This is a genomic window from Streptomyces sp. NPDC087428 (assembly GCF_044744085.1).
In the GTDB taxonomy this organism is placed as follows: Bacteria; Actinomycetota; Actinomycetes; order Streptomycetales; family Streptomycetaceae; genus Streptomyces.
In genome coordinates this window covers 1-115,343 of the sequence record NZ_JBIUXR010000010.1, presented here as the reverse complement: position 1 = coordinate 115,343, position 115,343 = coordinate 1, and the positions used below count along the sequence as shown (strand labels likewise).

Below are 115,343 nucleotides of genomic sequence, written 5' to 3'. Positions count from 1 at the left end.
CCTACTCAGTGTGTGACTGGGTTGGACCCACTGTCCGGCACTGCGCGCATCCCGGACGGTAGGCAGACACCGGGTGGCCCCTGACCCGCATGACGAGCCACCACCGCCCAGGTCACCCATTCGACTTCAGGGCTCCTGTTCCCACCCTCACCCGTGAAGGGCACCGGACTCATTTCCGGGCGCCACAACTCGCTCGTGCCCCCACCGGCAGCAGCTCGCGACCCCGGCCCGTCGCCCCCGGCGCGGGAGACCATGAGCGCATCGCGGATGCGCGTGAGCGCATTCCGAACGGGGACGTACCAGCACATCCTGCGGCGGTGTACAGGAGCAGGGTTGCGCAAATACTCTACGTCACTGTTAACTCAAAAAAACACGGGCAGGGGACCACGAGGGGAGCCCCTTGCCCGTGAGTTCGGCGGCGACGCCTGCGCGGACGGGGCCTCCCATGACGGGGCAGGGTGCGCACAGGGGTGTAGCCCTTCACGACGGGGGATGCGTGAAGGGCTACGTGTGCATTATGGCCCGAGGGCACGCAGTCATCAACTGACCCGCCGGTCAGTGTTCTTGGCGAGCGCGGTGTACGGGCCCGGCGGACGCGGCCGAAGAGGGCGGGACCGCGCGCCGGACCGGGGGCCCCGGGGGCGGCCCGCTCAGATAACTTCCCCCATCCGGCCAGGGAAATCTGTCGCGGCTATGATAGAGACGATGGCTCGCACAACGAGAATTCCTCCTCCGGTCAACGAATTCGGCGACACGCGGCAGGTGCCCATGCCCCCAGAAACCCCTCCGCATCCCACCGACCGTCTCGATGACGACGACTACCCCGCCTACACCATGGGCCGCGCCGCGGAGATGATCGGCGCCACGCCCGGATTCCTCCGCGCGATCGGCGAGGCCAGGCTGATCACCCCGCTGCGGTCGGAGGGCGGCCACCGCCGCTACTCCCGCTACCAGCTCCGCGTCGCCGCCCGCGCCAGGGAGCTCGTCGACGGGGGCACGCCGGTCGAGGCCGCCTGCCGCATCGTGATCCTGGAGGACCAGCTCGAAGAGGCGCTCCGGCTCAACGAGGAACTGCGCAGGCCGACTCCCGGCCCCTGAGGGCGGCTTTTCACGCTTTTCAGGGCGCCGTCTCCACCACCGCCGCCGTGCTGCCCCGTTCGATGAGCCGGGGCAGCGGCACCTGGATGGTGTGCGCCGTGCCGCCGTCGAGCAGCGCGGTCAGCTCCCGCGCCGCGAGCCGCCCGAACGCGACCGTGTCCCTGGACAGCGCGGTCAGCCACGGCGCGGTGAGCCGGCACAGCGCGGAGTCCTCCCACGACACCACCGACACATCGGCCGGGACCCGGAAGCCGAGGCCCGCCGTGACCGCCACCCCGGCCGCGGCCATCACGTCGTTGTCGTAGACGATCGCGGTCGGCGGGGTGTCCTGCTCCAGTACCCGGCGGGTCACGGCCGCGCCCCCGGTGTCCGAGTAGTCCGTGGTCACCGAGTGGGCCTCGGTCAGTCCGCGCCGGTCGGCCTCGATGCGCAGGGACCGGATGCGCCGGTCGGTGTGCGCGAGTGAGGGCAGTCCGGCGATGTGCACGATGCGCCGGTGCCCCAGCTCGTGCAGCCGGCCGACGACGGCCGCCATCGCGCCCGCGTCGTCGGCGCGGATCTGCGAGAGGCCCGGGTGGGGGCCGGTGTCGCTGCCGGGAAGGGCGCCGATGACGACGCCGGGCAGGCCCAGTTCGTCCAGCAGGCCGACGCGCGGGTCATCGGTGCGGGGGTCGACGACGAGGACGCCGTCGACCCGCCGCTCGGCCCACCAGCGGCGGTAGACGGCGCACTCGGCCGTCACGTCCTCCACCACCTGGAAGAGCAGCCCGAGCCGGCGTTCGGCCAGGACCTCCTGGATGCCGGAGATCAGCTGGAGGAAGAAGGAGTCCACGCCCAGGTTCGCCGCCGGACGGGCCACCACCAGCCCCACGGTGGCCGAGCCCTCGCCCGACAGCGCACGGGCGGCGGTGCTCGGATGCCAGCCCAACTGCTCGGCCACGCGCCGGATTCGGTCCCGGGTGATCGCCGAGACCCCCGGGCGGTCGTTGAGCGCGAAGGAGACCGCGCTCTCCGACACGCCGGCCCGCTGGGCGATGTCCTTCATGGTCGGCCGTCGTGCGGGCGTGCGTCTGGCCGGCGGGGTGTCCCCGGCCGGTGGCCGCTTCGGTGTCACCGCGTGCCTCTCTCCTGCGTTCCCTGTGGCTCTCATGGGTCGTCGGGTTCGCGCTCCCCCGGGGGGCATCGTAGGGCTTCCCGGTCCATTGGTCGAGCGAAGCACTCCGACAACTAATGCGCTTGAGCTGATGGCACCTAAAGCGCATTAGTCATGGATCTTCAATGCGTGGTCGCTCGGCGCTGACCTGCGAGTATGTCGAGGGTAAGCACGTAACTGCGGAGAATGTATTGACTTTCCGTCACGCGCATTGCAGGGTCTGCTGGGCGAACGCATCCGGCCGGTCCGCGACCTCCGGTTCGCCGTCCGCACGCCTGGTCCGAGCAAAGGAGCCGTTCACCGTGCGCATCTCTCGCAGAGCAGTCGCCACTGCCGCCGTCCTCGCCGCCGTCCTGCCGTTGAGCGCCTGTGGCGGTGGATCGGGGTCGAGTTCGTCCGACGCCTCGGGCAAGGTCGAAGGCAAGATCACCTTCCAGACCTGGAACCTCCAGGCGAACTTCAAGGACTACTTCAACGGCGTGATCGCGGACTTCGAGAAGAAGTACCCGGACACCGACGTCAAGTGGGTCGACCGGCCCGGCGAGGGCTACGCGGACAAGATCAGCGCGGACGCGGCCGGCGGCACCCTGCCGGACGTCGTCAACGTGTCGCCCGACCTGGTGGCTCCGCTGGCCAAGGCGGGCATCGCACTGGACCTCGACAAGGCGGCTCCGAAGTACCGCTCCGAGTACCTGCCGGGCGCCTGGAAGAGCCATCAGATACCGGGCACGGAAGGGACGTTCGCCTTCCCCTGGTACCTCAACACCGGGCCGATGTTCTACAACAAGCGCCTCCTCCGGGAGGCCGGACTTGACCCGAAGGATCCGCCGTCCACCTACGACGAGGTCTTCTCCGACGGACTGAAGCTGGCCGAGAAGAGCAAGGGCAAGGTCGCCACCCTCGCGAACGTCCCCACCATCGAGGACTTCGGCCGCTACGGCGGACAGCTGATGAACAAGGAAGGCACCGGCTTCGCCTTCAATGACGCCAAGGGCATCGAACTCCTCACGCACTACAAGGAGTTGTACGACGCCAAGGCGCTCGACGCGCAGGCCCTGACCGCGACCCCGGAGTCGTCGGGCCACAAGTTCCTCACCGAGTCCGTGGCGATGAACCCCGGCAGCGCGCTGGACCTGGCCAACTTCAGGAAGCAGGCCCCGAGCCTCTACAAGAACATCGGGATCACCGACCAGGTCAGCAGCACCGGCAAGGCCAACATGTACGTCATGGGCATCATGGTGAACGCGCAGACCAAGCGGAAGCCCGCCGCCGTGGCCTTCGCCCACTACATGACCGACGCGACCCGGCAGATGGAGTTCTCGAAGAAGGTCGCCATCTTCCCCAGCACCGCCGGATCGCTCGACGACCCGTACTTCACCGAGGAGGACGGCACCGACGAGACCCGCGTCCGGGTCGCCGCCGCCAAGTCCCTGAAGACGGCGGTCAATTACACGCCGGTCCTGTTCAGCGAGCAGATGAAGACCGAGCTGCGCAACCAGATCGCCAAGGCGCTGCAAGGAAAGCAGAGTCCCGAGGAGGCCCTCGACAACGCTGTCAAGGCCTGTGACCGGCTCTTGCAGCAGAGCTGAGCCCCCGGTGACCACCCCCGCTCCCGCTCCTGCTCCCGCTCCCGCCCGCCGGATTAGCCGCCATCTGCCCCTCAGCCCCTGGCTGTTCGCGGCACCCGGACTGATCGTGGTCGGTGCCTTCAGCCTCTACCCGTTCTTCAGTACCCTGGTCAACGCCTTCACCGACCGGCGGACCCTGGTCCCGGGGAAGTTCGTCGGCCTGGCCAACTTCCGTGAGCTGTTGCACGACGAGATGTTCTGGACCGGGCTGCGCAACAGCGCGCTGTACGTCCTGGTCGTCGTCCCGGCCCTCGTCATCCTGCCGCTGCTGCTGGCGATGCTCGTCCAGCGGCACATCCCCGGCATCACCTTCTTCCGCTCCGCCTTCTACACCCCGGTCGTCGCGTCCATCGTCGTCGTCGGCCTGATCTGGGTGTGGATGCTCGACGACCGGGGGCTGATCAACTCCCTCCTGGAAGCCGTGGGCATCGGCAAGGTCGGCTTCCTCAGTGACCAGTGGCTGCTGCTGGGCAGCGCGATGGTGGTCACGGTCTGGAAGGGCCTCGGCTACTACATGATCATTTACCTGGCCGCGCTCTCGAACGTACCGAGGGAGCTGCACGAGGCCGCCTCCGTGGACGGTGCCGGCGTCGCGCGCCGCTTCTTCACCGTCACCGTTCCCGCCATCCGCTCCACCATGGTGCTGGTCGCGGCGCTGTCCTCGGTCTCCGCCTTCAAGGTCTTCTCCGAGGTCTATCTGATGGCCGGCCCCTCCGGCGGCCCGGCGGGCGAGGACACCACCCTGGTGATGCTCGTCCAGCGGGTCGGCACCGGGCTGACCGGGCGGGTCGGGTACGCCTCCGCCATCTCGGTCGTCATCTTCGTCGTCACCGTCGGCCTGATGCTCCTGGTGCTGCGCGCCGACCGCAAGGAGGACGCGTGAGCTTCCTGAAGACCACCGACGCGGAAGGGCGCCGCGTCGCGCCCTGGCAGCTCGTCCTGCGGTACGTGCTGCTGCTCGCCGTACTGGTGCTGACCGTAGGACCGTTCCTGTGGCAGCTCTCGACCTCGCTGAAGGGTCCGAACGAGGACATCTTCAGCTCGCCGCCGAAGTTCTTCCCCAGCGATCCGACCCTGGACAACTACAGCAGGGTCGCCGACACCATCCCGGTGTGGGACTACGCCTTCAACTCCCTGAAGGTCGCCGCCGCCAACGTGGTCACCAACTGCGTCGGCGCCGCACTGGCGGGCTACGCACTGGCCCGGCTGCGCTACCGGGGGCGCCGGGCCGCGACACTGGCGTTCATCCTCGCCATGCTCGTGCCCGTGGAGGGCATCATCATCGCCCAGTTCACCACCATGCGTGATCTCGGACTGAACAACACCCTGCTCGGGGTGCTGCTGCCGGGGTCCGTCGGGGCGATGAACGTCCTGCTGATGCGCAACGCCTTCCTGAACCTCCCGCAGGAGGTGGAGGAAGCGGCCTTCGTGGACGGCGCCAATGTGTGGCAGCGCTTCCTGCGGATCGCGCTGCCCTCGGTCAAGGGCACCCTCGCCGTCGTCGCGATCTTCGCCTTCATGGGCTCGTGGGACGACTTCCTGTGGCCGCTGATCGTCCTCAGCGACCCGGAGAACTTCACCCTGACCATCGGGCTGAACTATCTGCACGGCACCTTCGCCAACGACGAACGGCTCGTCGCCGCGGGCACGATCATCGCCGTGCTCCCGCTCATCGTGCTCTTCGCCGGGCTGCAGCGCTTCTTCTTCCGGGGTGTCGGCGAAGGCGCCGTCAAGGGCTGACCCCGCCGCCCACCTCCCGCCGCACCACAGAACCAGGACCCCTGTTCCGTATGAGCACCTCCCCGCCGCGCTTCGGCGCCAACTACACGCCCAGCCAGGGCTGGTTCCACCACTGGCTGGACTTCGACCTCGACGCCGTGCGCGCCGACCTGGACTCGATCGCCGGTCTCGGCCTCGACCACATCCGGGTCTTCCCGCTCTGGCCGCTCTTCCAGCCCAACCGCACCCTGATCCGCCCGCGCGCCGTCGAGCAGCTCGTCCAGCTCGCCGACGCCGCCGCCGAACGCGGGCTCGACGTCAGCGTGGACGGGCTCCAGGGCCATCTGTCGAGCTTCGACTTCCTGCCCGCCTGGACCCGGACCTGGCACCGGCGCAACATCTTCACCGACCCCGACGTGGTCTCCGGCCAGGCCGAGTACCTGCGGACGCTGGCCGCCGCCCTCGCCGACCGGCCCCACTTCATCGGGATGACGCTCGGCAACGAGATCAACCAGTTCTCGGGGGAGCCGCACCCCGACCCGGACCGCATCACCCCCGAACAGGCGGGCGGCTGGCTGACCCGGATGCTCGACGCCTGCGAGGAGGGGGCGCCGGGGAAGCTCCATCTGCACGCTGAGTACGACGCCTCCTGGTACCAGGACGACCACGCCTTCACCCCCGCGCACGCGGCCCGGATCGGAGCCGTCACCGCCGTGCACTCCTGGGTCTTCAACGGCACCGCCCAGCGGCACGGCCGCACCGGCACCGCCACCGAGCACCACGCCGCCTACCTGATCGAGCTCTCCAAGGCCTGGGCCCTCGACCCGCACCGGCCGGTCTGGCTCCAGGAGGTCGGCGCCCCCGCCCCGCTGATCCCGGCCGAGCACGCCGCCGGGTTCACCGCGGCGACCGTCGAGAACGCGCTGGACTGCGAGGACGTCTGGGGCGTCACCTGGTGGTGCTCCCACGACGTGTCCCGCTCGCTCGCCGACTTCCCCGAACTCGAATACGGGCTCGGCCTGTTGACCAACGACCGGCAGGTCAAGCCGGCCGGCCGGGCCATCGCCCGGATCATCGAGGAGCAGCGCGGCAGGACGCACCGGCCCGCGCCCCGGACCACGGCCCTCGTCGTCGACACCGGGGACGACACGACCGCGCCCCGCCGCTCCACCTGCGCCCCCGGCGGCGAGGTCTTCGAGGCCTTCGCCCGGCTGACCGCGGACGGGGCCCGCCCCACGACCGTCCTCGCGAGCCTGGCCGGCGACGCGGAGCACCTGGCCGCCCGCGGCATCACCGAGGTCGTCGCACCGGACCAGGTCCGGTGACCCCACGCACTCCGTGACCACCACCCCGTACCGCGCCGGAATCGCACCTCGCACGATACGGAGCACACCATGAACGAGCCCGGCGCCGCCTCCGTCGCGCACCGCTGGTAACCCTCACCCGCACCCCACCCCTATCGGAGTCACCCTCATGCACGACGACCGCAGCCTGGTCGAAGCCCGTCTGAAGCGCGTTCTCGACGAGCGCATCCGGCCGGCCGTATACCCGCAATCCGTACCGCTGGACGTAGCCGTCTGGAACGCGCCGGGCGAGCCCGTCCCGGTCGCCGAGGGCCTCGCGGGTGCCACCGAACCGATCGCGGTCGGCGACCGGTGGGGCGCCCCGTGGGGCACCTGCTGGTTCCGGGTCTCCGGGACGGTCCCCGAGGCCTGGGCGGGCCGGACCGTCGAGGCGCTGCTCGACCTCGGCTTCGACGAGAACATGCCGGGCTTCCAGTGCGAGGGCCTCGTCTACCGCCCCGACGGCACCCCGGTGAAGGGCCTCAACCCCCGCAACCAGTGGGTGCGCGTCGGCGCCCCCGCCACCGGTGGCGAAGAGGTGCTGCTGCATGTCGAGGCCGCGTCCAACCCGGTCATCCTCGACTACCACCCCTTCCTGCCGACCCAGCTGGGTGACAAGGAGACCGCGGGCGGCGAACCGCAGTACACCCTCGCCCGGATGGACCTCGCGCTCTTCGACGAGAACGTGTGGAACCTCGTCCAGGACCTGGAGGTGCTGGGCGAGCTGATGCAGGAGCTGCCGGTCGACGGCGCCCGCCGCTGGGACATCCTGCGCGCCGTCGGCCGCTCGCTCGACGCGGTCGACCTCCAGGACGTCAACGGCACCGCGGCCGCCGCCCGCGAGCAGCTCGCCGCCGTCCTCGCGACGCCCGCACAGCCCTCCGCGCACCGCATCAGCGCCGTCGGCCACGCCCACATCGACTCCGCCTGGCTGTGGCCGCTGCGCGAGACGGTCCGCAAGGTCGCCCGTACGACGTCGAACATGACGGCCCTGCTGGAGGACGAGCCCGACTTCGTCTTCGCGATGTCGCAGGCCCAGCAGTTCGCCTGGATCAAGGAGCACCGCCCCGAGGTCTACGCGAAGGTCAAGCAGGCCGTGGCGGACGGGCGGTTCGTGCCGTCCGGCGGCATGTGGGTCGAGTCCGACACGAACATGCCCGGCTCGGAGGCGATGGCCCGCCAGTTCGTGCACGGCAAGCGGTTCTTCCTCGACGAGTTCGGCATCGAGAACGACGAGGCGTGGCTCCCCGACACGTTCGGCTTCGCGGCCGGACTGCCGCAGATCATCAAGGCCGCCGGCTCCAAGTGGCTCCTCACCCAGAAGATCTCGTGGAGCCAGACCAACAAGTTCCCGCACCACACCTTCCAGTGGGAGGGCATCGACGGCACCCGGATCTTCACGCACTTCCCGCCCGTCGACACCTACAACTGCTCCATGAAGGGCAGCGAGATCGCCCACGCGGCGAAGAACTTCAAGGACAAGGGAGTCGCTCAGCACTCCCTCGCGCCGACCGGCTGGGGCGACGGGGGCGGTGGCACCACCCGCGAGATGATCGCCAAGGCGGCCAGGATGCGCAGCCTCGAAGGGTCCGCGACGGTCACCTGGGAGACGCCCACCGACTTCTTCACCAAGGCGGAGGCGGAGTACCCGAACGCACCGGTGTGGGTCGGCGAGCTCTACCTGGAGCTGCACCGCGCCACCCTGACCAGCCAGGCGAAGACGAAGCAGGGCAACCGCCGCAGCGAGCACCTGCTGCGCGAGGCCGAGCTGTGGGCCGCCACCGCCGCCGTGCGGACCGGCTCCGCCTACCCGTACGAGCAGCTGGACCGGATCTGGAAGACGGTGCTGCTGCACCAGTTCCACGACATCCTGCCCGGCTCGTCGATCGCCTGGGTGCACCGCGAGGCGGAGAGGACGTACGCGGCCGTCGCCGAGGAGCTGAACGGCATCGTCGACACCGCGCAGCGCGCCCTGGCCGGTGACTCCGCGGCGGGCCGGACGCTGCTCTTCAACTCCGCCCCGCACGCCCGCGGCGGCGTCCCGGCCGGTGCGTCGGCCGCCGTCACGGCCGCCGACGGCGGCACGCTAGCACCGCGCGAGGGCGGCGGGTTCGTCCTGGACAACGGCCTGCTGCGGGTGGAGATCGACGCCCGCGGACTGGTCGTCTCCGCGTACGACATCGGCGCCGGGCGCGAGACGGTGGCCCCGGGCCAGGCCGCGAACCTGCTCCAGATCCACCCGGACTTCCCGAACATGTGGGACGCGTGGGACGTCGACGCGTTCTACCGCAACACCGTCACCGACCTGACGGACCTCGACGAGCTCACCCCCGTCGAGGACGGCGGCGCCGTCTCCGTACGGATCGTCCGCGGCTTCGGCGACTCCTTGGTCACCCAGCTGCTGACCCTCGCGCCGGGCGTCAAGCGGCTCGACATCGACACCGAGGTCGACTGGCACGAGACGGAGAAGTTCCTCAAGGCGGCGTTCCCGCTGGACATCCACGCCGAGCGGTACGCCTCCGAGACGCAGTTCGGGCACTTCTACCGGGCCACCCACACCAACACGAGCTGGGAGGCCGCCAAGTTCGAGGCCTGCAACCACCGTTTCGTCCACCTGGAGGAGCCCGGCTGGGGCGTGGCGCTGGTCAACGACTCGACGTACGGGCACGACGTGACCCGCACGGTCCGCGACAGCGACGCGGGCACGACCACCACCGTGCGGGTCTCGCTGCTGCGCGCACCGCGCTTCCCCGACCCGGAGACGGACCAGGGCGTGCACCGCTTCCGGCACGCGCTCGCGCCGGGCGCCGCGATCGGCGACGCGGTCCGCGAGGGCTTCCGCATCAACCTGCCGGAGCGCCGGGTGACCGGTGACCGCGAGGTGGCTCCGCTGGTGGCCGTCGACAACGACGCGGTCGTGGTCAGCGCGGTCAAGCTGGCGGACGACGCGAGCGGCGATCTGGTCGTGCGGCTCTACGAGTCGACGGGCGGGCGTGCCAGGGTGCGGCTCGCGGCCGGCTTCGAGGCCGGCGGCGTCGTGGCGACCGATCTGCTGGAGCGGCCGCTGGCCGACGCGGTGGTTCCCGAGCTCGCCGACGGCGGCGTCCGGCTGTCGCTGCGGCCGTTCGAGCTGATCACGCTGAGGTTCGCCCGCGCCTGAGCCCGGCCCGGTGCGCCTGCGGACCTGTCCGCCGGCGCACCGGGCGGTGCGGCACTGCCCCGTGCGGTGGCGAATATCTACAGCGACAAGCACAGAATTTTACGCAATGCGCGATGAGGGTTTATGGCACGCCGGGCGGAGTGTAATTACTTGCCGCGCCCGGCCGCATTCATTGTGCTACTGTAGATCTCAGTTGCAGTTGTGGTTCCCAAAGACTCCAAGTGCTCTCCTCAGCTAAATGGGCTGAGTGGGTGCACTTTTGTATTTCCGGTTCATTATCCGGATGGGGTAATCATCGCGGCGACGTGGGACTGGCACAGTGCGAGTCCCCGGGCTCTGCCCCAGAAGGAGATAAAACATGGCTACTGGCACCGTCAAGTGGTTCAACGCGGAAAAGGGCTTCGGCTTCATCGAGCAGGATGGTGGCGGCGCTGACGTCTTCGCCCACTACTCGAACATCGCCGCCAGCGGCTTCCGTGAGCTGCAGGAGGGCCAGAAGGTGAACTTCGACGTCACGCAGGGCCAGAAGGGCCCGCAGGCGGAGAACATCACCCCCGCGTAACCTGATTGCTTCGGCGCTCACGCGCTGAGAAGCTTTCGCGCAGCTGGGGCCCGCACCTTGGGGTGCGGGCCCCAGCTCGTTGCTTTTACGGGCCCACCCCCGAGCGATGCCGTGCCGGTGCACCACCGCCACGAGCTGCCGGGCAGGCGCCCAGAACCAAGATCTTCACCGTGCGGCGGACGATCCGCCATGGCTCCCGGACCGGAACACCGGCCCGCCGGAGCCCCGTGACGTGACCTGTAGGACCGCCCCGCGGGCCCGCTCGTCCCGTCATTGCGAAGCACCGGACCCGGTTCGGCCGGGCCCCGTATCGGCTCAAGACCGGCTGCCGGGCTTCGTTCACGTATGCCAACGGCCCGTTCTTGCGATTCTTGTGCCGCTCGTCGCGCAATGAATTCCTCGATACGCGCCATATCGAGGAAGGGTTCTGTATGAACCGCGACCGCACAGCCCGCTCAAATGACCGTTATTCCCGCACCACCTCCGGCGGCTCCCGTTCGGGCGGCGGCGGCTTCCGCTCGCAGGCCCCGAGCCGCCAGGGCGGCCAGGGCCGCTTCGGCGCCCCGGCCCAGCGCTCCGGTGGCGGCGGTGGCTACGGCCGCCGGCCCGCCGCGAAGCAGGGCGAGTTCGCGCTGCCGAAGACCATCACCCCGGGCCTGCCCGCCGTGGAGGCCTTCGCCGATCTGGACATGCCCTCGCCGCTGCTGTCGGCGCTCGCCAACGAGGGCGTCACGGTCCCGTTCCCGATCCAGGCGGCCACGCTGCCGAACTCGCTGGCCGGCCGTGACGTACTGGGCCGCGGCCGCACCGGCTCGGGCAAGACGCTCGCCTTCGGCCTGGCCCTGCTGGCCCGTATCGAGGGACGGCGCGCCGACGCCCGCCGCCCGCTGGCCCTGGTGCTCGTCCCCACCCGGGAACTGGCCCAGCAGGTCACCGACGCGCTCACCCCGTACGCCCGCTCGCTCAAGCTGCGGATGGCCACGGTCGTCGGCGGCATGTCGATCGGCCGGCAGTCGGCCGCGCTGCGCGGCGGCTCCGAGGTCGTCGTCGCCACTCCGGGCCGGCTGAAGGACCTGATCGAGCGGGGCGACTGCTCCCTGGACCGGGTCTCCATCACCGTCCTGGACGAGGCCGACCAGATGGCCGACATGGGCTTCATGCCGCAGGTCACCGAGCTGCTCGACCAGGTGCAGCCGGAGGGCCAGCGGATGCTGTTCTCGGCCACCCTGGACCGCAACGTCGACCTGCTGGTGCGCCGCTACCTGCACGACCCGGTCGTCCACTCGGTCGACCCGGCCGCCGGTGCGGTGACGACGATGGAGCACCACGTGCTCTACGTCCACGGCGCCGACAAGTACGCCACCACGACGGAGATCGCCGCCCGCGACGGCCGCGTGATCATGTTCCTGGACACCAAGCACGCCGTGGACAAGCTCACCGACCACCTGCTCAACAGCGGGGTCCGGGCGGCGGCGCTGCACGGCGGGAAGTCGCAGCCGCAGCGCACCCGCACCCTGACCCGGTTCAAGACCGGGCACGTCACGGTGCTGGTCGCCACCAACGTCGCGGCCCGCGGCATCCACGTCGACAACCTCGACCTGGTCGTCAACGTCGACCCGCCGAGCGACCACAAGGACTACCTGCACCGCGGCGGCCGCACCGCCCGTGCCGGGGAGTCCGGCAGTGTCGTCACGCTGGTGCTGCCCAACCAGCGCCGCGAGATGACGCGCCTGATGGCCGACGCCGGGATCACCCCGCAGATCGCCCAGGTCCGCTCCGGCGAGGCCGAGCTGAGCCGGATCACCGGTGCGCAGGCGCCCTCGGGCGTGCCCGTCGTCATCACCTCGCCGGTGTCGGAGCGGCCCAAGGGCGGCTCCTCGTCCCGCGGCCGCCGCAGCCGCCCGGCCCAGGCCCGGCGCACCTCGTCGTCCTCGGCGTCGTCTTCCTCGTCGTCGTCCCAGCCGCGGGGTGGCGGTGCGCAGCGCCGGTCCTCCGGCAACCGTGCCGCCTGACCGTTGCCCGCGTTCCCGTCCGGTTCCGCTCCCCGACCCCGTTGAGGCACTATGCGCTGCGTCATCGCCCGCTTCCCTTTCGACCTTTTCAAGCACGAGGTCGAGGCATCGATGAAGGGCATCAAGCCCGAACCCGTCACCGGGGAATCGGTGATCATCAGCCGTCGTGTCTATCCGGTCAAGCAGGTGGGTGAAGTGATCACCCGGCAGGACCGTCGTGACTTCACGGCCGGTGAGGTGACCAGGGCGCTGGGGCGTCTCGGCTTCACCTGCCGGTCCGTACCGGCGCCGTCCGCTCCGGTGGAGCTCAGCCCCATGGAGGCCGCTTCGGCGGCGCTGGGGAGTCCCGGACAGGACGCCTGAGTCACCGCACCACATGCCGGGGCCCGGCTTCCCCTCGGGGGAGCCGGGCCCCGGCGCGTCGTATGTCCCGGGGCGGTCAGCTCCAGAGCGCCTCGGCGAGCGTGACGCCGACGAACACCGCGCCCAGCCCCGCCACCACGCTCGCGACCACGTTGGCCGCCGCGTAGAACCGTGCGCCGTCCTCGGCCAGCCGCAGCGTCTCGTAGCTGAAGGTCGAGTACGTGGTCAGCGTCCCGCAGAGCCCGGTGCCGAGCAGCAGCTGTACGTGGGAGGAGGCGGCGCCGGCCGTCACCGCGCCGGTCAGCAGCCCCAGCACCAGGCAGCCCGTGACGTTCACCGTGAACGTTCCCCAGGGGAAGACGGTGTCGTGCCGGGACTGCACCGCCCGGTCGGTCAGGTACCGCAGCGGGGCGCCGACCGCCGCGCCGACGATCACCAGCAGCCAGTTCACCGGGGCTCCTCCGGCTCTCCCCGCCGCACCAGCTCGCAGGCGTCCAGGACGACCGGGCTGTCGCCGGTCAGCTCCTCGATCAGCGGCAGGAACGCGCGCACCTTCTCCTCGGTGTCCACGATCACCACCGCCACCGGCAGGTCCTCGCTCAGCGAGAGCAGCCGCTGGGTGTGGATCATCGACGAGGCGCCGAAGCCCTCGATCCCGCGGAACACGCTGGCGCCCGCCAGACCCGCCGCGTGCGCCCGGTGCACGATCTCGGTGTAGACGGGCCGGTGGTGCCAGCCGTCGGTCTCCCCGACCAGGACGGTCAGCCGCAGGGCGCGCTCGGTCCTCGATGTCGTCATGACTGCCTCCACGCCAGCGCGCGGCGTGTCAGCCACACCGCGCTCCACACCGCCGCGAGGGCCGCGAGCAGTGTCAGTCCCAGATACGCCAGGCCGCTGCGGGCCCGGTCCGCGCCGACGAGGCGCTCGATGTCCACGGCGTAGGTGGAGAAGGTGGTGAACCCGCCCAGCACCCCGGTGCCGAAGAACGGCCGCACCAGCCGGTGGGCCGCCCACACCTCGCTGATCACCACCATGAACACGCCGATCACGGCGCAGCCGATGACGTTCACCACGAGGGTCGTCCAGGGGAACCCGTCATGCGCCGTGGGCCACAGCAGCGACGCACCGTAGCGTGCGGACGCACCGGCCGCGCCGCCGAGCGCGATCACCGCGACGACCGGGACCTGGGGGTTCAGGGGCTTCGTGGGCACACGTCTCCTACCTGCCGGGGCGCCCGCCGGACGCGGGCGCGCTCGTCGCCAAGTAGGGACCGTTGGCGGCGCGCTCGCGGCCGCGGTTCGGGTACGGCGGGCCCCACCGCCGCGCGGGGGCCGTCACCGGCCCCGCTTCCTCCAGATTATCGCGTGCTCCCCGCGGGGGCGTGCCGGGCCCGACGCGGCTCCCGGGGCCCGGGGAGGGCCGGTGTTAGGCTCGCGCGGCCGTCCGCGCGGATCGCGGTGTCACGAGGACCGACAGGAGGCAAGGGCCGTGGAGAAGACGCCTCCGATGATCGTGGTGGTCGTACCCACCTATGACGAGCGGACGAACCTGCCGGTCCTCGTCGGCCTGCTGACGGACCTGGGCCTGCCCGGTCTGCGCGTTCTCGTGGTGGACGACAACTCCCCGGACGGCACGGGTGAGGTGGCCGACCGGCTCGCCGAGGAGACCGGGGGCGTCGTGGGGGTGCTGCACCGGACGGCGAAGGACGGGATCGGCCGGGCCTATGTGGCGGGGATGACGCGGGCGCTCGCCGAGGGCGCGGACGTGGTGGTCCAGATGGACGCGGACCTCTCCCATCCGGTGTCCAGGGTGCCGGTCATGGTCGACACGCTGTTCGCGCGGGACGCCGCGGTGGTGATCGGCTCGCGCTACGTGGAGGGCGGCTCGCTCGCGACGGAGTGGCCCCGGCACCGCAAGGCGCTGTCCGCGTGGGCCAATTTCTACGTGAACGCGATTCTGCGGCTGGGGGTGAAGGACGCCACCGCCGGGTTCAAGGCGTGGCGGGCCTCGGCGCTGAACGCGATCGACGTCCCCTCGGTGCACAGCAACGGGTACTCGTTCCAGGTGGAGATGAACCACCGCGCGGTCCGGCGCGGGCTGCGGATCGTCGAGGTCCCGATCCGGTTCGAGGAGCGGGTCAGCGGTGAGTCGAAGCTCGGTCTGCGGGTGCAGATCGAGTCCGCGATCGCCCCGTGGAAGCTGCTCCTGGGCCGGTACAGGGGCTGACTCCCGGCCGTTCACCCGATCGGCCACCGCATCTGCGGGCCCGGCGGCGAGGCCGCAGGGTGGTCCCATGTGGCCCCGTCGAGTCGTGCTGGGCGCCGCGGTCCTCCCGCTCGCCCTGCTGGTGCCGCGGGACTCCCCGGTGCGGCTCGCGCTGCCCGTCCCGGCCGCCGCACACGAGCGGCCGCGCCCGGTGCCGCGCGGGGCGGCGCAGCCGGCGATCGTCAGCCGGGCGGTCTGGCGGGCGGACGAGCGCCTGGTCAGGGAGCCGGCGGTCTACACGGGCCCGGTGCGGGCGGTCTTCATCCACCACACCGGCGAGTCCAACGACTACGACTGCGCGGACGTGCCCCGGATGCTGCGCGCGGTGGAGGAGTCCCACATCGAGGGCAACGGCTGGGACGACATCGGCTACAACTTCCTCGTCGACCGGTGCGGGACGATCTACGAGGGCCGGGCGGGCGGCATCCGGCGTTCGGTCCGCGGCGCGCACACCACGGGCTTCAACGCCGACAGCGTGGGCATAGCGGTGCTCGGCAACTACGGGAGCGGGGCCACGGTGCCGGCGGTCCTGGTGCGGGCGCTCGCGAGGGTGGCCGCGTGGAAGCTGATGCCGGGCGCCGATCCGCGCGGCACGGTGCGGCTGGTCTCGACGAACGACGCGAGCAGGTTCCCCAAGGGCGCGGCCGCCGTGCTGCACGTCATTTCGGGTCACCGCGACGCGTACCAGACCAACTGTCCGGGCGAGGCGCTGTACGCCGAACTGCCCGCGATCCGGGCCGCGACGGCGGCTCTGCGCAAGGGGCGGTGAACGGCGGGGGCCGCTCCCGTCGGACGAGGCGAGGGGATCGGCCGGCGGCTGTTCACCGGTGAGGCCGGGGTGAAGGCCCACCTGCTGCGGATCTCCGCCGAGCTCGACGTCAGCGACCGCACGCGTGCGGTGGTCGTCGCGATGAACTGCGGTCTGCCGCAACGGCGTCAGGCCGTTCCCGTGGAGTCGCGCCGGGTTCTCCGACGACCAGGCACTTGTCGATTATCGATATGCTGCCCTAAGGTGAGCATATCGATAATCGATGGAAAGAGATGCGATGAACACGCGGCTCATGAGCGCCCTGTCCACGGTGACCTTCGGTCTGGCCGTCCTGAGCGGACTCGCCTTTCTCGGTACGGGCGTCACGCGCATGCTCGACGACGGGGCGGTCTGCGTGGAGACGGGCTTCTGGGCCAATGCCCGGCTGGCGTCGGACGGGCTGCCGGTCGCGAAGGGTGTGGAGGCGTCGGGCAGCCTCACGCGGCTCTGCCAGGACAGCCCCTCCGTGGGCCAGCGCGTGGCCGACCTGGGCGGCGAACTGCCCTGGCTGCTGTTCGGCGCTCTCGCGCTGCTGCTGTTCTCCCGGCTGCTGACGTCCGTGCTGCGGCAGGGCCCGTTCACCGAGGCGGTGGCCCGACGGCTCACCGCCCTGGGCTGGTTCGTCACCGTGGGCACGCCGCTGGCCGGGCTCGTCGTCGGGTGGTCGCGGTCCTGGCTCGTCGGGAGCATGGCGCCGGTCGTGGGTTCCGGGCCGACGGTCTCCGGACCGATGGTGCTCGTGCTCGCCGGCCTCGCGGGTGTGATCCTGGGGAAGATCATGCGCGAGGGCGTGCGCATGCGAGAGGACCTCGAAGGGACCATCTGATGCCCGAGGACGAACTCCACTCGATCCGCATCCACCTCGACCGGCTCCTGGCCGAGCGCGGTATGACGCTCACCGAACTGTCCGCGCAGGTGGGCATCACCGTCGTCAACCTGTCGGTGCTCAAGAACGGGCGGGCCAAGGCCGTCCGCTTCTCGACGCTGTCGAGGATCTGCGACGTCCTGGGCTGCCAGCCGGGCGACCTGATCACCCACGAGCCCGCCGGGCCCGCCGGACCCCCGGAGCCCGCCTGAGGGCCGGCCCGGCTCAGCAGCCGGTGCCGTCGCGCGACAGCCCGTACGCCGAGTCCAGCCGGTAGGTGCCGCCCCTCGGCACGGTGAGCCTGGTCCAGTCGCCGTCCTGCCGCAGGCAGCCACCGCCGCCGCGCCCGCCGACCGCGCGTGCGCGCAGCCACGGCGAGTACGCGAGGCGAACGGTCACCGAGCCCGCCTCCGGCACCCGGACCACCAGATCGGCCTCGCCGCCGCTCACGACCTCGGCCGGCGCCGGCACCAGGGGCACCGCGTCACGCACCCGGTAGACGGTCCAGCCGTCGTCCCGCCACACCTTCCGCAGCCAGGGCAGCCCGCCGCGCACCAGGGCCGCCTCCGCCTCGGCGGGGCCGTCGGGCTTCCCGTGGTGCAGCACGACGTACCCCACGGCCCAACGGTCCAGCCAGGCACGGTAGGTGGCCGGGGACAGCGTCCCGTCGTAGAACAGCCGCCCCCGTTCCACGTCGAGTTGACGGTTCCAGCCGCGTGCCATGTTCACGTGGCGGGCCAGGACGGTCGCCTCCCGGTGGTTGCGGGCGGGGACGACCTCCACCCGGGTGAGATCGGCGTTCAGGCGGCGCAGTTCGCCGACGACGCCGTCCGTGCGGGCGGCCCAGGACGGCTTGTGGTCGGAGACCCGCAGATCGTCCAGGGTCTTGTCGGCCAGCCAGTTGGCGGACAGCCCGAGGGCCACGGCGATCACGGCGAGGCGCGTCCAGTGCTTCTCCCGGAGGAGCGCCAGGAGCGCCGCGAGCAGCACGGGGACGGCGACGAGGCCGAGGAGCCGCTCGACGTTCGTGCCGATGGGGGAGGCGACGAGGAAGACGAGGACGACGCCGACGGCGTACACCACGGCGCCGTACCGCGGTACGCGCCATGTGCGCCCCGGCGGCGCCGCTACGGCCAGCGCGGCGCAGACGATGAGCGGCATCCACAGCCGGCCGCTGTGCATGGGCTGCTCGCCACCGCCGGGGAAGAGCAGCGCGACGGTTCCCACGACGACGAAGAACGGGACGGTCAGGACGACACCCTTCCGCCACTGCCGGTCGAGCAGGTACGCCGCCCCCGCCACCACGAGGAACAGCCCCGCGACCGGACTGGCCATCGCCGCCAGCGCCCCGGCCACGACGGCGACCGCGGCGCGGTGGGCGTACAGGCATGCGACGAGCCCGATCGCGACGCCGAGCGCGAACGTCGTGCGCCCCGACGCGACGTTGCACCACAGGGCGAGCGAGGCGAGTACCGCGGGGGCGAGCGGCAGGCGCATCCCGGTGCGTACGAACAGCAGGGCGATGAGCCACGAGCCGGCGATCCCGGCGGCCACGGAGACCGTCCGGACACCGAGGAAGGCCATCAGGTAGGAGGAGAAGACGCTGTAGCCGGCGGTGTGGATCCCGCCGTACCAGGAGAGGTTGTACGCCGAACCCGGGTGGCGTGCGGTGAATCCCGACCAGGCGAGCTGCGCGGCCAGGTCGCCGCCGCCGGTGGCCAGGACCAGCGCCCACACGACGTACAACGGGACGACCACGGCGACGGCGACGAGCGGCACGCGTTGCCGCCGCCACCAGGGCGGGGCGGCCGGTTCTTCTTCTTCCCGGCCGCCCCCCAGCCGATCGCCGACGTCACCCGTACCCGCTCGCACTTCCCCGCTGACACCCACCCGGCAACCCTAGGGCCTCCGGTTCGGATCAGGCCGGACAAGGGCCGGACCGGGGCCGGGCGGGCGTCGGGTCAGCGCAGGGTCTTCAGCATCTCCGCGCCGAACGGCGTGATGTCACCGGTGCGCCCGTCGATGGTCTTCGCGGCCCACTCGGGGTCGGCGATCAGCGCACGGCCGACGGCGACCATGTCGAACTCGTCGCGCTCCATCCGGTCCAGCAGCCGGTCGATGCCGGTGACCTCGGAGCTGTTGCCCTGGAAGGCGCTGAAGAAGTCACCGTCCAGGCCGACAGAGCCGACGGTGACCGTGGGCCTGCCGCTGATCTTCCGCACCCAGCCGGCGAGGTTCAGCTCGGACCCCTCGAACTCGGGCAGCCAGTAGCGGCGGGTGGACGCGTGGAAGACGTCGACACCGGCCTCGGCCAGCGGCGTGAGCAGGGTGGCCAGCTCCTCCGGCGTCTGCGCGAGCTTCGCCTCGTAGGCGTCCATCTTCCACTGGGACATCCGGAAGAAGAGGGGGAAGGCGTCCGACACGGCCGCGCGGCAGGCCGCCACGATCTCCGCCGCGAACCGGGTCCGCGCGACGATGTCGCCGCCGTACGCGTCGGTGCGGCGGTTGCTGCCGGACCACAGGAACTGGTCGATCAAGTAGCCGTGCGCACCGTGCAGTTCGACACCGTCGAAGCCGAGGCGCTCGGCGGCGGCCGCGGCGTCGGCGAAGGCGGCGATGACGTCGTCGAGGTCCTGCCGCGTCATGGCGCGGCCCTTGGGCTCACCCGTCAGGGACACGCCGGAGGGCCCGACCGGCTCCGCGTCCACCACCGGCGGCGCCCCCTCGGTGCGCGTGACGCCCACGTGCCAGAGCTGCGGAATGATCGCGCCGCCCGCCCGGTGCACGGAGTCCGCGACGTCCGCCCAGCCGGCGAGCGCGTCCTCGCCGTGGAACCGGGGGACCCGGTCGCTGGTGCCCGCGGACGCGTGATTGACGTAGGTGCCCTCGGTGATGATCAGCCCGACACCGCCGGCGGCCCGCCGCTCGTAGTAGTCCGCCACGTCCTGGCCCGGGACGCCGCCCGGGGAGAACTGCCGGGTCATCGGGGCCATGGCGATGCGGTTGCGCGAGGTGAGCCCGCGCACCGAGAAGGGGCGCGCGAGGGTGTCCGTTGCACGGCCGGCGGTCACGTCTGTCACTTCATGTCCTCTACGTAGGCTCGGGGCGTCCACCGGTCGCCAACACCGGTGCGCGGCCGTGGCATCCCCGTTCCGGGCCCGATGTGGTCAAGGTCTCCTGAGCGGACCGTGTCCGGCACCCTCGCCGGTCCGGTGACCGTCGGCACGAGCGGCTGGAGCGCCTGCAAGGGCCTGTACTGACCGGCACGCGGCAGGCCTCTTCGCGCGGGGTGCCGGGTGGCAGAGTGACGGCGAACCGTGCACGCCGCGCGAAGGCCATGTTGCCTTGTGTTGCGCGGAGTTGACGCACAGTCAACACTGTGGCGAGGTCATGACAGCCCCCCTGGATCGCTTGCCCGGTCCGAATCCTCCGCGCCATCGTCGATTGCGGCGTCCGGACCCCGTGCGCCGCACCCGATGGGCGCGCGGACCCCCTCGCGCGCCACCGTTCGAGGAGGACCTCCCGATGGCAGCACTGCGCAACGTCAAGCGGCGGATCGCCGCTCTGATCGCCACCACGACCACCGCGGCCCTGGCAGCCGCGGTCGGTGCGGCCTTACCCGCCCAGGCGGCCGCGCCGGAGGGCAGGATTCTGCACGCCGGAGCAGCGGAAGCGGTACCGGGAAGCTACATCGTCACGCTGAAGCGGTCGGCCGGGTTCAAGGCGTCCGGATCCGACGGCAAGAAGCTCATAGCCGGCTACGGCGGCCGGATCGAGCGCACCTACTCGTCCGCGCTGAACGGCTACGCCGCGGCTCTCAGCGGCACCGAGGCCAAGCGGCTCGCCGCCGACCCGGCCGTCGCCTCGGTCGAGCAGGACCAGAAGGTCCACGCGACCGCCACCCAGGGCAACGCACCCTGGGGCCTCGACCGGATCGACCAGGCGAACCTGCCGCTGAGCGGCACGTACACCTACCCGGACCCGGCGGGCGGCGGCACCACCGTCTACGTCCTGGACACCGGGGTGCGCATCACCCACCAGGAGATCAGCGGCCGGGCCTCGTACGGGTACGACTTCGTCGACAACGACACCACCGCCCAGGACGGGTACGGCCACGGCACCCATGTGGCCACGACCGTCGCGGGGAGCACCTACGGGGTGGCGAAGAAGGCGAAGATCGTCGCCGTGCGGGTCCTCGGCAACGACGGCTCCGGCACCACCGCCGGGGTCATCGCCGGGGTCGACTGGATCACCGCCCACCACGTCGCCTCGTCCGTCGCGAACGTGTCGCTCGGCGGCGGCGCCAGCACCACGCTGGACAACGCGGTGAGCAAGTCGATCGCGTCCGGGGTCACGTACTCCATCGCGGCGGGCAATTCGGGGGCGCTCGCGTCCGGCTACTCCCCCGCCAGGGTCGCCACCGCGATCACCGTCGGCGCCACGACCAGGACCGACGCCCGCGCGAGCTACTCGAACTACGGCTCCGCCGTGGACATCTTCGCGCCGGGCTCCGGCATCACGGCGGGCTGGAACAGCTCGGACAGCGCCACGTACACCGGCGACGGCACGTCCTTCGCCGCGCCGCACGTCTCCGGTGCGGCCGCGGTCTACCTGACGAACCACCCCGGCGCCTCCCCGGCGGCCGTGGCCTCGGCACTCGTGAACGGCGCGACGTCGGGCGTCCTCACGGGCGTCGGATCCGGCTCCCCGAACAAGCTGCTCAAGCTCGTCCCGTAACGACCTGACGGCCGGGGGGCGCGGACGGGGCGTTTCCCCGCACGCGCCCCCGGCCCACGTCGTCCGTCCGGAGCCGCTCCTGGCCGAAAAGGCCAGTTCAGCGGCTTGATCCCGCAGGGCGTCCCTCCATGCGCCCCGGGGTGCGGATCACGACATGTCCGGACCGTTTGCTACGGCGGTATTTCGGTGTCATGGCGAGATCAACCGAGATCTGGTGGCACCGCGAAGGAGCGGACCAGACTGACGCCCGCACATCTGTGCTCACGGTCCGTCCCCCCAGAAAGCTCAGCGGCACATGCAGACGTCCCCCGGCCCCGGCGACCCCGAAGCGCACCGTTGGCGTGCGGATTCCCGTGCGGTTTCCCGTGCGGTTTCCCGTGCGGTTCCGCGTGCGGTGAGGAGGTGCCGCGCATGGTGCGCTATGTGACGCGCAAGGCGGCGGGCTGGCTGCTGATGATCGTCGTCGCCACCAACGCCACGTACTTCCTGGCCAGTTGGTTCCTGGACCCGCGGTCGAACTTCAAGGAGCTGCGGCCCGTCCGCAGCGAGGCCCGGATCGACCAGGCCCTCGCGCCCTACAACCTGGACCCGCGGGTACCCGTGGTGCACCGGTGGTGGGACTGGTTCACCTCGGTGGTCGTCCACTTCGACTGGGGCAGGTCCCCCACCGGCGTCTCCGTCAACGGCGAGATCGGCTACCGCTCCCTCGTCAGCGCCGAGTTGGTCGTCATCGCGACGATCCTCTCCGTGGTGATCGGCGTATCGCTGGGGGTGTACACGGCGTCACGGCAGTACGGCTGGGGCGACCGGGTGTCGCAGGCCGTCTCCATCGCGGTGTTCAACATCCCGACGTCCGTCGCCGCGCTCGCCGTGGTCTTCGTCGCCATCTGGCTCAACCAGCACGCCGGGCTGCGCTTCCTCTACGTCGCCGGGGAGAACTCACCGAACGTCGAAGGCCTGCTCCCGACCATCGGTGACCGCTTCCTGCACCTGATCCTGCCGACCCTGACCCTGACCCTGATGGGCTACGTCGGCTACCACCTGACGCAGCGCTCCCTGCTGCTCGACACGATCAACGCCGACTTCGTACGGACCGCACGGGCCACCGGGCTCACCCGGACCCGGGCGATCCGCAGACACGCCCTGCGGACCGCGCTGATCCCGACGGCGACGTCCGTCGCGTTCAGCGTCCCGGCGATCTTCACCGGGGCCATCATCACCGAGACGATCTTCGGCTGGAACGGCATGGGCCGCTACTTCATCCAGACCATCAGCAAGAACGACGTGCACGGCACGGTCGCGACGGCCGCCTTCGCCGCAGCCCTGACGGCGGTCGGCGCGATCCTCGCGGACATCGCCACGGCCCTCCTCGACCCGAGAGTGAGGGTGAGCTGACATGGCCGCGGACGTGACCACCGGCGCCCCGCCGCCGGCGGCGAAGGAGACGCCCCCCGCCCCCGGGAACGGCCGGAACCTCGGCCTCGGCCGGCTCTACCTACGGCGCTTCCTGCGCAACAGGCTCGCCGTCGTCGGCGTGGTGATCTTCGTGCTGCTCGTGCTGTTCAGCGCGTTCGGCGGGCTGTTCACCCCGTACACGTACTCCGACACGGACTTCGCCGCACTCACCCAGCCGCCGAGCGCCGCCCACTGGTTCGGCACCAACCAGGGCGGCAACGACATCTACGCCTCCGCCGTGCACGGGCTCCAGCGGTCCCTGGCGATCGCGGTGAGCGTCTCCGTCCTGACCGTCGTCGTCGCGGCGCTCATCGGCTCCAGCGCCGCCTACTTCGGGGGCCGGACCGAGAAGGCGACGCTCGCGGTCATCCACTTCCTGCTGATCGTCCCCTCCTTCCTCATCCTCGCCCTCGTCTCCCACCGGCTGGCCGGCGACTGGCGGGTCCTCATCGTCGTCCTGACGGTGTTCGGCTGGATGTCGACCGCGCGGGTGATCTGGTCCGTCTCGACCTCACTGCGCGAACGGGACTACGTCACCGCGGCCGAATTCATGGGGGTCGGCCCGCTGCGCATCATCCTGCGCCACCTCATCCCCAACCTCGGCTCGCTCCTGATCGTCAACCTGACGCTCGGGGTCGTCGCGACCGTCCTCAGCGAAACCGCCCTGTCCTTCCTCGGGTTCGGCGTCCAGACCCCGGACGTCTCGCTCGGCACGATGCTCGCGGACGGCGCGAGCACCGTCACCAGCGCGCCCTGGCTCTTCGCCTTCCCCGCGGGCCTGGTCGTCCTGCTCACCGTGTCGATGACCTTCGTCGGCGACGGACTGCGCGACGCCCTCGACCCGACGTCCGTGACCGGCGCGGCAGGAGGCCGACGATGACCCACCCGACCACGCTGTCCACGGCCGAGCGGCCCGACGACGCCGCCACCCCGGTCCTCTCGGTACGGGACCTGCGGATCTCCTTCCCCTCGGAGGCCGGAACCGTCGAGGCGGTGCGCGGCGTCGGCTTCGACCTGCTGCCGGGCCGGACCCTCGGCATCGTCGGTGAGTCCGGCTCGGGCAAGTCGGCCACCGCCATGGGCATCATGGGGCTGCTGCCGCCCTCCGCCGCCCTGAGCGGTCAGGTGCTCCTCGGCGGCCGGGACCTGATCGGCCTGGGGGACAAGGCGCTCTCCGGCGTACGGGGCAAGGCCATCGGCATGGTCTTCCAGGACCCGCTGTCCGCGCTCACCCCGATCTTCTCCGTGGGCCGACTGCTCTGCGACACCCTGCGGATCCACCAGGACCTGACGAAGCGGGCGGCCTGGGAGCAGGCCGTCGAACTGCTCGACCTCGTCGGCATCCCGGACCCGCGCAACCGGGCCCGCTCCTTCCCGCACGAGTTCTCCGGCGGGATGCGCCAGCGCGTCGTCATCGCCCTGGCGATCGCCAACAAGCCGTCCGTGCTCGTCGCCGACGAACCCACCACCGCCCTCGACGTCACCGTGCAGGCCCAGATCCTCGACGTCCTGCGGCTCGCGCAGCGGGAGACCGGCGCCGGCCTCGTCCTCATCACGCACGACCTCGGGGTCGTCGCCGGCTACGCGGACGACGTCGCCGTCATGTACGCGGGCCGGTTCGTGGAGCGGGCCGGCGTGGACGAGCTGTTCCGGCGGCCGGCGATGCCGTACACCGCGAGGCTGCTCGCCGCCGTGCCCACCGTGGACAGCGGGGTCCACCGGCCCCTGGTCCCGATCGGCGGGGAACCGCCCGCCCTGGTGGGCCTCCCGACCGGCTGCCCCTTCGCGGACCGCTGCGCGGTGGTGCTGGACGCGTGCCGCACCGAGGAACCCGCGCTCCGGGAGATCGCCGGGCACGGGGACGTGGCCTGCCTGCGCGCCGAGGAGACAGCCGCCGGAACACTCGACCCGGCGGGGAGCGCGGACCGGGCCGGTGCCGTATCCCCGGTGGACGGGGTGGCACCCCGCGCCGAGCCCGGCGAGGTGGTGCTCCGGGTCGAGGACCTCGTCAAGACCTTCCCGGTCACCAAGGGGGCCGTCCTCAAACGCCGGGTCGGCACCCTGCACGCCGTCAGCGGGGTGAGCTTCGAGCTGCGGGCCGGGGAGACCCTGGGCCTGGTCGGCGAGTCGGGCAGTGGCAAGACCACGACGCTGATGGAGATCCTCCGGCTCCGGCGGCCCGAGGGCGGCCGGATCGAGATCGCCGGCACCGACGTCGGTGCGGCGGGCTCCACCGCACGGGTACGGGAGCTGCGCCGGGACGTACAGATCGTCATGCAGGACCCGCTGGACGCGCTGGACCCGCGGCTGCCCGTCCACCGGCTGCTCGCCGAACCCCTCCAGGCCGTCGGGCGGGACCGCGAGTCGATCCGCTCCCGCGTCGGTGAACTGCTCGCGCTGGTCGGTCTGGACGCGGCGGTGAGCGACCGGTTCCCGGCCGCGCTCTCCGGCGGGCAGCGCCAGCGGGTCGGTATCGCCCGCGCCCTGGCGACGGAACCGCGGCTGCTCGTCCTGGACGAGCCGCTCTCGGCCCTGGACGTGTCGGTGCAGGCGGGGGTGATCAACCTGCTGGCCCGGCTCAAGCGTGAACTCGGCCTGGCCTACCTGGTGGTGGCCCACGACCTGGCGGTGGTCCGGTACATCTCCGACCGGGTCGCGGTGATGTACCTGGGGCACATCGTCGAGACCGGCGACACCGAGACGATCTTCTCCGACCCGAGGCACCCGTACACCCGGGCGCTCCTGTCGGCGATTCCGGTGCCCGACCCGCGGCGGGAGCGCACCCGTGAACGCGTCGTGCTGGAGGGCGAGCAGCCGAGCGCCGTCCGGGTGCCTGCGGGCTGTGTCTTCGTGGACCGCTGTCCGCTCTACCGCCTCGCCGGCGAGGACGTACGGCGGCGCTGTCGTACGGAACGTCCCGCGCCGGCCGAGGTGGCGGGGCACCCCGGCCACCGGTACGCCTGTCACGCCGTCTGAGCTCCGGACCCCACCGGTGTCCGGAGCCCCTGTCGCTCCGTCCAGCCCCCCACCGGGCCTCCCGCCCGGCTCCACCGAATCAGAAGGAACCCTCCGCCATGCGCGCAAGACTGGCTCTGCCCCTGGCCCTCGTCGCCGCCGTCTCCGTCGCCGCCACCGCGTGCCAGTCCTCCTCCGGGAAGGACGGGGACGGTCCGGACGGGAAGGACGCCCCCAAGGCCGCGTCGGCCGCCGTCGACTACAACCCGCAGCCGTACGAGAACATCAAGGACGGCGGGACCTACACCACGGTCGGCACCTTCGACGACCAGGGCAACCCGTTCAACGTCAACGCGACGCTGACCGCGTCCCGGGTCTGGGGCTGGTACAACGCCGCCGCGATCACGTACTCGCCCACCGGTGAGGTGCAGTACAACCCGGACTACTACAGCGACGTGAAGGTCGCGGTCGAGGGCGGCGACCAGAAGGTCACCCTGACGATCAACCCGAAGGCCGCCTTCAACGACGGCACCCCGATCGACTGGACAGCGATCAAGGCCACCTGGAAGGCAAACAACGGTACCGACAAGGACTTCGCCGCCTCCTCCACCGACGGCTACGACCAGATCACCTCGGTCGAGCGCGGCGAGAACGCCAAGCAGGCCGTCATCAGCTTCAAGGGTGTCAACGCCTCCTGGTCGACCCTCTTCACCACCTTCCTGCACCCGAAGGCCGCCACGGTCGGGAACTTCAACACGGCGTACGTCAAGAAGGCCCACCCCGAGTGGGGCGCGGGTCCGTACACCGTCGCCAAGTGGGACACCCACTCGGGCAACATCACCTTCGCCCGCAACCCGAAGTGGTGGGGCAGGAAGGGCAAGCTCGACAAGCGCGTCTACGTCAACCTGGAGTCGACCGCGGGCGTCAACGCCTTCAAGAACGGCCAGCTCGACTACACCTCCGCCGTCGACGCGGAGAGCCTCAAGCAGATCAAGGGGCTCAAGGGCACCGAGATCCGCAGCGGCGGCAGCCCCTTCGAGTACTCGCTGTACTTCAACACGAAGTCCGCGGTCCTCTCGGAGACGGCCGTGCGCAAGGCCGTCGCGGAGAGCGTCGACCGCGCGCAGATCGCGAAGATCCAGTTCCAGGGGCTCGACTACAAGGAGCCGCTGCCCGGCTCGGCCGTGCTGTACAGCTTCCAGAAGGGGTACGAGGACAATGTCTCCGCCGTGCTGAGGCACGCACCGGACGAGGCGGGGAAGGAACTCGACGCGGCGGGCTGGAAGCCCGGCGCGGACGGCGTCCGGGTCAAGAACGGCAAGAAGCTCGAAGTCGGGTACACGCTCCTCGGCGACGACCCGCTGGGCAAGGCCACCGCGGGCGCGCTCGCCGCGATGCTGAAGCCGGCCGGCATCCACCTCGTCATCAAGAAGGGCGACGACGCGGACTTCTCCAAGATCCTCAGCGACCGGCGCTTCGACCTCTTCCTCTCGGGCAACCGCTCCATGGACCCGTTCGGCGCCCGCTACCTGTGCGACTTCTACTGCTCGGACCGTGACTCCAACATCACCGGTGCGGGTACGCCGGCGCTGGACAAGGAGATCCGTGCCACCACGGAGATCGCCGACCTCGACAAGCAGTCCGCTGCGGTCAACGAGGTGGAGCGGAAGGCGCTGCGGCAGTACGCGTTCCTGCCGCTGTTCAGCGGTCCCTCGACGTACGGCGTGAAGAAGGGCCTCGCCAACGTAGGCGCGACCATCTTCCACACCCCGCTCCCGGAGACGGTCGGCTGGCAGAAGTGACCCTGGCCCCGGTACGCCTGCGGGGGCGTACCGGGGCCCGCGCCACGGGCCGGGCCGGGCGGGTCAGGCCCGGGTGGCGGCCGGATCCATCCGCACGACCGTCCGGTCCCGCCGGGCCCGTTCCGCGGCCCAGACGACGAGGTGGGACTCCAGGGTCTCGTACGGCCCCGAACCCACCAGCGAACGGTCCCCGCTGGCGACCGCCGCGACGAAGGCCCGCAGGAGCTCGGTGTCGGCGCCGCCGTGTCCGTCGGCGGCGGACGCCCCGCCGTCCGGGTCCAGGTCGAAGGTCTCCTGGGTGTCGGTGAGGAAGTCGTGCAGCGTGATCCGGCGCCCGTCGCCCTCGATCGAGCCGTGGGTGCCGAAGACCCGGGTCTTGCGGAAGTCGAGGGCCGTGAAGGCGGTCATGGTGAACGAGGCGGTGACCCCGCCCTCGTACTCCAGGTTCACCACCTGGTGGTCCACCACGTCGTTGTGCCCCGCGTAGACGCAGGTGCCGTAGGGCCCTTCCGCGAGCGCGGTGTGCAGTCCGGCGGGGGTGACGTCGTCGGTGAGCACGCCGAGCGGCCACTGCTCGTACACCGGGTCCCCGAGGAACCGCTCGTAGATACGGACCGCGGAGTACACACAGGTGCGCTCGACGGGGCAGCTGACACAGCGGTCGCCCGCGCCCTCGGGCTTGTTCTCGGGCCGGAAGTGGTGCAGGCCGCCGAAGGAGGAGACCCGTTCGACGGGGCGGCCGACGAGGTGGCCGAGCCAGTCGATGTCGTGGCTCGACTTGGCCAGCAGCATGGAGGACGACTGCGCCTCGACCGCCCACTGGCCGCGTACGTAGGAGTGGGCCTGGTGCCACCAGCCGACCGGCTCCAGATGCTCGATGCTGACGATGTCACCGATCCGGCCCTCGGTGATCAGCTGCTTCAGCTTCACCGAGTACGCGGTGTAGCGCAGCACATGGCAGACGCCGAGCAGGATGTCGTTGCGCACGGACGCCTCGACGATCCGGCGCGCGTCCGCCTCCGACGGAGCCATCGGCTTCTCGAGCAGGAGGGCGTACCCGAGGTCGGCCAGCGCCACGGCCGGATCGGCGTGCATCCGGTCGGGGGTGGCGACGACCGCGGCGTCGGCGAGCCGGGGACGGGCGGCGAGCGCGGCCCAGTCCTCGAAGACGTTGGCCTCCGGGAGGCCGAACTCCTCGGCGAGGGCGCGCCGTCGGACGGGGTCGGGGTCGGCGACGGCGGTGACGGTCGCCAGGCCCTCGGAGACTGCGATGCGCGCGTACGAGGCCCCCCGGGCCCCGGCGCCGACGATCGCCAGAGTGACGGTCACGGAAAAGTCCTCATTACTTGACGGCACCCTGGAGGATGCCCTTGATGAAGTGGCGCTGGAAGAAGAGGTAGAGCAGGACGATCGGCGTGATCACGATGATCGTGCCGGCGGACAGCAGCGGGATGTTCTGCCCGAACTGCTGGACGAACTTGCCGAGTCCCGAGGGCGCGGTGCGCATCGCCGGATTCTGGATCAGCACCAGCGCGAGCAGGAACTGGTTCCAGGACCACATGAAATACAGCAGGCCGAGCGTGGTGAGCGCCGGTCCCGCGGTCGGCAGCAGCACCTTGGTCAGCGTCCGCCAGCTGCCCGCGCCGTCGACCGCGGCGGCCTCGGTGAGCTCCTTCGGCAGGGACTCGAAGTGGGTGCGCATCCAGTAGACGCCGAAGGGCATGAACAGACCGATGAGCGGCAGGATCACCGCCCAGTAGCTGTTCAGCAGGCCGACGGACCGCAGGTCGTAGTAGAGCGGGATGACGATCGCCTCGTACGGCAGGGCCATGCCCAGCATCAGGACCGCGAACAGGGGGCCCTTGACGCGCAGCCGCATGGACGCCAGGCCGTATCCGGCGAGCGTCGCGAGGATCAGCGCGATCGGTACGACTCCGAGCGCGACCACGGCGCTCGACCTCAGCAGCGAGCCGAAGCCCGCGGTGGTCCAGGCGGTGGCGAAGTTCCCCCACTGGGGATCGGACGGCCATGCGAGCCCCGGTGACAGCTCGGACTGGGGCTGGAGGGCGGCGCTGAAGAGCGCGAGGAAGGGGAAGAGAACCGACGCGGCGGCCAGGATCAGGACGAGCCGGGGCAGGTGCTTGGACATTTCATCGCTCCCGGGTGAGCCTGTTCAGGACGTACATGACCGCGCAGGTGAGTACGGACAGCACGGTGGCGAGCGCGCAGGCGGTGCCCACGCGGCCCGCGGTGAAGACGAGTTGGTAGACCTGGACACCGGGGACCATGGTCGAGTAGCCGGGTCCGCCGCCCGTCATGACGTACACGACGTCGAAGCCCGCGAGGGCGGCGATGACCGTGACGGTGCAGGCGACGCCGATCTCCTTGCGCAGACCGGGAACCGTGATGTGCCAGAACTGGCGCAGCCGGCCGGCGCCGTCGAGGGAGGCCGCCTCGTGGAGCGACGGGTCGATCTTGCCGATGCCGGAGAGCAGCAGCAGGAAGCACAGGCCGGTGGAGACCCAGGTGCCGATGAGGCCCACGGTCGGCAGCGCCCAGGAGAAGTCCCCGAGCCAGGCCCGGGTGAAGTCGCCGAGGCCGACGGCGCGCATGAGCTGGTTGAGCGGGCCGTCCTCGCTGTAGATCCACTTCCAGACGACGCCGACGGCGACGAGGGGGAGGACCTGGGGAAGGAAGATGACGGTACGGATCACCGGCATCGCCCGCCAGGGCACGGAGGCCACCAGCGCGGCCAGCACGAGCCCCAGGCTCACCGGGATGACGGTGTAGAAGAGGATGAAGACGAAGGCGTGGAGCAGGGCGCTGCGCAGCGCGGGCTCGTCGAAGACCGCCGTGTAGTTGTCGAGGCCCGCCCAGGTGGCGACGCCGACGCCGTTCCAGTTCCAGAACGAGAGCCACACGCTGTGCACCCAGGGTGCGATGACGAAGGCGCCGTAGAAGAGGAAGGCGGGCAGGACGTACAGGAGCGGGACGAGACGGTGTCGCCCCGCGCGGTGGGCGGACGGCCTCGCTGCGCGCACCGGGCGGGTGGCGTCCTCGGCCACCCGCCCGCCGCCGACGAGTACATCAGCCATGGGTGGCGGCCCACTCGTCCTGGACGGCCTTGATGAAGCCGTTGGTGTCGGTCTTGCCGGCGAGGAGTTCCTGGGTGCCGGCGGTGAGCTTGTCGTTCATGGTGGCGGTGGCGTTGTTGTTGAAGCCCACGAGGCCGTTCTCCGCGTTGACCTCGGCCCAGGCGGCGACGATGTCGGTCATCACGGTGCCCTTCTCGGGCTTGGCCGCCTTGATGTCCGCGGGCATGAAGCCGGCCTTGAACTGGGCGGCGGACGCCTCGGGGGAGTGCAGGAAGTCCAGGAAGGCCGCAGCCGCGTCGGGGTGCTCGGAGCGGGTGGAGACGGCGTACGCGACGGACGTGCCGATGGCGGTGGCGTGCTCACCGGGGAAGGTGAAGAACCCGGCGTCCTTGCCCAGCTTCGCGCCGATCTTCGCGGCGTCCCAGTTCCCGTCGACGAAGAACAGGCCCTCGCCCTTGGAGAACTTGTCGGTCGCGGTCTGGAGATCGGTGCCGTTGGCGCTCTTGGGGAGGTAGCCCTTCTTCGCCCACTCGCCGACCTTGGTGACGGCGGCGCGGTTGCCCGCGGTGTCGAAGGTGGTGCCCTTCTGTCCGAAGGTCCACTTCGCGGCCGCCTCCGCACCGTCCGCGGACTGGCCGGCGAGCTGGATCGGGAAGGAGGCGTGGCCCTCGGCGTTGCCCAGCTGGAGCGGCGTCTCGCCCGCCTTCTTGGCCTTGGCGAGCGCGGCCTCGAACTCCTCCATCGTGGCCGGGGGCTTGGAGATGCCGAGCTCCGCGGCCTTCGCCTTGTTGTAGTAGACGCCGACGAGCGAGAATCCGGCGGGCGCCGCGTAGAGCTTGCCCTCGCCGAGGGTGGAGCCGTCGGCGGCCACCCGCCACTGGTTGAGCTGGGTGCTGGCGTACGTCGTGTCCCAGCCGTACGCCTTCGCGTAGGGCGAGAGGTCGCGGACGAGCCTGTCCTTGACGGTGGTGCCCACGGAGTTCAGCAGCGCGATGTCCGGCGACTGGTCGGAGGAGAGCGAGAGGTTGAGGCTCTTGTTGTAGTCGTCGTAGTTGGTGTCCTGGTATTTGACCTGCACGTTGGGGTGCTTGGCCTCGAACGCCTCGATGATCGTCCTGACGGCCGCACCCGATTCCGGGGTGGAGACCAGCCTCAGGGTCACGTTCTCCTTGGGCACGCCGGTCTTGACGGGGCCGGTGGACTCGGCGGGGGCGTCGCTGCCGGCGCCCGGCGCGCAGGAGGTCGCGGAGAGCACCACGAACACGGTCCCGGCCAGCATTGTTCTGAGCTTCATCGGGTGGATCGCTTTCGGGAAAGGCGCAGGCGCCATGTGGCAGGATGACGAGTCGGGACACTAGCCGTGTATCCGAGGTTTAGTAAGAAAGTTTTCTATCGAAGTGGCTCATGTCACACGGAGTCCGTCCCGGCACGCAGGGACCGGCGAGGGGATTCGATGAGCGACGCAGAGGTCCCGCCGGGCGGCGACCAGAGCTCTCTCCGGCATCTGAACACCAGCCGGGTGCTGCATCTCCTCTACGACGGCGTCCCGTTGACGATCAACGCGCTCTCGCGGGTGACCGGACTCTCCCGGCCGACCGTGCGCGGCATCGCGACGGCCCTGCTGGAGGCCGGACTGCTCAAGCCGGACGGGCAGGACACGGTCCGCACCGGGGGGCGGCCCGCCCAGCGCTACGCCTTCGACCGGAGCGCGGGCCGCCTCGCCGGCCTCCGCTTCGACGTGGACGGCGTCTGGGCGCGGGTGACGGACCTCGCCGGGGAATCGGCCGTGACGGCGCACGCGCCGCTGCTCCCGGAGGACACCCCGGAACGCCGCATCGACGCGGCGGTGGCGCTCGTCCGGCGGCAACTCCCGACACCGGAAACCCCGTTGTGGGCGGTGGGCGCCGGTACGCCGGGCATCGTCGACAGCGCCGGAACCGTACGGCTGAGCGTCGCCATCCCCGGCTGGACGGGTGTCGAGCTCACCCGTGAGCTGGGTGATCGGCTGGGCTGTCCGGCGGTGACGGCCAAGGACACCAACCTGGCCGCGCTCGCCGAGCACCGGATCGGCGCGGCCCAGGGCACCCCCGACATCCTGTACGTGCAGATGGGGAGCCGGCTCGGCGTGGGTGTGCTGGTCGACGGGCTCCCGTTCACCGGGCGGACCGGGGCGGCGGGCGAGATCGGGCGCCACCCCGAGCTGGGCTGGCAGGACGCCCCGGCGAAGCTCTTCGCGGCGTCGGGCTCGTCGCGCGACAGCGAGGAGGAGGCGGGGGCGCTCGCCTTCGCCCGCGCGGCGCACGGCGACCCGGAGGCGCGGGCCGCGGTGGACGCCTACGCCCGCACTCTGGCGAACGGCATCGGCGCGATGGTGCTGGCCGTCGACCCCCGGCTGATCGTGCTGGGCGGCGGCCTGGCCAAGTCCGGTGCCGTGGTGCTCGATCCGATCCGGATCCGGCTGGCGGAGATCTGTTACGAGGCGCCCCCGCTCGCCCTGACGGCCCTGGTGGACGACGTGGTCAGCGTCGGCGGGGTGGAGGCGGCGCGCGATCTGGTGCGCGCCGGTATGCGGGTGACCGTCGACCGGGTCCTGAACTCCTGACCCGGAGTCGTCCCGACCCGGAGGATTGCGCGAGGCATTGACAGCGGCTGGGGCTCACCGGCACATTGCGGGCACGCTTTCGAAGGAAAGTTACCTACGAAAGTGCTACGTAAGAGCCCTCCCTAAGGAGCAACTGTGAGACGTCGTCCCCTGCGGACCCTGCTCACCGGCATGCTGGCCTCCGCGCTCTGCCTCACGGGCGGCGCACTGAGCGCACAGAGCGCCCACGCGGCCGACTTCCCGCCGAGTCCGGTCTCCAAGCCGGGCTACACCATGGACTTCCAGGAGGAGTTCGACGGCACCACGCTCGACGAGGACAAGTGGCTGCCGTACTACCTGCCCCACTGGACCCCGCAGCGGGAGAACGCCAAGGCGCGCTACACCGTCGCCGACGGCGTGCTCACCGAGCACCTGGACCCGGACACCCCGGCCTGGAACCCCCAGTACGACGGCACGGTGAAGATCTCCAGCATCCAGACCTTCAACCAGGACTGGTGGCACCGCTTCAACTACGACATGCCGAACGACCACCACGAGCCGAAGTTCGACGGATACTCCACCCGGTACGGCTACTTCGAGACCCGGGCGAAGTTCTCGAACGTCGGCGGCGGAGGCCACCAGGCGCTCTGGCTGGTCGGCACCGACGACACCTCCAGCGCCTCGGCCAACTCCGAGATCGACTTCATCGAGACGTTCTTCAGCAAGCCCGAAACCTGGCGCATCGCCGCCTACGGCTGGGGAGACCCCGACTTCCTCGGCTCCTGGAACGCCTCCGAGGACCCGGTGCCCAGCGGGAAGCCGACGCAGGAGTACCACGTCTACGGCATGGAGTGGACGCCGACCGAGCTGAAGTTCTACTACGACAACCAGCTCTTCAAGACCATCAACGACGCACCCAACATGCCCATGGGCATGATCCTCGGCCTGTACACCGACGCGGGCTCCGGCCAGCACAACGACGTCTGGCCCAAGTCGTGGAACGTCGACTACCTGCGGGTCTGGAAGAAGGACGGCGGCTACCCGCAGACGTACGACCGCTACAAGAACCGCCAGACCGGCCAGTACATGCACATCAAGGACAGCACCGGCCGGCTCCAGTACGGCGACGTGCCGGCCACCGACCTGACCTCGCAGTGGGCCCGGGAGACCACCGACGGCCACTACCGCTACAAGAACCGGGCCACCGGGGAGTACCTGAACACGGAGGGCGCGACCGGCACCGTCCAGTACGGGACGTTCCCGGCCACCTGGTGGAGCGGCCAGTGGACCGAGGAGAGCGTCGACGGCCGCATCCGCTTCAAGAACCGTCAGACCGGCCAGTACATGCACACAGAAGGCGCCACCGGATCCGTCCAGTACGGCTCCGTCCCCGCGACGTACTGGACCAGCCAGTGGACGCGCGAACCCGCGCTCTGACCACCGCCTGACCCCCGGGCGCGCCCCCGCAGAGGGGCGCGCCCGCCTCCCTCCTGGAGCCACCCCGATGCGCCAGCCCACCGCCCCCGCCGCTCTCCGTGCCGCTCTCCCGGCCGCCCTCGCCGCCGCCCTGGTCCTCGTGCTGAGCGGCTGCGATGCCGCCCCGGCGCCCGCGCCCGCCCCCGTCGGCGCCGCCGCCCCGGCCTCCCCCACCCCGCAAGGGGGCCCGCCCACGGGCCCGGCGGGCCGCTCCCTCTGGGCGCTCATCGACGACCGGGGCGACACCATCAGGTCGCTGCCGGACGACGACCCGGACGTCACCGCCGTCCGCAGGACCGTCGCCCTGCACTCGGCGGCCACCGACAACCGCGACCACCGGACCCTCGCGGACGGCACGGGCGGCGCAGGCAGTGCCGACAGTGAATACGCCTTCTACTCGGCGGAGTTCACCCGGCAGCTCAAGGCCCAGGGCTACGACCGGCAACTGTCGGCCCTCTACCGCACCAACCGGCTGACCACCCACCAGGTGAAGACCGCCTGGTACCGCTCCACGCTCTACAAGGACCGGGCGACGGCCAAGGCGGAGATGGACACGGTCATGGAGTTCACGGCCGCCGCCCCCAGCTACCTGAAGAAGGGCGGCTTCGCCCTGAACACCCCGTACACCCAGCACCGGACCGTGAGCCTGGCCAAGCAGGGCGGGAAGTGGAAGATCACGGCGATCCGGAAGAGCCCTCTGACGAAGGCGGCTCCGCGCCCGGAAACGTCCTGAGGGGAGGGTGCCCGGCCTCCCCGCATCCCGTGACCCAGGTCATATCGTGCGGGTCGATGACTTCGCCGTGCGTCGCCGGTCATACCTGCGACAACACTCGGACGAGGAAGGCCCGTCATGACACAGACGCTCAACGCCCGCCGTATCGAAGCCGGTTCGCGCGCCGTCTCTCCCTCGGTGTCCCGACGGCTGTCGGCCGGCGCGGTCCTCGCGGGCCCGCTGTTCCTCGGCGCCGGCCTCGTCCAGGGTTCCGTGCGGGAGGGCTTCGACTTCACCCGCAACGCGATCAGCCAGCTCGCCCTCGGCGACACGGGCTGGATCCAGACCGTGAGCTTCCTGCTCACCGGCACCCTGCTGCTCCTCGGGGCGGCCGGCCTGCGCCGCGTGCTGAGACCGGAGCCGGGCGGTACCTGGGGACCGGCCCTGATCGCCGTGTTCGGCGCCTCGTTCCTGGCCGCCGCGGCCTTCCGGGCCGATCCCGGAGGCGGTTTCCCCGTCGGCTCCCCCGACGTGGGCACGGTGAGCGCGCACGGCGCCGGACACATGGCCGCCGGGGGAATCGGCTACCTCGCGCTGTCCGTCGCGTTCCTCGTCCTGGCCCGTCCGCTGGCGGCCCGCGGCCACCGCGGCTGGGCCCTGGCCTCCCGTGTCGCCCCGGTCGTCGTCCTCACCGGGTTCATGGCCTCCGCCGCTTCGGTCCTGGTGTTCACCCTCGGGGCCGGCTCCGGCCTCTGCTGGCTGGCGGCCGTCGTGGTCCGACTGCTCACCGACGCCGCGCCGGACAGCCGCCCGGCGCGGTGACCGCCCCTCACCGTGAGTGCAGCGCCCACTTGCTGCCGTCGACGGACGTCGTGCCCGGCAGCGCGATGAGTTCGGGCTTGAACAGCGGGGGCGCGCCCATCGCGGGCTCCCAGGTCGCCACCGTCTCGTCCTGCGGGACCTCGATCCGCCGCCCCTCGGCGAGATCGGACACCACCCGCAGCAGCAACCGCACCCCGAGCGGCGCCAGATGCTCGCGCCACAGGCTCTGCGCGGTCGAGCCCGGGGGCACGAACAGATGCTCCTGGGCGGCGAGCGGGCCGGCGTCGGTGCGCTCGGTGAGGTGGTAGACGCTCCCGCCCGTGACCTTGTCGCCGTCGCGGACCGTCCACCGGATCGCGTCCCGGCCGCGGTGCAACGGCAGCAGGCTGGGGTGGTACCCGATGGTCGCGATGCCGGCCCTGGCGCGCGTCCGGCGGCCCAGGAAGGCGTGCGAGTGCGCGGCGACGATGACATCGACCCCGTCCGGGACATGCATCGCGCGCAGCTCGGCCGAGTCCGTCCACGGGATGTCCCTGGCGTACGCCCAGGAGCGCAGCCGGTCCCAGGACAGCGCGTTGCCCTCGTCGGACTGCCCCTTGCGTACCCGGGGCGCCGCCGCTCCGGCGATCTTGTGCCCCTCGTCCAGCAGGGCGTCCGCGACCTGCACCGCGAAGGCCCCTCGTCCTGACATGTAGATGTTCACGCGCGCTCCAGGCGGTCGCTGGTCGGGTTTCTGCGGCGGGCGGACACGACCGGACGGGCCGGCCCGCTCACCCGTCGACCTCTTTCAGTCCGGAGTGATCGGGCCGCAGCCGCACCGACAGCGCGGAGAGCCCGGTGAGGAAGTTGGACCGGATGCGCCGCGCCTCGCCGGTCTGCTCGATCCCGGTGGCGAAGTCCCGCAACGCCATGAGCAGTTCGGCGATCTCGACCTTGGCCAGGTACGAGCCGACACAGAAGTGCGGGCCGTAGCCGAAGGCCATGTGCCGGTTGGGGGTGCGGCCGAGGTCGAACGTTCCGGGCCGGTCGAAGACCCGCTCGTCCCGGTTGCCGGAGGCGTGCCAGAGCGTGACGATCTCGCCCGGCCGCAGCCGTACGCCGTGCAGCTCGGTCTCGTGGACGACGCTGCGCCCGAAGTGCATCGTGGGCGACGCCCAGCGCAGCACCTCGTCCACCGCGGTGTCGATCGCGACCTCGCCGTCCTTGAGCCGCCGCCACTGCTCGGGCCGGGCCGCGAGCGTGTGGACGCAGTCGATCATCGTGAGCCGGCTGGTCTCGTCGCCCCCGATGATCAGGCTGTAGCAGTTGAGCACGACGTCCTCGTCGGACAGCGGCACACCGTCGACGGAACTGCCGATCAGCATGCTGATCACGTCGTCTCCCGGCGACTCGCGCCGCAGCTCGACCAGGTCCATGAAGTACATCAGGATCTCGTTGCGGGCCATCTCGGAGTCGACTTCGTCGACGTCCTCGTCGTCGGTCGACAGGGCGGTCTTGGTCTGGGTGAGCAGATGGTCCCGGTCCTCCTCGGGGACGCCGAGCAGGTTCGAGATCGTGGTCATCGGGATCCGGCCGGCGATCTGCCCGGCGAAGTCGCAGCCGCCGTCCTCGACCGCCTCGCGGATCAGCTGCCGGGTGCTGACCCGGACCGCCCGCGCCACCTCGTCGAGCACCCTGGGCGAGAGCACCCGCTGAAGGATCTTGCGCAGCTCGTGGTGCCGGTGCCCGTCCGTGACGGCCAGCATCCGGCCGGCGCCGGCGTCGCCGCCGCCCAGCAGCGTCACGAGCACGTTGCCGCGCTCGGACGTGAAGTTCACGTCGTCCCGGTAGGTGGCCATGATGTCGTCGTGGCGGGAGAGCACCCAGAACCCCCTGCGGCCGCCGGCCGGAGGGTTCCAGTGCACCGGGGCGGTGTCCCGCAGGGTGCGCCAGTACGCGTCGAGGTCGTGGTCCGCGAAGGTGTCCGGGTCGCCCAGGTCCACGGTGCCGGGTGCCGGTGTCCGGGTGGTCACGGTCACCAGTCCGTACGCCAGAACCGGCGCGGCTGGAAGGGGTAGGTGGGCAGGGGCACGCGGTGGCTGGTCTCCCCGAGGTGCAGGGAGGCGAAGTCCACCCGTTCGCCGTTCACCCAGGCGGCGGCGAGACCGGAGAGCGCCGGTGCGTCCGCGCCGGAGGGCACGATCCCGTGGTCGTTGCGCGGGAAGGACTCCACGTCCACCCGCGGGGCGTGGCCGGTGGTGACGGCGGGGCCGCGGGTGGAGCCGGCGGACAGCGCCTCGATCAGCTCCTCGCGGCTGCGGACCACGGCCGCCCACCGGCGGTCCATCACCTTGCGGCCCATGGTGAGGCTGAAGCAGACGTCGTCCAGCCGCAGTCCGGGGTCGGCGGCCAGCCAGTCCTTCAGCCGCGCGCACTGCCGGGCGAGGGCGTCGTCGTCCATGGCGGACAGCGTGGCCAGCCGCGGCCTGCCGACGGCCTCCGGGGCCCGCTCGGCGACGGCCGGCGGCTCCTCCAGCACCAGGTGCGCGTTGTAGCCGCCGCCGCCGAGCGAGGTGATGCCCGCCCGGCGGATGCCGGACTCCGGCTCCCAGTCCGCCGACTCCAGCTGCGGGACGAACGGGGTGCTGGGGAAGTCGAGGTCCTGGTTGATCTCCGTCAGGTTGACCGTCTGCGGCAGCTTCCGGTGGTACAGGGAGAGCGCGGCCTTCATCGCGCCGAAGCCGCCCGACACGACACCGCCGTGGCCCACGTTGCCCTTGACGCCGCCGATCGAGCTGGTGCCGGTCTGCTTGCCGAACGCCATGGTCGCCGCGTGCACCTCCAGCTCGTCGGTCACCGGGAGACCGAGTCCGTTGGCCTCGTACATGGACACGGTGTCCGGGGTGATCCCGCCGACCTCCATGGCAGCGGCGATGCACGCGCTCAGCCGCTCGGGCTGCGCCAGGCCGTAGGCCATCGCGCTGACCCCGTTGTTGTTGACGGCCGAGCCCTTGACCACGGCGTAGATGTGGTCGCGGTCGGCGACGGCCCGGGCCACCGGCTTCAGGAGCAGTGTGACGACCCCGCTGGACAGTGCGGTGCCGGTTCCGTTGGCGTCGAACGGGCGGCAGTGGCCGTCCTTGGACAGGACGCGGTTCTCCTCCCACAGGTGACCGCGGGGGTGCGGGAGCCGGACCATGGCGCCACCGGCTATCGCCAGGTCGGTCTGGCCGAGCAGCAGCGACTGGCAGGCCAGGTGGACCGCGTAGTGGAAGCCGGCGCAGACGGCGGCGAGGGTGACGGCCTCACCGGTCAGCCCCATGTAGTACAGCGCGTTGGACGTCATGGTGTCCGGCGACCACGCCAGGCTCGCCTCGATCGCCTCGGGACCGACCGAGGCCCGGTCCGGCGGGGAGCCGTAGAGCGCGGCGGTCTGCGGGTTGTTGGCGCCGTAGATGCCGACCTCGGCCCTGACCCGGTCCGGGTCGTAGCCGCCGTCCTCCAGCGACTCCCAGGCGCTCTCCAGGAACAGCCGGTTCTCCGGCGTCATCGCGCTCGCCATCCGGTCGCTGATCCCGAACACCGTGGGGTCGAACCGGTCGTAGCCGTCGAGCACTCCGCAGGCCCGTACGTAGAACGGGTTGTGGATCAAGGTCTCGTCGACCATGATCTCGTCCTTGGCCAGGAACGACACGGACTCCCTGCCGTGCACGAGGTTGTCCCAGAACTGTTCCTTGGTACGGGCGCCGGGTGTCCGGCACGACATGCCGATGACGGCCACATCGCCCGGGTCGTAGTCCTGCTCGGGGCTCTCTGTCATGGAAGGCTCCTGCTTCGGGTCGGGTGGGGTGGCTCAGCTGCCGGTGGAGGTGCGGCGGCCGCGCAGCGCGGCCCGGCGGGTGGTGGCGCGCAGACGGGCCGACTGGACCACCTCGGGGGTGGCGCCGCTGTCGTCGTCGAGCCAGCGGCCGAGGGAGGAGATGTCACGGAAGCTGAAGAGGTCGGGTACGCGGACGCGGCGGCCGAACCGCCGGGTCATCAGCCGGGCCAGCCGGACGAGCAGCAGCGAGTCGCCGCCCAGGTCGTAGAAGGCGGCCTGGACGTCGATGCCGGCCGGTTCGAGGCCGAGCAGCTGTCCCCAGATCTCCGAGAGCGCCACCTCGGTCGGCGTGCCGGCGGCCCTCAGGGGCGGGCCGGACTCGGCGGCCGGCGGCTCGGGGAGCGCGGCGCGGTCCAGCTTTCCGCCCGGTGCCAGCGGAAGGGCGGTCAGGAACACGAGGGTCCTGGGCACCATGTAGTCGGGGAGCCCGGTGGCGAGTCCGTCGGTGATGGATGCCTGGAGCGCGGCGTCCAGCCAGACGCCGTCGCGGGGGGCGTCCGAGGGCACGACGTATCCGATGAGCCTGTTGCCCCGTACGACGGCGGCGGCTTCCCGGACTCCGGGGCAGCCGGTCAGCCGGGCCTCGACCTCCTCCAGCTCGATGCGGTAGCCGCGCAGCTTGACCTGGTGGTCGGAGCGGCCGCCGAACCGGAGTTCCCCGTCCTCGGTGAACGTGACGATGTCACCGGTGCGGTACATGCGTTCGCCGTCCATGAACGGGTCGGGCACGAACCGTTCGGCCGTGGTGCGCGGCCGGTTGACGTAGCCGTGGGCGAGGCCGGCGCCGCCGATGTACAGCTCACCGGGCACACCGGCGGGCAGTTTCTCCAGGTTCTCGTCGAGGACGTAGGCGCGGGCGCCCGTCGACGGCGTCCCGATCGAGGGTTCGCCGGTCCCGTCCCGCGGCACCAGCTTGAACGAGCAGAAGACGGTCCCCTCGGTGGGGCCGTAGGCGTTGAACACCCGCTCCGCGGCGGTCTCCTCGTACGCCCGGTCCACCAGCTTGCGCCGCAGGGGCTCGCCGCCGAACACGACCGTGCGTACGTTCGGTGGCAGACAGGCGGCGTCGAGCAGGCCGTTCATCACCGACGGGACGACGTTGAGGTGGGTGATCCGGTCGGCGTACGGGCTCTCCGGCAGGTGGACGGCGCTCTCCACGAGCACGACGGCGCCGCCGCGGCACAGCGCGCCGAAGATCTCCATCACGGACATGTCGAAGCAGACCGAGCTGGCCGCGGAGACACCGCTCAGGTCGCAGCCGTCGAAGATCCGGTCCAGCTCGGCCAGCATGGCGACGCAGCCGCTGTGGTGGATGGCCACGCCCTTGGGCAGGCCGGTGGAGCCCGAGGTGTAGATGATGTAGGCGGTGTCGCCGGGCACGACGGGTACGGGCTTCTCGCCCGGCCGGGTCGTCACGGTCTCGTCCAGCAGGACCGCGGTCGGGCCGGCCGGGCAGTTGGCCAGCGACGCGGGCGTGGTCAGCAGCAGGTGGGTCCCGCTGTCCCGGACCATGAAGTCCAGCCGCTCGGCGGGGTAGTTCGGGTCCAGCGGTACGTAGCAGGAGCCGGTGCGCAGGATCGCCAGGATGCCGACGAGCAGGTCGGGGGTGCGCTCGACGCAGATGCCCACCGGGACACCGGGGCCGGCGCCTTCGGCGACGAGCTGTTCCGCCAGCGCCCGGGAGCGGGCGTTCAGGTCGCCGTAGGCCAGTACGCCGGCGTCGGAGTAGACCGCGGGAGCGGCGGGGTTCTTGACCGCCTGCTCGATGAACTCGGAGTGCAGGGTCTCGGTCACTGGTCTGTCTCCTCGGGGCGGCCGTTCGGCGCGATGTCCTGGAGGGCCAGGTCGGGGTGGGCGATCGAGGCGAAGAGCACGGTGCGGTAGAGCGCGAGCAGGGCCGTCACGATCTGCCTCTCCAGATAGCTCGGTTTGTACTGGATGTGGCCGACGACCTCGCCGTCGATGTCGGCCATCGAGATCTCCAGGTCGAATTTGGCGAGGTGCCTGCGCACCGGCAGCGGTTCGAGCGGCAGGGCGCCGCCGGGCGCGATGGTGTCGCCGATGCCGTGGAAGAGCTTCACGGAGCGGGGGAACGCGTCCGAGGAGAGCCAGTTCACGACCACGTCGAACCACGGGGAGCGGCCCTCCGCCCTGACCGGTTTCAGGGTGGACGCCAACAGGTCGAGCGGATAGTTCATGTGTTCGAGCAGCCCGAGCGAGAAGGTGTGGACCTCGCTCAGCAGCTCCCGGAAACCGCGCTCGCCGCTGGGCTCCGCCCGTACCAGCACCGTGTTCAGGTAGTAGCCGATGGCCGACTCCCAGCCCGGCTCGCCGCGTTGGGCGATGGCCGTGGCCAGCACGGAGTCCTCGACACCGGCCGCGCGGTTCAGCGTCGCGAAGAAGCCGGCCAGCACCACGGTGCTGATCGACACTCCCTCCCGCAGCGCGAACTCCCGCAGCAGACGCGTCTCTTCCGCGCTCCAGCGGAACGTGAGGTCACGGCCCTCGTAGGTGACGCCGGGCGGCCGCTCCATGGCGGACAGGTCCAGGGGGGCGGGCGGATCGGCCAGCTTCCGCGACCACCAGGTCAGCGCGGCGTCGGCCGCCGGGCTCGCCAGCCACCGCCGCTCCGACTCGACGAACTCCGTGTACGGGACGACCGGCTCCCGGCTCGCGGGGTCCACGCCCTCGTAGAACTCCTGGAGTTCGCGGATCATCACGTCGGCCGACGCCGCGTCCGACGCGATGTGGTGCACCAGCACCAGCAGGTAGTGGTCCGCCGGCCCCCGCGTCATCAGCACCACGCGCACCAGCGGACCGTTGTCCAGGTCGAGCGGCAGATGCCCGTACTCCGCCAGTTCCTCGCGCGCCTCCTCGTCGTCCAGCCCGGTGCTGTCCACCACGACGAACTCGTACACCGGCTCGTCCAGGATGACCTGGTACGGGCTGCCGCCCGCCTCGACGAAGAGCGTGCGGAGCGCGGGATGCCGCTCCATCACGGCCTGCACGGCGCGGTCGAGGGCCTGTTCGTCGACCTCGGTCCGGATCCGGGCGGCCACCATGAAGTTGTAGGGCACAGCGTCCGGCGCGACCTGCTGCATGAACCACAACGAGGCCTGGCCGTGCGACACCGGTGCCAGTGCGAGCCCGAGACCCTCTGCGCGCAGCTGGTCGAACGCCGGTGCGTCGGTGGCGTCCAGCAGCCCGCGCGCGGCCAGTTCCTCGACCAGTTCCTCGGCGTCCAGCTCGGACAGGCCGTCGAGGAACGCCCGGTCCTGCCCGCCCCCGGGCGGTTCCGGCTGCGGCTGTTGCTGTGTCTGTGGCTGGGTGGTGCGGGGTTCCTCGCGGACGGCCGGTGCCGGATCGGGCGCCGTGGTCCCGGCCGGTGCGCGGACGGTTACGACGACGTGGTCGACGACCTCGGCCACGGTCCGGCCGTCCAGGAACACCACCGGCGACACCCGGTGCCCGAACAGCGACTGCAACCTGTTGACGAGGCGGATCGCCAGCATCGAGTCGAGGCCGAAGTCGCGCGGGGCGGCGCCCGCGTCGAACTTGTCCGCCGGCACCCCCAGCGCGTCGGCGATCTCGCCGAGGACGACGTCCTCCAGCGGCCTGGACTCCACGTCCCCGGCCACGTCCCCGGCCGCGCCGGCGGTCGCGCCCACCGGCGCGTTCACCGGCGCCTCGGCCCGGACCACGGGTTCGGTGACCGGCGCCGACGCGGCGCGGGGACGGGGCTCGGTGTCCAGCCAGTAGCGGTCCTTCTGCCACTGCACGAGCGGGGTCTCCACGACCTCTGCGTCGTCGGCGAACAGTGAGTCGAACGTGAGCGGGACGCCCCTGACGAACAGCGACGCGGCGGCCCCCAGCAGGCAGCGGACGTCGCTCTCGTCACGCCGCAGGGAGTTGACCGCGTGCACATCCGCGCCACGGGTCAGCGCGATCTCCTCGACCGCGCCGCGCAGCGTCTCGTGCGGGCCGATCTCGATGAAGGTGCCGACACCGCGGTCGACCAGCGCACCGATCGTCTCGGCGAACCGGACCTGGTTGCGCAGGTTGTGCGCCCAGTAGTCGACGCCGACGACCGGGTTCACCGTGTCCGCCAACGCCGTGGAGTGGAAGTCGATGGTGCCCGTGCGCGGGGTGATGCCCTCGATGCGCTCGCGCAGCGGCTGGATCAGCGGGTCCATGCCGGGGCTGTGCACCGGCCGTTCGACCCGGATCGTCCTGGTCGCGATCCCGGCCCGCCGGAGGTCGGCCTCCAGGGCGCCGACGGCCTCCGGCGAACCGGAGACCGCCGCGCTGGTGGGGCTGTTCACCACGGCGACCGCCACGTCCTCGGCGTACGGGGCGATCCACGGCAGCAGCTCCCGCTCCGGCAGGTCGACCGAGATCATGGCGCCCGGGGCGGCCTGCCGTTCGAGCAGGTGCGAGCGGGCGACCACGACGCGGGCGGCGTCCTCCAGCGACAGCGAGCCGGCGACGCACGCGGCCGCGACCTCGCCCAGGCTGTGCCCGACGACCGCGGTCACCGGGATACCGAGGTCGAGCCAGACCTGCGCCAGCGAGACCTGGAGGGCGAACAGGACGGGCTGCTGGAAGTCCATCTCCTCGAACCCGGACCGGTCCGCCGGGGCGGCGAGCCGGTCGAGCACCGAACAGCCGCCGGCCGCGCGCACGGCGGCGTCGCAGGCGTGCATCCGGGCACGGAAACCGGCGTGCGAGCGCAGGAGCTCCCGGCCCATGCCGACCCACTGCGTGCCGCCGCCGGAGAACACCAGCGCCACCCGCTGGTCGCGGTTGCCGGCGACCGCGCCGGTGACGACACCGGGGTGCGGCAGGCCGGTGGCCGTCCGGGCGAGTCCGTCCAGGACGTCCTGACGGTTGCGGGCGAGCAGCACGGTCCGGTGGTTGTGGTGGGTGCGCCTGGTCGCGAGCGTGTGGGCCAGGTCGCTGACCCGTAGGCCCGGGTCGCGTTCGACGTGGTTGGACAGTTCGCGGCAGGTGTCGGCCAGCGCGTCCGCCGAGCGCGCCGTGACGGGTACGAGCTGCACCTGCTCGTCGGCCGCGACGCCGCCCCGGCCCGGTGTGACGTGCCGGCCCCGGTCGCCCGCGGTGAACGGGCCCGTCGTGACGGGGTGGCCGGCGGCGTGCAGCGCGCCGAGCGAGCCGAGCAGGGTCCGGGCCTCGTCGGCGCCCCGCCGCAGCGAGGGCAGGGTGGCCGCCGGGAGGATCTCCGCCACGGACTTGAGCAGGACCGGATGCGGGCTGAGCTCGATCACCGCGTCGATGTCGTGGCCGCGCAGGGCCGTGAGGGCGTCGACCACGCGGATCTCGCCGCGCAGGTTGTCCGCCCAGTAGTCCGGCCCGAGCTCCGCGCCGTCCACGCGCCCGCCGGTGACCGTGGAGATCATCGGGACACGGGTGGTCCGGGGCCGGATGCCGTCGAGTTCGGCCCTCAGCGGTGCGAGGACGTGGTCGACCAGCGGGGAGTGCGGTGCGTGGCCCATCCGCACCCGGTGGCTCGTGATGCCCTCTTCGGTCAGCCGCTGGACGAGCCCGTCGATCTCCTGGGGTGTGCCGGTGACCAGGGTGGAGCTCAGGCCGTTGCGGCCGGAGAGCGTGAGCCCGCCGCTCAGGTACTTCCCCGCGACATCCGCGCCGGTCGTCACCACGATGCCTTCGCCGCGTCCCACGGCCAGTTGCTGGAGGAGCCGGCCGTGGCACGCGGCCAGCCGGGACGCGTCGTCGAAGTCGAGCGCCCCGGCGATGTGGGAGGCGGCGAACTCGCCGACGCTCTGTCCCACGACCACGTCCGGCTCCACCCCCAGCGATCGCCAGGCGTCGGCCAGCGCGACCTGGATGCAGAACAGCAGCGGCTGGAAGACGTCCATGTCGTCGATCCGGCCGTCGGGCGCGAGCATCTGGTCGATGAGCGAGAAGCCCAGCAGCTCCCGCATCCGCTTGTCGGAGCGCACCATGGACCGCCGGAACACCGGCATACCGGCGAGCAGTTGCCGCCCCATGCCCACCCACTGCGAGCCGTTGCCCGAGAACAGGAACGCCACCCGTGGCACGCGTCCGGCCTGCTCCCCGACGCTCAGCCCGTCCGCCGCGGAACCGGCGGTGAAGGCGTCGAGCTGCGTCCTGAGCTCGGACAGGTCACGGGCCGCGGCCGCGAGCCGGAACGGGCCGCCGTTGTGCGTCCGCCCGCAGACCGCCCGCAGGTCGCTCTCGTCCCGCAGCGCCGAGACCCGCGCGGCCAGCGCCTCCCGGGAGTCCTCGGCCAGCAGCAGGAGCGAGCCCTCCGGATGCGGCAGTTCCTCGACGACGACGTGGCAGATCGCGCCGCCGAAGCCGAACGAGCTGACGCCCGCCCGGCGCGCGTCGGACCGCCGCGGCCATGCCGTCAGCCGGTCCTGGACGGTGAGGTTGTACGCGTCGAACATGACCTGCGGGTTCGGGGAGGCGTAGTGCAGGCTCGGTGGCAGCACGCCGTTGCGGATCGACATGGCGAGCTTGACCAGGCCGACGATGCCGGCCGCCGCTTCCAGGTGCCCGACGTTGGACTTGACGGAGCCGAGCCGCAGCGGCTCCGCGCGGTCACCGCCCAGGACCGCGCCGATGGCGTTGGCCTCGATCGGGTCGCCGAGGGGGGTCGCGGAGCCGTGGCACTCGACGTAGTCCACCAGCCGGGGTGCGATGCCGGCCCGGCGGTAGGCGTTGCGGAGCATCAGCTCCTGCGCCTGGGGGTTCGGCGCGGTCATGCCGTTGCTCAGGCCGTCGTTCTGGGACGAGCTGCCCTTGATCAGGCAGTAGACCGGCAGGCCGCGCTCGATGGCCACGCTCAGCGGGGCGAGCACGACGACTCCGGCGCCCTCGCCCCGGACGTAGCCGTCGGCCCGCGCGTCGAACGGCTTGCAGCGGCCGTCCGGGGCGAGCGCGCCCATCTGGGCCATGGCGGTGTAGTAGTCGGAGACGAAGCTCAGGTTCACGCCGCCGGCCAGGACCAGTTCGCTCTCGCCCATCCAGATCGACTGGCATCCCACGTGCACGGAGACCAGCGATCCGGCGCAGGCGGCGTCGATGGCCATGCTCGGGCCCTGGAGGCCGAGGACGTAGGAGACGCGGTTGGCGATGATGCCGTCGTGCATGCCCGTCGCGGTGTGCGGGGTGATCTGGCTGTCGGGGCCGCGGTAGTGCGCCAGCGCGGCGTAGTCGCCCCAGCAGGAGGCCATGAACACACCGGTGTCGCTGCCGACCAGGCTCTGCGGCGCGACCCCCGCGTCCTCCAGCGCCTCCCAGGCCAGCTCGAGGACGAGCCGCTGCTGGGGGTCCATCTGGACGGCCTCACGGGGTGAGATGCCGAAGAACAGCGGGTCGAACCGGTCGATGCCGTCGATGAATCCGCCCCAGCGCACCGCGTCGCCCAGGAGCTCGCGCCGCGCGGCCGGCACCGGGCCGACGGCGTCCCGGCCCTCGGTCAGCAGCCGCCAGAACGCGGACGGGTCCGGTCCGCCGGGGAACCGGCAGCCGATGCCCACGATCGCGATGGGCTCGTGCGATCCGGTACGCCGGTCGCGGCCCGGGGCGGTCGTGGCGGCGGGCGGGCCGTCGACGAGCACATGGGACAGCTCGTCGATGGTCGGGTACTGCCACATCCAGGTGACCGGAACCTTCCGGCCGAGAAATTCGGACAGCGAGGCGGCGATCCGAGACAGCTTCAGCGAGTCCAGGCCGTACCGGTGCAGCGGTGCCCAGCGGTCCACCGTGTCCCCGGACACGTCCATCAGATCAACCACACGAGAAATAAGGAATTCTGTTACGTCGTGCACATCACGTGCTGCGTGCTCCTGGGGCATTTCGGCTCCTCAGCAAGGCAAATGAAATGTACTGGTAGAGCTCGCGGCCGGCTGCTTGAGGGCGCAGAAACTCCGTCAACCATGCGGTAACAGCGGGAAATGACGAGGCCGCGGCACACATGCGGGCATGCGTGAATACGCGGCCGTGACCGGTGGTTATCAAAAGGGATCAGCCGGTGCGCAGGCAACCGGACCGAAGAGCGCGTGCATCAGGGATTCGCTCGGCCGCGCCGAGTTCCGTACGGGAGTCGCACGCGGGGAGACCCCCTCAGGGGCAGGGGGAACCGGGCCGGGCGGGACAGGATGTCCCGCCCCGGACAGCACGGCGTGGCTGTCGAGAAACTGGTACGCGCACCGAGACCCAACCCCCGTCAAGTCGTCCTGGCCGAACCGGATTTCGATCCGGTTCGGCATCGCTGCCCGGCAGTTCAACCGCCGGGGTGCATCATCCGTTTCCTGGCCGAGCTGATCAGCGACCGCATTGTCCTCTGTGACATGTGGACGGAACTCGTCCTCCGCATTGCCACTGCCGATGAGTGCGGGGATTCCATTTTCCTGGTCAGAAGCTGTGCGGACCGACGTGGACCGGAATAAAAGGCACTCGCCCGACCGACGCACATCAGAGTGCCACTCGGCGAATGGGGAGACAAGTGTTCTTCGCGGGTCAGGAGGTGCGCTGGCGAGAACTGGCCCCCGGGTGTCCGGTTCGCCGTCTTGCGCTTCTCCGGAAGTGCGGCGGTCCGGTCGTCATGGCCGAGGAACCGGGGTGGCCTGGACAGCGGGCGGGCGGCATTGCAAGCTGCTCGGCATGAAATACAGCAACCACGAACGGGTGTTGGCCGACGCCCACGCGGCCGGCTTACCGACCGGGGCCGCGCCCTCCCGGCGACCGGACAGCGGTGCGGGAATCCGTCCCCTGCCGGCCGGTCCGGCAGCCACCGCTCCCGTACCCGGCGCAGCCGTGGGCGCGTGCGCGGGGAGTGCCGCATGACCGGTACGGGGGCGATACCGCGGGCCCGTCCCGGCCTGGCCCTCGCGGTGCTGGCCGGGGCGCTCGCCCTGGACGTGAGCGGTCTCGGGGTGCTCAACGCGGCCCTGCCGTCCGTCGGCGACCGGTTCGGCCTGGCGGACAGCACGCTCCAGTGGGTCATGATCGCCTACGCGGTGACGTTCGCCGGGTTCCTGCTGGTGGGCGGCCGGCTGGCCGATGTGCTGGGCCGGCGGCGGGTGTTCGAGTGCGGGATCGCCCTGTTCACGGTGGCGGCGCTGGTCGGGGCCGTCGCGCCGAGCACGGGCGTGCTGCTCGGGGCGCGGGCGGCCCAGGGCATCGGCGCGGCCCTGTCGGGTCCGGCGGCGCTGGCCCTGCTGACCGAGGTGTTTCCGGCCGGTCCGGCGCGTAACCGGGCCTTCAGTGTGTACGCCGCGGTCGGCGCGGCGAGCTTCAGCGGCGGGGTGCTGCTGGGCGGAGTGCTGACCCAGTTCTTCGGCTGGCGTTCTGTGCTGTGGTTCTCGGTGGTGCTGGGGCTGGGCGTGCTGGCGGTGACGCGGGCCGGTCTGCCCGGCGGTGCCGGGCGGGGTGGCCGGCTGGATCTGCCCGGTGCGATATCGGGCACGCTGGGGCTGACCCTGCTGGTGGTCGGCGCGAGCAGTGACGGCGCACTGGCGTGGAGCGCGCTCTGTGCCGCGGTGGCCTTCCTGGCGCTCTTCGTGGTGCGCGAACACCGCACCGCTGACCCGTTGCTCCCGCTCGGCCTCTTCCGGGTCTCCTCGGTGCGGGCCGCGAGCCTGGCGGCGTTCCTCCAGTACATGGGCTCGGTCGGGATGCTGTTCTTCGCGCCGCTGTATCTGCAGGGAATGCTGGACTACTCGCCGCTGGAGTCCGGCCTTGCGCTGGTCCCGATGTCGTTGGCCGTGTTCCTCACCGCGAACTACGCCACCGGCCGCCTGCTGGCCAGACACACCCCGCGCACGCTGATGGCCGTCGGACTCGTCCTGATCGGCGGGGGAACGGCGCTGTGGATGACCACGCCGCACCACGGCAGCTATGCGCTGCACGTGCTGCCCGGCCTCGTCATCAGCGGTATCGGCCAGGGGCTGAACTTCCCCTCGATGACGTCCGCCGGGCTCACCGGTGTCGCGCCGGAGCGGCACGCGGTCGCCGGTGCGGTGAACGTCGTGGCGCAGCAGATCGGCGCCAGTGTCGGCGTGGCGGTCATGGTCCTGGTCGCGGCGACCAGCGACGACCGGCTCACCGGCTACCACCTCGCCTACCTCGTGGCGGGCATCGCCTGTGCGCTGGGGGCGGTGTCCATCGCCGTGGTGCGGCGAGCACCGGGCGCGGAGCAGACGCCCGGGACACCGGCATCCGCGACGCAGACAGCCGAGACGCAGGCCGTCATGACGGCGCAGCCCGAGGACTGAGGACCGCCACGCGGCACGGGGTCTCCCGGACGCGGCGCTCGGCCCCACCGGGCCGTCCGCGTCCGGGCCACACGAGTCGGGGAACTCGAGACACGGCCTAGTGGATGCCGGTACGGCCGTCGATGCTCTCGCGGATGATGTCGGCGTGTCCGGCGTGCCGGGCGGTCTCCTCGATCATGTGGAGCAGGACCCACCGCAGGTTCCGGTCCATGAGGTCGGCCCGGCCGCACGGGGCGTCCAGCTCCAGCCCCGCGGTGATCTCCCGCGAGGTGGCCGCCTGCTCCTCGAAGTAGGCCGTCCAGTGCTTCACGGTGTCCTGCTCACCGACCCGGAAGTCCTCGGCGTCCCAGTCCCGCTCCTCCGGCTCGGGCCACTCGCCGGGGAGTACCCGCCCCGCGACGATGACCTGGAACCACCGGCGTTCCCAGAGGGCGGAGTGCTTGAGCAGTCCCAGCAGGGAGAGCGAACTCGCCGTCGGTGTCCTGCGGGCATCCACGTCGGACACGCCCACGGTCTTCCGCAGCAGACCGGCGCGCTGCTTGTCGAGGAATCCGCAGAGGGCTTCCCGCTCGGTGGACATCGAGAACTGATCGGCTGTCATGGCGCGGACGCTACCGGACCGCGATCCGGCCCGGTCCGCGCCCTCGACGGCACCACTCCCTCCTCTCCGCCGGCCGTTCGGACCGCCCGGGCCTGTCGCGGAACCTCTCCGAATGTCGCCGGCCCCCTGCAGATTTGTCCGCGATCGGTAACCGAGGGATCTTGTGGGGGCGTTCGTGTGTCTTGATGGGTGCACGGCATCGGCGGAGACGACAAAGGGGCGGGCGGACATGGCGAAGCACAAGGGAAGGGGATGGCACAGCCGGCTTCTGGCGGCGGCACTCGGAGTGACGGCGCTGGCCGCCGCGACCTCGGTGTGGACCGCGCAGGCCGAGACCGCCGGAGGGCGTCAGCCGCAGGCGCACGCCTCCTCGCCGGACGGCCGGGCCCAGGGCGGGAAGGCGGCCAAGGTGGCGGAGGACATCGCGCACGCCTCGGACCGCGGCGCCAAGGGCGTCAACATCACCATCGACGACGGACCGGACCCGACCTGGACGCCGCAGGTGCTGCAACTGCTCAAGGACAGCGGTGTGAAGGCCACGTTCTGCATGGTGGGCACGCAGGCCGAGGCGTACCCCGACCTGGTCAAGGCGGTCGTGGCGGGCGGGCACCGGCTGTGCAACCACACGGTCTCGCACGACACCGCCATGGACACCAAGTCCGAGGCCTACCAGTCCCAGGAGATCCTGGACGCCGAGCGCATGATCACCAAGGCGTCCGGTGGCGTCCGGCCGCAGTACTACCGGGCCCCGGGCGGCGCCTTCACCCCGTACAGCCGGCATCTCGCCGCGTCCCGGGGGATGCGGCCGCTGGGCTGGAACGTCGACACCAAGGACTTCGAGCATCCCGGGGTGGACACCATGGTCGCCACCGTCAAGAGCGAGATCTCCAACGGGCCGACCGTCCTCTTCCACGACGCGGGCGGGGACCGCTCCCAGACCCTGGCCGCTCTGCGCCAGGTACTGCCGTGGCTGCGGGAGCAGGGGTACTCCTTCGGCTTCCCCGTGCGGTGAGTGAGGCTCTCCCCGCACCACCGAACGCGGCCGGTGGAGGTCACCGACGAGGGAGTGACCGTCTTCACGGCCGGCCCGGACGGCAACGGGGACCTCGTCGTGGACGCCGTCGCGGAGGAGATCGTCGCCCGGATCGTCCGCGCCTCGAAGCGCGACTGAGGAGCCGCCCTCCGGGGCCGGTCCGTCTCAGGGGGCCGGAGTTCCCGGTTCGGGGATGCGCCAGACGATGCGGACCTGCTCGTCGAGGGGGAGCGAGGGGCCGGAGACGTAGATGTGCCGGATGAGGTAGTGGACGGCGAGCCGGAATGCCTCCGGCTCGATGTCGTGCACCGTCGCCACCCTGGCCCGGCTCAACCTGGACACCTGTTGGACGACGCGTGGGTCGGCTTCGAGCGGGCCGAGCTCGGCGACGATCTCGGGTTCGAGTTCGGCGTCCTCACGCATGGCCAGGATGGAACGGTCCAGCAGACCGGGTTCGCCCTCGATCCGGTCGAGGATGCGGGCCATCACGTAGTCGTGGAGGACATCGGCGGCGATGTTCCCGTGCTCCTTGGGCTCCTCGCCCGTGCAGCTCGGACATCCCTCGCAGCCGGCTCCGAGGAGGTCCTCCGACTCCTCGTCCGCCTGCTGGGCGGCGATGAAGCAGGAGACCACCCACATGGTCTCGGACCGGCTCAGCTCCAGGTCGTCGGCGCTCGGGAGGTCGAGATCGTCCCACCGGTCCGCGCGGGCGTCGTCTCCCCCGCCTTCGGGCTCCGGCGGCTCGGTGCGCAGCAGGGATTCCACACTGACGAGGACGGGTTCCCAGTCGTGGGCGCTGAGCAGCAGTGTCGCCAGGGCGTCCCCGGGGCGCTTCCAGAAGATCAGGTCTTCGTCGTAGCCGTTGACGAAGTGCAGGACGTAGTCCGCTGGATCGAAGTCGACTCCGGACATCTCGCCCAGGTGCGTGAGGACGGCCTGTCGGCCTCGGTAGCGTCCGACGTAGCGGCGGGCCTGGGTGACGAACGACGTCATGGTCACGTCGTTCAGCACGGCGTTGGGGCTGACGCCGATATGGTGCGGCGGGTTCAGCGGACCGGCGCGGCGGAGCTGTTGGGTCGCGTTCGCCCAGTGCAGTGTCCTGCTGTCCGGGTCGTACACCACGCAGTAGACGGGGATGTTCCCGTTCGCCCAGGTGTCACCGTGGTGGTCGACGGGCACCGCGTACCCGTTGGCCCGGCGCCAACTCTCCCCGCCCTTGACCTGCACCTTGATCTGGTCGCCCGTCACACGGCCGTTGTCGGTGAAGGTGACGTAGAAGTCCTCGCCGAAGTCGTTCTGTCCGGAAATCTCCTGAACGATGTGATCGTGCTCTTCGAGCAGGGCGCGCAGCGAGTTCACGGCGGCCTGTCCCACACGCCGTCCCTTGGGAATCTGAGGCATGCCATCTTCTCCGGAAGGCCCCGGCCGGATGCGGGGCGGTGTCGTTTCGGGCATCCTGCCCGATGCCTCTGACACCGGCTCCCGGAAGGGGAGGCGTCCGGTGCGGACGGACGCCTCCGCCGGGGCCGGACGCCCCTACCCCGCCGCTGCCGCCGCCGATGCCTCGGCCAGGCGCTCGAACGTCTCGTTGAGTACCGCCCTGCGTTCGTCCTTGTACGCGGGCTTCGGCTCCAGGCCGTCGATCGTCCGCTCCCACACCGCCAGGAACGTCTTCTGCCAAGTCCGGATCACCTCGGGCGACGGGAGGGTCGGGCCCACCCATCCCTGCCGGTCCAGGAGGAGGAGCAGCTCCAGGTTGCAGGGGACGGTCACGCCCCAGTACTCGTCCGGTTCGAGCTCGACCGGATCGCCGGCCATCGCCTCCGTCACCTCGGTCACCAGCCGCCCGGCCAGCTCCGCGAGATGATCGGCCGCCGTGTCGCTGTCGAAGTTGCCCGCGCCCCACGTGCCCACTGTTCCGCCTCCGCGTCGTGCGTCGTCGTTTCCGTCCGCCATCACAGCAGAGGGCACTGACAGCCGGGGCCGGCCGCGGGAAGCCCGTCGTACGTGCGCAAGTCCGGGTGCGTGGTTGGAAGTCCGTGAGCGACGAGACCCTCGCCGAGATCTCCCTGCGTGTTCCACCAGCCTTCGGGCAGGTCGGCAAGGGCGTACAGAAGCTGCTGCCGGTGGCGGAGGTGATGCCTCCGGTCGTGGTGCGTCCGGTGGCCCGGCCGGGGCGCAACCCGATTCGTCACAAACCACTCCGATCCCGGGAGTCACAGTTGTAGGGTCTGTGAACATCCCGGGAACTCTTCACCACGCATGACGTGCAAGTCATGCGTCCGTGACCGCGTTTCTCCCGGTTCCACCACGTACCCCTGGGGGGGCTTTGTCTTCTGTGGAACCCGGCCGTTCTGTTCCCGCGCGCTCGAAGCGCGCGCGGCGGATCGCGGCCTGCACCGCGCTCGTTCTCTCCGCCGGCATGCTGCTGGCGGCTCCGGCCTCGGCCGACGACTTGGCGCCCGCAACGCGTGGCACCGCACCGCGTCTCACCCCTGACCAGGGTTCGCAGCCGACCCTCGTCCTGCCGAAGCGGACCGCGAAGAAGCCCGGTGCGGCCGCTGCCCCCGGCGCCGAGGCTGCGGCCTTCCCCGCGAAGCCGCGCTTCGATGTCGACGGCGACGGGCACAACGACCTCATGTACCGCAGCGCGGACGGCGAAATGCACGTCATCCGGAACTACTGGAACGGCGCCTTCCGGTACACGATCCACCGCGACGACTACGACGAGCTGGCCAAGGACATCATCACGCCGGGCGACCTCGACGGCAACGGCAAGCCCGAGGTCCTCACCCTGTCCGCGGTGGGCAAGCTGTCGCTGTACCGGAGCCTGGACGCATACGACACCAGCAAATCCACCTGGTCCGGCAACGGTTGGCAGAAGTACAACAAGGTCGTGGCCGCCGGTGACCTGAGCGGTGACGGCCGCGGCGACCTGCTGGCGCGTACGCCCTCGGGCGACATCTACGCGTACGAGTCCACCGGAGAAGTCGACAGCGCGCCCTTCAAGGCCGGCGTCAAGGTGGGCTACGGCTGGGACGCCTACGACCAGATCGTGGCTGTCAACGATTCGAACAGCGACGGCATCGGTGACATCTTCGCCCGGACCCCGGCCGGTGACCTGTACTTCTACGCCGGTACGGGCGACATCACGAAGCCCTTCAAGGCCCGCTGGAAGACCGGTTACCGCTTCGACGTCTTCAACCAGCTCGTCGGCGTCGACGATGTCGACGGCGACGGGCTCGGTGACGTCATCGCCCGCAAGCAGAACGGCGACATCTCCATCTACCGGTCCACCGGATACGGCAGCCTCACGACGCCCGTCTCCGCCGGCACCGGATGGAGCAAGGCGTCACTGCTCGTCGGCGCGGGCGGCAACCCGGACTTCGGCAAGCACGAGATCGAGGCCCGGACCAACGCGGGCTACCTCTGGGGGTACGAGTCCAGGAACAACGGACAGTTCTTCCCCCGAGCCACCGGCAACGAGAGCGGCGAGCCCAGCGGCGGCGGGAACACGGGGTCGCGGGGGCTCGCCTCGTCGCTCGACAACGACGGCCTCCCCGATCAAACCTTGCTGTACCAGGGCCAGCTGTTCACCGGGCCCCACTTCATCGGCCTCGGCTGGGACGTCTACGACAGCCTCACCGGTCCGGGCGACCTGAGCGGTGACGGCAAGGGCGACCTGCTGGCGCGCGACCGCAAGGGCGACGTGTACCTGTACCAGGGCAACGGTCTCGGCTCCAAGTTCGCGACCAGGCTCAAGGTCGGCTACGGCTGGGACACGTACAACGTGATCGTCGGCGCCGGTGACCTCAGCGGCGACGGGCTCTCCGACGTGGTGGCCCGCGACACCAAGGGCGACCTGTACCTGTACCGGGGCACGGGCAAGGCGTCCGCGCCCTTCAAGGCACGGGTGAAGATCGGTACCGGGTACAACATCTACAAGTTGTTCGCCGCGCCGGGTGACTTCAACGGTGACGGCAAGGCCGATCTGGTCGGCGTCGACGGCAAGGGCGACGTGTACCGCTACACGTCCACCGGCACCGGGAAGGTCGACAAGCGGGTGAAGATCGGCTACGGCTGGGACATCTACAACGGCATCTTCTGAGACCTCCGTTCGGCCCGAAGCGCCCTCTCCCCCGATCTGCGGGGAGAGGGCGCTTCCGCGTGGGCCGGGGGTCGGCGGCCCGAAACGCGGTATTGCCCTCCGGACCGGAGAACGGCACCCCGCCCCTTCCGCGTCCTTGCCAGGGACGCAGGAACGGATCCCGGAACGTACAGAAGGCTCGCCCCATGACGCGCACCACGCAGCACGACCGCACGTTGCCACCGACGAACGGCAGCCCGCAACGCGGCGTCACCGCGACGACGTTCGCCGTCCTGCGGCGGCACCGACGCACGCTGGGCGGTGCGACGATCCGGGTCGTCGGCCTGTCCGGACTGGCCGCACTCCTGATGACGACCGCCATATTCGCGCTCGCCTGGCCCGTCTTCACGCGTATGCGGAACCAACGCATCTGGTACCACTACCTTGAGGACCCCTACCTGCACGACCCCACCTACCTGGTACGGGTCACCCTCTGGACGCTCCCGCTCTTCCTGCTCCTCCTCGGCACCGCCGGCGCCGCTCTGCAGGCCGTGTGCTCCCGGGCGGTCGCGGCAGGGGCCGGAGAACCGCTGGAAGGGGACCGGGCACGTGCGGCGGTCTCCGCGCGGCTGCGACCGGTGCTCGCCGTGTACGCGCTGCGCGGCCTGATCGTATGGACCCTGCCGCTGATCGCCGGAGTCGTGGCGCACCGTCTCACCGGCTACCAGCTCGACACCCCGTTGCCCCTGGAACGCGGCTCGTGGGCCTACACACTCGTCAAGGCCTCGCCCGTGGCCGCCGGGTTCGCCGCCGTGCTGCTGCGCCTGGCGCTCACCCTCGCCCCGGCCGCCGCGGCCGACGGCCTCGGTGCCCGCGCGGCCCTGCGCCGATCCTGGTCGCTGACGTGGACGCGTGCCGGAGCGGCCCGCGTCCACGCCCTCGCCCTGCCGCTGACCGCGCTCGCCGCGGGAACGCTCCGGCTGGTGGTGCAACTCGCCCTGCCGCTGCGCCCGCTCGTACGCGACCTCCTCGAACAGGCCACGGGGAACTTCTTCGCCGCGTACTACGCCGGCATCCTCACCCCCGTGCTCGTCGGCATCCTGGTCACCGCGGCGGTGCTCTGCCCCCTCAGCTGCACGGCCTTCGCGGTCCTCCACGACCGGCTATGGTCGCCCGGCACCACTCCTTAGGGAGTCGACGTCCTCCATGAAGCCGAGCATCCGGCCATTGACCAGCTGGGGGTCCTCGAGCTGCGGTACGTGGCCCGTCGCCGCGACGATTTCGGCGCGGGCGCCGGGGAGGACACGGGGTACGCGCTCCAACTGCCGCTTCGGGTGCACCAGCAGGCTGCGCTTGCCCATGACGAGGTAGAACGGCGTCCGGATCGAGCCCAGTTCCTCGTCCGACAGCGGCAGCGGGGCGGGGCGGCGTATCCGGAAGGCACGGACGCTTGCCCGGACCATCGCACGCAGTTCGGGAACGACGAGTACCGGCTGTTCCAGCCAGGAGGCGAGACGCGGGCGCAGCGCCTTGGGGGCGAAGGTCGCGAAGAGGCCGGCGAAGATCCACACGAAGAAGCGCAGGCCCACCTTCTCCAGGCCGCCGGGGTCGAGGGCGGTGACGGAGGCGATCCGGCCGGGGCGGAGGTGTGCCTGGTTGATGACCAGCCAGCCTCCGTAGGAGGAGCCGACGAGATGGACCCGGTCCAGGCCGAGCGCGTCGAGCGCCTCGTCCATCCACTGGGCCGCGCGCTCGGGCTGCCACAGGGGTTCGCGGTGGACACTGCGGCCGGGGTCACCGGGGGTGTCGAGCGCGTAGACGGGGCGTTCGGCGCTGAGCGCGGGGGTGTTGGGGTACCACTGGGCCGAACAGCCGCCGGCGCCGTGGATCAGTACCACCGGCGTACGGGACTCGGCGGCGGGGTCCGCGGGCCCGTACCGGTAGACGTGCGTGGTGCCGAAGCTCGTCTCCACGTCCGTCTCGGAGCGGACGGGCGCGCCCATCGCGTAGAGCGCGTCGCACGCGGCGAAGTACCGGTCGCGCAAGGTGTCGTTGACGTAGTGGCCGACGTCGCGGCGTACGCGGGTCGTGTTGTCGGGCACGGTGGCACCTCCTGGAAAATCGTTCTTCGTGATACGACCGTACCATGATGATGATACGGCGGTACCATGAAAAGAGGCCACCGACCCCTCACCGAACGCGGAGACACGAGAACATGCCGAAGCGCGTGGACCACGAGGAACGGCGCGACCAGATCGCCGAGGCGCTCATTCGCGTGGCCGGACGGCGGGGACTGCACGCCGTCGGGATGCGGGACGTGGCTGCCGAGGCCGGTGTGTCGCTCCGGCTCGTGCAGTACTACTTCGAGACCAAGGAGAAGCTGCTCTTCTACGGGCTCCAGCACCTGACCGACCGCTTCACCGCCCGGGTGGCCGCCCGTCTCCGCGCCGCCGGTACGGATCCGGGTCCGCGCGCGACGATCGAGGCGCTGCTGCTGGCCTCCCTGCCGACCGACGAGGAGGGCCGCACCTTCCACCTCGTCTACACCTCCTACTCGATCCTGTCCGTGACCGACGAGGCGCTGGCCGCCCAGCCCTTCATCGACGAGCCCGACGCGGCGGAGAACGCCCTGACCGGGCTGCTCGAACAGGCCCAGGCGTCGGGCCTGGCCGATCCGGGTGTCGCCGCCCGCACGGAGGCGATCAGCCTGCTCGCCATGACGGCGACCATGGGCACCAGCATCCTCGTGGGCCAGCGCGGTCCGGAGTCGGCCATCGCGGTGCTCCATCACCATCTGGACCGGATCTTCCTGACCGGCGGAGGTGTCGGGGAGCCCGGCGACAGAGGCTGACGTTCTGTCAAGAAACCTCTGGGCAAGGGAAAAGGCCCAGGTCGTTGACCTGAGCCCTCCTTCATGAGCCGGTGACGCCCAGCCGCTGCGTCATGTTCGGAACGGGGTGGGCTGCCTCAGATCATGATGCAGCCGCATGCCGCCGCGAGGGCGGGCATCGTCTGTATTGCCGCGACGGCCAGGCAGGTGAGGGTAGCGACCGTCAGGATTGCGCGCACGTGCGATGTTCCTTCCGCTGGATGATCTAGGCCGGAAGGTTACCTCAGATACGCACGTGTGAAGTGTACGCGGATATGCGTTCGGTATTTTGCCCTTACTTGTCGTGCGTCACGGAGCGGGCGTGCGAGCTCTCGTCACATATTCGTTCGACATCATTCAGGCGGCGGCCGATTCTACGCGCATCGACATTGTTTCGATGTTGAACCAATTCGAATGCCTGTCGTAATGACATGCGCGCTTCATCGATATCTCCCGCCGCGAGTCGCACCTCCGCCAGCAGCGTCCGTGCGGCGGTCTCCTCGTCGATGTCATGGGTGCGGGTGGCGACGGTCACCGCCGCTCGCAGTCGGTCCGTCGCGACGGCCAGGCGGCCTCCGGCCAAGTCCGCGCGCCCGAGGCGGCGCAGGGCCTGGACCTCCTGGTGGGCCGCTCCCATGTCCTGCGCGATCTTCAGTGCTTCGAGGAGATGCCGACCGGATTCCTCGGTGCTCCCCAGCCGCCAGTACACCTCGCCGATCCCGATCAGGGTCTCGGCCTGGCTCTTCCGGTCGCCGAGTGACCGGAACTCCGAGAGAGCCGTCCTGAACATGACAAGAGCGGCCGCGGGCTCACTCGATTCCGTCAGGGCTTCGGCCAGATTTCTCCGTACGGTCGCGCGGTCGTATCGGTTTCCGTCGGCTTCCAGAAACGGCAGGGATTCCTCGAAAGAACGACGGGCTGAAATCAATTCACCCGCCTGCATCTGCAATTCGCCTATGTTGTTGAGCGTCTGGGCGGCTGCGGTCATATCGGCCGCTTCCCGGAATCCGAAGAGGGCGGCGCGGAAATGCAAAAGCGCCCGATCCCGCTCCCCGAGAAACAGCATGGTCACCGCTATATTGTTTCTGCTGCGCGCTTTATCCCAGATGTCACCCGAGAGTGACTTGATGGCAAGGGATTTCTGCAGCAGGACGAGCGCCTTGCGATTCTCGCCGAGATGCCAGTTCAGCGTGCCGAGAACCCGCAGCGCCTCGGCCTCCGCAGGCCCGTCGCCCAGGGCCCGCGCGAGCTCCAGCGCCCGCTCTCCCGCCTCCCCGGCCTCCGCGTAGTCCCCGAGGCTCGCGTCCGCCGCGCAGAGGTCGATGAGGGCGAGGCAGAGCGCCGGCTCGTTGTCGTCCGTTCGGTCCCAGTGGGCGACGGCGTGCCGCAGGAGCTTCCTCGCGTCCTGCCAGTAGCACTCCGCCTGAAGGAACCCGGCCAGTGCGCAAGCGAGTTGGGCGGCCGTTCCGGGGTCGCCGTCGCGCCGGACGTGGTCCTCGACGGCGAGGAGGTTGGCGCGTTCCGCGGCCAGCCAGGACCGTGCGGCCGCGGCATCCGGCAGGGGTGGCCGAGGCGTCGGCGGGAGCGGTGCCGGTGCGGCAGGCCGTATGCGCCGGGGATATGCCGTGCGATCCGCGAGGTCGGCCGTCGTGACGTAGAAGTCCGTCAGGCGGGCGACGGCCTGACGGCGTTCCTGCTCACTGTCCTCCACGTTGGATAAGCCATAGGCATATTCATGCAGCAGGTCGTGATAGCGATAGCGGTCCGGTACGGGCTCTCTGAGTAGATGGCACGCGAGCAGGCCCTCGAGTAATCGCTCTGTCGTGTCCTGCGGCAGACCCAGCAGGGCGGCCGCCGCGTCGGCGGTGAAATCCGTTCCGGGATACAGCCCGAGACAGCGGAACGCGGTCCGTTGCTGGGCCGTGAGCGTCCGGTAGGAGAGCGCGAACGCCCGCGTCATCTCCTGTTCCTGATCCGCGGTGCGAATTTCCGCCAGCCGCCCGGGACTTCGGGCGAGCCGCTCGGCGAGGACGGCCAGCGTCCAGGACGTACGGGCCCGGAACCGGTGCGCCACCAGTTCGATCGCGAGGGGGAGGTACCCGCACAGGCCCACGATCCGCGCGGTCTCCGCGATGTCGCGGGTGCGTTCCTCTCCCGCGAAGCCGCGGAAGAGCGTGATGGCGTCCTCCTTCGACAGGACGTCGAGCGGGACCGACAGCGCCTGGGGGATACCGGTGAGGTGCCTGCGGCTGGCGATGATCGTCAGGGACGGCGAACCGCTCGGCAGCAGCGGCCCCACCTGTTCGGGCCCGGTCGCGTCGTCCAGGATGATGACCACGCGGCGCTCGGCCAGCATGGTCCGCCACAGGGCCGTACGCCCTTCCAGCTCCGCCGGGATGGAGAAGGCCGGCGCACCGAGCAGCCTCAGCAGAGTAGCCAGCGCCGCCCTCGCGGTCAGCGGTTCCTGGGCGGGGGAATGCCCGCGTAGATCGATGTACAGCTGGCCGTCCGGGTATCTCTCGGCGAGCAGAAGGGCGGCAGTCACCGCAACCGCGGTCTTCCCTACGCCTGCCATGCCGGTGACCGCTTCCACGGCGACGACCGATCCGCCCCGCGCGCCCTTGTCGACGATCATCGAGGTCAGGGCCCGTAACTCCGACCGGCGCCCCACGAGCAACGGTTGCTGGGGCAGGTTCCGGCGCGGCGGCACATCGGGCGCGAGCACGGCGGACGCGGGCACCTCAGGCGTGGGTTCCGGAGGCGCGGTCTCCGGAGGCGCGCCGGTAACAGCCGTCAGCGCAATGGCCGTTCGCTCCTCCCTGGCACCGCCCCCGTGCGCCAGCTCACGTGCCGGTACACGGGCCAGCACACCCTGGTGGATCAGGTTCAGCTCGACGCCGGGCAGGGCCCCGTACTCCGACATCAGTGACTGCCGGGCCCGCTGGTGGATCCGGAGCGCGTCCGCGTACCGTCCGCTGCCGTAGTACGCGAGCATCAGCTGCCCGAGCAGCGTCTCGTCCCCGGGATGCCGCTCGACGAGCGCGGACAGCTCGCCGACCTGTTCGGCGAAGCGGCCCAGCCTCAGTCCGGCCGCGATGCGTGACGTGCCGGCGCTCAGCCGGGTCTCCGCGAGCGTCTGCCGTACGGTCGCCGCCCAGAACCCGGGCAGACCCGCCAGCGCCTCGCCCTGCCACAACTCCTCCGCACGGGACAGCAGTTCCACCGCCCGCGCGTCGTCGTCACTGGTGAACGCCGCGTCGACGAAGTGCTGGAAGCGCTGCCGGTCCACGGAGTCGCGCGGGGTCCGCAGGGTGTAGGTGTGCGCCTTGCCGACGATGGCCGGTGCGCCCGGTCCCGTACCGGCCGCCCGCAGCCGTCGGCGGATACGCGAGACGTAGGTGTGCGCGTTCTCGCGTGCGCGTGCGGGCGGGTCGCCGTCCCAGAGCCGTTCCATCAGCTGGCTGATCGCGACAGGACGGCCCACATCAAGAGCGAGCGCGGCCAGTAACACCCGTTCTTTGTCCGATCCGAGCGTCAGCCAGTGCCCGTTCAGCCGCAGCCCCACCGGTCCTAGAATCTGGAATTCCACCAGCGCCCCCGCTGGTCCGTCGGATGGCCCACGAGCATGTCATTTCGCGGCCAATATCGCCATACACCGTTGCCATAGTTGGCGCGATCCGTTCTTATTCCTGATGGTCATTCCAAGGCGTGCCGGGGTAGGACTCGAAAGGGTTCGCGTCATGGGCAATCGATCTGCGGGGGGCGGATAGATGAGTGATTCAAGTGCGGTCCCACAAGGGCCACATGGAAATGAGATCGGTGGCGAGGCCAGACTGTACGGTCCCACCGTCCAGGCCCGTGAAGTGCACGGCGGCATTCATGTCCACTCCGCGCCGGCGGCGCCCACACGGCCCCCGCCGCCGCGCCAACTGCTGCCCGTTCCGGCTCACTTCACCGACCGGGAGCGGGATCTCGCGTCGCTGGACGGCCTGCGTGGTACGGGGGCGCCGCTGATCGTCGTCAGCGGTCCGGCCGGGATCGGCAAGACGACCCTGGTGTCCAAATGGCTCCGTTCGCTGAGCACCGAGTTTCCCGACGGGCAGCTGTACGCGGACCTGCGCGGGCACTCGGCGGGCGGGCCGGTGGGGCCCGCGGAGATCCTCGGCCAGTTCCTCCGGGCGCTGGGCTCCGGGCCGCCGTCCACGGACGCGGTCGAACTGGCCTCCATGTGGCGGTCCCTCACCGCCGACCGGCGGATGGCGATCATGCTGGACAACTCGTTCACGGCCGCCCAGATCCGGCCGTTGCTGCTCGGCGGGCCGGGCGGACTCGTGGTCGTCACCAGCCGCCGCAGGCTGACCGGCCTGCGGATGCAGGGGGCGGGCTTTCACCAGCTCGACGCGCTCGGTCCGGCCGCCGGTGTCGAACTGCTCACCCGGGGCATCGGCGCGGACCGCGTCGCGGGCGAACTCTCTTCGGTCCACCGCCTGGTGGCCCTCTGCGCGGGCCTCCCGCTCGCGGTCTGCCTGGCGTCGGCCCGGCTCGCGACCAGGCCGAGACAGTCGGTCGGGGCGCTTGCCGACGCCCTGGCCCGTAACGCGGGCGGTGGCCGGCTGGCCGCGCTCGAAGTGGAAGGGGAGACCTCGGTGCGCAAGGCCCTGGACGCGTCGTACGCGGTGCTGAGCAGCGGGACCGCGCGGCTGTACCGGACACTCGGTCTGCTTCCCGTACGCACCTTCGACACGGCGATCGCCGCCGCGTCCTGCGGTGAGTCGCGGGAATGGGCGGAGCGCCGGCTGGACGAGCTGGTCGAGGCGAATCTCGTGGAGGACGTCGGCCCGGACAGCTGCCGCTTCCACGACCTCTTACGGATCCACGCGCACGACCGCGCCCAGGAGGACGACACGGGCGCCGCCCGCGAGGAGGCGCTGCGGCGGTTCTGCGACTGGAGCCTGTACACGGCGACGGCGGCACAGGAGCGCCTGACCCCCGTGCAGTTCACCCTCCCCAGGACGTACGCCCACCGGCCGGACCTCCCACTGCCGTTCGACGACGACATCGCCGCGCTCGGCTGGCTCGACGCCCATCGGACGCATCTGATGGCTGCCGTCCGGCTCGCCGCGGACAGCGGCTGGTACGACACGAGCTGGATGCTGGTGGACGCCCTGTGGCCGCTCTTCCTGCGCTTGCGCCACTACGCCGACTGGATCGAGGCCCACGAGATCGGCCTGAAGGCTGCCCGGCAGGCCGGGAACAGGGAGGCCGAGCGCCAGATGCTCAACTCCGGAGCCATCGGCCTCGGCGCCGCCGGCCGCACCGAGGACGCCACCGCCTGGTACCGGGACTCCCTGCGGGCCGCGCGCGAGGCCGGTGACGTACGGGACGAGGGCCAGGCGCTGCTGGGCCTCGGCGCGTGCCATCGCGAGGCCGGGCGGCCCGCCGATGCCGTGACCCACCTGAACCGGGCGATCTCCGTCTGGGAGGGCTGTGGATACCCGCGGGGCGCGGCTCTCGCCCGGACCACGCTCGGCGAGATCGCCCTCGCGACGGGCGCCGCGGACGAGGCGGTCGACTGCTTCACCCGCGCCCGTGACGCGATGGTGGCGGTGAACGACCCGCACGACGCCGCGCGGGCCCTCGCCCTCCTGGGGCGCGCTGTTGTCCGGACGGGCGCGTACGCGGAGGGGGTGGCGAGGATGAACGAGGCCCTGGCGGTCTTCACCGGCTCAGGAGCGGCCTTCTGGCAGGCGCGCACCCTGGAGATGCTGGGCGAGAGCGCCGCGGAGCACGGGGACGCGACGGCCGCGGAGGAGTTCCTCGCGCGGGCCCTCGCCCTGTTCGAGACCACGAGCCCCGCCGACGCGCTTCGGCTCGGCGGGGGCGGGGGCGGGGGCGGGTGATCCGCTAGGGGGACCGGGCCGTGGTCGACGGCCCGGTCCCGGGGTGGGCGAGGGGAACGTGCGCCGGTCAGCTGCCCGGTGCGTCCTGGGCGTACGGCCACTCCCGCAGCGAGCGCCCCGCCACCAGCCAGGCGTGCAGGCAGGAAGGCAGCAACGACTGCTCCGAGGACCCCTGAGACGGCTGGCCGGGGACGTACGGTACGAGGACCACGGACCGGTCGGAGCCGCCGGCCAGGGCCCAGCCGCCCGCGCCTCCGGTACCGGCGGCGGTCAGGGGCACGGCGGCGATGCCGCAGGCCGGGTGGGCCGAGCTGAGCTCCGCCAGCCGCCGCAGGGCATCGGGGACCGAGTGCGCCCGGCTTCCCTGGAGTACGTCCGCGCAGTCCAGCAGGGAGCTGTCCCGGCAGGCGTCCACGTCCACGACGAGGTGCTCGTCGATGACCGACGCGCCGTGGACGCGGTCCGCAGGGCTCAGCCGCACGCTGAACGACGCGCCGGCGCAACGGGCGCGCAGCACATCAGGGAAGGGGCTCGCCTCCACCACGACGAAGCGCTTCACGCCGACACCTCCCCGCGCCCCGGCGCCCACGCGGCCGGCGGCAGTGGTTCCGGCTCCGGCAGCGGGACGGTCACCGGCTCGTGCGCGGGCTGGCCCATCCCCAGGATCCCGTACATCAGCCTGCGCATGTTCCGGTTGAACCGGCCGGGCTCCGACGTGATGCGGGACCTGATCGCGGCATAGTCCTCGGACCGGTACTCCCTTGCCGCGTAGTCGAGTTGGTCCAGCAGCGGATGGGTGGGGGACATCGTCGGGGTGCGGGCGGCGAGGGTCGCGGCGGGCGAGGAGGGATTGATCTCCCGCTCCGGCGAGGTGGCCAGCAGCATCGGCGCCCCGGTCAGTGTCCCGTAGAGCGTTACCGAACCGTGATCGCCGATGATCCGGTCCGCCGCGATCAGGACGCTGCGCCAGTCCGCCTCGGGCGGCACGACCGCGATTCCCAGCTGAGCGCACCGCGCCAGCCACGACCTGACCTGATAAGCCCCGTGCCCGGCCCACACGTTGGGGTGGACGAGCAGGGCCGTACGGTAGCGCGGCGCCGGCAGCTCCCCGATCAGCCGCGGCAGCAGCGCGTCGAACCGGCCGAACGACGAGTGCGCTCCCCAGGTCGAGACCGCGACGACGAGTTTCTGTCCTGCGGCGAGCCCGAGCGCGCGGCGGTACGCGGCGCGCAGCGGCAGACTGGCGGTGATCCGGTCGTGCACGGGATCACCGATCACGTGCGCCAGCGGGAGCGCCTCCGGGCAGTCGCGCGCCAGCTCGCTCAGCTCGGCGTGGTGCGGGACGACCACGGCGGCCGGCAGCCGCCCACCGGGCAGGAGGTCCTGCCTGCGCAGGCCCGCCACGCCCGCGTTCGCTCCGCCGGTCACCCGCTTCAGGTAGTTCGCCCCGTGCGGCAGCGTGATCAGCGGCGCGTCGATGTACTGCACACCGCGCGGCCCTGCGGCGAGCGCGAGGTCGAAGGTCATGCGGGTCGCCTGGTCCCACGGCAGCACCACGCTTCCCAGCCTCGCGAGGAAGGCGGGCACGTCGCCGCCGAAGGCGTGCGGCGGTGCCGTGAAGACGACCTGGAGCCGGAAGTCGGCCTCCAGCAGGGAAAGGATGTCGAGCAGCCGTTTCCCGTACGTCACGGTGTGGATCACCGCGAGTACCTTCTTGCGCCCCACCAGCGTCAGCCACTGCCGTGGCTCGGTCACGTGCGCCCCGACGGCGTCCGTTTCGAACCTGCTCGCCTCGGCCGTACCCGGCCCGTCCGTACCCGCTCCGTCCCTACCTGCTCCGTTCGTACTCGCTCCGGTCGTACCCGCTCCGGTCGTGCTCGATTCCGCCGTACTCAACGCCTTCATGGCGTCCCCCTGTTGGCTTCTCTTCGAGTGCCACGAACTGCTTCTGCCGACGGGATGCCCTGCCGTGGGGACGGAAGGCTCGACGGATCCTTGCGAGAACCTTGCAGCGCTCTGCCGGGCGGCGGCGGTGGGCGGCGGCGTTGGGCATCGGGCGGCGTCGCGGGCGCGGCCCGATGGCGCCGGTCCCGCGCAGGACGCGTGCCTGGCGGTGCCGCTGCTACCGGTCCTGCGCAGCCACCGCGGAGGCGCCGTCTCCCAGCACTTCCATCACCGCCCCGGCCACGCCGCGCAGGCGGCGTTTGCGGAGGTCCAGGACGGGAGCCGGGTTCGACAGGCCCCGCGACGCCAGCAGGTTCATCAGGGCCCAGATCACCTCGGGGCGTCCCGTGACGGGGAGTTCCCGGCCGCCCGGGGTGATGACCGTGGCCGCCCCGGTGCCGGCGAGGAGGCCGGTGCGGGGCCAGTCGACGACGAACGAGCGGCCGTTCGGAGCGGCGTACAGGACGACCTCCCGGGTGCGGTGCAGGACGGCGAGGTAGCCCATCGGCACCGTCATGCGCCGGGCGGCGTCGAACGCGGGGGTGCCGTCGGCGGGACGGACACGCAGCACCGTGTCGAGGACCGGCCCGTGGTGCTGGAAGGTCTGTGTGGCGGTCATCTGCAGGAACCGGGCCCGCACCAGCACACCCCCGCGGCGCGACCACCGGCGGCCGACGGAACCGAACCCCGCCGCCTCACCCGGAAGGCTGTCCACGAGCCACCGGTACTCCTCGCCCGGCTCGGTCACCGGCGCCCGGTCCTCGGGGGCGGCGCGGTCCTGTTCGGCCACGGCGGTGTAGCGCGCCGCGACGGCGGGGTCCAGGCGCCGCAGATCGATGGTGTCGCCGTCCATCTCGATGCCCCCGGCCTCCAGGGAGATCCGCATCTGGCGCAACTGGCGCACGGGGTACCGGGTCACGTCGGTCAGCCGGCCGTCCAGACCGATGACCCGGCAGGTTCTCGTGCCCGCCAGCAGAGCGCTGCGCGGCCAGAGAGGGGTGACCCGTCCGGGGACCCCCGGATCGGCCGGGTCGGCGGGACGGCCCGGATCGATCAGCACGGCCAGCCGGCCCGCGGTGACCGCCGACAGGCACAAGGACGGCACCCGGCACCGGACCGTGACGTCGAACGGGGCGCCGCCCCCGGTCTCTTCGCCGTCGCGCACGTGCAGCCGCATCCTGATCACCGGGGTGAACTCGTCGGGGGCGAAGTCGCCGCCGTAGGTGGTGAAGGTCCCACCGCCCTCGGGTTCGTAGTGCACGAGCGAAGCCTCCAGGACGTTCGCCCGCACCAGCCGCGCCTGTGCCGGGGCCTGCTCCGACCGGGGAGCCCACAGCACGAAGGTGTCGTCCCCGTACGAGACGCTCCGGTCCTTCAGCCCGTCCCTGCGCGTGATCCGGGGGAATGCGTCGCGCGTGAACCGGAGAGTCATCAGAGGGATCGCGGCCGACCCGGCCCCTCCGATGGCGAGCGCGATCCAGGCCCAGTCCTCGCCCGCGCGCCAGGCCTGGTACCCGATGAGGAGGGCGAGCGGAACAGGGAAGCAGAGGATCACGGCGCAGCCGAGGTTGCCGATCACCACACTGCCGTAGCTGCGCATGGTCCCCCCAAGTCCCGCCCCGTGCCTCGCGGAACGAAGCATGGCCGGGGTTCGCCGCCGCCCCATCGTCCCGCACCCTGATCGCGGGGGCTACGCCTCGACGGAATCGAGCCACACGGCGGCCTGGGCGCCACCGGTGGACGATCGAACGCACCGTGTCCTGGCTCGCCGGCTGCCGTCGGCTCCACCGACGCCACGAGCGCAAGGCCGAGGGCTTCCTCGCCTTCGCCAGCATCGCCCGCACCCTCATCCGCTACCGCGGACTCACCAGAAGATCTCTCGTAGGCCCGACGCCACCCAGCCCATCCCGACGAGGACAGTGAACACGCCACCCGCTCTGAAGGTGGTCACGGTGGCCGGCCCGGGGTCCACGAGATCGGAGACACGTTCAAATAGTCCCCCCGCCAGGTTCCAGAAGTTCCCGAGAAGGCCGAGGAGGCGAATGACCTGCCCCGCCGGGTGCCCCGTCAATGCGCTGCGCGCTCGGCTCCACGGGCGTAAGGCCCGAACAACAGGGACCAGTTGGCCACGGTGGAGCGCATACGCAGCGCCTCGCGCACCCGCTCCTCCGCCTCCGCCGTGTCGTCGCCGGGACGGGCCGTGCCGGGCGGGAGATCGGCGGGTATGTGTCCGTCCCACAGGGTGGCCGCGTCGAGCAGGTACAGCAGGTGCCCGTGTGCGTCACCGGCGTCCCGGCTCTCCAACGCCGCGCTGCTGAAGGCCCGTTGTGCGTCGCGCCATACCAGGTCAGAGCCGTCGATCGAGGCCCGGACCAGTTCCGCCCAGTAGGCCTCGTCGTGCGCGCCCGTACGTTGGCGCATGTGCCGTGCGGCGAACTGCGCCATGGCTCCCGCGTCGTCGATCAGCGGGGAGAGCACCTGGTCGGACGAGAAGTCGAAGCCGAAGAAGAGGCGGCGGCCGTCGAGGACCAGCGATTCGATGCCGCCGATCGCACCGGTGCGGCCGGGCAGCCCGGTGGTCAGGTCCACGGTGTCGTTCGCCGGTGGTGTACCCGCCGATGTTCCGTCGACTGCCATGGCCGCCTTCTCAGGTTCGTACTGCCGGACGCTCGGTGGAGTGTCTATCGCATCCCACTGACACTCGTCCCAGGTACCGCCACCGGTGCGGAGGGTCACCGGGCAGGGGGCGCAGCTCTTCCCCACCAAGGAATCGAGCGGCGTGCCTATTGCGTCGCGTCGCAACTCTCGCAGCGGCTCACAGCCGCCCGCTCGACGTTGCCCTGGGTGGCGTGGAGCGGGCTGGAGGGCGCGAGACGACGCCATGCCCCGGGTGAGGGGGTGAGCACCCAGCCGTAGACGGGTGGCCGGATGTCGGCCGGGACGATGTGCCCGCAACCGGGAAGGTGGGCCTTGCCACTGGCGTGGACGATGATCGCAGCGACCGGCCAGTCGCTCCATTCGCTGGTGGGCGCGCTGCCGCGGGGTGGGCGCGGAGCGCAGTCCGCGCAGTTGTTCATCTCATGGCGTTCGCAGTACTGCATGGTCCTCACCCTGTCAGGCTTCGAGCCGTTGCTCGGTGCGCTTGAGTCAACTGAGCGGTCGGCTGCGGAAGTTCTTCGAGGGTTGACGTGCGCCGGATTGGGGGTGGGTTCTCGGGGGCGGCGAGGTAGTGGCCGGTCGCGCAGTCCGAGGCATCCTCATGGGGTCGAGGAAGTCGTCGGTGGGCGTGGGCGGGAAGCCGTCCTGGTGCTTGTCGGACCTGTTCAGAGAGGTGGCGTGGAGTGTCAGGTGATGGCGGAGCGGCCGTAGTCGATGGGCTCGCTCAGTAGCTCGCTCGCCGACCGGTGGACCTTCGCCAGGGCACTCAAGAGGGTTTCGCGTTCGGTTTCGGTGAGATCCGCGGTGACCCTCTCCTCGATCAACCGCCGTTCCGCCTCGACCGGTTTCTGCAGCGCACGCCCCGCGTCGGTGAGCCAGAGCCGGACGAGGCGGTTGTCCCGGTCGTCACGGCGACGGGTGAGTAGCCCGGCGGTGGTCATCCGGTCAGCCATCTTGACGACGGTGGGCGTCGTGACGTTCAGCGCGGCGGCGACCTCGCCGGGCGTGCTGCCGTCCCGCTCCCACAGCATCGCGAGCAGATAGTTCTGTCCGACGTGCAGCCCATGGCGTCGCATGGCCGCGTCGGCCAGGGCCCGGAGCGCCTTCGACGTTCTGCCGTGCAGGTCCAGGAACTCAGCCATCGCGGCCTTCCGGTGATGTGTGGGAACGGCTGCCCGAACCACAAGCAAGTCGATTGACGGCTAATCATTCACCGGCTAGCGTTCCCTCGAATTCGCTAGACGGCAAACGACTTAGGGAGCCATGATGATACTGGTCACCGGAGCCACCGGGAACATCGGCCGTGAACTCACCCGCCAACTCGACGCGCAGGGCGCAAAGTTACGCCTCCTCGTCCGCGATCCCGCCCGCGCCGCCGGACTACCCGACCGCGCCGAGCGCGCCGTCGGCGACCTGGGGGAACCCTCGACCCTGACGCCCGCCTTCGCCGGCGTCGACACACTCTTCCTGCTCACCCAGGGCATCGGCACCGACTACACCACCGCCGCCATCGCCGCCGCCGAGGCCGCCGGAGTGCACCACATCGTGCACCTGTCCTCCCTCCACGTCACCCTTGACCCGCTGCCCGCCATGGCCCGCTGGCATCACGAACGCGAGGAGATCATCCGTGCCTCCGGCATACCCGCCACCTTCCTGCGGCCCGGCGGCTTCATGACCAACGCCCTCGACTGGCTGCCCACCATCCGCGAGGGAAACTACGTCCTCGACCCGGTCGGCCAGGGCCGCCACGCGCCGATCGACCCCGCGGACATCGCCGCGGTCGCCGCCCTCGTCCTCACCGAGGCCGGCCACCAGGACAAGGCGTACGTCCTCACCGGCGACGAGACGTTCACCGTCACGGAGCAGGTCCGGGTCATCTCCGAGACGATCGGCCGCGCAGTCGAGGTCCGAGAAGTGACCACACCGGCCGAGGCCGTACGGTTCCGCTTCCCCGACGGGGCGCCCCAGGCACTCGCCGACGCCGTCACCGAGGGCTTCACCCTCATGCGCGCCGACACCATCGGGTTCCGGACGGACACCGTCGAGCGACTGCTCGGGCGCAAGCCGCGGACTTTCGCGGACTGGTGCGCGCGTAACGCCGACGCGTTCCGACGGCCTGAAACCGCCTGAGCCGAGAGACGACCACGCCCTCTTGCGATTCTGGGGTCTGCCCGCCGTGCCGGTCTGCGCTGCCCGCCCGACAGGCCTGACCGCCTCCGAACGCGCACGGCCAAAGAAGGCCGCCTACGGTCACAAGACTGAGTGCCGATTGCGGGTACGCGCCCAGGTCGTCCTCCACGCTGCTCGTGCACGCTCCAACGCGCGCATCGCTCGCGGGACGGGCCTGCACCTGGACGCGGCCCGTACCTGGCGGGTCCGGTTCGCCGAGCGGGTCCTTGCCGGGCTGTCCGACCGCAGACGGTCCGGCCGGCCGCCGTCGTTCACCGCGTTGCAGGTCGCCGGGATCGAAGCGCCGGCGTGCCGGTTTCCTGCCGAAACCGGCACGCCGTTGTCGCGCCGGTCATGTTCGGAACTGCCCCGCGAGGTGGCCACCAAGGCCATCGCCGGGTCCATCTCCGCCTCCATAGACAGCGGCGAGCCACGGGCCCCTGACTCGGGCCCCGGTTCCGGCGATACGTTCGAGGGGCGGGACCGAGCCGTGCTTGGTCACATGGCCGCGAAGGCCTCCTCAATGGCCTTGCACGTGGCGTCCAGGTCGTCTTCCGTGACGGCGGAGGGGACGAACCAGCAGGCCATGCCGTAGGCGTTCGTATGGACTCCGCGCTTGAGGAGTTCGTGGCGGAAGGAGTGGTAGCGGGCCTGGTCCGTCCGGAGGAGATCGCGGTACTGGCGGGTCGGCGTGCCGTCGGGGGTGAACACGGTCTGGAACATGGCGCCGACGCCCTGCACCGCGCAGGGGACGTGCCGGTCATGGGCGGCGCGCCGGATCGTCTCCATAAGCCTTCGGCCACTGTTCTCGATGCGGTTGATGACATCCGGCCGGTTCAGTTCGCGCAGGGTGACGAGCGCGGACGTCGCGCACAGGGGCGAGGCGTTGTAGGTGCCGCCGTGCTTCACACGGCCTTGTGCCAGTGGTTCCATCACATGCCGGAGCCCCGCGAACGCGGCGACGGGCAGACCGCCGCCCAGCGCCTTCGAGAACACGGCGAGGTCGGGCACGACGTCGAACATCGCCTGCGCGCCACCGGGACCGGTGCGGAATCCGGTGCAGACTTCGTCGAAGACGAGCACGATGTCGCGTCCGGTGCATTCCTCCCGCAGCAGGCTCAGGTAGCCCGGTACGGGCATGGTGCAGGCGTTGTTGGCGACGATCGGTTCGCAGATGACCGCGGCGATCTCCCCCCGATGGGCGTCGAGGACCGCGCGGAGTGCGGCAGGGTCGTTCCACGGGCAGACGATGACGTCGTCGACGACCCCGGCAGGAATGCCGGGGGAGTGGGGTACGGGGTTCGGAGCGGCATAGGGGCCGGCCTCGGAGGCGTCCGGCCGGTTCGAGATCGCCAGGGTGTCGGTCCAGCCGTGGTAGTGGCCCTCGAACTTGAGGATCTTCGAGCGTCCGGTGTAGCCGCGGGCTGCCCGCACGGCGCCCTGTACGGCCTCACTTCCCGAGTTGGCGAACCGTACGAGTTCCGCGCAGGGCACCAGCTCGCAGATCAGCTCGGCGAGTTCGACCTCCGGCGTGTTGCAGGTGCCGAACATCGTGCCGGTGGACAACACGGTGGTGAGTGCCTCGGTGAGCTGCGCGGGGGCGTGTCCCAGCACTGCGCTGCCGTACGAGATGAGGTAGTCGATGTAGTCGTTTCCGTCGACGTCCCGGATGTGGCTGCCGGAACCGCTGGTCATGTACAGGGGGTATGGGTGCGGTCCCGTCGAGGTCAGCCGGGAGGAAGAGCTGATGCCTCCCGCAAGGGAAGCCTGGGCCCGGTCGAACCAGGCCCGGCTGGCTTCGGTGCCGCCCAACGCCTTTATGTGGCCATTCATGTACGGCTCCTGTTTGGGTGAGGGGCGGTTGGGCACGCTCGGAGAGCCCTCCGTGCGGAGGACTGCCGGCGGAGGGACAGGTGGGGCGTGGACGGGAGAACGGTTGTCGTCACCGGTGCGGGCAGCGGGATCGGGAGAGCCTGTGCGCTGGGCCTGCTGGACGACGGCTGGACCGTGGTCCTGGTCGGCAGGCGGGTGGAAGCGCTGGCGGAGACCGTCGCGGAAGCCCCTGTCGGCAGTCGTGAACGTGCGGTTCCCTTCCCCGCCGACATCACCGATCCCGCTGCCGTGGACGCCCTGTTCGGACACGTCGTGAACCGCTTCGGCCGGGTGGACGTGCTGTTCAACAACGCTGCCGACACCATGCCGTACACCCCGACCGAGGATGTGGCACCCGAGGACTGGCATCGCGTGATGGACTCCATCGCCACCGGGACCTTTCTGTGTTCCCGCGCCGCCTTCCGGGTGATGAAGCGGCAGACACCGCGCGGGGGGCGGATCATCAACAACGGAGCACCGTCCGCCGAGGTGCCCCGGCCGGACTCCCTGGCGTTCACCGCGGCCAAGCACGCGGTGGCGGGGATGACGCGTTCGCTGTCCCTGGACGGCCGTCGCCACGACATCTCGTGCGGCCAGATCGACATCGGCAACGTCACGCCGCAGGACCGTCCCCAGCCGATGGTCCTGCAAGCCGACGGTTCACGGCGGGTCGAACCCACCATGGACGTCCGGCACGTCGTGGACATGGTGCGCGCCATGGCCGCCCTGCCGCTCGGCGTGAACATTCAGTCCGTCCTGGTCATGCCCAGCTCCATGCCGTACGTGGGACGGGGTTAGGCCGGCCACATACGCCTCGAACCAGGTGCCGGGCACCAACTGCCCCGACCGGGCCCAAGCGATCATGCGATGCAGCCCGTCCAGATGGATCAGGCCTTCGCGGACCACCAAGGACGCGTAGTCGGGCCCCGGGGCGGGGCTGGTGCTCAGGAACAGGGGAAGCCGCGCAGCCGTGGACTGTCGGCCGATCTTGAACGCGCACAAGGGGTTGGTGTCGGCATACGAGGCACCCAGCGTCGCGAGCCGGTCCACGGCCTCGTCCACGCTCAAGCCGGTCTTGGGGATGAGTTCCAGCTCTCCGCCCTCCCCCAGGTGCCAAGGAAGCATCACGGCCCGCACCTCAGGGCCCTCCAGCAGGACCCGATGCCAGCGGCCGTCCGACTCCCGGTGCGCGTTGCGGATGTGCCCCTCGGCCTCGTCGTTGGAGTTGGCCTGATCGGCTCCGTCGAATGGGTGCTTCCGCGAGAAGTGGTGCATGACCGCGTCGAACCGGACCGTTCCCAGCACTCTCACAGGCTGTGCCCTTCCACCGCTACGTCTTCGCTGAAGTGCCGCTCGGAGAACAACTCCGGCCGCCCGGCGTCCAGACCACGTGCCCGCCCCACTGCGAGCACGTGCCGCCAGTACGGCTTGACCGACGGCCACAGGGCGCCGGTGCGGCAGTAGGAGCCGTCGATCATGTAACGCGGTCCCGTGTCCGGGCGGGGTGCGGACGCGGCCCGTCGGGCGTGAAAGAGGGCCGAGTGGAGCACGACGGTCGAACCGGGAGGCAGGCGGTCGATGACCACTTCGCCCGGGAGCACGTCCGTTCCCAGGTGGGCGCGGGCTGCCTTCTCGGCGACTTCCCGATGCGAACCGGGGAGAACTGCCAGGCAACCCGAATCCGGGTGGAGGCCGCCCAAATAGTGCAACGCGTGGATCATGGGAAGGCGTCGGTCGCGCTGCGGGCGTTGTTCGTAGTCGTGGTGCCAGCTCTTGCCGGCTCCGCCGGCCGGCCGCCGGTCGCTGTGCAGATGGTGGAAGGCGAAGGACTCACCCAGCAGGGCAGGGTGACTGAGGAGTTCCATCAGCGGCGCGTAGACCGCCAGCTCACCGTGCGCCTCGAGCTCCAGCTCGACCACCCGGGGCGGTCGAGCGCCCGGACGGACACAGGCGTCGATCGACCGTTGACGCCGGCCCGTCGTCACCCAGTCGTCCACTTCCGGAATGAGGCGGTCGACCAGGCCGGGCGGCAGAAAGCAGGGCAGCACGAGGAAGCCGTCCTCGGCGAAGTTCCCTAACTGAACCTTGTTGGCACGGGTGCCTTCCACGCGTTGGATCCCCCCCCGGATCATTCGGCTGTTGCCCCCACGGCGGTCGCTGTTGTCCGGCTATCTATCCCCGGCTGCCGTGAGACATACCTATGGCATGACTAATGGCCAGAAAGCGGCTCCGGTGTTCCGACGCGCGGTGGCCGATCCCGGGCCGGGGATTGCCGCCCCTGCCGCCGGGCTCGTCAGGCTCGAGCCGCACGGCCAGTCCGTGCGCCGCGCAGCACCTGACCGGAGAGGAGCCGTTGCGGTTCGTTCGTTCGTTCGTTCGTTCGCTCGGGTCGGGTCGGGTCGGGTCGGGTCGCGGCACGCCGGCCCGGGGCGGTGGGATCGCAAGCGCAACGCGATTCCGGGAACCAAGGCACTCCTTGCCTGTTTTTTCCATTCTGCCAAGTTTGCTCGCATTCCATTGCGTGACCGACTTGATTGCCGGAAACACCGCTGAAGTGAGTGAGCGGACTTGTGAATCGCGTATCGCCTACGCACGCCCGCCGCGATTTACCTGCGACGCGGTGAGGCTCTTCTGCCGTTCTCCCAGGAGGAATTGAGTGCGATGTGGGTGATCGTTTTCGTGATAGAGTTTCAATGAATTTACAGGGCGCCACGAAAAAAGGGGAACGGCGTGAATACCGAGAAGGTCACGGCTCGACGGCTTACGGCCGAAGAGGTTTCGGAGTTGGGTCTCCAGGACGGAATCTTCGTCTCGGCAGCGATGGACGGGCTCTCTCTCGACTGTTACGCTCCGGCTTTCCTTGCGGAGCCGGGTAAGAATTTCGAGGGCGGGTCCTTTGTCGCGAAGACAATCTTCGGTGAGGAGGTCCACGTTCTTCCGGGCAACGCCGAAGAGAGCGGGGTCTGGGTTGCCGACAAGGCAGGGCAGGAAATCGAGGTCCTTCAGAGTGCCGGCGTCCTCCTGAATCTCGCCCTCTTCGTGCCCGGCGGGAATCAGGAAGCCCTGGAGTCGCTCTACACCGCCGCCCGGGAGGCCTTCGGCGCGGGGATCGTTCAGCGCTGGAGCGAGGAAGTCGCCGTGGTGCCGGATGTCAAGGTCGACCTCTTCGAGGAGCCGGCCAAGGCGCGGAAGAACACGAGCAGCCAGCTCCGTGACCGTCGCGCCTTGGACATCTACCCGACCCGAGTGCGGTTCCTGAAGCCCAGCGAGGGCTGGAAGTTCATTGTCGAACCGCACAAAGAGGTCGTCGATGACACACCGACGATCTGATCGGACGGCACATTAGCCCCGATCTTTCGTGGTAGCCCGTCAGCTTGCTGGCGGGCTCCTCCTCGTTTTCCGGAACGCATGCCGAGGGCCGGAGTACAGCCGGGTGCCTTGATGAGGCAGAGGAACCTTTATCGGTCCGCCTCGGATCAAAAGGCTCTGATCGCCTTGGGGCGTCGTTGAGGGGAAATCGCGATGCGGCCCGAGCCTGATCTCACGTGGACAGCTTGGCGGTGGTTCGGGGTGCCGCATACGAACAAGAGCGACGCCGAGGAGCAGTCGGAGATGACCAGGCGCGGGCGAAGGAGCGGGAGCGGCCCGCCACGGGCACCGCGGTGGTCTCGGCCGGGCAGGACGGCGCCGGGGCGCAGGAACCGTCGGGTGACCGTCGCTCACGCGGTCGCCGGACGAAGGCGCCGGCGACCGTTGTGGGCGTTGTGGCGGTGGCCCTGATCACCCTGCCGTTCCTGAGCCACGGCAAGGGCTCGACGGACGGTCCAGAGCACTGGCGCGGCCACCGGCCGCACTGCTGCCGGCCGAGCGACATCGGATGTGCTCCCCCACACCCCCGAAGTGTGCGGAGCACGGTTCCTAGTTGCGGAGCTGGTTGTAGGCGCCGTAGGCCATCGCGTACTGGCCCCACCTGTTCGGGTGCGCCGGTGCGAGCTTCGTTTCGAGGGGCTCGATCCACCGGTCGGCTTCGCTCTGGCACATGTCATGGCCGACGGTCATCGTGTACGTGTCGGCGTACTCCGCGCCGGCGCTCCTGGCCCGGTCGGCGAGGGCCTGGTTGAGCTTTTTGTTCACATCGCGGAGGTAGGGCACGTCGCCGTCCGCGAACGGCACGCCGGGACGGCAGGCTTTCCCGTTGTCCGGAACGAGCGACGGATAACCGACCACCAGGACGCGGGCCTTGGGCGCAAGGGCATGTATGTAATCGAGCGTGACCGTGAGCTTTGCCGCCGCGGAGTTGATGCGAGTGGCGATGGCATCGCTGCCGGACGCGTTGTAATGCGTCTTGCAGGGGCTGCCCGTCGGATCGCTGAAGCTGCCGACGACACAGGTGGTGATGATCTCGGTGAACCCGATGTCGTTGCCCCCGATGGTCAGTGTGACCAGATCGGTGTCGGCCGACAGGGCGCTGAGCTGGGCCGGGTTGGTGCCCTGGGCCTTGGCCATCTCCGCGGTGGTGGCACCACTGCAGGTGACGTTCTTGAAGGACTTCGCCTTCACCGCCCCGGCGATCACCGCGGGGTAACTCTCTTTGGTGCGGTCGCAGTCGGCGTCATCCACCATGCTGAGACCGGCACCGGAGGCGTACGAGTCGCCGAGCGCCACGTAGTTGTCGTAGGTCGGGTGGGCCGACTCGGCGGCAGATGCGGCCGGAGCCATGAAGCCACCGAGGAGCCCGACGGTGGTGCCGAGCGCTGCTGCGGCCAGTGACGCGATACGGACAGTACTGCGGGAAGTACGTGCGAGTTGTGTCATTACGCCTTCAGATAAGGGAGGTTGCCGGTATGGGGCACCGACTATGACCGGTATGCGGCACCGACTATGAAGAGATTCGGATGTCCCGGGTTCCCTGTCGCGGACACCAATTCCGCTCAGTCTCAGGTCGTCTCGGCCAACCCTTGACAGCGGATGCTGCGCGACCGCGGTCACCGGGAGGCTCCGATCGCCCGGACAGGCACAGCGCGGTTCCTGATTGACACCCGAGTGGGTGCGGTCTGCCCGCGCGTCCGGACGACGATGTGTCTGCCGTCGCTTCAAGCCGGCGCGTTGTCCCGGTCCAGTCCGGGGGATCGGTGGATCCGGTGAGGAGCACCGGATGGTTGGGGTGGAAGTCCAGCCCCAACCAGCACGACGTCCCTGCTGACTTGCTGAAGCTGACCTGCTGACCTGCTGACCTGCTGACCTGCTGACCTGCTGAGCTGCGCAGCGGGTAGCGCCGCGCGAGGTGGCGGCCGCGACGTCTCGACGACTCAGGCCAGGCCTGCCCCGAGGGCGCGGCGCACGGCTTCGGCGCGGTCCTTGATGTCCGCCTTGGCGAAGAGGTTGTTGATGTGCGTCTTCACCGTGGCCTCGCTGATGAAGAGCTTCTCGGCGATGGCACGGTTCGGCAGACCCTGCCCGATCAGAGTGAGGACCTCGCGCTCGCGCGGGGTGATGTCGCCGGGCAGCGGCTGTCCGGGGGCCGGGGGCTTGGCGCGGACCGTATGCAGGAGGCGGTTCTGGACTTCGCGGTCGAGGACGGACTGTCCGGCCGCGGCGGCGCGGATGGCGCGGGTGATGTCCTGGCGGCCCGCGTTCTTGGTGAGGTAGCCGATGGCGCCGGCGCTCAGCGCGGCCAGGATGGAGTCGTCGTCGGCGAACGTGGTCAGGATGACCACGGCGACCTCGGGGTGCTCCTCGGTGAGCCGCCGGGTCGCCTCGGTGCCGTCCATCACCGGCATCCGCAGGTCCATCAGGACCACGTCGACCGGCCCTGCGGCGACTGCGGCGAGTACTTCGGTGCCGTCGGCGGCCGAGGCGACGACGTCGATGTCCTCGGCCATACCGAGGACCGCGGCCAGCGGCTCCCGTACGGCAGCCTGGTCGTCGGCCACGATCACACGCAGCCGCTGGGGATTCCGCGTCGGTTCACTCATCCCGGTATCACTGCCTCCACTTGCCAGCCGCCTGCGTCCGGTCCTTCGGTGACCGGCCCCGCAGTGATCGTGCCACCCAGCAGGGCGACCCGTTCCCGCATGCCGATCAGCCCCATTCCGCTGCCGCCGCCCGCGCGCACCGCACGGGTCGCCGCGCTGTTACGGATCCTCAGTGTCGTCGATGCGGCGTCGAACGTCAGCTCCACGTGCACCTCGCCGCCGGGCGCGTGCCGGACGGCGTTGGTCAGCGACTCCTGCGCGATCCGCAGCAGGTTCTGCGTGACCTGGGACGGCACGTCGCGCTCGGTGCCGATGAGGGTGAGGGCGTCGCGGTGGCCGGACGAGTCGAGCATCGCGGTCAGGCTGCCCACCAGCGGCAGGGAGTCCTCACGGAGCGCGTGCACGGTCCACTGGGCCTGCTTCAGGCTCTCCTTGACCATGCTGTGCGCCTTCTGGTTCGCCTCGCGGACCTTCTCCAGGTCACCGGTCTCGATCAGGGCGTCCGCCAGTTCCAGCTGCATGTTGATGCCCGCGAGGGAGTGGGCCAGGACGTCGTGCACGTCGCGGGCGATCCGTCCCCGCTCGGTGAGGACGGCGGTCCGGGCCTCGGCGCGGGCCGCCCGCTCGGCGGACTCCGCGGCCTCGATCACCGCCTGGACGGCGCGCCGACGGGTGCGGTTGATGATGCCGAGGACGACCGGGGCGCAGGTGGCCAGACCGACCGCCCAGGGCAGCAGGTGGTGGCCGGGGCCGATGCGCAAGTACAGGACTCCGCCGCACAGCAGGCTGCAGAACGCCGCGAGGACCAGGGCCGGCTTGGGCTGTAGCCGGTATCCGGCGTGGCCGACGAGGAAGAACGCGAAGAGGTAGCCCGATCCGCTGCGGCTGACGGCGATCAGGGAGGCCGCGGCGACGATGCCGAGGGTCAGCCAGACCAGGGCGACGCGGTGCGGGACCCGGTGCTCGGGCAGGTGCCGGGCGAGGAGGGCGAGGGAGTTGACGACGATGAGCGCGGCGACCACGAGGCCCCGGCCGCCGAGACCGATCGGGCGCACCGTGAGGAACGCGGAGCCGATGACGCAGAGGGTCAGGACCCAGCCCACGCGAGGATCCTGACCTGTGAAGGTCAGGACGCCGGACGCCCGGTACGGGGCCGAGCCCGTACCGGGCACGCTCTGCTCTGCAAGGGTGCTCTGCTCTGCAAGGGTGCTCTGCTCCGCAGGGGTGTTCTGCTCCGCAGGGGTGTTCTGCTTCTCTGGGACGCTCTGTGCTTCGGGCACGGCGTGACCATAGTCCACGGTCAGGCCGTGCGGTCGAGAGAGGGCGCCGGGTGCGTCGACGCGGTCGTCCGCGCCTGCCTGCCGTTCACCGTCCGGCTCCGGATGAAGATCGTCGCGAGTCGCGTGACGACCTCGGTGAGTGCCATCAGGACGAAGGCCGCGACCCAGGCCTGGTCGGAGGTGATGTGGTGGGCGACGCTGAACCGCGCGACGTTGTCGGCGCCACCGTGCGAGACCCAGAACTGGAAGCCCATCCGGGCGCCCATGCCGAGCACCCAGAGGATCGCGGAGACCGCGCCGGCCTTGATCAGCAGGTGCTCGCCCGCGACCCGGATGCGGGTGTAGACGCCGCCCGCGACGCCGAGCGCCGCGCCGACGGCCATGAGCGCGCCGATCAGCACCAGGTCGTTGCCCGCGGTGGGCACACTGTCGAGGTACGTGTGGGCCACGAAGGCCACGATCCCCAGCGGGATCAGGAAGGTCTTGAGGTCGAGACGGCCTTCCCGCAGCTGCCGGAAGACGATCAGGACGAGGGCGATGTCGGTGATCCACTCGGTCGTTGTCATGCCCTCAAGACTGCTGGCGCAGGGCCTCGCGCACCTGGACCCATGGGTGGAACGACGGGTGGAGATCGTCGTCCCGCACGCCTCCACCCCACCTGCCCGCCCCTCTGCGCCGTACCGCTTGGCGAGGTTCGAGGTTCGAGGTTCGAGGTTCGGGGTTCGGGGTTCGAGGTTCGGGGTTCGGGGTTCGGGGTTCGAGGTTCGAGGTGAGGTCCGAGGCGGGGCGATGGCAGAGGCGGCTCCGGCACCGCGACGCGTGCCGCCGGATCATGCGCGGCATCACGCAGGCGGGTTCCGGACAGGTCAGGCGGTGGTGCGCACAGAGGCAGGTGAGGTGGGAGGGGCGGGGAGACAGCGCGGATGGCGGGGCAGCGGCCGTAACTGCTGGTCCGCGCTGCGCATCGAGCGAGCAGAGTGAGCCTCCGGGCCCCAGCGGCGGGTGAGGCGAACACCGAAACGGCTGACCGAGAGCGTTCTGCCGGGCCGTACTTCTGGGACAGTGAGAAATCGGATTCCGAACCCACGGCACGCCGTCGGGGCGCAAGCCCTGCCGTTCTGAAAAGCCGCAGGAGGACTGATCCCAGCCCCCGCGGCACGTGTCGGGTATTCGAGGTAATCGCACTCAAGCACCGGATCGCGCAGGCAGTACCGCCCTCATCAACAGGAGGCACGCCCATGCACGTCCGCACCTCACATCTGTCGAGCAGACCCGTCCGGGCCGTGATGCTCGTCCTGGGCATGGTGGCCGCTCTTCTGGCCGCAGCTCTTCCCGTCGCCGGCCCGGCACATGCCGCCGTACCCGACCGCTGGGGCTTCGCGTACCTGGACAACGCGACTCCCCCTCCCGGCTACGCGCCCGACCCCTCAAGGCAGTGGGGCAGTTGGGCCTCACCGTCCGCCAATCCCGTCAAGGTCGACCAGATCGGCCTCGGTTCGTACGTGGTGCACTTCCCGCTGATCGGCGGACCGGGCGGCATCGCCCACGCCACCGCGGTGAACAGCGTTGCCCACTGGTGCCAGATCGCCGACTGGAAGACTGCGGGGCCCGGTCAGGACGTGTACGTGAACTGCTACCTCCCCAGCGGCGCACCGGACAACTCCACCTTCACGGTCCTCTACACGAGCAGCAGCGGCCTGCCCGCCACGCCCTCCGGCTCGTACGGCTACCTGAACTCGGACAGCAGCGGCACCGTACTCACCCAGTACAACTCCGCGGGCTCGGCAAACTCGGTGAGCAAGGGGTCGACCGGTATCTGGAAGGCGTGGCTTCCGTCTCTCGGGCTGTCCGGCTACGCAGGCGATCTCCAGGTCACCGCGGTCGACCCGAAGCAGGGCGCGCGGTGCAAGGTGTCCGACTGGACACCGGGTTCGGCAGGCCAGACCGTGATCGTCGCCTGCTACGACGCGTCCAACAAGCCGTACGACACCGAGTGGACCCTGAGTTACTCCTATCTGCGAGCGGTACACGGGCCGGCCTTTCCGCCGAAGTCCTTCGGCTATCTCTGGTTCAACGGATCGCTGCCCGCCCTGACCAACTACAACTCCGGCGGAGCCACCAACAGCCTCAGTGGCTCGGGAGCGCCCTTCACGGTCACCATGCCGTCGGTGGCCGTCCCGTCGGACACCGCCCACGTCACCGCCTACGGACCGAGCGCCGACTACTGCGGCCTGTACAAGCCCTGGGGCAGGACCAGTGGCTCCGTCGGGCTCTACGTAGCGTGCTTCGATCCCGGCGGAGCGCCGGTGAAGACGCCCTTCTTCGCCGCCTACACCTCGGCGCTCTGACCCGAGGCACAGGTACCACCGGGGCACGCCCCGGGAAAGGCGCGCCGCGGGGAACCTCGGAGGCGCCGGGGGAGCGGCACCCGGCGGAGGCCGGTGCCGACGTGTCGGAAGCACCGGCCCCGGAGGCCGGCCCGACCGGACGGTGGCTCGGCGGCAACCGCCTCGGGGTGCGTCTCGCCGACGTGACCCCAACGGCGCGAGGACCCAGGGCGCCGACGGTTTCCAGGGGTCGTCACCACACGTGGTCGGCTTGACCGGGCTGCGAGGAATGTGTGCAGGCGCTCGGCCGGGGTGTCCCGGCCGAGCGTTCTGCGTGGGCATCCATTGAGCTCGGCGGCAGCGGCGCTGAGGCCCTCGGCTGAGCTAGGCGGCGACGGCGCTGAGGTCCTCGGCTGAGCTCGGCGGCGACGGCGCTGAGGCCCTCGGCTGAGCTCGGCGGCAATGGCGCTGAGGTCCTCGGGGCCGTGGGCGGACAGGTCGGTGCCCCTCGGGGAGTACTGCCGCTGCCGGCATGCTGTGGCACGTCCTCGGGGGAGACATCGCGTAGCCACCCCGCATCCGGGCGTCGCCGCGCGCTGGGCGCGCCGGCCGAATTCCTCTGAGCGAGGGGAAAACCTCTGCGCGGGCCGATCTTGGCTGATATACGTTGCGCCAGACTTGTTCGAACAGTATGGCGAATCCGTTTCACCGGATACGTCACGCCCGGGGGGGCTTCCCATGACTTCGCAGTCCCGCGCGGTGCTCGGCATCGTGCTCACTCCCGTCCTCGCCCTGGCAGCCGCGGCTCCGGCCGCCGCCCACAACACCGCCACGGCCGCCGCCCACGCGACCGCCAAGGCCGTGGGCGCGGCCACCGGCACCACCGCCACGGCGGCCACCACACAGGCCGCCGTCGAGACGCGTGCGCCGGGTCCGTGGGGCACCAGCACCCCGCACGCCCCGAACCCCGACCCGGCTTCCGCCTCGGGCGGGCTGAACGCCTTGGAGTCGGCCGGGAACGGCGCCCTCGTCTCCCTGACCGGTGACGGGCTCTCCCGTTCCACCCGGATCCGGACCGCCGGCAGCACCCGCTGGCTCGCTCCGCAGACCTGGCCGGACGCCGGCGGATACAACACCGAGCTCGTCTCGCTCGGCGACGGCTCGGTACGTCTGGTCTGGCGGGCCGAGCGCGCCGACGACCACGACAACTACTGGCTGAAAGTGGCCACGCTCAAGCCCGGTGCGACGGCCTTCTCCGAGCCCGAGTACGTCGCCGCGGTCCCCGAGAAGGGCTACCACCACCTGGCGGCGGCCCCCGACGGCCGACTGGTCGCCGTGTGGTCGGTCTCCGGCGTCGTGAAGGCCGCCGAGAAGACCGGCCCGAAGGCCGCGTGGACCGCTCCGGCCGACCTGAACGAGCAGCCGCCGTCCGGCAGCCGGGACATTTCCAGCATGGACCTGGCGGTCGCCAAGGACGGCACCGCCCTGCTGGTGTGGCAGTGGCAGGCGAGCAAGGCCGTCGTCGCCCTGGAGAAGGCCCCCGGCGCGTCCGCCTGGACCGCGGTCCAGCGCTTTCCGGTCCCGGGCGTGGACCTGGCGCGCCCGAAGGTGTTCGCCGGTCCGCAGGGCGGCTTCGACGTGTTCTACGACGATCTCGCGCACCTCATGCACACGCGCCGGTCCGTCGGCGCCACGCAGTGGAGCACCCCGCGGTCCGCCGCCGACCACGGCAGCACGTACGGGATGACGGCACCCGCCTACCTGCCCAACGGCGACCTCTTCGTCGCCGGCGGGCCGGGCTACTCGACCGGCCCCTGGTACGCGGTGCGCTCGGCGGTCACCGGCGCCTGGCAGCCGTACACGCAGCCCTTCTCCACGCACAAGAAGGTGCGCGCGGTCGACGCGGCCGCCACCTCGGGCGGCACGGTCACGGTGACGTGGCGGGAGGGCTACTCGGGCGAGGAGTACGCGATGGCCGCCGTCTTCAAGGGCGGCACCTGGTCCGCCCCGCGGCGGCTGAGCGCGACGAGTGCCCGGTTCGCCGGGGCGCCCCAGGTGGCCGCCGACGCGCTCGGCCGGCCCGTCGCGCTGTGGGACGAGTACAAGCTGACCGGGACGAACAGCTACGCCCTGGACGGCGTCCACCAGACCACCACCACCGGCCGCGCGCTGCCCAAGTGGCGTGACCACACGGACGACGGCAAGGCCGACCTGTTCGGCCGCAACGGCACCGCGCTGAAGGTGTACGCGGGCGACTCGACGAAGCTGTCCGCGGGGCAGCGCGCGAGCAGCTGGCCGACGGGCACGCTCGTGCTGCCGTTCGGCGACCTCGACGGCGACCGCTGCGACGACGTGTTCGTCCGCTACCCGAAGGGCGAGGCCCGCGTCTACCCGACGATCTGCGGCGGGCTGCCCGACCAGCAGTCGTCCCACATCAAGGTGTCCTCGGACTGGAGCGGGTACGACGCGGTCGTCTCGCCCGGCGACGTGACGGGCGACGGCCGGGCCGACCTGCTGACCCGGTCCGCCTCGACCGGGAAGCTGTACGTGTACGCGAACAACGGCGCGGGCGGCTTCAAGGCCCGCTCGCTCACCGGGTCCGGCTTCGGCGGCTACAAGAGACTGATCGCCGCCGGAGACCTCGACGGCGACGGCAAGAACGACCTGCTGGCCCTCGACGCGTCGAACGAGCTGTGGCGGTTCAGGGGGACCGGCGCCGGGACGTTCAGGCCCCGGTCGCTGGTCTTCAAGGACTGGGGCACCTCCTACAAGGACGTGGTCGGCGGGCTCGACCTGTCCGGGGACGGCCGGCCCGATCTCGTCTCGCTCGACAAGAACGGCCGCGCCTGGCTGAACCGGGGCAACGGCCACGGCGGTCTCGGCAACCGCTCGCAGGCCGGAAAGGCCGTGAACTGGTCCAACATCCGCATCTCCTGACGACGCGGATCCGACGGCCACTCGGGACCCGGGGTCCCGAGTGGCCGCGAGGGCAGGACGGCCAGGAGCGCGGTCAACGCGCCGGTGAGCTGTACGCCGGCCACGATCGGGGGCGCCGGCCCTCTCGACCGCGAGGCAGAGACACACGCTGTCGTGTCCGGTGCATGAGCCCGCGGAGTACGGGGCCGGGCGGAGTCTCGACGAACAGCCAGGACGGCCGGGGAGAGGGCCGAACACGAGCCTGCGTGTCCAGCCGGAACGTCATCACGCAGGACACGGTTTCAGTAGATGTGGCGGCATTCATCATACTGGCCCTGGTATTCGTCTAGGCAGGGAGTTCTCCCCCATGTACAACGAGGAATCGGCTCCGCCGGACGCCGGTAACAAGCGTGCGGTCGCCGGGCGTTACCAACTGTTGTCAGTACTGGGCGAAGGCGGCATGGGCACCGTGTGGCGCGCCTATGACGAAGTGCTGCACCGCGAGGTGGCGGTCAAGGAGGTACGCGCCCCCGTAGAGCTGCCGGCAGAGCACCGAGCGCGTCTGTACACCCGGCTGGAGCGGGAGGCGTGGGCGGCGGCACGGATCGACAGCGCTGAGGTCGTGACCGTCTATGACGTGGTCACCTTCGACGGCCGGCCGTGGATCGTGATGGAACTCGTCCGCGGCCGGTCGCTGGCCGACCTCATCACCGCCACGGGCGCGCTGCCACCGAAGGAAGCCGCGCGCATCGGCGCCAAGGTGCTGGCCGCCCTTCGTGCCGCGCACGGGGCAGGAGTGCTGCACCGCGACGTGAAGCCCGCCAACGTCCTGCTCGCCGAGGACGGCCGGGTGGTACTGACCGACTTCGGAATCGCTACCGTGGAGGGAGACACGGCGCTGACGATGACCGGCGAGGTCGTCGGCTCCCCCGAGTACCTGGCGCCGGAGCGGGCATTGGGGCGGACGCCGGACGCCACGTCCGACCTGTGGTCGCTGGGCGCGCTTCTCTACACGGCCGTCCAGGGCCGTTCACCGTTCCGTCAATCGACGGCGCTGGCGACACTGCGCGCCGTCGTGGACGAGGAATTGCCGTCGCCGCACAGGGCGGGCGCGCTCACGCCGGTCATCGAGGGCCTGATGCGCAAGGACCCGCAGGACCGGATGACGGCCGAGCAGGCCTCCCGGAAACTACTGCTGATCGAACGGGACATGCCAGAGCCGCCGCAGACCGAGGCGCGGGCGGAGGAGCGGGAGCGGCCCGCCACCGGGGTCACCGCGGCGGTCTCGGCCGGGCGGAGCCGCGCCGGGACGCGGGAACCGTCGGATGGCCGTCGCTCACGCGGTCGCCGGACGAAGGTGCTGGCGGCCGTTGCGGGCGTTGTGGCGGTGGCCCTGATCACCCTGCCGTTCCTGAGCCACGGCAAGGGCTCGACGGACGACGAGAGCAAGCTCGGGGCCGTCGGATCGACCACGTCGCCGGAGGCGAGGAACAGCCCGGCCGACGTGCCGGGAGGGCTGGAATCCGCGTCGACGAAGCCCAAGAAGCCCGCCGACAAGGCCAAGGACCTCGCGCCCTCCGGGGCTCTCCCGAGCGCGGGGACCCCTTTCCCCAGCACAGGGACGACGGCGCACACCTCACCGACGGGGCAGACGACCACTCAGGCCGAGACCCCGGAACACCCCGCGAGTGATGCTGCGACGGCCCCGGCGCCGCTCGTCGTCAAGCCGGTCGCGAAGCTGCACGCCGCCACGTCCTGGAAGACCAGCCGTCTACAGCTGGGCATGCAGGCCGATGGCAACCTCGTGCTCTACGACCGCCAGGAGAAGCGGGTGATGTGGGCTGCCGGCACCTCCGGCAAGGACAACATGGCGGCGTTCCAGGATGACGGCAACCTCGTCGTCTACACCGCGGCCGGTCGAGCGATATGGGCCTCGGACCCCGTCGGCTTCACGAACGCCACCCTGGTCATCCAGCCCGGCGGCAACGTCGTCATCATGGCCGGTGGAAAGCAGGTGTGGGCCACGAACACGCACATCTGACGCCGACAGCAGACGCGTACCGGGTGCTACGCCCTTGAGGGGACGGCACCATCTTCACGGGCACCACGTCGACGGGCGCCGTCGAAGTGCCTTACGTGGCAGGGCTGATCACCGAACCGTTCAGAGGACCGTACGCCGGCCGGCAACTCGGGCAGGCCGGATCCTGTCCGGCATGTGAACAGGACAGCGACGAGACCGTCTGGAACCACTCCCTCGACGTGAACCTCACCGCTCACTACCGCACCTGCCACGTGTTCACCCCCGGCGTGATCGAACGCCGCCGGGGCCGGATCGTGAACATCGGCAGTGTCAACGCCCGCGCCGGCCGGACGAACCTCGTCGCGTACAGCACCGCGATGGCCGGGCTGCTGGGACTGCCCCGTTCCCTCGCCCGCGAACCGGGCCCGTACGGGATCTGCGTCAACACCGTCATGGCCGGGGGCATCCAGGTCGAGGCCGAGAACACCTTCCCCGCCCAGCACCGTGCGCGGCCGGAGGACCGGATCAAGCGCCAGTGTGTCCCGCGCCGTGGCCGGCCCGAGGATGTCGCGGCCCTGGTGGCGTTTCTCGTGGGCCCCTCCGCCTCGTTCATCACGGGGCAGTCCGTCCACGTCGACGGCGGTCGGCTGCTGCACTGAGACCACCAACAAGCAAGGGCACAAACCGAAATGATCGAACGAGTCCGCGCTGTCCTGATCACCGCAGACGACACGATGCTGGTCATCCGCCGCACCCGGCCCGGCATCCCCGAATACTGGGTCCTGCCCGGCGGCGGCGTCGAACCCAGCGACGCGTCCCGGGAGGCGGCCCTCCACCGGGAGATCCACGAGGAGATCGCGGGGAAGGCCGACATCATCCGCCTCCTCCACACGATGGAGTCCGACGACGAGCGTCAGCTCTTCTACCTCGCCCGCATCGCGACCTGGTCCTTCGACGACCGCACCGGTCCCGAGTTCAGCGCTGAAGGCCGCGGTGAATACGCGCTGGAGGAGATTCCGCTGACCATGGAGGGGCTCGACGGCATCGACCTCAGGCCCGAGGAGATCGCCCACGTCCTACGGGGAGCCATCAGCGCCGGAAGCCTCGGAGCCGAGGCATCGCTCTGAGCCTTGAGCCTTCGAGTACGTCAGCACGCCATCAGGGCCGACTCTGAGATGACCAGGGCCTGTTCGTTGTGGAGCGGGTGACGAGAATCGAACTCGCGCTCTGAGCTTGGGAATCAACGGTTCCTGGGCCGCGCTGTTGGCCGCTCTGCTGGGCACGGATGGGGCACGGGAGTCGTTACGGAGACCGTGCCCCAGCGTCTGAGCTTTTACGGCTGAGGCTCGTACAACCAACCGGCCCTCTTGTCTGTCTTGTTCGGCGACGTCTGACCGACATCGGCCGCCGAACAGGACTGAAGGACTTGATGAACCCAGCCAGACGCACGACCGCCACCGCCTTGGTCCTGGCCACGGCAGGCGGAGTGCTCTACGCCACCGCCGTACCTGCTTCCGCGGCGGTGAACTGCACTTCCCCCGTCTTCAAGCGGCAGATCTTCGCGAACACGACGTTCTCGGGCACGCCGAAGAAGACGGACTGCGATTCCTCGATCGACCGGAACTGGGGCAAGGGAGCACCCGCCTCCGGCGTGCCGTCCAACAACTTCGGCGTGCGCTGGACGGTGACGCGCGACTTCGGCTCCGGTGGTCCCTTCGCGTTCACGGCCTCCGCCCAGGACGGAATGCGCGTCTACCTCGATGGCGTCCGGAAGATCAACGTGTGGAAGAACGTCTCCGCCACCGTCAAGAAGACGGTCAACGTGACGATCCCCGCGGGCAAGCACACGATCCGCTTCGACTTCGTCAACTGGACGGGTTCCGCGAACGTCAGGTTCGCCTATACGCCGCGCACCTCCGCCGCCTACGACAAGGTCAAGCCCCTCACCCCGACGGGCGCGGCCGTCTCGTACAACCCCGCCACCGGCGCGGCCAAGCTCACCTGGACCAGGAGCAAGGAGATGGACCTGGCGAATTACCGGGTCTACCGGCGGTTGAAGGGTGCGCCGTACGGCAAGCAGCTCGCGACGACCACCGCCACGTCGTACACCGACAGCGCGCTGCCCAGGACCGGCGCGGCCTACTACTACGAGGTGCGGGCCGTCGACAAGGCGGGCAATGCATCCGGCGGCAGCTCCGACAAGCTCGTCACCACCGTTGACAGGACGCCGCCCGCCGCGCCCTTCGTCGAATGGGACGCCTGCCCGGCCGACCAGCCCTACGCGGCACCGGAGCTGGTCACCACGGCGAAGAACGCCGCCGACATCGCCCGGTACGAGATGCAGCGGCTCGACGCGACCACGAAGCGCTGGAGCACCGTCTACTCCGGCACCAAGGGTGCGATCTGCGACACCGGCTACCGGGCCGACGGCAGCAAGGTCACCTACCGGGGGCGGGCCCGGGACGCCGCCGGGAACTGGTCGGCGTACTCGGCCGCCACGACGTTCACCACCCCCGACCTGACCCCGCCCGCCGCCGTCACGGGGCTCCGCGCCGAGTACCGGTCGGGCGTTCCGCATGTGGTGTGGTCGCCCGTCACCGGGGCCGCCTCGTACCAGGTCCTCCAGTACGAACCGGCGACCGGCGGCTACACCGACGCTCTTCCCGAGGGGAGCCCCAGCACCCGGACCGACGTGGTGCCGCGCCAGTCGGCCGCCGTCGCCGACAGCTACCGGTACGCGGTGCGCTCGCTGGACGCCAAGGGCAACCCTGCCGCGCCGGTGGAGATCACTCTGAAGTTGGCCGACCGTCCGGAGGCGATCCCCGCGTTCAAGACCACTGCCAACGGGTTCGACGAGGGTGTGATGGTCGAGTGGAGCAGCGTCGACCCGTGGACCGTCGACGAGCGGCCTCTTCCCACGTACAAGATCATCCGGACCGACACCGCGACCGGCGAGACCGACATCGTGGACCAGTGCAAGCCGAACAGCTCAGTGGACCAGCCGCTGGATGACCCGGACACGTACTGGACCTGGGCGGACGACGATGCTCCTCTGTCCGCCCGCAAACAGGTCAACGGCAGCTGCTGGGACGTCCAGGGCAAGTCGGAGACGACGTACGAGTACCGAGTCGTGACGACCGACCGGTACGGACATGTGTCGCAGGCCGGCCCGCCCGCCACGGAGACCACCCCGGACACCCAGCGTCCCGCCACGGTCCAGGACCTGACCGCGGAACGAGTCCCGCTGGGCGTCCGGCTGACCTGGACGCCGCCCGCCGACACCGATGTCTCCGGCTACCGCGCGTGGCAGGGCGTCACCGACCCGGACAGCGGTGAGACGGTCTGGAAGAACAACTGCTGGACCGGCAGCTCCCTGACCAGGACCGAAATCCTCTGCCCGACCGTGCCGGACGGCGCCACCCACGTCTACAAGGTGGCCGCGATGGACGACTACCGCGACGATCCACTCGGCGTCCTCCACCCCGCCGAGGTCTCGGTCACCCTGCCCGACACCCGGCCGCCGGGCTGGACGGAGACCGAGGTCCGTGAGGGCCAGTACCCGGATCTGTACGTCGGCTGCTCCGAAAGCTCCGGACTCGGTGACTGTTCCCGGTTCGCGAGCTACCGCGTGGAGCGCTGGGACCCCGTCACTGCCGCCTACGTCGCCCTGGCGGAGGGCGCGATGGGTGACGCCGCGTTCTACATGGACACCACGGTGCACGAGGACCGGCTCGGCCTGTACTACTACCGCGTCGTACGGCTCGACGCCTCGGGCGTCGAGGCCGTGACCCGATCGACGGCGTACGGCATCTGGGACTCCTGGCTCTGACCGGACGTGGGAGGGGACCGAAGGGTTCTTCGGCCCCCTCCCCATGCTGGGCGACGAGCGGTTCGACCGGCCGCAGGACTTCGACCCGGGCGTGTACTGGGTCTCCTGCCTCGATGACTTCCAGGCCCGCTGCTATACCGGCACAGCCACCGTCCGCCTTTCTCCCCGGGAATGACGGCGCTTGCTCGGCAACGTTGCCCTTGCGGCGGTGAGGGCCTTCGGCTCCACCGCGACCGCCGGCGGTGACGACGGATGGGCCGAGGCGGTCATCCCGGTTGAGGGCATCGAGCACGCCTGCTGCGAGTTGCTGAGGCTCGGGGGGGGGGATACCGAGGTCGTTGCACGGGCCGAACTCCGCCAGGCCGTGGCCGCCACCGCAGCGATACCCGCCCGAGCCCACGAGGCCAAGGGGCCAGGTGGTGCGCAGGTGGTGCGCGACGCCGGGGGAAGTCTGGGCAACGACGAACCCCCAGGTTCATGACCTCGGGGTTTGTGAAAGAGCGGGTGACGAGAATCGAACTCGCGCTCTGAGCTTGGGAATCAGCGGTTCTTGAGCGGTCGTTCCTGCCTTGACCCGGCGGCCAAGGGCTTCAACGGCCGAGTTGGGCAGTCCTCCAACGAGACCTCCGCGACGGCCCCGTCCGTGACAGTCGCCAGACGGGATGCAGATGCAGGACGACGAATTCGAATTCGATGTCGAGTCCTGACCCAGAGACTCGGGCAACGGGATCGAAGATCGACCGTACAGCGGATACTGGCCCTGAACGCGCCTCCGAACTCGCCACCACCCGCCACCACCCGCCCCACCCGATGACCGGCGGAACCGGCGCGCGGGCCGACCCGCCGGTCTGCACGCGGCGCCGGACGAGGAGACCGTGCCTGGCGGTCTCGGGGGGTTAGATCGGAGGCCGCACCCACGAAGCGAAGATCTGACCGGGGGCCGCATTGTCCCGCCAGTACCTGAGCACGGTCTCGCGCACGACCTCGAACCGCCCTGCGGTGGTGCGGCGGGCGATGGGCTGCCAACTGCCCGCGTCCGCTTCGAACGCGACGAGAAGCGGCGGTCCGGGCGCCGCAGCGGCCGCTCAGAGGTGACCGTCCAGGAACTTCCGTACCTCGTCGATGGTCATGGGCCCCGTGCCGTGCGCCACCGCCGCTCCCTCCTTCAGCAGGAGGCAGGACGGGGCTCCGGTGATCCCGTATCGCTCGGTTGCCGCCGGGCAACGCGTGATGTCGGTGCGGACGACCGTCAGGCGGCCCGTGTAGGCGGCGGCGATGTCGCCCACGACGACATCCATCACCCGGCAGGGCTCGATTGCCTTGGGCCATGCCCCGGTGAAGTATGCGAGGACCGGAACCTTGCTTCTCCCGAGGATGAAACTGAACTCCGCGTCCTCACGAGGTCGGTGAACCAGCTTTGTCATGGGAGCTCCTGACCTCACGTTTCGTACTCCGTCCCATCATCCCTCGCGCGGTGTGCCGGGTCGGCCCCGGCCGGTCGTCCGGCCGGCTGCAGGGAGGGAGATACGGGCCGCCGCCGCAGGACGGCGGTGGCCCCTGGGACGAGCGGCCCGGCCCTTGTCGCGACGACCGGAAAGCCGTTTTCCAGGGTCATAGCGGCTTGGCACCGGGAACGAGCACGATTTCTGGACGCTCGCGGACGCGGCGGTGGACGGGTGACGCGTCAGCGGACCCGGAGACCGACCGCCAGCGTCAGTTCAAGGACCCGGTGTGGTGACGCGAGATCGGGAAACAGCTCCCGCAGTTGCGACATCCGGTATCGAACCGTCTGGGGATGGACGAACAATGCCGCCGCGACCTCGTCCCGCCTGCCCTGGTGCAGCAGCCACGCTCGCAACGTCTCCTCCAGCCGTCGTGCGGTTGCGGCAGGCAAGGTCTGCAACGGTGCGAGGGCTCGGGCGCGCAGGTCCGCGAACGCGTCCTCGTCGGCGCTGAGCACCAGGTCGGGCAGGTGGTCCTCGGTGTCGCGAATGTCAGAGGAAAGGGAGCGCGCGCGTAGGGCTCGTGCGTACGAGGCGGACGCGTGGGTCCATGGCCGGGCCGGGCCGACCACGGCGGCGCGGTCGGTCAGCTGCCGTAGGAGACGTGATCGGTCGGCATCGGGGACGAGGAGCACACCGGTGGCGTCCGGCAAATCGTCGAGGACGAGGGTGCTCGGGTCGAGTGTCCGGTAGGCAGGCCGGGCCTGGGCGGCGGGCAGCAGGACGGCGGTCAGCGAAAGCGGGGTCTGCCACCTGGCCCGTTGGCCGGAGGCCAGCAGCACGTCCGGGCTCGCGCCGGCGAGGAGGTCGCGGGCCAGGTGTTCCAGGTGGCGCTCGTGGGCTCTGCCCCGGGCGGCCAGTTCGTCGGCGTGGCCCGCGGCGCTCGCGGCGGAGAGCTCGTCGATGTAGGCGAAGGTCAGCTCGGCGAACTTCGCGACCTCGGCGGCGGGCAGACCTGCGGGTACGGCACCCGCTGCCAGACATCGCCAGGCGACCCGGGCGCCGACGCGGTAGGCGCTGAGCAGGGCGTCCATCGAACGGCCGTCGCGCACCTCGCCGCGGCCCAGCTCGTAGGCGGCGTCCCCGGCGTCGCCGCCCGTGGCGTTCCCGCTCGCAAGGTCCAGGTAGTGCGCCAGGGCGGTGCGGACGGCTCTGCGGATGGTGGCGCCCATGCGGCCCGACAAGGCATGGGCGTAGGGAGGAACCTCGTCGATGATCGCCTGGACGACTTCGTCGGCGGTGGTCTTCAGCGCGGCCCGAAGGGCGGTGACCGTCGTCTCGTCCAGGCTCAGTTCGCTGGCCCTCCGGATTGCATAGCTCATTTTTGTTCCCTGCGAACAATTCAGCCGACCAGATTTACGTCCTGTGGTCAGGACTTTACGCCTGGAGGCGCAGCAAGCTGGAGTCATGACGAGTGGAGCCCTCCGCAGTAGGGCGTGGAAACTGCTGGAGATGGTCACGACGCCGCTGCTGCCGTCGGACTACCTCGACCTGGTCAGCCCGCTGCGTGCGGGCGCCGACCTGTGTGGGCGCATCGAGGCCGTGCACTCCGAGACCGATAACGCCGCGACTGTCGTGATCAGGCCGGGGCGGGGCTGGCGCGGCCACACAGCCGGCCAGTACGTGAGGATCGGAGTCGACGTCGACGGAGTGCGCCTGTGGCGTGCCTACTCCATCACCTCGCCGACAAACCGCCGGGACGGCCGGGTAACGATCACCGTGAAGGCGATCCCGGACGGAAAGGTCAGCAACCACCTGGTCCGCAGGGCGAAACCGGGCACGCTGATCCAGCTCGACCAGCCGACCGGTGACTTCGTCCTGCCGCAGGCCAAGCCCGCCAAGGTGCTCTACCTGACGGCCGGCAGCGGCATCACGCCCGTGATGGGCATGCTGCGCGACATCGAACTCGACGACGTCGTCATGGTCCACTGCGCGCCACAGCCTCAGGACGTGATCTTCCGCAAGGAACTGCACCGTCTGGTCGCGGACAAGAAGCTTCGGCTCACCGAGGTGCACACCGACACGGACGGCAAGCTCGACATCGCCCGTCTCCAAGAACTCGTGCCCGACTGGGCCCAGCGCGAGACCTGGGCCTGCGGGCCCGCAGGTCTGCTCGACGCCGCCGAAGAGCACTGGACCGAAGAGGGCGCCCAAGAACGCCTGCACACCGAACGGTTCCGCCCCGGCATCGTCGTCGCCGGTGACGGCGGCGAGGTCACGTTCAGCGCCACCGGCAAGACCATCGACGCGGACGGCGCCACGCCGTTGCTCGACATCGGCGAGGAGGCCGGCGTGCTCATGCCCTCCGGGTGCCGTATGGGCATCTGCTTCGGCTGCGTCACGCCGCTCAAGGCCGGCGCTGTCCGCGACCTGCGCACCGGCGAGATCACCGAGGCCGAGCCGGGCGTCCTCATCCAGACCTGCGTGTCCGCCGCGGCGGGCCCCTGCGACATCGAACGGTAGGAACACCTTGACCGCCATCGACCCCACCGCCCACCTGACCGCGGAGCAGATCGAAGAGCTGGGCCGCGAGCTGGACGCGATCCGCGACGAGGTGATCGCCGGCCGCGGTGAGAAGGACGCCGCCTACATCCGTAAGGTCATCTCGGTGCAGCGCAAGCTCGAACTGGTCAGCAGGGGTGTGCTGCTGTTCTCGATCTTCCCGCCCGCGTGGGTGCTCGGCACCGCCGGGCTGTCCGTGGCGAAGATCATGGACAACATGGAGATCGGCCACAACGTCCTGCACGGCCAGTGGGACTGGATGCGAGACCCGAAGATCCACTCCACCACCTGGGAGTGGGATCACGTCTCGCCGTCCGATCAGTGGAAGCACTCGCACAACGAGCTGCACCACACGTACACCAACGTGATCGGCAAGGACAACGACCTCGGCTACGGCATCATGCGCGTCGACGAGGACCAGAAGTGGCACCCCTTCCACCTCGGCCAGCCGCTGTGGAACTTCCTCAACGCGTGTTTCTTCGAGTACGGCATCGCAGCGTACGACCTGGAGCTCGGCAAGAACCTCACCAAGCGCCGCCGCAAGAACCCGGAGTTCCGCGCGCGGGCCAAGGCCGTGGGCCGTAAGATCCGCAAGCAGGTGCTCAAGGACTACGTGATCCACCCGTTGCTGTCGGGCCCCTCATTCCTCACCACACTCGGCGCCACGTTCACCGCGAACCTGGTCCGCAACATCTGGACCCACTCAGTGATCATGTGCGGGCACTTCCCCGAGGGCGTACATGTCTTCGAACGCCAGTCGATCACGGGCGAGACACGCGGCCAGTGGTACCTGCGCCAGATGATGGGCTCGGCGAACATCAGCGGCAGCAAGGCCATGCACTTCATGACCGGCAACCTGTCGCACCAGATCGAGCACCACCTGTTCCCGGACCTGCCGAGCAACCGGTACGCGGAGGTCGCGGTGAAGGTGCGCCTGCTGTTCGAGAAGTACGAGCTGGAGTACATCACCGGCCCGCTGCCCAAGCAGGTGTTCTCCGCGTGGCACAAGGTCTTCCGGCTCGCGCTGCCGAACAAGCAGCCCAAGGCCGGAACGCCGGACCGTGAGCAGAATTTCATCACCGCCTGACTCCCCGGACGCACCTCAAGCCCTTGATGACGTCACTGCTGCGACACGACGGCCTGCTCGGCCAGTGGAGTTTCCGCGCTGCCCGGGTCCCACAGCTTGGTGAGCGCACGCCGGACAGCAGCTGAGTGAGAGCTTCTCTCCGGCTTCCACGACAAGCCACGCCAGATGAGAAGGGCGACGAGGTGGACTATGACGTCAGGAAGACCGGGTGGAGCAGCACTCTGTGCGGCTGCACCGCCGGGTCGCTCCTCGTCGCGATGCTTGACTACCTCGGTATCGACGGGGCCGACGCCTACGGCACGTCCATGGGCGGACGCCTGGCCCAGCAACTCGCAGCCCGCCACCCGCACCGGGTGCGCGCCCTGGGGATCGGCTGCACATCACCCGGTGGACCGCACGGCATCGGACGCGACAGTGTCGTGAGTAGGTCGCTGGTACAGCACGAGGGCGGGGCGGCGCGGCAGGTCCCATTTTGATGTCCACCCCGGCCTGGCTGACCGAAGCCAGTCGGCGTCATCCGGATTCCGCTCCGGGCCAACAAGAAAGCCCCGGGCGGCTGGCCTGGGGCTTTTCCATGGAGCGGGTGACGAGAATCGAACCCGCGCTCTGAGCTTGGGAATCAACGGTCCTTACGTTGTTGGAGGGGCTCTGACCTGCGATTTCGGAATGGGCAGGTGGATGGCTCCCGGTCTCTGGGAGCCGTGTCTGACCGCTGTTGTCCGCTCTGCTGGGCACGGATGGGGCACAGCCGCTGGGGGCTGAGTAGCCTGCCGTGCATCTTGCTGAGCATGTCCGGTCGCCACGCGGCCATCAGTCTTCGTGGGGAGTCTCCAGCTCTTGGAGTCGTTCGCCGATGTCTGTGGCCCATGCCTGTGCCCACTGCCGCAGCCCGGTGATTGCCTGCTCGTCGAGTCGGTAGGCGGCGAATTCCGTGTCGTCGATCCAGTCGGCTCCGCCCAGCCGGGCTTGAAGCTCGCTCAGATCGAAGGAGTCGCGAGCATGGCGCCGTCCGAGTTCCTCGAGTTCGACATGGCTCCAGCGGTTCGCGGCGGCCTGTACGTCGATCAAGTCTCTGGCGAGTCCGCGGTCGGCCAGCGCGCGGACTTTGGTTCCGACGACGTCTTCGAGGGACAGCACCAAGCCGTGCTCTGTGTGCACGGGTGGCCGCCAGAGTGCTTCCTTGAGGATGTCGACCTCGCACTCTTCACGGCTGGCAGGATCGGTGACGATCAGGCGGGCGGAGAGCGGGTCTGTTTCCAGAGCGCTGACCTGCCACCCGCGTTGTTCCAGGCCCGTTCGCACGGAAGTGGCAATGTCCTCCATACGATCGGGGTTCTCGGTCGCGACATCGAGGTCCTGGCTGAGCCGGTCGACCAGGCCGTGTGCCTGGACCGCGTAGCCGCCGGTAAGCGCCAGAGGGTAGGAGCCGCCCACAGCGAGCACGTCTGCAAGCAAGCGGCGGTGCAGGTCGGTGAGGTTCACGCAGCGGACCGGGCGCTGTGAGCGAGTTCGTCGAAGGAGCGTTCCCAGACTTCACGGACGTCACGGCTGATCAGTGCGCGCAGTGTGGGCCACAAGGTGACGACGAGGCCGCGATTGAGATACCGGACCAGATCGTCGTGCTGGCCCTCGGCCAGCACGATGCGGTAGTAGCTCATCCGCAGCCGGGGCTGATCGAGATCGAATGTGGTCAGTCCCGACCACGCCAGGTGAAGTGGCAGGCTCACTGTGCCGTGCTCAGGGCCGGCAAGTTCGGAGAGTGCTGCGGGCAGGCGCCGGGCGAACTTGGCGCGGCGGAGATCGGAAAGGCTGGGCTGTGATGCCATACGTCGATTATCCAGGGAGAGGCCACCGAAGCAGACCGAACGGTGACGAGCTGCCGCATATAAAGAAGCCCCCGGCCACTGGCCTGGGGCTTTGCTGTGGAGCGGGTGACGAGAATCGAACTCGCGCTCTGAGCTTGGGAATCAACGGTTCTTACGTTGTTGGAGGGGCTCTGGCCTGCGATTTCGGAATGGGCAGGTGGATGGCTCCCGGTCTCTGGGAGCCGTGTCTGACCGCTGTTGTCCGCTCTGCTGGGCACGGATGGGGCACGAGAGCTGGCAGTGCGACGCGTGCTCCGGGCGGGCCGACTGGTCAGAGGGGGATGATGCGGACTTGGTTGCCGCAGAGCTTGGTCATGTCATCGCTGTCGGACGTCAGCAGGGCGACGGGTTTCGGCTGGCGGAGCGCGACCTCGGCGACCGTGGCGTCGATGGCGTACTTGTGCCCGTGCAGCCCGGCGCTTTTGAGGAGCTCAGCCGCCGCTTTCGCCGCCTGCTCGGTGACGGGCTCCACCTTGATGCGGGACAGGGTCCAGTTCAGGCGAGGCATGTTGGTGCGGGAGTGGCTGACTTCCACGATGGTGTTCGCACCGATCACCAGGTCGGCTCCCATGTCGTGGAAGACCTGAAGCATCGCGAGGAGTTTGCGGTCCTGCGCGATCCAGGCGGAGAGTCCTTCCGAGTCCAGGACGACGGTTTCGATGCGCTTGCTCACGCGGCGTCCGCGCCCTTGGAGGTGCCGGCGGAGCCGAAGATCTTCGCGCGGGCTTCGGAGAGCTCCTCGTCGCTGAAGGGTTCGTGCTCTTCCACATAGCGGCGGAGGTCTTCGCCCAGGAGCTGGTGCCGGATCTGGCGGGCCACGGCTTCCGCTACGTAGCCGGAGACGTTGTCCGTGAGCTTGCGGAGCTCCGCCACCTGGTCGCTGGGGAGCGTGACGGTGATGCGAGTCGTTGAGGACATGAGTCTAAGCATACTGGAGTATGCACATGCTGGCTCGGGTCTCAGGACCCGAGCCTTGACAGTCGAGGCCGCATGCTCCGGGCGGGGATAGTGGGCGGTCGCACCCCGGCTCTCCGTAGCGTGAGGCTCCGGGCCGGTTCCGCTGGAGGGCAAGCGAAAGGCCCCGGTCGTCCGTCATTGATTCGGAGCCGTAGTACCGGCGGACCGCGTCTCATTGTGGTCATCAGCGAGACCTCAACATGAGGTACTAAGGTACCGTGGATGTGGAGGTGGGACTCATGACCACGGCTTCGAAGCCGCCCCGGCAGTCGCCGCTCAAGGTGGACCCGGCGACGGACAAGTTGATCAGCCAGGGCGCGCATTTCCTGGGCTTGACGAAGAAGGACCTGGTCGCGGAGGCGGTACGGGTTTACCTGGACCAACGGCGTGAGGATCTGCGTGAGGGCATGGTGGAGGCGCTCAGCGTCCTGGACGGCTCCCTGAAGTCGGACGTCATGCTCCTGACCGGTCTGACATCGGAGGAGATCGACGCGGTCGGCGGGATCGACGAATGACCGGCCCCGCCGCGATGCGGCCCGCCAGGCCCACCTTGCGATGCCTACGCGATGACCTTGGACTCCCCCTGCCGGCGGTGACCGACCCCCTGGACGAGATCGAGCACCCGATCCTGGCGAAGACCGCCGAGCAGTTCGCGGCGGACGATGCCAAGCACGAGCGCATCCGCGCTGTCGATGACCAGGTGTTGTTCAAGGTGAAGGTCCAGCGCTGGCGCGGGGCGGTCTGGGTGGACGCCGATCTTCCGTGGCTGGTGGCGGCCGGCCGCCGCGAGGACGGCTCCACCGACGACTTCTACGCAGCTCTCGAAGCCGACGGCAAGACCGCCCGAACCCGCTACAACGCCGGCAACGCCGAAGCGCTCAAGTCCGCCACGTACACAGCCCACTTGCTCCCCGCTCGCGAGGACCACATTCGCTATCGCGCCGAAGCGGGAGTCCGTTTCGTCCGGCGACTCCGGACCATGGTTCTGGCCCTGAGCCGTGCCACCCTCCGGGACGGCCAGGAACACACAGTGGATTTCGACACCTTTACCGTCGGCCTCCAGGTTCGCGCCGACGACGGCCACGAAACGTACCTCGCGGTGCGGATCACGGGTTCGGTCCCGCCGAACCTCACCACCTTGATCCTGCGCAACGTCCCCGGCTGCGAGGCCGACGGCTGGTACCCCGAATACGCCCTGCCGGAGCGGGACCTGCTCCCCGCCGAACAAGCCTGGTCCAATCTGATGGACCCTCGCGAGGCCGCCCGACTCCTCGACACGGAGCCGTAGCAGCCGGAAGTAAACAAGGCCCTGGTCTCTGACCAGGGCCTTCATCATGGAGCGGGTGACGAGAATCGAACTCGCGCTCTGAGCTTGGGAATCACTGATCGCTTGAGAGCGGCTGAGACGTGGACCTGGTGAAACGTCTCCATCTTGGGTGAGCTGAGTAGTGTCAGCGTGGCTCGTGGTGACCACTGTTGACCGGTCATTCTGGTGCCAATCTGGTGCGCTACGGCTCGTCCTGGACGGGCCTGGGAGGGGGCGGTCGTGGACGTCGTGGAACTGATGGAGTGGTTGGCCGAGCGAGGATGCTCGGTGGTCTTCAAGGCTGATGGTGAGCGCGGACAGGGGCAGCGTTGGATGGTGATCGTCTCCGGCGGCGCTCTCGGGCCGGAGGGGGTCTTCAGGACTGACCTGTCGTCCGCCGAGGCGTGCCTGGAAGCCACACTCGAGCACTTGGCGAGCCAGCAGGTTTCACCCTTCACCTGAGCTTGGGAATCACGGATCGATCTGCCCCTAGAAGGCGTTGGCCAGGCAAGATGCACTATCACCGCACCCTTCGACCAAGCTCCGGTGTCCCAGGTTGACCGCTGTTGCCCGTGCGGTCTGGCATGCATCTGGCATGCCCGTCCCTGACGGGATGGCGGAGCGCGTGGTGGCGTCGGGGCAGATTGGGTGGGAATGGCTCCGACGCTCGTGCTGGCTGCCACTGGCTCGACTCAGGGCATGTGCCGAGAACTGGCCAAGGGCCACGCTCGTACGCGGCAAAGCGACTGGTCAAGACCTGATTGAGGGGCTGACGACGTGTTGAGCCTGGGCGCTCAGGGGTGATCGACATGAATCTGTGCCGTTCCGTACTGATGAAGTGGTTTCCCAAGCGCTCCAGAAGCGTTGAAGATGAGGGAGTATGGGCGGAGCCCAAGGCGCTAGGGGATGGAGCCCAAAATGGCAGACCGAAGCACCATTGAGTGGACTGAGGCGACATGGAACCCCACTACAGGGTGTGACCGTATCTCGAAAGGTTGCGACAACTGTTATGCCCTGGTGCTAGCGAAGCGGCTGAAGGCGATGGGGTCTCCGAAGTATCAGATCGACGGAGATCCGCGGACGTCGGGTCCAGGCTTCGGGCTTGCTATACATCCAGACTCATTGAGGCTTCCGTACACATGGAAGTCGCCGAGAGTGGTTTTCGTTAATTCAATGTCTGACCTTTTCCATGCAAGAGTGCCAGTTTCCTACATCAAGGACATCTTTGATGTGATGCGCGAAACTCCGCAGCATACGTATCAGATTCTGACAAAGCGGTCGCGAAGAATGCGGAATGTTGCCGATCGAATTGACTGGCCTGAGAATGTCTGGATGGGGGTGACTGTCGAAGCTTCTGAATTCAAAGCGAGAATTGACGATTTGAGGAGCACTCCGGCGTTTGTCCGCTTCCTCTCGTGCGAGCCCTTGATCGGAAAGCTCGGCACGGTTGATCTGGATGGTATCGGCTGGGTCATCGCCGGAGGTGAATCGGGAAAGGGGCATCGTCCCATTGAAGAAAGTTGGGTCACTTCCTTGCGGGACCAGTGCTCTGAGGCCGACGTGCCCTTCTTCTTTAAGCAATGGGGAGGATCGACTCCCAAGGCTGGAGGTAGGTTGCTACAGGGGCGCACCTGGGACGAGTATCCGAAAGCGAAGTCCCGCGCTGGAGTATGAGGTCAGGGGAACGTGATCCAGGTGCCGTCGGGGAAGCCGCTCCGGCCCGGTCGCTGAACCTGGATGACTCCTGCCCTCTCCAGCGGCGTCAGGACGGGCTTACGCAGGTGCGTCTTCTTGTACGGCGTGTGGATCAAAGTGAACTGCTCCAGGGACGTGATGGAGACGCGTCGTCCGCTGTGCTGAGCGAGGAGCGCTCGTCGCAGTGGATCGGTGTCTACGGCTGAGTCGGTGAACAGTACGTCTTGGCCGGCCAACCGGTCCGAGAACTTGAAGCCGCCTCCAGGGTCGACCTTCCACATGGCCTCCTTCATCAACTCGACGCCTTTGATGCCGCGAGTTCCGTGAAAGAGGTAGTAGCCGATGTGCCCGGTTTTGTTGATCATGGCAAATGACTGCACGTAAGGGAAATTGCAGACGTCTGTGAGCTGGCGCTCGTAAAGATCGTGCAGGAATTGCTGGCGACTTACGCCGGGCGGGAGGCTTCCTACCTGCTTGTATTCGTTCGTGCCGAAGAGGTCGATGAGGTGGTGATCTACGTTTCCTGCGGTGGCGAAGCGGTTAACGTGATCGACCATGTAGTTCACGAACAGCTCGCAGCTGTCGAATGAGAGCAGCTCTGAAAGGATGCTCATCGGGAGTCCTGAGAAACCGAACGGGTCGACGAAAGCGAAAGTTGGCGCAAGGCGACGCTTCTGGTTTCGAAGGTGGTCTATCAGATTGGTCGCCGTCTCGGAAAACTCGGAGTTGACCAGCTGTACCTTAACGTTCTTTGGCCAAGGTTGGTTCGCCTCTTTATAGCCTTCGATTTGCTGAGTGAGGCTCTCGAATCGATCCTTCTTTGACTCGCAGAAAAAGAAAAGAAACTCGCATTTCATCTTGTCGAAGTAGCTGTGAGAAAGCAGGGTGTCAAGTGCGATGAGCGGGGATCCCGGCTCGCCGGATTGATAGCGCCCCGGACCTGCAAAACCATCTAGGAAAACGATCCTGCCGTTATAGGAGGACAGGACGGGAAACCAGCCGCCTAGATACGACTTCAAAAGGTCATGCTTGGCTTTGGTGTGCGGGTCAAGCTGCCACACGGTAGTCCTCGGTGCTGCCACGTGTCCCCCTCGACGCAATCGGCATGCTCGGCAGCATTATGGGTCCGATCCGCAGCTAAACGCACGCCAAATGTCAAAAATGGTCGACGAGAGCAGCAAATTCGCCCGAATGTTCGACCGCCCCAGCCACGGCGGGGTTCTTCCCCACTTGGTGCTCGCTCCAGCCGCGCGACCGGCGCAGCCGGGGAGCGCGCGGCGAGCGGAGCGAGCCGCCTTGATTAAGTAGGGAAAGCTCTACCGCGCTGGGAGCAGGTGCCTGCCGCAGCTTGTGTGTCGGACGTGGCCGTCGACCGCGCTCACCTGCTGCGGCCTGACGGCCATGTCCGGAGGCCGTCAGGCCGCAGCAGCGGCCTCCCGGCCCCGTCGCGTCCGACGGTGGAAGATCTCGTCGAAGGTGGCGCGGGCACCAGCGGGGTCGATGTAGTGCATGGTCAGAAGGGCTGCGATGACGGCGCCAACGAGGTCGTTCTGGACCTCGGACCAGGAGTGGTCGTCGCCACAGGTGGTGAGGCCCTTCAGGCCGTGGAGGGCGTGCATGGCCTCGCCGGCCTCTTCGGCGACCTTGCCGACCTGGAGAGCCTTGAGCTCCTCGTCGGGGAGGTGAGCGCCTGCCGCTCGGCAGACGGCGGAGAGCTTCTCGATGTTGTCCCACAGGGTGTCCACGTCGGACCTCCGATCGATGGGTTCGGCTATTCCTGTGCGGGGCGACCGAGCTGGCGTACGGTCCATCCGGCCATGCGCCAGGCGTCGGCGTCGATGAGGTTGCGGAGGTCGACGAGGACCGAGTCAGCGACCAGCGGGGCGAGGGCCTTGGGGTCGGCCTCGCGGAAGTGGGGCCACTCGGTGGCCAGGACGATCAGTTGGGCGCCCTGGACGGAGTCGTCGAGGGCTTCGGCATAGTCGAGTTCCGGGTGCCGGCGCAGTGCCGTGGGTACGGCGTGCGGGTCGTGGACGGTGACGGTCGCGCCGCGCTGGTGCATGAGGGCGGCGATCGCCAAGGCCGGGGATTCGCGGACGTCGTCGGTTCCGGCCTTGAAGGAAGCGCCCCAGACGGTGATGCGTGCGCCGTCGACGGGGCGGCCGAGCGTCTGCTCGATGAGCTTCAGCGCGGCGGTGGGGCGGGATTCGTTGACCTCTTCCGCCGCGCGCAGCATGGTCGCTGCCTCGGCGGCGCCCAGAGTGCGGGCAGAGGCGGTGAAGGCGCGGACATCCTTCGGGAGGCAGCCGCCGCCATAACCGGGGCCGGCGTTGAGGCCGCCGCGGCCGATACGGGGGTCGAGGCCGATGGCCTCGGCGAGCTGCTGGACGTCGGCTCCGGCGGCGGTACACATGTCGGCGACGCCGTTGATGAAGGAGATCTTCATGCCGAGGTAGGCGTTGGCGGCGCCCTTGATGAGTTCGGCGGTGGCGGGGTCGGTCACGAACAGTGGGATCCCGTTCGCCAGGAGAGGTGCGTAGACCTGGCGTACGGCGTCCTCCGCGCGGGCCGAGGGGACGCCAACGACGATGCGGTCGGGTCGCAGGGTGTCGTCGATGGCGTGGCCCTCGCGGAGGAACTCCGGGTTCCAGACGACCTCCACGTCCTCACCGGCCGGGGAGAGACGTGCGAGGAGTGCGCCGAGGTCGCGTGAGGTGCCGACGGTGACCGTGGACTTGCCGATGACCACTGCCGGGCGAGTTAGGTGCGGGGCGAGGGCGCGGGCGGCGCCGAAGACCTGGCCGGTGTCGTAGCTCCGTCCGTCCGCGTCGATGGGCGTGCCTACGGCGAGGAAGTGGATGTCGGCGAACTCGGCGGCCTCGACCAGGCTGGTAGTGAACCGCAGTCGCCCGGATGCGGTGTGGGTGGCAAGGAGTTCCGGGAGGCCCTCCTCGTAGATGGGGCACTCGCCGGCGTTGAGGCGGTCGATCTTCGCCTGGTCCAGGTCCACGCCGATGACCTCGTGGCCGATCTCGGCCATGGCAGCGGCGTGGGGGATGCCCAGGTGACCGCAGCCGATGACGGATACGCGCATGGGGTCGACGCTCCTTTCCTTGTCTCTCGCCCGCCCGGGGAGTCCGGGCCGGCCGGGTGCGTCACGCTAGCGCCACCATCCGGCGCGGCCCTCTTCGCGCAGGTCAATCAACCAGCTTGCTGCTTCAGGAGATTGACAAGTGCGGGCAACGCCTCAGCGGCGGTTGCCCGGCACACCAGGTCACCGTCCTGGGGCCCCTCCAGCGGGTACGGCATGAACTGGCCGTCGTGCCAGAAGCCCTCCGGGTCCAGGTAGACGACCTGCATGCCGCGAGCGCGGGCTCGGGCCTGGACCTTGCGGCGGTCGGCGTGCAGGCCGACGACGAGGAGGGCCTTGGCACCGTCCACCCACTCGACATCGGGTACGGCCTGGTCGTAGCGGCGCATGAAGCACTCGTCGAGCCCGGCACGCGCCGCGAGCACGTCGAAGTTGTTGGTGATGACCGGGCCGACGAGGTGACCGGCGTCCTTCAGTTCCTTCAGCGCCCACATCGCCGGGGTCGGTTCGGCCAGGAAGCAGGCGCGGAACATCTCCACGAACTCCGCAGTCTTCTCCTCCGGCTCCGTCAGAACCTCGTGGAGGAGCGTGTCCGCTGTCGGGGAGAGGGTGAAGCGGTGTTCCCGAGGCTCGTGGCCCTGGCGGTCGGTCACCCGGTAGATCTCGTGGAGCCGGTGCAGGGGCGGGATACCCGCCTCGACCGACGTACCGCAGCCGATCTCCACCTGGAACGGCAGCAGGTCCGCGAGGACGGACAGGTCCGGGACGCGGGTCGGCGTACCGGGGCGGTCCTTGCACCTGATCCCGGTGGAGAGGACGTTCCACGGCAGCTGCCGGACAGCGGGCGGTGGTGCGTAGGACACCGAGGCGATCTGCACGTCCAGGCTCCGGTAGCCGACTGGGAGGGTGCGGCCCGCAGCGGCGTCCTGGGGGTGGACGTCGTGCTCGGTGATCCGGCACTTCAGATCCCGCCGGGTCCATAAGAATCCACCGGGAGCCTCCTTCCAGCCGCCAGTGGCGAGTGAATCCCACAGGGCGTCGTGGTGCGCGTCGATCTCGTCGGACGGCGCGGACGCGGAGTGATAGAGGTACAGGTCGGTCAAGCCGATGGCCGGCGCAGCCGTGGTGGGCACCAAGCCGTACCTGTAGCGGTAGTGGATGATCCGCCGCCGTGCGTCGTCGGAGGCCGCCCAGCCGGACTGGTCGGCGGTGGCCTTCTCCTGGGTGCGGCGCCAGATGCCTTCTTCGATGTAGCGGGGCCGGTCGGCGTCGCCGAAGTATGTCTTCCAGAACTGCTGTTGGGCGGGGACGAGCTGGTCGATGACGATGTATGGGATGTCCACGATCCCTCCCTGGAGAATCACGCGTGGATGTTCCAGATGGCTGACGGGGTGCAGGCCGTCCCGCTCCGGGCAGCCGAAGCCGCGCTGAGCGACACGGTTCTTCAGCGCCGCTCGACGAGAGAGCAGCGTGGGAGGCTCCGGCGGCCGAGCGCAGGCAGCGGCCTCGGTGCCGGGAGCGGCCTCAGCGGTCGGAGGTCAGGCTCGCGTCCGGCGCGACGGCGGAGGGCCGGTGACCAGCGCCTTCGAGGAGCGGGCCGGCGTGCTCACGCAGTGCCCAGGCCGGGCCGACCAGGCCGGCGATGGCCAGGAACGTGAGCGCGATTCGGCTTCCGTGGTCGGGCCGTGCGTGTCTGGACGCGGCGTTTCGGGCATGGCGGCGTCGAGCCCCGGTCACGAGGTGCCGCCGAGGGCGCGTTCGTGGGCGTCAAGGAGGCGGCTGGTCTGCGAGTGCAACCGCTCCAGCTCAGTAGAGGTGAGGATGAGCGCGCCGTCGAGGGTCGTGCCGTCATCGAAGTGGAACTCGACGGGAACCGACCCTTGCTGGGCCCTCGGGTCGTAGACCGCGTCTCGGCCGGGCAGCAGCGTGGCGTGGGTGGCCTTGACCGGCACGGGTCTGAGCGTCGTCCCGTCGGCGGGCGCGGACCACTGGGTCCCGCCCCCGGGCGGGCGCAGGTGGTACGTCGTGGCGGGGCCCTCGCCAGGGAGGGTGACCACGACCCCCACACGGTCCTCGCGGGCGCTGTCGGTGGCGAGGTCGCCGAGCCGGGGGACGAAGGGAGCTGCGGTAGCTAACCCGGCTCCCTGGGAAGGGAGGTGGGGAGAACGTCGTGGCGTCATGCCCTGAAGTTAGGGTCAGGGCAACCCTCGAATATGAGCCGAAGGAATACGACCCCTATCCGTCCAGGTGGAAGCGGTCGGACAGGCGCCGCAACTTCTCCCGCGTGGCTGCTCGTTCCGCGTAGACGATGCTGCGAAGCGTCGAACGGGCGATGGGGTGGTTCCGCACGAGCTGGGGTGCGATCCGCTCGGCCGTCTCCAACTCGGCCAGAGCCTTTCCCCGGTTCCCGTCCCACAGCCAGGCCCGCGCGACGTCCATGTGGTGGTGTCCCTGACGGGAGTTGGGCAGCGAACCCACCAGCCCCGGGCTGGTACGGCGGTTTATCTCCAGTGCCTTGCCCTGCTTGCCCATTTCCAGGGCCACGCTGATCGCATGGATCTGCACGTTCCCGGCGGAGAACGTCAGCGAATGCCGGTCGTACACCGGTGCCCCGACGTACGCGTCCATGCGTTCGGCAGCAGCCTTCGCGTGGCCGATCCGGTCCTCGGCCTCCGAGGCGCGGCCGGCTCGGGCGGCAGAGACCGCAGCCCGCAGTTGCAGCGTGCCCCAGGCCCGCACGGCCAGCGGCTCGCCACGGTCGTACTCCTGCTCCACCGAGGTGATCGCCTTGTCCGAGAGCGTCAGAGCGTCGGCCCAGTCAGCCGTCGCCCACATGTCCCAGACCCTCATCCAGTCGGCGACGGCGGGCAGCACCGGATCTCCCGACAACCTGGCTGACCATGCGGCCCGCTCGCACGCCATGGCGACCAGTTCGAGGTGCCCGAGGGAGTGGGCGGCGGTGTGTGCGAACTTGCAGCACACGGCGTAGATGGCATACGCCTCCTCCCGCTCGTGCCCCTCCGACTCCTCCGCCAAGGCACGCGCCTCGCGGAACAGGTCCGGGAGGACTCGGAGAATCGCCACGTTTGAGGCGGTGTCCCGCAGGCGGTGCAGCCGGGTTACCTCACGCCACAGCTGTGATGCGGGCCGCGGTGCCCCGTCGAAGACGGGGACGAGGTCGTAGCGGCGCAGCTCGCGCAGGATCGACGAGGCAGCGACCTGCCACTGGTTGTCGTCGGGGGAGCTGCTGTACGGGCGTCCGATCAGGTCGTTCGGATGGATGTGCAGTTCCGCGGCCACCTGGTTGAGCAGCCCGACCCGGTCCAGCTCGATCAGGCCACGTTCCATCTTCGACACCCAGCCCTGCGACTTCCCCAGGGCTGTCGCCAGGTCGGCCTGCGGTATGCCCAACCGCAGCCTCGCCCTGCGGACGCGCTTGCCGATCTCCTCGGCTTCCTCCAGCATCAGGACACCTCCCGGCCGCCGGACGCCCCGGCGCGATCACCGGTCTGTCCGTACAGAGTTCGTCTCCAGAACGGTACCCATGACGCGGCTTGCGCGTGTGTCGAGCTGCAGGGTGAGAGGTGACGGGTGAGAGGCGACGGGCGCACGCCCGGTTCTCTCTCGCGGGGCCTGTGCCGGTGTCGACCTGGTCGAGTCGCTGTTCACGAACTCCGGCCAGCAGGTGCGAGGGTTCACCCGCTGGTGCCTCGCCCGCCCTGAGGGGTGACGCATCCACTATGGATGCGCCTCGGGAGGCCGTTATGGCACGCGAATGGCACGGGCTCTGAAAATGGTCTAGACAACAAACAGGCCCTGGTCTCCGACCAGGGCCTTCATCATGGAGCGGGTGACGAGAATCGAACTCGCGCTCTGAGCTTGGGAATCACCGTTCGCGTCAGCCTGGATGGGTGCCTGACCTGCGAGGGAACGAGTCTGCGGTGCGTCTACTTCGGCATCGGTGATCCGGCGTTGACCGTGGCTGACCGCTCGATCTGGTGCGCATCTGGTGCGGTCAGATGATGAGGCAGACGGCCCATGTCGCACCCCGGGTCCCGCCCTTTACTGTGCGGACGACCTCATCAACGGGAGCCTAGCAGCGGTGTATGTCCTCTCGGTGGGGCCAGCCCAGGCGCCATCGCCACTTCGTCCTGAAACAGCTTCGACGGGCATTCCTTTGCAAGGTTGATACCCGTTCTACGTTCAGAGATGGTTCGGGGTGCCAAGAGTAGCTAGGATGCTGATCCAGCTGGGATGAGGGCGGCAAGCGGAACGTCAAATTCGGGGATGATCCGGCGCATGTTGGCGTGCGCGATCGCAGTCCCGATCGCTGTATTGATGTGTCCGTTCATTTCCAATTCCCTTACGCGCCTGAAGATCGGTGCTAGATCTGGCCTGCTCTCAGTGAGCATTCGCTCGATCTCGCGCTCATCCAATACGGTATTTTTGAGAGTCGATAAAGCCAAGTCGGTGATCTCTTGGAGGAATAGAGTGTCAATGAGGTCCAGAAGCTCTTCCTTCGTGATGGCGTTTATTTGGTAGCGGTCAGGCTCCGGCCCAAAGGGGCGCACCAGTCGAGTGCCAATAAGGCGCTCGGCATGCATTATCTCTTTATTTGAAAATCCCCGCGTGAATAAACCGGGATAGTTCAGACCGGCATATTTTCCGGGGGGAAGGGATCCGGCTGTAGCGATCGTGCAACCGAGGCCAGCTAGGTAATCTAGGTCGGCAGGATCGGCGTCCCTTAGATCTTGAAAAAATGGTTCGATGGACTTTCCGATGCTTCTAGCAAGCGCACCGATTGAACGTATTTCGCCGTAGGCCAGCTGCTTTAATGCGAAATTGCAGGTGAGAATCGCGAAGTGATGAGATGACAAGTGCTCGGCGATTCCTACCGCGAAGTTCGAGGCAAGCTGTGAAGTGGCACGCTGGCGGCAACTTGCGCGACTGATGAGAAGTTCAATCAGCACTTCACCAAGGTCTGCATCACCCGTCTTTGCGTACCCTGACTGCGCGGAGAAAAGTGCCGACTGCGTGCCTGGGTCCTGAAAGTCTTCCAGGACATACGGGGCCCGCTGCTGAAGAGATTCGACCAGGTTGAGGGTGAATTCATCGGCCCGCTGTTGAGCTATAGCGTGAGCCTCCCTGCTGAGTGATTGAAAGTTCTTTGCAAAAACTTCCATTGCCGTATCACGAGAAATCTCTTTTACATCCCTGTACCCCATCCCTATGGCAATGTCCCTCCCGGCCTGCATGTTCAGACTATTGTCGCGCGATTTTTGTTGCCTAGTATTCCATTTCATGGTGATTTTCCGAACGTGTTACTGTCGCCAATCGTCAGGTCATTTCCGCTCTGCAAGTTGACTGAGTCGTTTCCGCTGCGTTGGATCTGCTTAGGGCTTCCGGTGGAACCGCCTGGCGTGCTTCGGAGTTGATATATTCCGATGGCGATTCCGAGCAAGCCAAAAAATGCGCCAACGATCCCCCCTAGCATGCTCGCTTTCTCAAGTCCTAAGTACACGCTGACGATTAGGAGGACTACGCCAAGGGCTGCGGTGCCGCCCCAGAGGGCGCGGCGTTGATTGCTAGTCACGACAATATTGTCACGTACCTGTGTCGCTCGTGTCTGCCATTCGTCTAACTCGCCGTTTACCTGCCATGAAGCGTCCTTGGCTGGACACGTAACCGCCCCGGCGGCCTGTAGGGGGCAACCGGGTGCGAGCAGGGCCTGGATCCTCGGATGACTTCGAGCCCCGGGCAGTCAGGCCCTACCACTCTCCTCAGAGCGGTGTCTCATAGAGCCCTCCTTCCCTCATCCGGGTATGGACGAGGGCGCGGCTGGGCGCGGCTTCGGATGTTCCAGGGTGTCGGACGTCCGCTCGCTACCGGTCGATCGGGATCGCGTAGACGATCTCGCAGTGCGCTGCGGGCACGACGATGTCTGCTGTTTCCACGGGGCGTCCCTGGTTGCTGTAGTAAGTCCGCCTGATGTGCGTCACGAGTGCGGCCTTCTGGATGCCGAGTAGCGACGCCTCCTCGGCGGTCGCCTGCCGCGGCTCCGGCTGCTCCACCGCATGGCTGACGGTCACTCCGATCACGGCCATGCGGTTCACGACACCTGCCCCGGCGTGCGGCCCTCCCTCGGGGAGGACGACGAGAGTGCCCGCGGTGAGGTCGTAGGGCTCCCAACTCGTCGACAGCTGCACCGGCCTGCCGTCCGCCAGGAACTCGTACGTCGTCCGCACGCACAACTCACCCTCGCCGATCCCCAGCCGCGCGGCAATCTCCGCCGGGGCCGGCACCTTCGCCTCGGTCCGGCTCTCCCAGTCGCTCTGTCTGCCCAGGGCCTTCATGTCCTGGCGGAACGGGGAGCCGCTGGGCTGCTCGCGTGCGGATGACCGGACGACCCGAACCCGCTGCCGGGCTTCGGCGACGTACGTGCCCGATCCGGCCCGGCCCTCCAGCACTCCCTGAGAGATCAGCAACTCCTGCGCCCGGCGCACCACGTTCTCGCCGACGCCGCACTCCTGGCCGATCTGGGCGCGAGAGGGGAGGCGGTCCCCCGGTTCCCAGACGTGCTCCGCGATGCGCTGCCGGAGTTCGTCGGCGATGCGGAGATACGGCGGTTGCTCAGACATATGGAAAATCTAGTCCACTAGCTCTAATCTAGTTAACTAGCTTCACTGAAAGTGATCGTCGGTGACGGGGGCTGTGCTGTGTCCGCTTCGGGAGTGAGTGCGGCGGCCATTGCCGCCCGGCTGTCCGCCGCCGGGCTCCCCACGCGCGTGGAGGAGCACAACGGGTTCACGACGGTCGAGGCAGAAGTGCCGGAAACGCTCTCCGCCGAGTCCTGGCGGGAGGTCCTGGACGTGGTGGCCGATGCCGATCGATTCGGACTCCTGGCCACCAGCTTGAACGGCCGCACCTTATGGGCGGTCGTACGCAAAACGGTCCCCACGACGGGCGATGTCGGGGGACCGGGCTATCAGCGATAGGAGCTGACCAGCATGCTCAACCGTATCCGCCGTGCCGCCTCCCTCACCAGAGAGCGGTACTTCCCCAAGGGCCGGCACCGCCGCCCCTTAACGCCCTCCCGGCCGCTGGCCGCTCCCACCTCGGCCGCGCCGGATGATGCGTCGACCGTTCCCCTGGGCCAGGCTTCGGCTGGCGCGGTCCACCGTCGCCCCTTGAGGGGTGAAGACGTCGCGCTTGTCCGGCCGTACCTGGTGGCGTGGGAAGCGCGTGTTCGGACGCGAGCGGTGGTCGTCGCGCCTCGTCTGCCGGCCGATGCCTGGTCGGCTCTCGCGGGGGTTCGCTGATGCCCCCTCGTCGACAGCCGCGCGGTGCGGACACCACGTCCGTCCCCTACCGCTCGATCGCGTGTCGGATCGGCACACACTCCTCCTGCGTTGAGTCCTCCCCGCTCCTGGCACCGGTCGACGTCCCGGTGATCTATGAGGCGTGCGAATGCCCGTGCCACTCGGCACCCGACCGGTCCGCGGCCGTGGAGGTGACGCTGTGAGGCCTCAAGGCCCCGCCGGTGCACTGGTTTCCCACATCGAGGTCACCGCGGCCACCGTGCAACGCGGCGACATCATCCAACTCGGCGGCCAGGCATGCCGGGTGAGGGACCTCTTCCAACTCCCGCAGGGGGCCAAACAGCTCGTCTTCGAGTCGGGGGAGCTGCTAGCCATACACACGCGTACCCGGCTCGTCGCCGTGCGACTGCTGAGAAGGCGGTGACCGGCTCCGTGCCCAGTCGTCACCACGACATTGCCGACGACCTCCGCCACCAGATCACGACTGGCCGCATCAAGCCCGGCGAGCGCCTACCGTCCGAAGTCGGCTTGGCCGCCGGGTACAAGGTCAGCACGGTGACGCTGCGTCGTGCTCTCGCCGTGCTCCAGGGCGAAGGCCTCGTCGAGAAGATCCATGGCAAGGGCAACTTCGTCCGTCGCCCCCGTCGCAAGATCATGTACGTCGGTGGCTGGGGCACGCTGGACCCTTGGACCGCTGCTGAGCCAACGTTGCGCGTCACGGTTCGCAGCACCATGGTCCCGGCCTCCGCGCACCTGACGACATTGCTGAAGGTGCCAACGGGCAGCCCCCTCGCGGAGTACTCCTGCCTCAGCCTCGAACAGGGGTCGCCGCACGGCCTGGCCCGCATCTACATCCCGCGCGACCTGGCCCCGGCCGGAGTGCTCGACGACGACTCCGCGCGCCGGGAGGCGGTCACGAGATTCGCCGTCCTCGGCCCGTCGCCGGCCACCGTCCGAGAGACGGTCTGCGCCCGCTCTCCCACACCGGACGAAGCCTCGGCCCTCCGCATCGGATCCACCGCAGCCGTCCTCGCCGTCACCCGCATCGCCACCGACTCCACGGGCCGCGTCATCGAAGCCGCGCTTCTGGCCTTCCCGGGAGACCGCGTCGATGCCGTCTTCACTGCCCATCACGTGCTCGACGAAAGGCAGACCCAAGGATGACTACGCCGAACGAACTGCGGCTCCTCCCGTGGTCGGGCCCAGAGGATAAGCCCTGCTACCTGAGCACTGACGACCCGGCCGGCTTCATGTCCCGCCTAGCGGACAGCATCGAAGCGGTCCAACTCGGGACGGCGGCCCAACTGCTTGAAGAGGTCTCGGGAACCCTCGACGACCAGGACACGGACCTGAACGACCTGCGCCGTCTGGTTCACGACCTGACTGGCGCCCTGCGGGACGTGCTTCGGGTTGCGGCCAGCCGCGGGCATCTGCTCGTAGTGAGCGAGCCTCGCCGAATCTGAAGAGGCTGCGCACAACAGCGCCAACCGAGGACAGACTCCCCGCTACGGGGGAGGGGGCCGAGCGAAAATTGTCGAGTCCCCCTCCCCGCTGCGTTATACCAGTCCGGTTGCTCTGCAAGGGCCGGCGGGATGCCCCCGAGGATCGGTTCGTAGAACACGACGCGTGCCATGAGCTTGGGATGGTGGATCGCTGCTTTGTAAGCCTGGCGCCGACCACGGGACGGTCTTACAACGGCTAACACAATGAGGTGGATCGGTCCTGTTGACCGTGTCCGCGTCAGAGATTCAGCGTTGTTCGGGCATGGGGACTTCGCCGTGGA

At 69.7% G+C, this 115,343-nt stretch carries 98 protein-coding genes and 2 pseudogenes; 53 read left to right on the top strand and 47 right to left on the bottom strand.

All coding sequences use genetic code 11. From position 1 onward, the window contains the following. Nucleotides 1–768 precede the first annotated feature (768 nt). Nucleotides 769–1,098, top strand: coding sequence for a MerR family transcriptional regulator (locus ACIO3R_RS22140; RefSeq protein ID WP_385030005.1), 330 nt, complete (start codon nt 769–771; stop codon nt 1,096–1,098). 19 nt (nt 1,099–1,117) lie between these two features. Here the strand turns inward: ACIO3R_RS22140 and ACIO3R_RS22135 are convergent, their stop codons facing one another. Next, nucleotides 1,118–2,143, bottom strand: a complete 1,026-nt coding sequence (locus tag ACIO3R_RS22135) for a LacI family DNA-binding transcriptional regulator (RefSeq protein ID WP_402108011.1) — start codon at nt 2,141–2,143, stop codon at nt 1,118–1,120. A 410-nt stretch (nt 2,144–2,553) separates the two neighbouring features. Between ACIO3R_RS22135 and ACIO3R_RS22130 the strand changes: the two genes are divergently transcribed. The 8 genes from ACIO3R_RS22130 (at nt 2,554) to ACIO3R_RS22095 (ending at nt 13,038) form a co-directional block, all read left to right on the top strand. Next, entirely contained in the window at nt 2,554–3,840 is a 1,287-nt protein-coding gene (locus ACIO3R_RS22130; RefSeq protein ID WP_402108008.1) for an extracellular solute-binding protein, read from the top strand. A 7-nt stretch (nt 3,841–3,847) separates the two neighbouring features. Then, nucleotides 3,848–4,762, top strand: a complete 915-nt coding sequence (locus tag ACIO3R_RS22125; protein ID WP_402108005.1) for a carbohydrate ABC transporter permease — start codon at nt 3,848–3,850, stop codon at nt 4,760–4,762. Further along, the gene (locus ACIO3R_RS22120) at nt 4,759–5,619 is read left to right on the top strand and encodes a carbohydrate ABC transporter permease (RefSeq protein WP_385030013.1); all 861 of its coding nucleotides are present in this window, start codon (nt 4,759–4,761) and stop codon (nt 5,617–5,619) included. Before ACIO3R_RS22125 ends, ACIO3R_RS22120 begins: the two co-directional genes overlap by 4 nt. A 50-nt stretch (nt 5,620–5,669) precedes the next feature. Further along, nucleotides 5,670–6,923, top strand: a complete 1,254-nt coding sequence (locus ACIO3R_RS22115; protein WP_402108003.1) for a glycosyl hydrolase — start codon at nt 5,670–5,672, stop codon at nt 6,921–6,923. A 148-nt stretch (nt 6,924–7,071) separates the two neighbouring features. Next, a complete protein-coding gene (locus ACIO3R_RS22110) occupies nt 7,072–10,101 on the top strand; it encodes an alpha-mannosidase (RefSeq protein WP_402108001.1) in 3,030 nt (1,009 codons plus the stop codon). Between the two features lie 358 nt (nt 10,102–10,459). Continuing rightward, the gene (locus ACIO3R_RS22105; protein ID WP_015609674.1) at nt 10,460–10,663 is read left to right on the top strand and encodes a cold-shock protein; all 204 of its coding nucleotides are present in this window, start codon (nt 10,460–10,462) and stop codon (nt 10,661–10,663) included. A gap of 431 nt (nt 10,664–11,094) precedes the next feature. Continuing rightward, nucleotides 11,095–12,675, top strand: a complete 1,581-nt coding sequence (locus ACIO3R_RS22100; protein WP_385030022.1) for a DEAD/DEAH box helicase — start codon at nt 11,095–11,097, stop codon at nt 12,673–12,675. A gap of 51 nt (nt 12,676–12,726) precedes the next feature. Beyond that, on the top strand, nt 12,727–13,038 hold the full coding sequence (locus ACIO3R_RS22095) for an SCO5918 family protein (protein ID WP_363021168.1): 312 nt from the start codon (nt 12,727–12,729) through the stop codon (nt 13,036–13,038). Between the two features lie 76 nt (nt 13,039–13,114). Here ACIO3R_RS22095 and crcB (ACIO3R_RS22090) read toward each other — a convergent pair whose 3' ends face one another. The 3 genes from crcB (ACIO3R_RS22090) to crcB (ACIO3R_RS22080) are packed head-to-tail and all read right to left on the bottom strand — an operon-like array spanning nt 13,115 to nt 14,249. Then, the gene (crcB, locus tag ACIO3R_RS22090) at nt 13,115–13,489 is read right to left on the bottom strand and encodes a fluoride efflux transporter CrcB (protein ID WP_402107997.1); all 375 of its coding nucleotides are present in this window, start codon (nt 13,487–13,489) and stop codon (nt 13,115–13,117) included. After that, a complete protein-coding gene (locus tag ACIO3R_RS22085) occupies nt 13,486–13,836 on the bottom strand; it encodes a DUF190 domain-containing protein (protein WP_363021170.1) in 351 nt (116 codons plus the stop codon). Before ACIO3R_RS22085 ends, crcB (ACIO3R_RS22090) begins: the two co-directional genes overlap by 4 nt. After that, nucleotides 13,833–14,249, bottom strand: a complete 417-nt coding sequence (gene crcB, locus ACIO3R_RS22080; RefSeq protein ID WP_385030031.1) for a fluoride efflux transporter CrcB — start codon at nt 14,247–14,249, stop codon at nt 13,833–13,835. The genes ACIO3R_RS22085 and crcB (ACIO3R_RS22080) overlap by 4 nt, the downstream gene beginning before the upstream one ends. Nucleotides 14,250–14,526: 277 nt before the next feature. On the opposite strand from crcB (ACIO3R_RS22080), the gene ACIO3R_RS22075 reads away from it, so the two are divergent. From ACIO3R_RS22075 to ACIO3R_RS22060, 4 genes are all read left to right on the top strand, one after another. Beyond that, a complete protein-coding gene (locus ACIO3R_RS22075) occupies nt 14,527–15,264 on the top strand; it encodes a polyprenol monophosphomannose synthase (RefSeq protein WP_402107994.1) in 738 nt (245 codons plus the stop codon). 67 nt (nt 15,265–15,331) lie between these two features. Beyond that, nucleotides 15,332–16,072, top strand: coding sequence for a peptidoglycan recognition protein (locus ACIO3R_RS22070; RefSeq protein WP_385345790.1), 741 nt, complete (start codon nt 15,332–15,334; stop codon nt 16,070–16,072). Nucleotides 16,073–16,349: 277 nt separating this feature from the next. Further along, entirely contained in the window at nt 16,350–16,937 is a 588-nt protein-coding gene (locus tag ACIO3R_RS22065; protein ID WP_385345792.1) for a DUF2975 domain-containing protein, read from the top strand. Beyond that, on the top strand, nt 16,937–17,188 hold the full coding sequence (locus tag ACIO3R_RS22060) for a helix-turn-helix domain-containing protein (protein ID WP_402107991.1): 252 nt from the start codon (nt 16,937–16,939) through the stop codon (nt 17,186–17,188). Before ACIO3R_RS22065 ends, ACIO3R_RS22060 begins: the two co-directional genes overlap by 1 nt. A gap of 13 nt (nt 17,189–17,201) precedes the next feature. On the opposite strand, the gene ACIO3R_RS22055 is transcribed toward ACIO3R_RS22060, so the two are convergent. Continuing rightward, nucleotides 17,202–18,755, bottom strand: a complete 1,554-nt coding sequence (locus ACIO3R_RS22055; protein ID WP_402107989.1) for a hypothetical protein — start codon at nt 18,753–18,755, stop codon at nt 17,202–17,204. 182 nt (nt 18,756–18,937) lie between these two features. Next, the gene (locus tag ACIO3R_RS22050) at nt 18,938–20,056 is read right to left on the bottom strand and encodes an NADH:flavin oxidoreductase (RefSeq protein ID WP_402107987.1); all 1,119 of its coding nucleotides are present in this window, start codon (nt 20,054–20,056) and stop codon (nt 18,938–18,940) included. 445 nt (nt 20,057–20,501) lie between these two features. Between ACIO3R_RS22050 and ACIO3R_RS22045 the strand changes: the two genes are divergently transcribed. The 5 genes from ACIO3R_RS22045 to ACIO3R_RS22025 all read left to right on the top strand — a co-directional run bounded on the left by ACIO3R_RS22045 (nt 20,502) and on the right by ACIO3R_RS22025 (nt 27,925). Next, on the top strand, nt 20,502–21,713 hold the full coding sequence (locus tag ACIO3R_RS22045; RefSeq protein WP_402107984.1) for a S8 family peptidase: 1,212 nt from the start codon (nt 20,502–20,504) through the stop codon (nt 21,711–21,713). 411 nt (nt 21,714–22,124) lie between these two features. Next, nucleotides 22,125–23,108, top strand: a complete 984-nt coding sequence (locus tag ACIO3R_RS22040) for an ABC transporter permease (RefSeq protein WP_385345808.1) — start codon at nt 22,125–22,127, stop codon at nt 23,106–23,108. Between the two features lies 1 nt (nt 23,109). Next, nucleotides 23,110–24,048, top strand: coding sequence for an ABC transporter permease (locus ACIO3R_RS22035; RefSeq protein WP_385345810.1), 939 nt, complete (start codon nt 23,110–23,112; stop codon nt 24,046–24,048). Continuing rightward, nucleotides 24,045–26,144, top strand: coding sequence for a dipeptide ABC transporter ATP-binding protein (locus ACIO3R_RS22030; RefSeq protein ID WP_402107981.1), 2,100 nt, complete (start codon nt 24,045–24,047; stop codon nt 26,142–26,144). Before ACIO3R_RS22035 ends, ACIO3R_RS22030 begins: the two co-directional genes overlap by 4 nt. A gap of 98 nt (nt 26,145–26,242) precedes the next feature. Next, nucleotides 26,243–27,925: an ABC transporter family substrate-binding protein gene (locus tag ACIO3R_RS22025; RefSeq protein WP_402107978.1), complete on the top strand. Its 1,683-nt coding sequence runs from the start codon at nt 26,243–26,245 to the stop codon at nt 27,923–27,925. A gap of 63 nt (nt 27,926–27,988) precedes the next feature. Here ACIO3R_RS22025 and ACIO3R_RS22020 read toward each other — a convergent pair whose 3' ends face one another. Genes ACIO3R_RS22020 through ACIO3R_RS22005 form a run of 4 tightly spaced genes read right to left on the bottom strand, consistent with a single transcriptional unit; the run spans nt 27,989 to nt 32,314 of the window. Continuing rightward, the gene (locus ACIO3R_RS22020) at nt 27,989–29,254 is read right to left on the bottom strand and encodes a Gfo/Idh/MocA family protein (protein WP_402107975.1); all 1,266 of its coding nucleotides are present in this window, start codon (nt 29,252–29,254) and stop codon (nt 27,989–27,991) included. A 13-nt stretch (nt 29,255–29,267) separates the two neighbouring features. Beyond that, nucleotides 29,268–30,074: a carbohydrate ABC transporter permease gene (locus tag ACIO3R_RS22015; RefSeq protein ID WP_402107972.1), complete on the bottom strand. Its 807-nt coding sequence runs from the start codon at nt 30,072–30,074 to the stop codon at nt 29,268–29,270. A 1-nt stretch (nt 30,075) separates the two neighbouring features. Beyond that, a complete protein-coding gene (locus ACIO3R_RS22010) occupies nt 30,076–31,020 on the bottom strand; it encodes a carbohydrate ABC transporter permease (RefSeq protein WP_385345817.1) in 945 nt (314 codons plus the stop codon). After that, nucleotides 31,013–32,314 (bottom strand): ABC transporter substrate-binding protein, encoded by a 1,302-nt coding sequence (locus tag ACIO3R_RS22005; protein ID WP_402107968.1) that lies wholly within the window; start codon nt 32,312–32,314, stop codon nt 31,013–31,015. Before ACIO3R_RS22005 ends, ACIO3R_RS22010 begins: the two co-directional genes overlap by 8 nt. Nucleotides 32,315–32,473: 159 nt before the next feature. On the opposite strand from ACIO3R_RS22005, the gene ACIO3R_RS22000 reads away from it, so the two are divergent. The 4 genes from ACIO3R_RS22000 (at nt 32,474) to ACIO3R_RS21985 (ending at nt 36,611) form a co-directional block, all read left to right on the top strand. Beyond that, on the top strand, nt 32,474–33,622 hold the full coding sequence (locus tag ACIO3R_RS22000) for an ROK family protein (protein WP_402107966.1): 1,149 nt from the start codon (nt 32,474–32,476) through the stop codon (nt 33,620–33,622). Between the two features lie 135 nt (nt 33,623–33,757). Then, entirely contained in the window at nt 33,758–35,038 is a 1,281-nt protein-coding gene (locus tag ACIO3R_RS21995; protein ID WP_402107964.1) for a family 16 glycosylhydrolase, read from the top strand. Between the two features lie 67 nt (nt 35,039–35,105). Next, nucleotides 35,106–35,810 carry a hypothetical protein gene (locus ACIO3R_RS21990; protein WP_402107962.1) on the top strand — a complete coding sequence of 235 codons (705 nt, stop codon included), beginning with the start codon at nt 35,106–35,108 and terminating at the stop codon, nt 35,808–35,810. A 117-nt stretch (nt 35,811–35,927) separates the two neighbouring features. Further along, entirely contained in the window at nt 35,928–36,611 is a 684-nt protein-coding gene (locus tag ACIO3R_RS21985; protein WP_402107959.1) for a DUF998 domain-containing protein, read from the top strand. Nucleotides 36,612–36,618: 7 nt separating this feature from the next. Here the strand turns inward: ACIO3R_RS21985 and ACIO3R_RS21980 are convergent, their stop codons facing one another. From ACIO3R_RS21980 to ACIO3R_RS21960, 5 genes are all read right to left on the bottom strand, one after another. Beyond that, entirely contained in the window at nt 36,619–37,314 is a 696-nt protein-coding gene (locus ACIO3R_RS21980) for a formyltransferase family protein (RefSeq protein WP_385031930.1), read from the bottom strand. 67 nt (nt 37,315–37,381) lie between these two features. Beyond that, complete coding sequence (locus ACIO3R_RS21975; protein WP_402107955.1) at nt 37,382–38,623, bottom strand: cytochrome P450; 1,242 nt, start codon at nt 38,621–38,623, stop codon at nt 37,382–37,384. Between the two features lie 2 nt (nt 38,624–38,625). Then, nucleotides 38,626–40,410, bottom strand: coding sequence for a beta-ketoacyl synthase N-terminal-like domain-containing protein (locus ACIO3R_RS21970; protein WP_402107952.1), 1,785 nt, complete (start codon nt 40,408–40,410; stop codon nt 38,626–38,628). 33 nt (nt 40,411–40,443) lie between these two features. Then, nucleotides 40,444–42,264 carry a non-ribosomal peptide synthetase gene (locus ACIO3R_RS21965; RefSeq protein WP_402107951.1) on the bottom strand — a complete coding sequence of 607 codons (1,821 nt, stop codon included), beginning with the start codon at nt 42,262–42,264 and terminating at the stop codon, nt 40,444–40,446. Then, nucleotides 42,261–48,275: an acyltransferase domain-containing protein gene (locus ACIO3R_RS21960; RefSeq protein ID WP_402107948.1), complete on the bottom strand. Its 6,015-nt coding sequence runs from the start codon at nt 48,273–48,275 to the stop codon at nt 42,261–42,263. The genes ACIO3R_RS21965 and ACIO3R_RS21960 overlap by 4 nt, the downstream gene beginning before the upstream one ends. A gap of 1,047 nt (nt 48,276–49,322) precedes the next feature. Here ACIO3R_RS21960 and ACIO3R_RS21955 point away from each other — a divergent pair. Continuing rightward, nucleotides 49,323–50,756, top strand: coding sequence for an MFS transporter (locus tag ACIO3R_RS21955; RefSeq protein WP_385031947.1), 1,434 nt, complete (start codon nt 49,323–49,325; stop codon nt 50,754–50,756). Nucleotides 50,757–50,853: 97 nt separating this feature from the next. Here ACIO3R_RS21955 and ACIO3R_RS21950 read toward each other — a convergent pair whose 3' ends face one another. Next, a complete protein-coding gene (locus tag ACIO3R_RS21950) occupies nt 50,854–51,357 on the bottom strand; it encodes a DinB family protein (protein WP_385031950.1) in 504 nt (167 codons plus the stop codon). Nucleotides 51,358–51,586: 229 nt separating this feature from the next. Here ACIO3R_RS21950 and ACIO3R_RS21945 point away from each other — a divergent pair, with 229 nt between their 5' ends. Both ACIO3R_RS21945 and ACIO3R_RS21940 read left to right on the top strand, forming a co-directional pair. Next, the gene (locus tag ACIO3R_RS21945; RefSeq protein ID WP_385031953.1) at nt 51,587–52,369 is read left to right on the top strand and encodes a polysaccharide deacetylase family protein; all 783 of its coding nucleotides are present in this window, start codon (nt 51,587–51,589) and stop codon (nt 52,367–52,369) included. Further along, on the top strand, nt 52,370–52,528 hold the full coding sequence (locus ACIO3R_RS21940; RefSeq protein WP_402107944.1) for a hypothetical protein: 159 nt from the start codon (nt 52,370–52,372) through the stop codon (nt 52,526–52,528). 27 nt (nt 52,529–52,555) lie between these two features. On the opposite strand, the gene ACIO3R_RS21935 is transcribed toward ACIO3R_RS21940, so the two are convergent. Both ACIO3R_RS21935 and ACIO3R_RS21930 read right to left on the bottom strand, forming a co-directional pair. After that, nucleotides 52,556–53,791 carry a DUF4365 domain-containing protein gene (locus ACIO3R_RS21935; protein WP_402107942.1) on the bottom strand — a complete coding sequence of 412 codons (1,236 nt, stop codon included), beginning with the start codon at nt 53,789–53,791 and terminating at the stop codon, nt 52,556–52,558. 135 nt (nt 53,792–53,926) lie between these two features. Further along, a complete protein-coding gene (locus ACIO3R_RS21930; protein ID WP_385032002.1) occupies nt 53,927–54,304 on the bottom strand; it encodes a DUF4259 domain-containing protein in 378 nt (125 codons plus the stop codon). A gap of 125 nt (nt 54,305–54,429) precedes the next feature. On the opposite strand from ACIO3R_RS21930, the gene ACIO3R_RS21925 reads away from it, so the two are divergent. The 3 genes from ACIO3R_RS21925 (at nt 54,430) to ACIO3R_RS21915 (ending at nt 57,667) form a co-directional block, all read left to right on the top strand. Further along, nucleotides 54,430–54,618, top strand: coding sequence for a hypothetical protein (locus tag ACIO3R_RS21925; protein WP_385031956.1), 189 nt, complete (start codon nt 54,430–54,432; stop codon nt 54,616–54,618). Nucleotides 54,619–54,728: 110 nt separating this feature from the next. Beyond that, complete coding sequence (locus ACIO3R_RS21920; protein WP_402108399.1) at nt 54,729–56,498, top strand: FG-GAP-like repeat-containing protein; 1,770 nt, start codon at nt 54,729–54,731, stop codon at nt 56,496–56,498. Between the two features lie 185 nt (nt 56,499–56,683). Continuing rightward, nucleotides 56,684–57,667, top strand: a complete 984-nt coding sequence (locus ACIO3R_RS21915) for a hypothetical protein (RefSeq protein ID WP_402107939.1) — start codon at nt 56,684–56,686, stop codon at nt 57,665–57,667. Here ACIO3R_RS21915 and ACIO3R_RS21910 read toward each other — a convergent pair. Beyond that, on the bottom strand, nt 57,641–58,579 hold the full coding sequence (locus ACIO3R_RS21910; protein ID WP_402107936.1) for an alpha/beta fold hydrolase: 939 nt from the start codon (nt 58,577–58,579) through the stop codon (nt 57,641–57,643). The genes ACIO3R_RS21915 and ACIO3R_RS21910 overlap by 27 nt on opposite strands. 113 nt (nt 58,580–58,692) lie before the next feature. Between ACIO3R_RS21910 and ACIO3R_RS21905 the strand changes: the two genes are divergently transcribed. Then, entirely contained in the window at nt 58,693–59,328 is a 636-nt protein-coding gene (locus ACIO3R_RS21905; RefSeq protein ID WP_402107934.1) for a TetR/AcrR family transcriptional regulator, read from the top strand. 313 nt (nt 59,329–59,641) lie between these two features. Here ACIO3R_RS21905 and ACIO3R_RS21900 read toward each other — a convergent pair whose 3' ends face one another. After that, a complete protein-coding gene (locus ACIO3R_RS21900) occupies nt 59,642–62,935 on the bottom strand; it encodes an AfsR/SARP family transcriptional regulator (protein ID WP_402107932.1) in 3,294 nt (1,097 codons plus the stop codon). Nucleotides 62,936–63,116: 181 nt separating this feature from the next. Between ACIO3R_RS21900 and ACIO3R_RS21895 the strand changes: the two genes are divergently transcribed. Further along, nucleotides 63,117–65,246 (top strand): tetratricopeptide repeat protein, encoded by a 2,130-nt coding sequence (locus ACIO3R_RS21895; protein WP_402107929.1) that lies wholly within the window; start codon nt 63,117–63,119, stop codon nt 65,244–65,246. 67 nt (nt 65,247–65,313) lie between these two features. On the opposite strand, the gene ACIO3R_RS21890 is transcribed toward ACIO3R_RS21895, so the two are convergent. From ACIO3R_RS21890 to ACIO3R_RS21880, 3 genes are all read right to left on the bottom strand, one after another. Next, the gene (locus ACIO3R_RS21890) at nt 65,314–65,805 is read right to left on the bottom strand and encodes a hypothetical protein (RefSeq protein WP_402107927.1); all 492 of its coding nucleotides are present in this window, start codon (nt 65,803–65,805) and stop codon (nt 65,314–65,316) included. Then, nucleotides 65,802–66,971: a hypothetical protein gene (locus tag ACIO3R_RS21885; protein WP_385032005.1), complete on the bottom strand. Its 1,170-nt coding sequence runs from the start codon at nt 66,969–66,971 to the stop codon at nt 65,802–65,804. The genes ACIO3R_RS21890 and ACIO3R_RS21885 overlap by 4 nt, the downstream gene beginning before the upstream one ends. 397 nt (nt 66,972–67,368) lie before the next feature. Then, nucleotides 67,369–68,790, bottom strand: coding sequence for a hypothetical protein (locus ACIO3R_RS21880; protein WP_402107924.1), 1,422 nt, complete (start codon nt 68,788–68,790; stop codon nt 67,369–67,371). A 110-nt stretch (nt 68,791–68,900) separates the two neighbouring features. On the opposite strand from ACIO3R_RS21880, the pseudogene ACIO3R_RS21875 reads away from it, so the two are divergent. Then, nucleotides 68,901–69,113, top strand: a pseudogene (locus tag ACIO3R_RS21875) (hypothetical protein); the annotation flags it as partial. A 144-nt stretch (nt 69,114–69,257) separates the two neighbouring features. On the opposite strand, the gene ACIO3R_RS21870 reads toward ACIO3R_RS21875, so the two are convergent. The 3 genes from ACIO3R_RS21870 to ACIO3R_RS21860 form a co-directional block, all read right to left on the bottom strand. Continuing rightward, complete coding sequence (locus ACIO3R_RS21870) at nt 69,258–69,827, bottom strand: hypothetical protein (RefSeq protein ID WP_402107921.1); 570 nt, start codon at nt 69,825–69,827, stop codon at nt 69,258–69,260. A 146-nt stretch (nt 69,828–69,973) separates the two neighbouring features. Beyond that, nucleotides 69,974–70,300, bottom strand: a complete 327-nt coding sequence (locus tag ACIO3R_RS21865; RefSeq protein ID WP_402107918.1) for a hypothetical protein — start codon at nt 70,298–70,300, stop codon at nt 69,974–69,976. Between the two features lie 234 nt (nt 70,301–70,534). Continuing rightward, nucleotides 70,535–70,990, bottom strand: coding sequence for a MarR family winged helix-turn-helix transcriptional regulator (locus ACIO3R_RS21860; protein ID WP_385031992.1), 456 nt, complete (start codon nt 70,988–70,990; stop codon nt 70,535–70,537). A 121-nt stretch (nt 70,991–71,111) separates the two neighbouring features. On the opposite strand from ACIO3R_RS21860, the gene ACIO3R_RS21855 reads away from it, so the two are divergent. Both ACIO3R_RS21855 and ACIO3R_RS21850 read left to right on the top strand, forming a co-directional pair. Beyond that, nucleotides 71,112–71,978: an NAD(P)H-binding protein gene (locus ACIO3R_RS21855; protein ID WP_402107916.1), complete on the top strand. Its 867-nt coding sequence runs from the start codon at nt 71,112–71,114 to the stop codon at nt 71,976–71,978. 46 nt (nt 71,979–72,024) lie between these two features. After that, a complete protein-coding gene (locus ACIO3R_RS21850) occupies nt 72,025–72,612 on the top strand; it encodes a helix-turn-helix domain-containing protein (RefSeq protein ID WP_402108397.1) in 588 nt (195 codons plus the stop codon). Here the strand turns inward: ACIO3R_RS21850 and ACIO3R_RS21845 are convergent. After that, complete coding sequence (locus ACIO3R_RS21845; protein WP_402107913.1) at nt 72,516–73,850, bottom strand: aspartate aminotransferase family protein; 1,335 nt, start codon at nt 73,848–73,850, stop codon at nt 72,516–72,518. The genes ACIO3R_RS21850 and ACIO3R_RS21845 overlap by 97 nt on opposite strands. Before the next feature lie 87 nt (nt 73,851–73,937). On the opposite strand from ACIO3R_RS21845, the gene ACIO3R_RS21840 reads away from it, so the two are divergent. Continuing rightward, nucleotides 73,938–74,687 (top strand): SDR family oxidoreductase, encoded by a 750-nt coding sequence (locus ACIO3R_RS21840; protein ID WP_385030363.1) that lies wholly within the window; start codon nt 73,938–73,940, stop codon nt 74,685–74,687. A gap of 39 nt (nt 74,688–74,726) precedes the next feature. On the opposite strand, the pseudogene ACIO3R_RS21835 reads toward ACIO3R_RS21840, so the two are convergent. Then, nucleotides 74,727–75,164: pseudogene (locus ACIO3R_RS21835) on the bottom strand (DUF6309 family protein); the annotation flags it as partial. Nucleotides 75,165–75,196: 32 nt separating this feature from the next. Next, entirely contained in the window at nt 75,197–75,997 is an 801-nt protein-coding gene (locus ACIO3R_RS21830; RefSeq protein WP_385030366.1) for a phytanoyl-CoA dioxygenase family protein, read from the bottom strand. Between the two features lie 622 nt (nt 75,998–76,619). On the opposite strand from ACIO3R_RS21830, the gene ACIO3R_RS21825 reads away from it, so the two are divergent. Beyond that, nucleotides 76,620–77,219, top strand: a complete 600-nt coding sequence (locus ACIO3R_RS21825; protein ID WP_385030369.1) for a hypothetical protein — start codon at nt 76,620–76,622, stop codon at nt 77,217–77,219. 588 nt (nt 77,220–77,807) lie between these two features. Here ACIO3R_RS21825 and ACIO3R_RS21820 read toward each other — a convergent pair. The 4 genes from ACIO3R_RS21820 to ACIO3R_RS21805 form a co-directional block, all read right to left on the bottom strand. Then, entirely contained in the window at nt 77,808–78,704 is an 897-nt protein-coding gene (locus tag ACIO3R_RS21820; protein ID WP_402107908.1) for an SGNH/GDSL hydrolase family protein, read from the bottom strand. A 494-nt stretch (nt 78,705–79,198) separates the two neighbouring features. Beyond that, on the bottom strand, nt 79,199–79,864 hold the full coding sequence (locus ACIO3R_RS21815; RefSeq protein WP_402107906.1) for a response regulator: 666 nt from the start codon (nt 79,862–79,864) through the stop codon (nt 79,199–79,201). Continuing rightward, nucleotides 79,861–80,967, bottom strand: a complete 1,107-nt coding sequence (locus ACIO3R_RS21810) for a sensor histidine kinase (RefSeq protein ID WP_402108395.1) — start codon at nt 80,965–80,967, stop codon at nt 79,861–79,863. Before ACIO3R_RS21810 ends, ACIO3R_RS21815 begins: the two co-directional genes overlap by 4 nt. Nucleotides 80,968–81,164: 197 nt before the next feature. Beyond that, nucleotides 81,165–81,710 carry a hypothetical protein gene (locus ACIO3R_RS21805; RefSeq protein ID WP_385030378.1) on the bottom strand — a complete coding sequence of 182 codons (546 nt, stop codon included), beginning with the start codon at nt 81,708–81,710 and terminating at the stop codon, nt 81,165–81,167. 672 nt (nt 81,711–82,382) lie between these two features. Between ACIO3R_RS21805 and ACIO3R_RS21800 the strand changes: the two genes are divergently transcribed. The 6 genes from ACIO3R_RS21800 to ACIO3R_RS21775 all read left to right on the top strand — a co-directional run bounded on the left by ACIO3R_RS21800 (nt 82,383) and on the right by ACIO3R_RS21775 (nt 92,236). Beyond that, complete coding sequence (locus tag ACIO3R_RS21800; protein ID WP_385030381.1) at nt 82,383–83,492, top strand: hypothetical protein; 1,110 nt, start codon at nt 82,383–82,385, stop codon at nt 83,490–83,492. A 717-nt stretch (nt 83,493–84,209) separates the two neighbouring features. After that, nucleotides 84,210–86,408: an FG-GAP repeat domain-containing protein gene (locus ACIO3R_RS21795; protein WP_402107903.1), complete on the top strand. Its 2,199-nt coding sequence runs from the start codon at nt 84,210–84,212 to the stop codon at nt 86,406–86,408. 346 nt (nt 86,409–86,754) lie between these two features. Further along, nucleotides 86,755–88,428: a protein kinase gene (locus ACIO3R_RS21790; protein WP_402107900.1), complete on the top strand. Its 1,674-nt coding sequence runs from the start codon at nt 86,755–86,757 to the stop codon at nt 88,426–88,428. 95 nt (nt 88,429–88,523) lie between these two features. Further along, complete coding sequence (locus ACIO3R_RS21785; RefSeq protein ID WP_402107897.1) at nt 88,524–89,066, top strand: SDR family NAD(P)-dependent oxidoreductase; 543 nt, start codon at nt 88,524–88,526, stop codon at nt 89,064–89,066. A gap of 30 nt (nt 89,067–89,096) precedes the next feature. Then, on the top strand, nt 89,097–89,534 hold the full coding sequence (locus tag ACIO3R_RS21780) for an NUDIX domain-containing protein (protein ID WP_402107895.1): 438 nt from the start codon (nt 89,097–89,099) through the stop codon (nt 89,532–89,534). A 302-nt stretch (nt 89,535–89,836) separates the two neighbouring features. After that, nucleotides 89,837–92,236 carry a PA14 domain-containing protein gene (locus tag ACIO3R_RS21775; RefSeq protein ID WP_402107893.1) on the top strand — a complete coding sequence of 800 codons (2,400 nt, stop codon included), beginning with the start codon at nt 89,837–89,839 and terminating at the stop codon, nt 92,234–92,236. 1,085 nt (nt 92,237–93,321) lie between these two features. On the opposite strand, the gene ACIO3R_RS21770 is transcribed toward ACIO3R_RS21775, so the two are convergent. Next, nucleotides 93,322–93,660, bottom strand: coding sequence for a thioredoxin family protein (locus tag ACIO3R_RS21770; RefSeq protein WP_385030398.1), 339 nt, complete (start codon nt 93,658–93,660; stop codon nt 93,322–93,324). Between the two features lie 260 nt (nt 93,661–93,920). Next, a complete protein-coding gene (locus ACIO3R_RS21765) occupies nt 93,921–95,060 on the bottom strand; it encodes a PucR family transcriptional regulator (protein WP_402107889.1) in 1,140 nt (379 codons plus the stop codon). Nucleotides 95,061–95,145: 85 nt separating this feature from the next. On the opposite strand from ACIO3R_RS21765, the gene ACIO3R_RS21760 reads away from it, so the two are divergent. From ACIO3R_RS21760 to ACIO3R_RS21750, 3 genes are all read left to right on the top strand, one after another. Next, nucleotides 95,146–96,201: a ferredoxin reductase gene (locus ACIO3R_RS21760; RefSeq protein WP_402107887.1), complete on the top strand. Its 1,056-nt coding sequence runs from the start codon at nt 95,146–95,148 to the stop codon at nt 96,199–96,201. 7 nt (nt 96,202–96,208) lie between these two features. Next, nucleotides 96,209–97,327, top strand: coding sequence for a fatty acid desaturase family protein (locus ACIO3R_RS21755; protein WP_402107885.1), 1,119 nt, complete (start codon nt 96,209–96,211; stop codon nt 97,325–97,327). 182 nt (nt 97,328–97,509) lie between these two features. After that, nucleotides 97,510–97,803: an alpha/beta fold hydrolase gene (locus ACIO3R_RS21750; RefSeq protein WP_402107882.1), complete on the top strand. Its 294-nt coding sequence runs from the start codon at nt 97,510–97,512 to the stop codon at nt 97,801–97,803. A gap of 334 nt (nt 97,804–98,137) precedes the next feature. Here the strand turns inward: ACIO3R_RS21750 and ACIO3R_RS21745 are convergent, their stop codons facing one another. The 4 genes from ACIO3R_RS21745 to ACIO3R_RS21730 form a co-directional block, all read right to left on the bottom strand. Next, a complete protein-coding gene (locus ACIO3R_RS21745) occupies nt 98,138–98,809 on the bottom strand; it encodes a nucleotidyl transferase AbiEii/AbiGii toxin family protein (RefSeq protein ID WP_389215951.1) in 672 nt (223 codons plus the stop codon). Further along, complete coding sequence (locus ACIO3R_RS21740; RefSeq protein WP_389215954.1) at nt 98,806–99,153, bottom strand: transcriptional regulator; 348 nt, start codon at nt 99,151–99,153, stop codon at nt 98,806–98,808. Before ACIO3R_RS21740 ends, ACIO3R_RS21745 begins: the two co-directional genes overlap by 4 nt. A 310-nt stretch (nt 99,154–99,463) precedes the next feature. Next, a complete protein-coding gene (locus ACIO3R_RS21735; RefSeq protein WP_402107878.1) occupies nt 99,464–99,865 on the bottom strand; it encodes a DNA-binding protein in 402 nt (133 codons plus the stop codon). Beyond that, the gene (locus ACIO3R_RS21730) at nt 99,862–100,110 is read right to left on the bottom strand and encodes a hypothetical protein (RefSeq protein ID WP_385030415.1); all 249 of its coding nucleotides are present in this window, start codon (nt 100,108–100,110) and stop codon (nt 99,862–99,864) included. The genes ACIO3R_RS21735 and ACIO3R_RS21730 overlap by 4 nt, the downstream gene beginning before the upstream one ends. Before the next feature lie 278 nt (nt 100,111–100,388). Between ACIO3R_RS21730 and ACIO3R_RS21725 the strand changes: the two genes are divergently transcribed. From ACIO3R_RS21725 to ACIO3R_RS21710, 4 genes are all read left to right on the top strand, one after another. Further along, the gene (locus tag ACIO3R_RS21725) at nt 100,389–100,664 is read left to right on the top strand and encodes a hypothetical protein (RefSeq protein WP_030595208.1); all 276 of its coding nucleotides are present in this window, start codon (nt 100,389–100,391) and stop codon (nt 100,662–100,664) included. 77 nt (nt 100,665–100,741) lie between these two features. Then, a complete protein-coding gene (locus tag ACIO3R_RS21720) occupies nt 100,742–101,437 on the top strand; it encodes a hypothetical protein (protein ID WP_402107872.1) in 696 nt (231 codons plus the stop codon). Between the two features lie 258 nt (nt 101,438–101,695). Next, the gene (locus ACIO3R_RS21715; RefSeq protein ID WP_402107869.1) at nt 101,696–101,917 is read left to right on the top strand and encodes a hypothetical protein; all 222 of its coding nucleotides are present in this window, start codon (nt 101,696–101,698) and stop codon (nt 101,915–101,917) included. A gap of 444 nt (nt 101,918–102,361) precedes the next feature. Continuing rightward, entirely contained in the window at nt 102,362–103,129 is a 768-nt protein-coding gene (locus ACIO3R_RS21710; protein ID WP_402107866.1) for a DUF5131 family protein, read from the top strand. A gap of 2 nt (nt 103,130–103,131) precedes the next feature. On the opposite strand, the gene ACIO3R_RS21705 is transcribed toward ACIO3R_RS21710, so the two are convergent. The 8 genes from ACIO3R_RS21705 to ACIO3R_RS21670 all read right to left on the bottom strand — a co-directional run bounded on the left by ACIO3R_RS21705 (nt 103,132) and on the right by ACIO3R_RS21670 (nt 112,879). Further along, nucleotides 103,132–104,211, bottom strand: a complete 1,080-nt coding sequence (locus ACIO3R_RS21705) for a three-Cys-motif partner protein TcmP (protein ID WP_402107863.1) — start codon at nt 104,209–104,211, stop codon at nt 103,132–103,134. Nucleotides 104,212–104,565: 354 nt separating this feature from the next. Continuing rightward, a complete protein-coding gene (locus tag ACIO3R_RS21700; protein WP_402107860.1) occupies nt 104,566–104,895 on the bottom strand; it encodes a MazG-like family protein in 330 nt (109 codons plus the stop codon). Between the two features lie 26 nt (nt 104,896–104,921). Next, nucleotides 104,922–106,244 carry a UDP-glucose dehydrogenase family protein gene (locus ACIO3R_RS21695; protein WP_402107859.1) on the bottom strand — a complete coding sequence of 441 codons (1,323 nt, stop codon included), beginning with the start codon at nt 106,242–106,244 and terminating at the stop codon, nt 104,922–104,924. A gap of 107 nt (nt 106,245–106,351) precedes the next feature. Further along, entirely contained in the window at nt 106,352–107,584 is a 1,233-nt protein-coding gene (locus ACIO3R_RS21690) for a hypothetical protein (protein WP_402107856.1), read from the bottom strand. A gap of 390 nt (nt 107,585–107,974) precedes the next feature. Beyond that, the gene (locus tag ACIO3R_RS21685; RefSeq protein ID WP_402107854.1) at nt 107,975–108,298 is read right to left on the bottom strand and encodes a hypothetical protein; all 324 of its coding nucleotides are present in this window, start codon (nt 108,296–108,298) and stop codon (nt 107,975–107,977) included. 178 nt (nt 108,299–108,476) lie between these two features. Continuing rightward, nucleotides 108,477–109,706 carry a helix-turn-helix domain-containing protein gene (locus ACIO3R_RS21680; protein ID WP_402107852.1) on the bottom strand — a complete coding sequence of 410 codons (1,230 nt, stop codon included), beginning with the start codon at nt 109,704–109,706 and terminating at the stop codon, nt 108,477–108,479. A 767-nt stretch (nt 109,707–110,473) separates the two neighbouring features. Further along, nucleotides 110,474–111,544 (bottom strand): LPO_1073/Vpar_1526 family protein, encoded by a 1,071-nt coding sequence (locus tag ACIO3R_RS21675; RefSeq protein WP_402107849.1) that lies wholly within the window; start codon nt 111,542–111,544, stop codon nt 110,474–110,476. A gap of 579 nt (nt 111,545–112,123) precedes the next feature. Further along, nucleotides 112,124–112,879 carry a GntR family transcriptional regulator gene (locus tag ACIO3R_RS21670; RefSeq protein ID WP_402107845.1) on the bottom strand — a complete coding sequence of 252 codons (756 nt, stop codon included), beginning with the start codon at nt 112,877–112,879 and terminating at the stop codon, nt 112,124–112,126. Nucleotides 112,880–112,957: 78 nt separating this feature from the next. Here ACIO3R_RS21670 and ACIO3R_RS21665 point away from each other — a divergent pair, with 78 nt between their 5' ends. The 5 genes from ACIO3R_RS21665 to ACIO3R_RS21645 all read left to right on the top strand — a co-directional run bounded on the left by ACIO3R_RS21665 (nt 112,958) and on the right by ACIO3R_RS21645 (nt 115,023). After that, nucleotides 112,958–113,236, top strand: coding sequence for a hypothetical protein (locus tag ACIO3R_RS21665; protein ID WP_402108393.1), 279 nt, complete (start codon nt 112,958–112,960; stop codon nt 113,234–113,236). Nucleotides 113,237–113,248: 12 nt separating this feature from the next. Continuing rightward, nucleotides 113,249–113,560: a hypothetical protein gene (locus ACIO3R_RS21660; protein WP_402107843.1), complete on the top strand. Its 312-nt coding sequence runs from the start codon at nt 113,249–113,251 to the stop codon at nt 113,558–113,560. A gap of 199 nt (nt 113,561–113,759) precedes the next feature. After that, nucleotides 113,760–113,984, top strand: a complete 225-nt coding sequence (locus ACIO3R_RS21655; protein ID WP_402107840.1) for a hypothetical protein — start codon at nt 113,760–113,762, stop codon at nt 113,982–113,984. Further along, a complete protein-coding gene (locus ACIO3R_RS21650) occupies nt 113,981–114,724 on the top strand; it encodes a GntR family transcriptional regulator (RefSeq protein ID WP_402107837.1) in 744 nt (247 codons plus the stop codon). Before ACIO3R_RS21655 ends, ACIO3R_RS21650 begins: the two co-directional genes overlap by 4 nt. Beyond that, the gene (locus ACIO3R_RS21645; protein ID WP_402107834.1) at nt 114,721–115,023 is read left to right on the top strand and encodes a hypothetical protein; all 303 of its coding nucleotides are present in this window, start codon (nt 114,721–114,723) and stop codon (nt 115,021–115,023) included. Before ACIO3R_RS21650 ends, ACIO3R_RS21645 begins: the two co-directional genes overlap by 4 nt. Nucleotides 115,024–115,343: the final 320 nt, after the last annotated feature.

Coding starts and splice junctions, on each gene's coding strand:
- ACIO3R_RS22140 (WP_385030005.1), top strand. CDS start 769: ATGCCCCCAGAAACCCCTCCGCATCCCACCGACCGTCTCGATGACGAC.
- ACIO3R_RS22135 (WP_402108011.1), bottom strand. CDS start 2,143: ATGAAGGACATCGCCCAGCGGGCCGGCGTGTCGGAGAGCGCGGTCTCC.
- ACIO3R_RS22115 (WP_402108003.1), top strand. CDS start 5,670: ATGAGCACCTCCCCGCCGCGCTTCGGCGCCAACTACACGCCCAGCCAG.
- ACIO3R_RS22110 (WP_402108001.1), top strand. CDS start 7,072: ATGCACGACGACCGCAGCCTGGTCGAAGCCCGTCTGAAGCGCGTTCTC.
- ACIO3R_RS22105 (WP_015609674.1), top strand. CDS start 10,460: ATGGCTACTGGCACCGTCAAGTGGTTCAACGCGGAAAAGGGCTTCGGC.
- ACIO3R_RS22100 (WP_385030022.1), top strand. CDS start 11,095: ATGAACCGCGACCGCACAGCCCGCTCAAATGACCGTTATTCCCGCACC.
- ACIO3R_RS22095 (WP_363021168.1), top strand. CDS start 12,727: ATGCGCTGCGTCATCGCCCGCTTCCCTTTCGACCTTTTCAAGCACGAG.
- ACIO3R_RS22085 (WP_363021170.1), bottom strand. CDS start 13,836: ATGACGACATCGAGGACCGAGCGCGCCCTGCGGCTGACCGTCCTGGTC.
- ACIO3R_RS22070 (WP_385345790.1), top strand. CDS start 15,332: ATGTGGCCCCGTCGAGTCGTGCTGGGCGCCGCGGTCCTCCCGCTCGCC.
- ACIO3R_RS22065 (WP_385345792.1), top strand. CDS start 16,350: ATGAACACGCGGCTCATGAGCGCCCTGTCCACGGTGACCTTCGGTCTG.
- ACIO3R_RS22060 (WP_402107991.1), top strand. CDS start 16,937: ATGCCCGAGGACGAACTCCACTCGATCCGCATCCACCTCGACCGGCTC.
- ACIO3R_RS22045 (WP_402107984.1), top strand. CDS start 20,502: ATGGCAGCACTGCGCAACGTCAAGCGGCGGATCGCCGCTCTGATCGCC.
- ACIO3R_RS22040 (WP_385345808.1), top strand. CDS start 22,125: ATGGTGCGCTATGTGACGCGCAAGGCGGCGGGCTGGCTGCTGATGATC.
- ACIO3R_RS22035 (WP_385345810.1), top strand. CDS start 23,110: ATGGCCGCGGACGTGACCACCGGCGCCCCGCCGCCGGCGGCGAAGGAG.
- ACIO3R_RS22030 (WP_402107981.1), top strand. CDS start 24,045: ATGACCCACCCGACCACGCTGTCCACGGCCGAGCGGCCCGACGACGCC.
- ACIO3R_RS22025 (WP_402107978.1), top strand. CDS start 26,243: ATGCGCGCAAGACTGGCTCTGCCCCTGGCCCTCGTCGCCGCCGTCTCC.
- ACIO3R_RS22015 (WP_402107972.1), bottom strand. CDS start 30,074: ATGTCCAAGCACCTGCCCCGGCTCGTCCTGATCCTGGCCGCCGCGTCG.
- ACIO3R_RS22010 (WP_385345817.1), bottom strand. CDS start 31,020: ATGGCTGATGTACTCGTCGGCGGCGGGCGGGTGGCCGAGGACGCCACC.
- ACIO3R_RS22005 (WP_402107968.1), bottom strand. CDS start 32,314: ATGAAGCTCAGAACAATGCTGGCCGGGACCGTGTTCGTGGTGCTCTCC.
- ACIO3R_RS22000 (WP_402107966.1), top strand. CDS start 32,474: ATGAGCGACGCAGAGGTCCCGCCGGGCGGCGACCAGAGCTCTCTCCGG.
- ACIO3R_RS21990 (WP_402107962.1), top strand. CDS start 35,106: ATGCGCCAGCCCACCGCCCCCGCCGCTCTCCGTGCCGCTCTCCCGGCC.
- ACIO3R_RS21985 (WP_402107959.1), top strand. CDS start 35,928: ATGACACAGACGCTCAACGCCCGCCGTATCGAAGCCGGTTCGCGCGCC.
- ACIO3R_RS21970 (WP_402107952.1), bottom strand. CDS start 40,410: ATGACAGAGAGCCCCGAGCAGGACTACGACCCGGGCGATGTGGCCGTC.
- ACIO3R_RS21955 (WP_385031947.1), top strand. CDS start 49,323: ATGACCGGTACGGGGGCGATACCGCGGGCCCGTCCCGGCCTGGCCCTC.
- ACIO3R_RS21950 (WP_385031950.1), bottom strand. CDS start 51,357: ATGACAGCCGATCAGTTCTCGATGTCCACCGAGCGGGAAGCCCTCTGC.
- ACIO3R_RS21945 (WP_385031953.1), top strand. CDS start 51,587: ATGGCGAAGCACAAGGGAAGGGGATGGCACAGCCGGCTTCTGGCGGCG.
- ACIO3R_RS21935 (WP_402107942.1), bottom strand. CDS start 53,791: ATGCCTCAGATTCCCAAGGGACGGCGTGTGGGACAGGCCGCCGTGAAC.
- ACIO3R_RS21915 (WP_402107939.1), top strand. CDS start 56,684: ATGACGCGCACCACGCAGCACGACCGCACGTTGCCACCGACGAACGGC.
- ACIO3R_RS21905 (WP_402107934.1), top strand. CDS start 58,693: ATGCCGAAGCGCGTGGACCACGAGGAACGGCGCGACCAGATCGCCGAG.
- ACIO3R_RS21895 (WP_402107929.1), top strand. CDS start 63,117: ATGAGTGATTCAAGTGCGGTCCCACAAGGGCCACATGGAAATGAGATC.
- ACIO3R_RS21880 (WP_402107924.1), bottom strand. CDS start 68,790: ATGCGCAGCTACGGCAGTGTGGTGATCGGCAACCTCGGCTGCGCCGTG.
- ACIO3R_RS21870 (WP_402107921.1), bottom strand. CDS start 69,827: ATGGCAGTCGACGGAACATCGGCGGGTACACCACCGGCGAACGACACC.
- ACIO3R_RS21860 (WP_385031992.1), bottom strand. CDS start 70,990: ATGGCTGAGTTCCTGGACCTGCACGGCAGAACGTCGAAGGCGCTCCGG.
- ACIO3R_RS21855 (WP_402107916.1), top strand. CDS start 71,112: ATGATGATACTGGTCACCGGAGCCACCGGGAACATCGGCCGTGAACTC.
- ACIO3R_RS21845 (WP_402107913.1), bottom strand. CDS start 73,850: ATGAATGGCCACATAAAGGCGTTGGGCGGCACCGAAGCCAGCCGGGCC.
- ACIO3R_RS21820 (WP_402107908.1), bottom strand. CDS start 78,704: ATGACACAACTCGCACGTACTTCCCGCAGTACTGTCCGTATCGCGTCA.
- ACIO3R_RS21815 (WP_402107906.1), bottom strand. CDS start 79,864: ATGAGTGAACCGACGCGGAATCCCCAGCGGCTGCGTGTGATCGTGGCC.
- ACIO3R_RS21805 (WP_385030378.1), bottom strand. CDS start 81,710: ATGACAACGACCGAGTGGATCACCGACATCGCCCTCGTCCTGATCGTC.
- ACIO3R_RS21800 (WP_385030381.1), top strand. CDS start 82,383: ATGCACGTCCGCACCTCACATCTGTCGAGCAGACCCGTCCGGGCCGTG.
- ACIO3R_RS21795 (WP_402107903.1), top strand. CDS start 84,210: ATGACTTCGCAGTCCCGCGCGGTGCTCGGCATCGTGCTCACTCCCGTC.
- ACIO3R_RS21790 (WP_402107900.1), top strand. CDS start 86,755: ATGTACAACGAGGAATCGGCTCCGCCGGACGCCGGTAACAAGCGTGCG.
- ACIO3R_RS21780 (WP_402107895.1), top strand. CDS start 89,097: ATGATCGAACGAGTCCGCGCTGTCCTGATCACCGCAGACGACACGATG.
- ACIO3R_RS21775 (WP_402107893.1), top strand. CDS start 89,837: ATGAACCCAGCCAGACGCACGACCGCCACCGCCTTGGTCCTGGCCACG.
- ACIO3R_RS21770 (WP_385030398.1), bottom strand. CDS start 93,660: ATGACAAAGCTGGTTCACCGACCTCGTGAGGACGCGGAGTTCAGTTTC.
- ACIO3R_RS21765 (WP_402107889.1), bottom strand. CDS start 95,060: ATGAGCTATGCAATCCGGAGGGCCAGCGAACTGAGCCTGGACGAGACG.
- ACIO3R_RS21760 (WP_402107887.1), top strand. CDS start 95,146: ATGACGAGTGGAGCCCTCCGCAGTAGGGCGTGGAAACTGCTGGAGATG.
- ACIO3R_RS21740 (WP_389215954.1), bottom strand. CDS start 99,153: ATGGCATCACAGCCCAGCCTTTCCGATCTCCGCCGCGCCAAGTTCGCC.
- ACIO3R_RS21730 (WP_385030415.1), bottom strand. CDS start 100,110: ATGTCCTCAACGACTCGCATCACCGTCACGCTCCCCAGCGACCAGGTG.
- ACIO3R_RS21725 (WP_030595208.1), top strand. CDS start 100,389: ATGACCACGGCTTCGAAGCCGCCCCGGCAGTCGCCGCTCAAGGTGGAC.
- ACIO3R_RS21710 (WP_402107866.1), top strand. CDS start 102,362: ATGGAGCCCAAAATGGCAGACCGAAGCACCATTGAGTGGACTGAGGCG.
- ACIO3R_RS21695 (WP_402107859.1), bottom strand. CDS start 106,244: ATGCGCGTATCCGTCATCGGCTGCGGTCACCTGGGCATCCCCCACGCC.
- ACIO3R_RS21680 (WP_402107852.1), bottom strand. CDS start 109,706: ATGCTGGAGGAAGCCGAGGAGATCGGCAAGCGCGTCCGCAGGGCGAGG.
- ACIO3R_RS21675 (WP_402107849.1), bottom strand. CDS start 111,544: ATGAAATGGAATACTAGGCAACAAAAATCGCGCGACAATAGTCTGAAC.
- ACIO3R_RS21670 (WP_402107845.1), bottom strand. CDS start 112,879: ATGTCTGAGCAACCGCCGTATCTCCGCATCGCCGACGAACTCCGGCAG.
- ACIO3R_RS21660 (WP_402107843.1), top strand. CDS start 113,249: ATGCTCAACCGTATCCGCCGTGCCGCCTCCCTCACCAGAGAGCGGTAC.
- ACIO3R_RS21645 (WP_402107834.1), top strand. CDS start 114,721: ATGACTACGCCGAACGAACTGCGGCTCCTCCCGTGGTCGGGCCCAGAG.